Raw genomic sequence first — 115,343 nt, 5'->3', positions numbered from 1 at the left:
CGATGACCCAGGAGCGCGTCTCCCTGAGCAAGGTCGCCGACTATGTGGCCGAACGCATCGGCGAAAAGCACGTGCGCTACCCGCAGCTGCCGGTCGAAATGGGCGGCGAAGCATGGCCGGATTCGGTGAAGATCGCTTCCGCCGGCGGCGTCTACTAAAAAGACGCCTGTTTAAGGGCGTCGGCATCCGCGTTGAATGACGAGCGGAGCGGGAAACATCCCGCTCCGCTTTCCTGTGTCCGTATCAGCATGAAATGAGGCAATCCAATGGAACACGACATCGACACCATCACCGTCGACGCACATGGCGAAACGGATGTGCTCGACCCGCGTACCGATGCCGAAAGCCCGGCATCCGCCGTGTCGATCGCGCCGGTCGACCTAGGGCCCATCCATGTCGAAACGCCCGTGGTGCTCTCCCCGATGGCAGGCGTCACCAATTGGCCGTTCCGCGTCATCTGCGAGGAATACGGTCCGGACGGACTGTACGTGGCGGAAATGATCACCGCGCGCGCATTGGTCGCCCGCAATCCGAAAGCGCTGCGCCTATGCCATTTCGCGCCGAGCGAGAAGATCCGCTCGCTGCAGCTGTACGGCGTCAATCCCGCAATCGTCGAACAGGCCGCGAAGATCGTCGTCGACGAAAACATGGCCGACCATGTCGACCTGAATTTCGGCTGCCCGGTGCCGAAGGTCACGCGCCGCGGCGGCGGATCGGCCCTGCCCTGGAAAACCGATCTGTTCCGCGAAATACTGCAGCGCGTCGTCCGCGTCTGCGATGCCGCGAATATTCCGGTCACCGCGAAGATCCGTGTCGGCATCGACCATGATCATGAGACTTTCCTTGAAGCGGGCCGTATCGCGCAGGAGGAAGGCTGCAAGGCCGTGACGCTGCACGCGCGGACCACCGCCGAATATTACGGCGGCCACTCCGACTGGAGCCGCATCGGCGAACTTGTGGAGGCATTGGACGTTCCGGTATTCGGCAACGGCGATATCTGGGGCGCCAATGACGCGCTTGCGATGGTCCAGCAGACCGGCTGCGCCGGCGTGACCATCGGACGAGGCTGCCAGGGGCGCCCGTGGCTGTTCGCGGACATCAAGAACGCGTTCGCGGGCAACCCGGAACGCATCAATCCGACGTTGGGCGAAGTATGCACGGTGATTCGCCGTCATGCCGAATTGCTGACCGAATTCTACGATGGCGACGAGCGCATGGCCGTGCATGACCTGCGCAAGCATATCGCGTGGTATCTGAAAGGTTTCCCGGTGGGCGGAAGCACTCGTCGCGCGTTCATGGAATGCGAAAGCCTTGCCGACGTGGACCGAGAGATCGGGAAGCTTGACCCGTCCGTGACGTTCCCCGAACGAATCGTGGACAAGCCGCGCGGCCGTGTCCGTTTCGCGAAAAAGGTCCATCTGCCATACGGATGGCTGGAATCGCGCGAAACGACGCATGAGGAGCGCGAGGCGCTGTTCGGCGACGATCCGATGGATGCGAGCTACTGATTGCCGATCGCGGCCGATCGAATCCGCCGATGCGGGACGCAGAAGGCCGTGAAAATCAAAAATCATAAAAATCAGCGAAAAAGAGGCCGGCATATGCCATTGATTACGAAATTCGTCAAATATATGAAGCCTTTTGCTGATACGATTGCCGTGTGAAACGCGGTACACGCCCGAAAGATACGCATAATATCAATCCCCCTGCGCTAGAGTACTGTGTAACCGTGAACGGACAGGAGACTATGGTGAGCGAGATCGCCCAGACTGACAATTTCAACGACAAGACCAGTATCAAGGTCGTCGGTGTCGGTGGAGCCGGCGGCAATGCGGTCAACCGCATGATTGCCGAAGGTCTGCAGAATGTGGAATTTGTTGCGATTAACACGGATGCGAAGGATCTTTTGCGATCCGACGCGGACGTGAAGATCTCGTTGAATGATGCGTCCAGCCGAGGATTGGGCGCAGGCGCCGACCCGGAGAAGGGCGCGAAGGCCGCGCAGGATCATCAGTCGGATATCGAAGAGGCGATGAAGGGCGCCGACATGGTGTTCGTGACCTGCGGCGAAGGCGGCGGCACCGGTACCGGCGCCAGCCCGATCGTCGCGCGTGCCGCCCACCAGCAGGGCGCGTTGACCATTGCGGTGGTGACCCGTCCGTTCAGCTTCGAAGGCCCGCAGCGTGCCGCATCCGCTTCCCTCGGCATCGACAATCTGCGCAAGGAAGTCGACGCCCTGATCGTCATCCCGAACGACCGTCTGCTGGAACTGTCCGACCGCACCATCGGTATCGTGGATGCCTTCAAAACCGCTGACACCGCACTGCTCGCCGGCGTGCAGGGCATTACCGACCTGATCACCTCCAATTCCTACATCCACGTCGACTTCAACGATGTCAACGCCATTCTGCGCGGCGCCGGCACCGCTCTGTTCGGCATCGGTTCCGCGCGGGGCGAAGACCGCGCCACCCAGGCCGCGGAAATCGCCATCAGCTCCCCGTTGCTGGAGGAAAGCATCGAAGGCGCACACGGCGCGCTCGTCAACATCGCCGGCCCGACCGATCTCGGCCTGCAGGAGGCCGCGGCCGCGACCGAACTGGTCCGCAAGGCCATTCATCCGGAAGCCCAGATCATCTGGGGTCTTTCCCTCGACGATTCCTACGGCGACGAGGTGCGCGTCACCGTCATCGCTGCAGGCTTCGACCCTAAGGCGAAGAAGACGGAATACACGACGCCGCTGACGGCCGAACCGTCCGGAACCGTTCCGGTCTCGGCTTTGGCTGCCGGCGCCGTTTCCCGTAATGAAACGCAGCAGGCGCCCGCCGCGGCGCCGATAGCTTCCCCCGCCGTACCGAATATGCAGCCGGTGCAGCAGCAGCCGGTGCAGCAGAGCACTCCCATGTACGTGCCGCAGACCGCTGCGCCGACGATGTCCCCGTCGTATGACCAGACCACCGAGCACGAGGTCATTTCCTCCAATGACCCAGGCGATCTCGACATTCCGGATTTTCTGCGCTGATAGGGCGCAATGAGGCGAAAGGACCTATCTCATGCCAGGATTCATGAAGAATGCGATGTCCTATTTGGGCATGGCCGACGTTGCGGAAGACGACGAACTTCTGGATGATGCCGAATCCGAAGGCCAGTCCTTCGATTCGGACCATTCGGTAACCCCCATGCCTACGGCCTCTTCGACGGCCAGCGGAACGTCCTCCTCCACCGGTTCCAGGGAGCAGATCAATCCGTTCCAGAACAATCGCCTCAATCGCATAACGACCGTGCATCCGAAGTCGTATGAGGACGCACAGCTGGTTGGGCGTGCCATCCGCGAAGGCGTGCCGGTCGTGCTGAACCTGACCGGCGTCTCCGAAGCGATCGCCTATCGTATCGTCGATTTCTCCTCCGGCGTGGTGTTCGGCGTGCGTGGCTCCATCGAACGCGTCACCCCGCGTGTGTTCCTGCTGAGCCCGGCCCAGGTGAACATCAAGGTGGAGGAGCCGCAGTCATCCGGCAATGCTCACGATCTGTTCGCCGACTGATTCCATGAAAAGCTCTGCATTGATGCTGGAAATTCGCTGAATTCCGTACAGCGGACAGCGAAAGGCATGGTCCCGGCCATTGGTAGGCTGGGACCATGCTTTTGTATTTGATTGGAAGAATAATCGATTGGCTGATCGGCGCGTATATCAGCATTCTGATCGTGCGTATGATTCTCGACTGGGTCGCCGTATTGGCGCCGCGATGGTATCCGCGCGGCGTCGTCGCCTCATTGATCGGCGCGGTATATGACGTCACCGATCCGCCGCTGCGTTGGCTGCGCCGATACATCCCGGCTGTTCCGTTGGGACCGGTCTATTTCGATATCAGTTTCATCGTGTTGTATTTCATCCTGACCGTGTTGCGGATATTGATATGAAACATGAGCCGAAGCACGGCATTTTCCCTTGAAAAGCGCGGGAACGTGCTAGCATCGGACATTGATACCAACACAGCGAGGCATAGCCCCAAAGCGAGGTGTAAGATTTATGGCTTTATTGACGCCGAAGGATATCAGGGAACATACCTTCCGAACGGTTCATTTCAAGGAAGGCTATGATGTCGATGAAGTCGACGACTTCCTCGATCAGGTGACCGAAACCGTTGAAGCATTGGGCAAGCAGGCTGTTGCGGGAAGCCAGTCGACCCAGTCGCTCGGCCCGGATGTCGCCGGTCTGAATACCAAGATCTCCGAATTGACCGCGCAGGTGCAGTCTTTGGAGAACGAGAACGCGACATTGAAGTCCGCGGTCGAGTCCGCCGCAGGCCAGGGCGATACCGCTGCGCAGGCGGCGCAGGCCGCAGCCGCGAAGCTGTCTGAAGCCGAAGAGAACAATCGCGCCCTGTCTTCTCAGAACGAGCAGCTGAAGGGACAGGTCGACCGTCTCTCCGGTCAGGTCGATCAGCTGACCGCCCAGCTTGCCGAAGCCGCCAACGCCGACGACCTTGGCGAGCAGCTTGTGGCCGTGCAGCGCGAGCGTGACGAATTCCGCGCCCACACCGAAGAGCTGTCCCGCCAGCTTGCCGCCGCGCAGGAGCAGATCGTCATCGTTCAGCAGCAGTCCGCGCAGATCAAGGACCTCAACCGTCAGCTTGAGGAATCCAAGCAGCGTGAAGAGCACCTGCGCGAGCAGGTCGCCAAGGTCGAACCGAGCACGGAGACCGGCAGCCTGCAGAAGATCGCCGGCGCCGCCGCAAGCGCCACGACCGAGCCGGAACGTGCGACCGCAATGCTGACGCTGGCCATGCAGCTGCACGACCAGTATGTCGACAAGGGCAAGGCCAAGGCCCGTGAAATCACCGAGCAGAGCCAGCGTAAGTACGAAGAGCTCATTTCCAAGGCGAACGACTATTCAAACCGCACGCGTTCCGAAGCGGATGAATACAGCAAGCGCACCCGCGACGATTCCGACTCCTATTCCGAGCGCACACATTCCGATGCCGACTCCTATGCGGCCAAGACCCGCCATGATGCCGACACGTATATGCAGGCTCGTCACAGCGAAGGCGACCAGTACTTCGCCGACAAGACCCAGGAAGGCAATTCCTACCTGGAGCAGAAGAAGAACGAAGGCAACGCCTACTTCGAGCAGAAGAAGAACGAAGGCAACGCCTACCTCGCCCAGCGTACCGAGGAAGGCGACGCCTATCTGACCCAGAAGACCCAGGAAGGCGACGCCTATCTTGCCCAGCGCACCAACGAAGGCAATGCCTATCTGGAGCAGAAGACCGCTTCCGGCGACCAGTACTACACCGCAAAGGAAAAGGAGGGCAACGAATACGCCGCTCAGAAGACCCAGGAAGCGAACCAGTACGTGGCCGACAAGCACAATGCGGCCGATGCCTATGAGGCTGAAGTGCAGCGTCGCGCATCCGAATACGATGCGAACACCCGTAAGGCCGCCGACGATTACGCTCAGCAGGTTCGTGAGAACCTTGAGACGCAGTCCAAGGTCATCGAGGGCAACATCCAGAGCCTCAAGCAGTTCGAAACCGAATACCGTGCCCGCCTGACCGAATTCCTCGGCCAGCTGGTCTCCCAGGTCTCGGATACGAACAACTACAACCGCACCGGGCAGAACGACTGATTCGTACCGTGTCTGATGCGATGAAGGCAAGTCAAGGACGGCTGCGCAAACGCGTGGCCGTCTTTGCGTGTGTTGCCGCCGTCGCGCTTGTGCTGGATCGCGTCACCAAGATGTGGGCCGAATCCGCGTTGGCCGACGGCCGGACGATTCCGGTGATACCGGAATTGCTGTCTTTTACGCTTGTCCATAATCCCGGCGCATCACTGGGCATGGGGTCGTCGATGACCTGGGTCATTTCGCTGCTGGCCATTGTCGCATGCGTGGTGCTCGCCGTCATGGCGTTGCGCACGGTTTCGATGCGCTGGACGGTGATGCTGTCATTGGCTTTCGCCGGCGCCTTGGGCAACCTCATCGACCGTGTGATGTACGCCGATGGCTTCCTGGACGGCGAGGTCATCGACTTTCTCGATTATGGATGGTCGGTGGGCAATGTCGCGGATATCTTCCTGATGGTCGCCGCGATTGGTATCGTGTTACTGATTTTCCTTTCGGAGCCGTTTAGCGCGAAGGATTTGGAAGAGAACGGAAAGACCGGGAATCAAACGGTCGATGCCGAAAAGGTGGATGCTGCATGAGTCGACTCGCCCCTGCGCCGGATGCGTTGATCGGCAGGCGCTTCGACGTCGCCGTGTCGAAGATGCTCGGCATTTCGCGCGCCAAGGCCGCCGACCTGATCGAAAGCGGCCAGGCGCGTGTTCTGGGACGCGATATTTCGAAGTCCGGCACGCTGATGGCGGGGGAGATCGTCGAATTCGACATCGTCGAGGAACGTGCCGAACCGGAGCCCATCGCCGATGATATGGCGGTGGTGTATGAGGACGACGACGTCGTCGTCGTGGACAAGCCGGTCGGCGTCGCCGCGCATGCCTCCGTCGGATGGACCGGCCCCACGGTTTTGGGCAGTCTGCTGGAACGCGGCGTGCACATCACCTCATACGGCGCTGCAGGCCGGCAGGGCATCGTCTCCCGTCTGGATGTCGGCACGTCCGGGTTGATGCTGGTATGCAAGTCCGAACTGGCCTATGTGGAAATGCGCCGCCAATTCTCCGAGCATGAAGTGGTGAAAACCTATCATGCCCTGGCGCAGGGCAATCTCATCGACGACAAGGCGACCATCGAAGCGCCGATCGGACGCGCGAAGGTCTCCGACTTCCGCTTCTGCGTAACGCCCGCCGGCAAGGACGCGGTGACCCATTGGGATGTGATGGAGCGTTTCGGCGAGGCGACGCTGGTTTCGGTCAATCTGGAGACCGGGCGCACGCATCAGATCCGTGTGCATTTCTCTTCGATCGGGCATCCTCTGGTGGGCGATCCGATGTATGGGGCGAATCCGGTGCTGTCCCAGGCGGTCGGCCTGGACCGCCAGTGGCTGCATGCCATGAAACTGGAATTCCGGCATCCGCGCACGCATGTGTGGACGACGGTGACTTCGCAATATCCGGCCGATCTGCAGCACGCGCTTGACGTGATGCGACAGCGCCGGCAAGAGCGGCAATGATGCAGATGATCGCGCTGATGCCGCCGACGGGCATCAACAGACAAACGCCGATGAGCGCCAGCACGTCAAACGGATCGTATGCTCCTCGGCCAAGGTAGAGAAACCCTCCGATAACGAGGACGCCGCAGACCGCGGTAATCAGTCCGGCGATGCGGCTGATGTCGTATAACGGCGTATTGCGTGGCATGATGCGGTGGCTCCTTCGTCCGCGCCTTCATTGTCGGCGCGGCTGTTTCTATCAGCTGCTCCCATCATCATCGAGCGACGCATCCGGGCGCAAGCCCGAAGCGGGTTGTGGACGAGTGGAAGCGGTTATCCACAGCGCCCGGGCGTGTCGCATTCCTGCCGCGCGGTCTGGCGAATCAATGCATACACCCGACAAGTTCGACGGATGCCGCGGCAAGACGATACGGTAGCATGGAACGCATGGCCAATTCCGCGAATTTCGTACAGTTGCATAATCACACCCACTATTCCCTGCTGGACGGTGCATCAAAGATTCCGGATTTGGTCAACCGCGCCAAGGAACTGAACATGCCGGCCGTCGGCATCGCCGATCACGGCAACATGCACGGCGCCTATGAAATGTGGAGCACAGCGGTCAAAGCCGGCATCAAACCGATCATCGGCATCGAAGCATACGTCACGCCGGAAACCGCCCGTCAGGACAAGTCCCGCGTGCATTGGGGCACCGAAGCCCAGAAATCCGATGACGTCTCCGGCGGCGGTCTGATCACCCACCTGACGCTGTGGGCGGAAAACGACGAAGGCCTGGTCAACCTGACCAAAGCGTCCTCCGTGGCCAATCTTGAAGGCCGCGTCATGCGTTATCCGCGTATGGACAACGAAGTGCTGGCCACCTATTCCAAAGGCGTGATCTGCGGTTCCGGCTGCCCGTCCGGCACGATCCAGACCCGTCTGCGCCTGGGCCAGTTCGATGAGGCGTTGCGTGCCGCCGGCGAGCTGCAGGACATCTACGGACGCGACAATTTCTATATCGAACTGATGGACCACAATCTGGAAATCGAACGTCGCGTCACGAAGGACCTTCTGGGAATCGCGAAACGTCTGAACGCGCCATTGCTGGCCACCAACGATTCGCATTATGTGATGCCGGAAGACGCAGGCGCGCAGGATGCGATGCTGTGCATCAACTCCGGCTCCACGTTGGACGAGCCGGGGCGCTTCAAATTCGAAGGCGAGGGCTACTACCTGCGCACTGCCGAGGAAATGCGCGAACTGTTCAAGGACCTGCCGGAAGCCTGCGACAACACACTGGAAGTGGCCGAACGTTGCAATGTGATGTTCGACGATGGCGAAGACGGCGCGTTCATGCCGAAATTCCCCTGCCCGGAAGGCTGGGACGAGACCTCGCTGTTCCTGAAGAAGGTCGAGGAAGGACTGGAGAAGCGATACGACGGCGACGTGCCGCTGCACGTGCTCCAGCAGGCCGACTACGAGTGCGGCGTGATCTGCCAGATGCAGTTCTGCGGATACTTCCTGGTCGTGGCCGACTATATCAACTGGGCGAAGGACCATGGCGTCGTGGTCGGTCCCGGCCGTGGTTCGGCCGCAGGCGCCATGGTCGCCTACGCCATGGGCATCACCGAACTCGACCCGCTCGAACACGGTCTGATCTTCGAACGCTTCCTGAACCCGGAACGCGTGTCCCTGCCGGATATCGACGTCGACTTCGACCCGGACGGCCGCGCCAAGGTGCTTGAATATGTGGCCGATAAATACGGTCACGACAAGGTGGCCCAATGCGTGATCTACGGCACCATCAAAACCAAGCAGGCCCTGAAGGATTCCGCCCGCATCATGGGCTATGAATTCTCGATGGGCGAGAAGGTCACGAAGGCGTTGCCCCCGGCGGCCACAGGCGGCAAGGACATCAGCCTGCACGACATCTTCGATCCGAAGGCGAAGCGTTATGCGGAAGCCCGCGAGTTCCGCGAACTGTATGATTCCGATCCGGATGTGCGCCGCATCACCGAGGAGGCCAAGGGCATCGAAGGCCTGATCCGACAGACCGGCGTGCACGCGTGCGCGACCATCATGGGATCCGAGCCCATCACCGACACTTCGCCGCTGTTGGAACGTACCGACGGCACCGTCACCACGACGTTCGAATACCACACCTGCGAAACGCTGGGCCTGGTCAAGATGGACTTCCTGGGCCTGTCCAACTTGACGGTCATCCGCGATACGCTGCGCAACATCGAAGCGAACGGCAAGGAGCGCATCGACCATACGAAGATCCCGCTGGACGACGCGGAAACCTACCAGCTGCTGTCACGCGGCGACACGCTTGGCGTGTTCCAGCTCGATGGCGACGGCATGCGCTCGCTGCTCAAAACGTTGAAGCCAAGCAACTTCAACGATATTTCGGCATTGATCGCCCTGTACCGGCCGGGCCCGATGGATATGGAATCGCATACGAACTATGCGAAGCGCAAGAACGGCCTGCAGAAGGTCGAACCGATCCATCCGGAACTGGCCGAGCCGTTGAAGGAAGTGCTTGACGAAACCTATGGCCTGATCGTCTATCAGGAGCAGGTGCAGTCGGCCGCGCGAATCCTTGCAGGCTATTCGCTGGGCAAGGCGGACGTGCTGCGTCGAGCGATGGGCAAGAAGAAGCCGGAAGTGCTGGCCAAGGAGAAGATCCCGTTCTTCGAAGGCATGAAGGAGCACGGCTATTCCGAAGAGGCCGCGCAGGCCGTGTGGGACGTGCTGGTCCCGTTCTCCGGATACGCGTTCAACAAGGCGCATTCCGCCGCATACGGCCTGATCTCCTATTGGACCGCCTATCTGAAGACGCATTATCCCGTCGAATTCATGGCCGCGTTGCTGCAGGGCGCATCGACCAACAAGGACAAGACCGCGTTGTACCTTGGCGAAGCGCGCCGTATGGGCATTCAGGTGCTGTCTCCGGATGTGAACGAGTCGGTATACGAATATTCCGCGGTCGGCGACGTCGTGCGATTCGGCTTGGGGGCGATCCGCAACGTCGGCGAAAACGCGGTGAAGGACATCATCGCCGAGCGTGAAGGCGGCCACGGCAAATACGTGAATTTCATGGATTTCATTCGACGTGTGCCATTGAGCGCATTGAACCGCCGTCTGGTGGAATCGCTGATCAAGGCCGGTGCCTTCGATTCGATCGATCCGAACCGAAGGGCGTTGTATCAGATCCATGAAAGCGCGATCGAGTCGGTGGTCGGCCTGAAACGCAAGCAGGCGGAAGGCCAGTTCGACCTGTTCGCCGATGCGGATGATGGCGGCGCGGAAGCGATGGGCGACGCGCAGGTCACCGTGCCGGACGTCGAGGAATGGGACAAGAAGACCAAGCTGAATTTCGAACGCGAAATGCTCGGCCTGTATGTCTCCGACCATCCGTTGAGCGGCATGCAGTCGGTATTGGCGTCGCTTCGTGAAATGTCCATCGCGCATCTGATCGATCGCGCCAAAACGATGGGGGACAACCAGCAGGTCACCTTGGCCGGCCTGATCACCAGCGTCGATCGTCGTGTGTCGAAAAAGGGCAATAATTGGGCGATCGTGACGATTGAAGACATGGACAGCTCCATCCAATGCATGTTCTTCGGCAAGGTCTATGAAGCGGCCGCTCCGGAGATGGCGGTGGATACGGTGGTGCAGATTCGCGGTCAGGTCGAGATTCGTGACGAAACCGTCAGCCTGCGCGCCACGGAAATGCAGGTGCCGTCATTGGAGGCCGAAGATGAAAGGCCTCTGATCATCGCGTTGCCGCAATCCGCGTTGGACCGTCCGCATATGATGCAGCTCGGCCAGGTGCTGACCAATCATCCCGGATACTGCGAGGTCAAACTGGCGGTCGTCGATGACAAGGGCAACGCCCGCGTGCTGACTTTTGGCGACCGCTTCCGCGTAAAGCGCGACACCTCGCTATTCGCCGAAATCAAGATCCTCTTCGGCCCCAGCGCCCTTCCCGCCGCCTGACGGGAATGGCGGCGATATGCCGGCATTTATCTTATCTGCTGACGTAGCTTGAGATTTCGGATGGAAAGGGCTTTGTTCTCTTGATGAACGAATATCCGGGCACTACCGTCACGCTCGAAGGAGATGGCCGCCGTCAAGCCTTTCCTACGCATCCTTGCCGGAACCGTCCGGTAGCTGAGGCCGGGAGGATTCGGTCCGGCGAAGCCGTGTCCACGCGGAAAAGCCAAACAGCGCCATGGTTCGAATCTGCTCGCATTGATCGTCGAAAGTCATCTTCCGGATGAAGGGATTTTTCGGCACATGCCGTCTGATGATTCCGGTCATGCCTGTGACAACGGACAACGAGACCGAACCGGGAATGCGAAGACCGACGATTACGCCCTTGCAGTCGGACGGATCGAGTTGCTGCATCTGTTCCTCGATATCGTTCTCCGACGATGTCCCTGCGCTCTGGGCGCGTAATGCCATCGTTTTCACAGGGTTTCCGCGGGAATACCCGACGAACTTCGTTCTCGTCGATGCATATGTATGAATTCTTATCGGTGCAATCGACGAGAACGTCGGTCACGCGAAACAGCTGGGACCACTGTTTCCTTCGTGTCGGTTTTGTTTTGGTGAATGAATCGTATATCGGTGGCGGATCATGCCTTTTCCTGTCCGGACATCAGTCCAAAGTGCGCAACTTTTCGGACGTCGTCAATGCCGAAGACACGATGTCCTTCGTTGTCGCACGAAAGTATATTTTGGTCTTGGTCTAAATTCTTCGCCGCATATACTGGATAATGCCATCTTCATTGAAAAGAGCAGCAATGATAAAGCTGCACTTTCCCAGGCTGAAGCGATGCGGCGTGATTCCATCCTTTGCCGATAAAGGGAATCGGATGGAGCGCCTCTGTTGTGGGGGATGTGAGGGGGCATCGATGATGAGGAAGTTGTTGCAGGCGTTGTGGCTGATCGTCGCGTTAGGCGTGGGCTTCATTGCCAACGCATCGGTCGAATCGCTGGAACAGACGTATCCGCTGCATGCGGAAGCCTTCGTATCGGTTGATTTCTCTTCGGCCGGACCGGCAAAACAGGAGATTATCGCATCGATTTCCGATGCGGCTTCGCAAGGTGATACGTCATTCATTCTGGCGAAGACCGATTCCTCCGGCGCGGATACGGAATTGTTTTATTTCGGGGACAGCCCGGAGGTCGCGGGCGGTGACGGCATCGTGGAGACCTATTCGAACGCTCTGTCGGCAGTATTGCTTCCAGCCGAGGATCTGGGCGATCGCAGCCTGTCCGGATCATACGCGTGTCTGGACTCGCGTTCCGTTCCGAAGCTGACGTCGACGGTGGAACGGTATGGCGGGAAGGTCGTGAACCAGGGCTTTCGCCGCTCGGATTTCGACGGCCTTGGCGTCCTGTCGGACAACCCCGCGGGAATGTTGGGGGTCGTCGGCCTGTGCCTGTTGATGGTGGCCGTGTCATGGTCATGGAGCGGTGGACGTGAGCGACTGCGTTTTCTGCTGACGCTCAATGGATGCTCCAAGTGGAGCATAATCGCATATGATTTGCGGGATTTCGCGATGTTGTCCGCATGGCCGGCCGTACTGGGGATTGGGATGTCCGTTGTCGTCGTATGCGTCACGCATGATCTCGGGGTCGTGGGCATGTTCGTGCTGCCATACGTGTCGGCGATGCTGTCCCTTGTCGCGCTGATTGCGGGACTGATCGTGCTGTTCACGATGCCGTTGACCCCGTCCGTTCGGCATCTGGCATCTCGGCGTCTGCTGTCCGGGAGAATTCGCGTCGGCAATGACGCGTTGAAACTGCTGTGCTTGATGTTCGCGCTGCTGTGCGGGGCCACGTCGTTGAACTCGATGGCCTTGGCGGACCGGCAGCTGACGGCTACGGAACGCTGGCGGACCTTGGACGAGGTCGTCAGCGTGCAGACGTTGGCGGATCCTGCGTCTTCGGACGAGGTGACGACGGCCGCTTTCCGTGGATTCTTCGAACGGACCGATGCGGCGGGGGACCTGTATCTGTCGTATTCCGTCGCTCCTGCGTTCATCATGACGCCGGACGGTAGTGCGCCGACGGAAACGGAAACGCTGAGGCAGTTGTCGCCGTACGATGACGTGGTCGTGACGAATCCCGCGTTCCTGCGTCTTATGAACGTGAGCATGGACGATCTGCAGCGCATCGACGCGGGCGACGTGCCGCAGACGCTGCGACGGGAATTGGAAGTGTACACGCCGATGTGGATGGATGAACGGTCGGATGTGCGACTGGACTCGGACCTGTACGTGTGGAAGGGGGACGGCGGTTTCCCATCGCTGGAATACGATGCCCGGTCCGGAACGTTCTCATCGTCGCACAATCCGCTGGTCATCCTGGTCGACGACGTCGCACAGACGCTTGACATGAACGCGTTCCTGTACCCTGCCATGTCTTCCGCGAACATGCTGTTCCCGGATGCGGAGACGGTGGACGCCGCGGCGGTGCAGTCCGGCCTGTCATCCGCGATCACCGGAGTGAACCGCGTGGCCGATGAATGCCTGCGCAACTATCAGATGCTGCGGCAAACCGCCGCTCTTATGGTCACGTATCTGTGCGTCGCCGTCGCCAGCTTGCTGGTGTGCGCCGTGCAAAGCGCGAGATTGTGGGCGTATGAGCATCGAAAGGCTCTATTCGTACGGCATACCGCCGGTGAATCATATGCACGTATCGCGGCTTTGCGGATATGTTCGCAGCTGCCTGTGCTGGCCTTGTCGACGGGCGTGGTGTTGTGGCTGGCGTCCCGGCAACAGTTGGACGCCGCAGCGACTACATGGACGCTGGCGACGGGATGCCTGGTCGGTGTCGCGGTCGAGGCCCTATCAGTCGTCATGGCGGCGCGGACGATGTTCGAAGACGTCGTGAAGAGGGCGGGACGCTGACGCGCGGCGGATGCAGTCGCCGGATACGGACGATACGGGGAAGGATTGATTATGGCGTTGGAAGCGGATGGCATCGGATACGCGATCAAGGGGCATCCCATATTCGGGCCCGTCAGCGTGAGTCTGACGGGAGGGACCATGACGGCCATCGTCGGCCCGTCGGGATGCGGCAAGACGTCGTTGCTGAACATACTGTCGTTTCTGGAGCGACCCACGACGGGCGACATTCGGCTGGACGGCAAAAGCACCTCGGGCTGGAAGGACCGCGATCGCAGGCTGTTCTGGAAGAGTCGCGCGTCCTTCATCTATCAGGATTACGGATTGATCGATGAGGAAAGCGTGCTGTATAACCTGACGTTCAAATCCAGGTCCTACCGTCCGGGACATACCAGGATCCCGCAGCGTCTGCTCGGTCTTCTGGACGAGGTCGGCATGGCGGGACGGCTGAACGATCCCGCGTCGGTGCTGTCCGGAGGGGAGAAGCAACGCATTGCGATTGTGCGCGCATTGTGGAAACGGTCGGCATACGTGTTCGTGGACGAGCCGACGGCATCTTTGGACGTGGCGAACCGGAATATGGTGACGGGATTGCTGCGTCGTACCACGGATAAGGGCGCCTGCGTGATCATCGCAACGCATGACATGGATCTTGCCGGCTCATGCGACCAGTGCGTCGATTTGGGCGCGTATGCGGAGCCCCATACCGTGGAATAGACCTACTCACGGCGTTGACGCCTTGGCCGGTGTACGGTCCCTGTCGTGTCGGCCAAGGCGGTTCCCCGTCAGATCGTGCCGATGGACGGCATCGACTTGATGGTGTGACGCTCGTCCATGGCGGCGCCGTCCTGGTCCCTTCCATGGAGGGACCCGGCCTTCAGGCTGCCGAAGAACCCCTCGGCACGCGCGTCGTCCGGGAATGTCCTTTCCTCGACATCGACCCGACGGGCCTGTGCGACCCGCGAATCGAGATCCATTCCGGACATTATCGGAATTCCGGCACTGCTTTCATTTTGTGGACTTCATGTCTCAGCATGTGAAGTCCGCAAAGCCGTGCAACATAAAGGGGATACGATGGCCGTATGAGCGATATCACCATGCGAATCATTGACCTGCGAGGCAGGAATCTCACCCGCGCCGAAATGCTGGCGGCCATGCCGCGTGCCGAAATGGGCACCGATGAGGCGACCGAACTGGTCCAGCCCATTCTCGATGACGTCAAGGCCCGCGGCGCTGCGGCCCTGCGTGATTTCGAAGAGAAGTTCGACCATGTGCGCCCCGAAAACCTGCGTGTTCCGGCGGAGGCGATGACCGCGGCCCTTGAAGAGCTTGACCCGGACGTGCGCGCGTCCATCGAGGAATCCGTGCGCCGTTCGCGCGCAGTGGCCGCATCCCAGGTGCCGGAAGACTTCCACACCGATCTGGCCGAAGGCGCCCGTGTGTCCGAACGTTGGATCCCGGTGCAGCGCGTCGGCCTGTATGTGCCGGGCGGCAAGGCCGTATATCCAAGCTCGGTGATCATGAACGCCGTGCCGGCTCAGGCCGCGGGCGTCGAATCCCTGGCCATCGCCACTCCGCCGAAGACCGCCGACGGTCTGCCGGATAAGACGATCCTCGCCACCTGCGCCATCCTCGGCGTCGACGAAGTGTATGCGGTCGGCGGCGCACAGGCGGTCGCGATGTTCGCCTACGGCGCGAAGGGCTTCGAGCCGCAGGACGGCGACGTGCTGTGCGAGCCGGTCGACAAGATCACCGGCCCGGGCAACATCTTCGTCGCCACGGCCAAGCGCATGGTCTCCGGCATCGTCGGCATCGACGCGGTCGCCGGCCCCACCGAAATCGCAATCATCGCCGATGCCGGCGCCAATCCGGAATATCTGGCCGCCGACCTGATCGGACAGGCCGAACACGACGAGCTCGCCGGCTCCGTGCTCATCACCGACAGCGAGGAGATCGCAGCCAAGACGCAGGAAAGCCTGAACCGCCGCGTGCCGCGCACCAAGCATGCCGAACGCGTCGCCACCTCGCTGACCGGACGCCAGTCGGGCATCATCCTGACCGACGGACTCGACCAGTCGATCGACGCCGCCAACGCGTATGCGGCCGAACATCTGGAAATCCAGACCGCCGACGCCGATGCGGTCGTCAGGCGCATCCGCAATGCAGGCGCCATCTTCCGCGGCCCGTATTCGCCGGTTCCGCTGGGCGATTACATGTCCGGCTCGAACCATGTGCTGCCGACGTCCGGCACAGCCCGTTTCGCCGCGGGCCTTGGCGTGCACACGTTCATGAAGCCGGTCGAAGTCATCGAATACGACGAGGCTGGTCTGAAGGCGTTGGCCGCCCGGATCAACACGTTCGCGGTGTCCGAAGACCTGCCGGCGCACGGCGAAAGCGTGCTGACCCGTTTCATCGACGATCCGTACGACAAGGCCACGGTCCGTGAGCAGGAAGAACAGGCGGGACTGCGATGAGCGAATCCAACGCCATTCCCGCAAGCCTGCCGCTGCGCAACGACCTGATCGGCGAAGAGCCGTACGGCGCGCCCCAGTTGGACGTGCCGGTGTGCCTGAACGTCAATGAGAATCCATATGCCCCCTCGCCGGCCGTCGTCGAAGCGATCGCACGCCGCGTCACCGAGGTCGCGCCGACGCTGAACCGCTATCCGGACCGCGAGCATATCGAATTGCGCAAAGCGCTGTGCACGTATCTCAAGCGTGAATCCGACGCCGATCTGGCCGTCGAACAGGTGTGGGCCGCGAACGGTTCGAACGAGATCATGCTGCAGCTGTTCCAGGCGTTCGGCGGACCGGGCCGCATCGCGCTCGGCTGCGACCCGACCTATTCGATGTATCCGGAATACGCGCGCGACACCTTCACGACATGGCATACGTCGCATCGCAACGCCGATTTCACGTTGGACGCCGATGCCGTGATCGATGCCATCAACGACGAAAAGCCGTCGATGGTGGTGCTGACCAGTCCGAACAATCCGACGGGCACGCCGCTGCCGATGGACGATCTCAAGCGCATCCTCGACGCCTGCCGCACCGTTGCGGTGCGTGGCGCGAACGACGGCGTGCATCCGGTCGTCGTCGTCGACGAAGCCTACGTGGAATTCCGCAATCCGGGAACCGCGTCCGCCGCGACGCTGATCGGCGAATACGACAATCTGGCCGTATCCCGCACGATGAGCAAGGCGTTCGCCTTCGCGGGCACGCGGCTGGGCTATGTCGCCGCATCGAAGGGCATCATCGACTGCCTGCGCATCGTGCGCATGCCATACCATCTGTCCGCCGTCACCCAGGCCGTCGCATTGGCGGCGTTGGAACATACCGACGAACAGCTGGCGCAGGTCGGCCATCTTCGTGAAATCCGCGAAGCGACCGCCGCATGGCTCAAGGAACAGACCTATAAGGGCCGGCCGCTGCAGGTGGCCGAATCCGAATCGAACTTCCTGCTGTTCGGCGGCCATTTCGACGACCGCGGCCGCATCTTCGACGAACTGCTCAAGCGAGGCGTGCTGATCCGCGTGGTCGGTCCGGAAGGCTGGATGCGCGTATGCATGGGGACCGATGAGGAAATGTCGCGTTTCCGCGAGGCGCTGACCGAAACCTTGCGTATTGTGGAACAGGACTGATTCTCCCTACACCGAAAAGGAGCCGATTATGGCGCGTACAGCGACCATCGTGCGTGAAACCAGCGAATCCAAGGTCGAACTGAGCCTGAACCTGGACGGCACCGGCAAAACCGACATCGACACATCCGTGCCGTTCTACAACCATATGATGACCGCGCTCGGCAAGCATTCGCTGATCGACCTGACCATCAAGGCCAGCGGCGACACCGATATCGACGCCCATCACACGGTCGAGGATATCGCCATCGTATTCGGTGAGGCTTTGAGGCAGGCTTTGGGCGACAAGCGCGGCATTCGCCGTTTCGCCGACGCCACAGTGCCGCTGGACGAAGCGCTCGCCAAAGCCGTCGTCGATATTTCCGGACGCCCCTACTGCGTGTGCACGGGTGAGCCGGAAGGCTTCGAATACTGCATGATCGGCGGCCATTTCACGGGCTCCCTGGTGCGTCACGTTATGGAGTCGATCGCCAACCATGCCGGCATCTGCCTGCATATGCAGGTGCTTTCCGGCCGTGACCCGCATCATATCGCCGAAGCCGAATTCAAGGCGCTGGCGCGCGCACTGCGTTTCGCGATCGAGCCCGATCCGCGCGTCGAAGGCATTCCCAGCACGAAGGGGGCGCTGTGATGCAGGGCGGCAATGACGGCAATTCGTCGAACGACGTGTTCGACGACGGCTTCAACGATGGCGAGCTGCATTTCACCGACGAGGAGCTCGAATCGGCGATGGCCGACTTCGAAGCGCAATTCGCCGATGAAGTGAAATCCGAGACGGCCGAAAAGGACCCGGAAATAGGTTTTGAGGACGAACTGCAGGGATTGCTGGGCGACAAGGCGAAATCCGCGGTGATCATCACCCGTCTGACTTCGCCGGAATTGCTGGCCGCCTTCTGCCAGCTGTCCGATATCTCCGCCCTGTGCATCGGGGATGACGAAGGCGCCGTGGCCGTGCTGCGCAACCTGACCGGCGACGGCCCGGAGGCGGCGGCACGAGATCTGACCGTCGTCGTTTCCGGCATGCCTGTCGTGCTGGCGGTGAATCGTGCGGACAAGCTTGAAGCGAACATGTATGTCGAAGGCAAGTCGGTGCAGTCGTTCCCGCCGCCGCTGCTGTTCGCGTCCGCCGCCCGCTTCGTCGAAGATCTGATGCTGGGCATCGGCGACGTCGACGCGGTGCGCGCATCCGGCGCGACGGTATTGGATTCCGCCGACTATGACCGCGAATCCGCGATGAAGGTGATCGCGGAGCATACGCGTTTCGGCAGGGGCGGCTCGCGCATCGAATAGCGGATGCGTCCGGTAACATACGGGTCGCCGGAACACGGCCATTGGGACACGCCTGTTGATGATTTGGCGGGCATAGTGAAGGGAAGGACAGATGACCACCGCTGTGGTGTTCGATTACGGATTCGGCAATGTCCGTTCGATGATGCGTGCACTGGCCAATATCGGTTTGGACGTGAGCTTGACCGCCGATCCGATGCAGGCGATGGAAGCCGACGGCTTGGTCGTTCCGGGCGTGGGCGCGTATGGCGCATGCATGGAAGGCCTGAAGGCCGTCGGCGGCGAACGTGTGATTCTGAACCGTCTGCGGGCGGGCCGGCCGGTGCTGGGCGTATGCGTCGGCGAACAGATCATGTTCGAGCATGGCATGGAACATGGCATTGAGACGCGGGGGCTGGGGCTGATCGGCGGAACCGTGGAACAGCTGGACGCCGATGTGGTGCCGCATATGGGCTGGAACACCGTTGACGCGGCGCCGGATTCCGTGCTGCTTCGCGGCATCGGGCATGAACGTTTCTATTTCGTGCATTCCTATGCGGCCCGCGGGGTGACGCCTGTCGACACCGCCGCGAAAGGCATCGATTTCGGCGATGCGCCGGAATGCGTGACCTGGTGCGAATACGGGCGCAGCCGTTTTGTGGCCGCATACGAGCGTGGCGCATTGTGCGCCACGCAGTTCCATCCCGAAAAGTCCGCCGAGGCGGGGGCGCTGTTGCTGCGCAATTGGGTGTCCACATTCCGCTGATCGGCATAGGGCGCAAACCGAACGATTTCTCAGCTTTCAAAGGAAAGGTATACGACATGTCCCTTACGCTGCTTCCCGCCGTCGACGTGCGTGACGGCAAGGCCGTGCGCCTGCGCCAAGGCGAATCCGGTTCGGAAACGAATTACGGCTCCCCCCTTGAGGCCGCCCGTACCTGGGTCGAGTCGGGCGCCGAATGGATTCATCTGGTCGATCTTGACGCGGCCTTCGGCACCGGCGATAATCGCGATCAGCTGCGTCGGATCGTCGAGGAATTGGGCGATGCGGTCAATATCGAAATGAGCGGCGGCATCCGCGACGACGCTTCATTGGCCGCGGCGCTTGAAGCCGGCGCCGCCCGCGTGAACATCGGCACCGCGGCTCTGGAAAATCCGGATTGGACGGCCTCCATCATCAAGCGTTACGGCGAGCGCGTCGCCGTCGGCCTCGACGTGCGCGGCCATACGCTGGCGGCCCGGGGCTGGGTGAAGGAAGGCGGCGACCTGTTCGAAACCATGGCCTTCCTCGATTCGGTCGGATGCTCCCGTTACGTCGTCACCGATGTGGCGCGCGACGGCATGATGAGCGGCCCGAATCTGACGCTGCTGAAAGAGGTCGCCGAACGTACCGACGCGAAGGTCACCGCGTCCGGCGGCATCTCGTCATTGGACGATCTGAAAGCCATCGAAACGCTGTCCGGAATCGGCGTCGATGCCGCGATTCTCGGAAAATCCTTGTATTCCAAGGCTTTCACTCTGCCTCAGGCGCTTGAGGCCGTTCGCGGTCACTCCCGGGAGTAGCAGGGCAGCTCGCCCGAGTCGATAAGCTGTCGGAACAGCGCGTAATCCGCTTCGTTCTGGTCGGCATACGACTGCGCGAATGCGGCGATCGCCTTGTCGAAGGCGTCGGTATCGCCCAGATATCCGGCGATCGCCACGGAATCGCCCGTACGTGCGTGCGCATGCGCCAGACAGCGTGCGCACATGCGTCCCAGATCGCTCAGGGTCAGGTCATCGAGATCGTCGATGTCGATCGAGCCTTTGCCGTTCCACAATTGACGCACATAGTAATCGCGCTTGTGTCCGTCGTCTCCGATGAAATCGGCCCAGCCGAGCAGCACATCGGCCGTGGACTGGATCAGTTTCTGCCCCTGGACGACGCGTTCGCCGTGCGTGCGGTACGGGGAACGGCCCACGAAACGTTCCAATACCGATTCGCAGGCCTCCTTCATCTGCAGCATCAGCGTGTCGTCGGTGTCGCGGCCGGTCAATGCGGCCACCCAGGCGCGGGTGCCCACGGAGCCGACGCCGACGACCTTGCGGGCCGCGCCATGATACCGATACTGCGACAGCACATGACGCCGGTCCTCGTACAGGCTGTGCTTGTACCGGTCGAACAGCACCTCCAGGCGGGCCTGCAGCGCGTCCAGATCCGTGTAGTCGTCCAGTTCGTTGATCGGGACCAATTCCGGAGGCTTCATATTGAACCGCAGCTTGCGGCCGTCGAAATAGGTGAGCTTGGCCGCCGCGCGCTTCGACGTCTTGCGCACCGCCTTCGCCGCGGCCTCGCGAAGAACGTCGTTGCGTTTGCCGCTCACCGTGTCCTCGTAATGGTCAAGCGACCGCCGCACATCCAAATGGTCGTACCACATGTCCAGATAGTCCATTTGCGAATACTGCTCGATGCGCTCGCGATACGTATGCACGCATCGCATCACGGCCGCCCTGCGGGCCTTCGGCTTGATGCCGTTCGCCCTGCCGCAGATCTCCACCGAAACGGCGAGACGCTTGATGTCCCACTCCCACGGGCCCGTCGTCGTCTCGTCGAAATCGTTGATGTCGAACACCAGATGGCGGGTGGGGGAGAAGAACATGCCGAAATTGCCGATATGCGCGTCGCCCACGCATTGCACCGGTATGCCGGTCACCGGGGTGCGCGCGAGGTCGTTGGCCATGATCAGCGCGGTGCCGCGGTAGAACGTGAACGCGGAGACGCTCATGCGCGCATACCTCAACGGCACCAGCTCCTGCACGCGTGTGGCGGACTGCTCCTCCAGCAGTCCGATGACGTCGCGCCGTCCTTCCCTCACCTGCCAGTCCGCATGCCGTTCGAACGGGGCGAACACGCGTCTTTTCACGCCTGCGACCGTACGCTCCCCGGGCGTTGCGGCCTGCTGCCAGGACCGGACATCGATGATGGGCCGATCGGGATCGGCCTCGATCACGTTATTCAAACTCATGCCTGCAACGATACCTGCGCGGCCGAATCATGCAAGTCGCATGGCGTCGGGCGCGGGATGCGATATGTTAACGGCTTTCGTAACACAAGCATGGGATGATAGGCCGCATGGATAAACAGCAAGAGTTCGCGTTGCGCACCGTTGAAGAGCGTGACGTACGATTCATCCGCCTATGGTTCACGGATGTGTTGGGAACGTTGAAATCCGTCGCGATCGCGCCTGCGGAGCTGGAGGCCGCGTTCGAGGAGGGGCTCGGCTTCGACGGATCGGCCATAGAAGGCATGACCCGCGTTTCGGAAGACGACATGATCGTGCGTCCCGACCCCTCGACCTTCCAGATGCTGCCGTGGCGCGGCGGTCCGCAGGGCACGGCGCGCATGTTCTGCGACGTGCTGACCCCTGACGGCGAGCCTTCGTTGGGCGATCCGCGCCATGTGCTGAAGCGTGCGCTCGCCAAGGCCAAGGAGAAGGGGTTCACGTTCTACGTGCATCCGGAAATCGAATTCTACCTGTTCGAACAGCAGGATGACTGGTCGAAGCCGCCGATCCCGATCGATGAGGGCGGCTATTTCGATCATGTGCCGCGCAGTCCAGGCATGGATTTCCGTCGCGCCACGGTCAACATGCTCGAACAGATGGGCATTTCGGTCGAATACTCGCATCATGAGATCGGACCGGGCCAGAACGAGATCGACCTGCGTTACGCGGATGCGTTGACCACCGCCGACAACATCATGACCTTCCGTACGGTGGTCAAGGAGATCTCGCTCGAACGCGGCATCCACGCGAGCTTCATGCCCAAGCCGCTGGCCGACCAGGCCGGCTCCGGCATGCACACGCATCTGAGCCTGTTCGAAGGGGATTCCAACGCCTTCTACGAGGCCGGACAGGAATTCAACATGTCGGCCACCGCACGCCAGTTCGCCGCCGGCATCCTGTACCATGCGGCGGAGATCTGCGCCGTGACCGCGCAGTACGTCAACTCGTACAAGCGTCTGTGGGGCGGCAACGAGGCCCCGAGCTACATCTGCTGGGGCCACAACAACCGTTCCGCGTTGCTGCGCATCCCGCAGTACAAGCCGGGCAAGGGCAATTCCGCGCGTATGGAATTCCGCGCCCTCGACCCGGTGGCCAACCCGTATCTGGCATACTCCGTGCTGCTGGCCGCCGGTTTGGACGGCATCGAACGTCAGCTGCCGCTGGCCGAACCGACGAGCGACGACGTGTGGGCGCTGACCGACGCGGAACGCCGCGCGATGGGCATCGAACCGTTGCCGACCTCGCTGGGCGCAGCCCTGCGCGTGATGGAGAAGTCCGATTTCGTGGCCGAAGTGCTTGGCGAGCACGCCTTCGAATATTTCCTGAGCAACAAGCGTCAGGAATGGGAGGAATACAACCGTCAGGTCACGCCGTACGAATTGCGCAAGTATCTGCCGCGGCTGTAGGAACCCGCATTCCGGCGCGACGAAAACACAGACGATGCCGGCCGCCGTTCTCCAAGAGCGGTGGCCGGCATCGTCATATCACCTGTGCCTGCGCCGCGACGGGCGCGCCGTCACGGATACGGCGCTATTCCAGATCGACGGTGCGTTCGACGAAGACGGTGCCGTCATAGTCGGCGATGCGGGCGTTGAATTCGCCGGCATCGCCGGTCACTTCATAGGCGATGGTCACGGTGAACTCGACGTCAGGCAGGATCTCGACGTATTCGGAGTTCTCTTCGAAACCGTCCATCGGATCGGAGAAGTACGCGGTATCCGCCTCCTTGCCTTTGAAATGGGCTTCAATATACCCGAGCGAATCCAACGACAGCGTCTCATCGGTACGGTTCACCCATGTGTAGGTGACGATGACGCTTCGCAGGCCGTCATAGGTCGCAGGCCCCCACGCGATGGAATCGATGCGGACGTCGGCCAGATGCTCATCGGTATATGCGTCCCGGATCGCGGTCATGCCGGGGGCGTCGGCGGCCTGCGGCACCGGCGGCAGCTGCGTGGAATCGATCCGTTCGAATGATGTGGTCGGAACATCGGCGCCTATCGTGAAAGCGGAGCGAATCGTGTACAGACCGTCGTGACTGGTGACGCGAACATCCAACGGCGATGCGTCATCCCTCAACACAAAAGCCTTGGACACCGTCGCGCTTGCGCCGGCATCGATCTCGTCGACGTCCGAAAAACCGTATTCGGGAAGCAGCCCCTCATCCGGGAACAAGTAGGTGTATTGCAGTTCGACGCCGTTCTGGAACACCGCGACCGAACCCACTTCGGACAATGACGCGTTTGCCGTGCCGGTATTGGTGACGTCAAGTTCGATGACGACGGTGCGGGGGCCTCCCTCGTATTCGCGGGTGCCTGCATAGGCATCGCTGATAGTGGCGTCCAATGACGAATCGCCGTATTGCGTGGCGATCGTGCCGGAACGCTCAAAGGTCTGCGGGGTGGGATCTTGCGAAGCGTCGGTGTGGTCGAAGGGCCGCATATCATCGTCGGGGTCGGTCAGGGCCGGCGGAACGATCCGCAACGGTTCGGACGAGTTCTCCATTGCGACGATCAGGCCGCCCGCCACCGCGATGATGAAGATGACCATGGCGACAAAGAAGGCGACAATGCGGCGCTTGCGTTTACGGCCCTGCGCCGCCGGCATGCGGGACGTTCGGAGCCGGGAATCGATCCGGGGATCGATTCCCGGCTCGGACTGGGATCGCAAACCGGTCTTTCCCGATTGCGTCGCGGGCGATGGGCGAGGCCGCTGCGGCGCGGCATCGGCATACCTGCGTCGTTTCGTCTCCTGCTTGATATGATGCTGCATCGCGTCTTTGCGCGCTTCCCGAACGGCCTGACGCCTGTGCCGCCTCGCTTCGGATCTGGCCTCATGTTCGATGACGGTGCTTGGATCCACGTAGGAGGCCGACGCATCCACATCAAACGGGGAGGCGTAGCCGTCGTCATCATGCCTGTTCCATATCATATCGGTCCCCTTCGCTGTCGCCGCTGCCAGTTTGGACTGATGGTTACATTGTACGGGAGCGGGACGGGAAGGACGATTATCGACGCGGATTGCCGAACCAGCTGCTGTAGATCAACGAGAAATTGCGGTTGCCGTATGACGAGCAGGCGTCGCCTTCGCCGGCGCCCGCCGCCAATGCCGCCTGATTCGGCTGATACGGCGTGTAGATGTACAGCAATGCGGTCGCCTGGTTCTCGATATACACGTCGCTGCCGCCGCAGCTGGCGACCGGATTGTACCGAATGTAGTTCAGCCGCCCCTGACGGTAGGCGTACCGGTCTTCATGGGCCAGATAGTATCGGAAACGTTTCGCGGCGCCGAATACCTGTCTGAAGAAGCCGGCGTATTGCGGATCGCAGTTCGCGTCATCCGGGCAGCTTAATCCCATGGCGGCCTTGTATTGGAAATCGGTCGGATCGGTGGCGGTCAGCAGGTGCTGCTCCTTCTGCATGATGGTCAGCAGCACCTGCGGGCTGATGCCGCACGCCTGCGCCGAACCATGGACGATATCGGCGGCGGACTGCGCGTCGCCTCCCGTGTAGGCTTCGCAGTATTCGTCGGCGGCCACGTCCTCGGTATCGAATCGCATTGCGGCAAGACATTGCGAGCCTGCGCAATCCGCGCCCCGCTGCGCGATGAAGGCTTCGATCTGATCGCGGCTCATGGCGTTCTCGTTGAAGAACTGCCCGTCGGAAATGATATCGCCGGGGTTGAAATCGTAGGTTTCGCCGATTTCATCCTGATTGGCCTGCGCATCGTGTATTTCGATGCGCAGCGCGATGCAGTACAGCGATCCGGCAAGCAGCGCGATCGCGCACAGCGACGCGATCAGCAGGCGCGAAGCCATGACGGCGCGTTGGCGCAGGCCGGCTGAACGCCAGCTTGCGCGCCACGCCCCGACCAGGCCGACTCGCCGACGATTATGCCGCGTCTTACGTTTCCGTGCTGATCTTCTTGACATCGACGTCCATTGTAGCGTGCGAAGCTATGCCAGGGCCTTGCGGATACGCTGCACGCTGACCGGTTTGACGGTGCCCAATTCCTGCGCCCAAAGGGAGACATAGAATTCCTCAAGCATCCAACGGGCCGTCATGGCCTGTTTCATCAGCGCCTCATGCTTCGGGCCGGCCGGCTCGGCCTTTGCCTTCGACACGGCGGCGTCGACCAGATTGCGGGCCTCGTCGGCCTCCCAGGCCCAGCGCACATCACGGTTCTTGTCGGCCTTCGCCTTGCTCAGACGCATCGCGTCCGCCTGCAGATACACCGACAGGCGGCGCAGCGCGTCCGGATCGGTTTCGCCGATGAATCCCGGATGCACCAGCGTGGCGACATGCTCGCGAATCGACTGCAGCACCGACAGCATCGGCAGGTCGGCCTTGCCGGAAACCGCTTTTTCGACCTCCGCGTGCTTGTGCAGAATGCCGATCACGTCGCGGGCCACCTGATATACGGTGTCCTCATAGATCTGCTGCACGTCAAGCACGGCGTCGGCCAGGGCCTGATCGGACTGCAATCCGTCGATACGCGGCAGCAGGCGTTTGACCGTGGCCAGCTGAATGTCCTCGACCAGGTCGGCGGTGGACTTGTATGGAGCGGATGCGAGCATCAGCGCTTCAGCGCCGAGCCAACGCGAAGACACGCGTTCGGGCGGCAGGCGGAGCGCGTCGAGCGCGCCCCTCCACAGCATGTCGGCGCGCGCCTGGGTGGTGGCGCCCGCCTTCTGCAGCAGATTCGCCTGTTCGACGATCCTGCCCTGGTCGGCGGCCCTGTCGGCCTGCTTCTTGACCATGCGGCGCGCCGATTCCTCCGCCTGGGCGGCGAAACGACGCTGCAATTCCTTGAGGTCCTTCGATGTGCCCAGCACCTTGACCGGACCGCGCGGACGACGGCCACGCGCATTGCGGGGCGTGGGCAACTGCTGTTCGACGCTGAAGGTGACCCGCAGATACGGCGCGAGACGCTCCCACAATTCGCCGGTCAGCACTTCCGGATGGATCTGCGCGCCGACGGTGTCGATGGCGGCCTGCGTGAACAGATGCGGCAGGTCGATCCAGACCGCGGCGGACCCGTCCTGCGGCTCCGGCGGCAGGTTCGGCTTCTGACGAGAACCCGAACCCGGCGGATCCGGGTAACGGTCATCGATCCACGCCCGTATGCGGCGTGCGGTGTCCGGAGCCGGAACGAACTGCACGCGCAGCGCCTTCGGCAAAGCCTTGATCATGCCGACGATCAGCTCGTCAAGAAGGCCCGGAACATTCCAGGTGAACTGTTCCGGCGTCAGACGCGACAATGCCTTCAGCGGAACATGCACGGTGACGCCGTCGTTCGGATCATGCGGATCGTACACGTAGCTCAGGCGAAGGTCGATGGGGGAGCCGTCGGTGCCAAGCGCATGCCACTGGTCCGGATAGTCGTCCAGACTCACCGACTCGCTGTCGGCCAGACGCTCCACCTTGCTCGGATCGAAATCCAGCAGATGCGGATGCCGCTCATATTCGCCCTTCCACCATTTGCCCAGATCGGCCACCGACGTGACCGTATTGGGAATGACGCCGTTGTAGAAGTCGAACAGATCCTCGTCGCTGACCGTTTCGGCGATCTGACGGGTACGGCTGGCGTCTTCGGCGGCATCCTCCAGCACGTCACGGTTGCGCGCGATGAAATCATCATGGGGGAAACGCTGCTGTATATCGCCTTCGACCAGACCCTGCCTGATCAGGAAATCACGCGCCTCCGGCGGATTGATGCGCCCCCACTGGACCGTGCGGTCCTGTACGATCGGCAGACCGTACAGCAGCACCTTCGCGCTGGCCACGGCGGAACCGCGCGAACCCGACCAATGCGGCTCGGCATACGTGGTGCGCGTCAGATTGCCGGCCAAAGGCTCGGCCCAAGCCGGATCGATCTGCGCGGAATAACGGGCCCACAGGCGGCTCGTCTCGACCAGTTCGGTGCTCATCACCCAAGGCGGCGTCGACTTCGCCACCGACGACGCCGGGAACAGGGCGAAACGCGTGCCGCGCGCACCCTGATATTCGTTCTTCGCCATCTTCGTGGCGCGCTTCATCGCACGAGCCTTCGCGGCGCCGCTGAGACCGGCGAAATCGGAGGCCTTCGGCTCGCGAATCACCTGCATGCCCATCATCGACAGCAGACCGGCCAGCATCGACGTGTGAATGCCCTGCGCATCCCACGAACAGCACAGCGAATGCGCCGCCTGCTGATTGATCGGCAGCTGGCGGATCCGCATATCCGGGCGCGACGCCGGCAACGGCAATCCGACCTTGAATTTGAATTCATCGCACATCTGCGTCAGCTGCGTCACCAGATCCTTCCACTGGCGCATACGCAGGAAATTCAGATACTCCGTCTTGCAGATGCGACGCAACGCGGAATTGCTCGGCTCGCCATCCGCCTGGAATACACGGTCCCAGATATTCAAAGCGGTAAGAAAATCGCTGGACCGATCCGCATACCGGTTGTGGACGCGGTCGGCCTCCTCGCGATTCTCATCCGGGCGTTCGCGCGGATCCTGCAGACTCAGGAACGACACGACCACCAGCACCGCCGCCAACGTATTCGGCGTCGTCGACTTGGCCGCCTCGATGATCATGCGGCCCAGACGCACGTCGATCGGAATGCGTGCCAGCTGGCGTCCGATATGCGTCAACACCACGTCGCCATGCTTGCGCGCGATCGCCTTCAACTCGGTCAGCTCGTTGAAACCGTCCGAAACGGCCTTCATGTCAGGCGGGTCGATGAAGCCGAAGTCCGTCACATCCTGCGCGGTGCGGGCCACGCCCACCGACAGCATATGCAGCACCACGGCGCCCAACGACGTACGCAGGATCTCCGGCTCCGTGAAGCGTGGGCGCGTCTCGTAATCCTCGCGCGAATACAGTCGGATCGCGATGCCGTCGGCGATGCGGCCGCAACGGCCCGAACGCTGGTCGGCGCTGGCCTGGCTGATCGGCTCGATCGGCAGACGCTGCACCTTCGCCGTCTTCGAATAGCGGGAAATGCGTGCGGTGCCGGGGTCGACCACGTAGCGGATGCCCGGAACCGTCAACGACGTCTCGGCCACGTTCGTCGCGATGACGATGCGCTGATGCTCGTGCGGCTCGAACACGCGATGCTGCTCTTTGGCGGAAAGACGCGCGAACAGCGGCATGATCTCGATCGCGTCCGGACGGCGCATGTCGGCGGCGCGGGGCCCGTAGTGGCGGCGCAGCGCCGTTTCGAATTCGTGGATGTCGCGCTCGCCGGAAGCGAACACGAGAATATCGCGGGCGCCGCGTTCATGGCTCGAATGGATCACCAGTTCGGCGCATGCCCGCGCCACGGCGGTCGGCATGTCCATGGACGTGTCCACGTCGGTGCCATAACCGTCGTCGCCGGGCTGCAGGCCGTCTTCGAAGCCGGGCACATGACGCATCAGCGTCGGCGCCGAACCCAGCGGCTCATAGACGATCTGCACGGGGAAGGTACGGCCCGACACTTCGATGACCGGCACGTCGGTATGCAGGGCACGCCTGAAATGCTCCTGGAATTTCACCGAATCGATGGTGGCCGACGTGATGACCAGCTTCAGGTCGGGGCGTTTGGGCAGCAGCGCGGTCAGATATCCGAGCAGGAAATCGATGTTCAGGCTGCGCTCGTGCGCCTCGTCGATGACGATGGTGTCGTATCTGCTCAGCATCGGATCGCGTTGGATCTGGGCGAGCAGGATGCCGTCGGTGACGACGCGCAGGCGTGTCTTCGGCGAGCTTTCATCGGTGAAACGCACCTGATAGCCGATTTCATCGCCCAGACGGACGCCCATTTCGGCGGCGATGCGCTCGGCCACCGTACGCGCCGCAAGACGGCGTGGCTGCGTGTGCACGACCTGACGGCCATGCGAACCACGGCCAAGCTCCAGCAGGATCTTCGGCAGCTGCGTGGTCTTGCCGGAACCCGTCTGTCCGGAGACGATGACCACCTGCGAATGCCGCACCGCCTGTGCGATTTCGTCACGTGCGGCGCTGACGGGCAATTGGGAAGGATATTCGAATCTCATAATCCTCGATAACGGTCTTCAATCGGCGTGTTTCATCGCATATCGGCCGCGCGGTCAGCCGCGCAGCACTTCGATGATGCGGAATCCTTTGGAACTGGCGTATTTCGACACTTCGTAATCGTCGCCCAGCTCGCGGGCCAGCCAGGGGATCAGCGAATCCGACCCGAGATTCTTCTGCACCACCAGATAGGCGGCGCCGCCCGCGTTCAGACGCGGCAGCCAGGTCATCAGCAGCTCGTGCAACCGCTCCTTGCCGATGCGGATGGGCGGATTCGACCAGATCAGATCGAACGTGAGATCGTCCGGAACCCCATCGGCGGTCGCCGTCCTGATATTGCCGACGCCGTTGATCTCGGCGTTGCGTCCGGCCAGTTCCAATGCGCGCTCGTTCACATCCAGCGCCCAGACTTCGGCTTCCGGACTCAGCATGCCCAGCGTCAGCGCGATCGGGCCCCAGCCGCAGCCCAGATCAAGGAAAGCCCCGCTCCGGGGCGGTTCAGGCGCCTGCCTGAGCAGCACCGACGTGCCCAGATCCACGCGGCTGCCGGAAAACACCCCATTGGACACCTCTACGGTGGCGTCCATGCCGCGCAGCGTGACGTTAAGCCGCCTGCGCACATCCTTGGACGACGGTTCAGCGGAGAAGTACTGCTCCTGCCCGTTACCTGTATGTGTGGCCATGCCGATTCGCCTTTCCGCCTGACGTGCGCCGATGCCCCGCGTGATGGTATGCGCCGTATCCCGATACATTTTTGACGTAGCGATTGTACCGTATGCGATGCCCGTCGATCGGACGCCAAAGCTTTATGCATAGGGCATGGCTTGTCTGCGCGGATACGGATAATGTGGAACTGCTGCATATGCGAATGATCACTGAGACGATGGGCGGATATTGACGAACTACATCGACGATGAACAGAACGCCGTGTTTGAAGACGGACGCGGCGACGTATTGTCCGAACGCTCCGAGGTCCTGCTGGACGGCGACAACCGGATGGACGCCTTCGGCGAGGACTACGACCAGACGTGGGAGGAACGCGAATCCCGCAATGCGTTGAAGCATATAGCCGGTCTGGGCGAGCTCCAGGACGTCACCGAAGTCGAATACCGTAAGGTCAGGCTCGAACGGGTCGTGTTGGTCGGCGTATGGTCGTCGCGCACGTCCAGCCTTGCGCAGGCGGAGGAGTCGCTGCGTGAATTGGCGGCTTTGGCGCAGACCGCGGGCGCCGTGGTGTGCGACGGCATATTGCAGCACCGCATACGCCCGGATGCGGCCACCTATGTCGGCTCCGGCAAGGCGAAGGAGATCGCCGACATCGTCGCCCGCGAAGAGGCCGACACCATCATCGTGGACGATGATCTGCCGCCAAGCCAGCGTCGTGCGCTCGAAGACGCCACCAAAGTCAAAGTGGTGGATCGCACCGCGGTGATCCTCGATATTTTCGCGCAGCACGCGACGTCGCGTGAAGGCAAGGCGCAGGTCGAGCTCGCCCAATTGGAATACATGCTGCCTCGACTTCGCGGTTGGGGCGCGGCCCTGTCGCGTCAGGCCGGCGGCCGCGCCGCAGGCGCCGACGGCGGCATCGGATCGCGAGGCCCGGGCGAAACGAAAATCGAAATGGACCGACGCGCCATTCGCAGCCGCATCGCCAAACTCCGTCGCCAGATCGCCGAAATGGCGCCGGCGCGTGACATCAAGCGCGGCTCCCGACGTCGTTTCGGCCTGCCCACGGTGGCCGTGGTCGGCTATACGAATGCGGGCAAATCCTCGCTGACCAACCGTCTGACCGGGTCAAGCGAATTGGTGGAGAACGCGCTGTTCGCCACATTGGACACCGCAGTGCGACGCGCTCGCGCCAAGGACGGGCGTCTCTACGCGTATGTCGACACGGTGGGATTCGTGCGCCGACTGCCGACGCAGCTGATCGAGGCCTTCAAGTCGACGCTTGAGGAAGTGGCCGAAGCCGATCTGATCGTGCATGTGGTCGACGGGTCGCATCCGGATCCGTTCTCCCAGATCGATGCGGTGAACGATGTGCTGTCGGATATCGAGGGGGCCGAGCGGATCCCGACGATTCTGGTGTTCAACAAGGCCGACCGCATGGACGACGCCGCCCGCGAGCGTATCGAAGCGCTGGCGCCTGACGGTCATATCGTCTCCGCGGCCAGCGGCGAAGGTCTGGACGAGCTGCGTGCGCGCATCGAATCGATGCTGCCCAGCCCGGACGTGCATGTCAGCGCATTGCTGCCGTATTCGGCCGGTTCGCTGCTGTCCCGCATACGCGAATACGGCAATGTCGGATCACTGGAATATCGCGATGACGGCGTGATGGTCGAAGCGGATGTCGACGATCATCTTGCCGCGCTGATCGTCGAACGGGCGGTCGGCTGACCGATGTCCATGCCCTTGCCGATACGTGACGAATATCACGGGTCGGAGGGGCGTAAGACCCGTTTTTCGACATCGGAACGTCGTGTTGTAAGCGTACAGTGAACGTGATGTTACAGTAAAGCCCTGCTCCGTGCGAGGGCGTTTGCTCCAAGAGAGGTTCAGAATAACAATGGTTGATTCCCCGATCAAGCCCACGAAGCTCGCTATCATCGGTGCCGGCGCCGTCGGCTCCACTCTTGCGTTCGCCGCCGCCCAGCGCGGCGTCGCCCGCGAAATCGTGCTGCAGGACATCGCCAAGGAACGCGTCGAAGCCGAAGTGCTCGACATGCAGCATGGCTCCAGCTTCTATCCGACCGTGTCCATCGCGGGTTCCGATGACGTCGAGATCTGCCGTGATGCCGATATGGTCGTCATCACCGCGGGCGCTCGCCAGAAGCCGGGCCAGACCCGTCTGGATCTCGCCGAGGCGACCATCAACATCATGAAGTCGATCATCCCGAACGCCGTGCGTGTGGCCCCGAACGCCATCTTCATGCTGATCACCAACCCGGTCGACATCGTCACCCATGTCGCCCTGAAGCTGTCCGGCCTGCCGGCCAGCCGTATGTTCGGCTCCGGCACCAACCTGGATTCCGCTCGTCTGCGCTTCCTGATCGCGCAGCAGACCGGCGTCAACGTCAAGAACGTGCATGCCTACATCGCCGGCGAACACGGCGATTCCGAAGTGCCGCTGTGGGCTTCCGCCACCATCGGCGGCGTCCCGATGTGCGACTGGACCCCGCTGCCGGGCCGCGCCCCGCTGGACGCCGAAGTGCGTGAGCAGATCCATCAGGAAGTCAAGAACGCGGCCTACAAGATCATCAACGGCAAGGGCGCGACCAACTACGCCATCGCCATGTCCGGCGTCGACATCGTCGAATCCATCATGAACGACACCAACCGCATCCTGCCGGTGTCCTCCATGCTTGACGACTTCCACGGCATCTCCAACGTGTGCATGTCCGTGCCGACCCTGCTGAACCGTTCCGGTGTGAACTCCCGCATCAACACCCCGGTGTCCGACCGCGAGCTCGCCGCACTGAAGCGCTCCGCCGACACCCTGCGTGAGACCGCCGCCCAGTTCGGTTTCTAGGCCCATGTTCAGGCCGCGGTTTTGCGGCCTGAACCAAAGCATTGAAAATCCCGTTCATGCCGAATGCGGTATGAACGGGATTTTGTTGTTCTCGGTGGATTTTCCTTCAGGCTTTCCTTTAGATTTTCCTCAGCACCGTAACGACTTTCCCCATGATCTCGGCATTGGTGCCGTCGATGGGGGAGTATGCCGGGTTGTGCGGGATGAGCCAGACGTGCCCGTTGTCGTTGCGGAAGGTCTTCACCGTCGCCTCGTCGTCGAGCAGCGCCGCGACGATATCGCCGTTGACCGCGGTGTGCTGTTCCCTGACGACGACGAAATCGCCGTCGCAGATCGCGGCGTCGATCATCGAATCGCCATGCACCTCCAGCATGAACAGATTGCCTGTTCCGGTAAGCCGTTCGGGCAGTCGCATCACGTCATCGACATGCTGTTCGGCGGTGATCGGCACGCCGGCGGCGATGCGGCCGACGAGCGGAATGTCATGCGACGTCAGGATCGATTCGCTGGTCTGGTCCGAGGAGGGGAACGAGGCGACGCGAACCGAGTCGGCCGGGCGGAACGTCTGCGGCTCCACCAGTTCGATGGCGCGTCCCTTGTTCGCGTTCATGCGGATAAGGCCCTTTTCCTCCAGGGCCTGCAGCTGATGCTTGACGGATGAGGGGCTTTTGAGGCCGGCGGCCTGGCCTATCTCTCGAAAGGACGGGGCGAAACCGCGGCGCTCGATATGAGCTTTGATGGCGTCCAGAACCTTGCGTTGGCGGTCGGTCAACGCATCGGGCCGGGGCTGCCGCTCGTCTGCCGGCGAGGTGAATGGTGTGGTGCTCACGGCTTGCTCCTTTCGTCTTTTGAACAAGCATATCGTGAATGGGCAATTAAATCAAACATTCGTTCGAAGAGCGCTTGCCATGGTCGAACATCTGTGCAATACTTAGAACACATGTTCGATAGAACATAAGTTCGAAAGGTGGCTGTCATGGTGGAATACAGACATATGACGAATGGGCGTACCGTAACCTGCAATGCCGCACGGATCGGGGAGGCCGGCTATCGGCTGGTGACGTTCATGCTGGCTTCGGCCACGTTGCTGTGTGTCGGGTATGGTCTGATCGATTCGGCTGACGTAAGCGTCGCCGCGGCGGCTGCGACGTCGGTAACCCGGACGGATGCGACGACCAGCTATGTGGTCCAGCCGGGCGATACATTATGGGAATATGCCGATCGCATCACCCCGGAAGGCGGCAATGTCGGAAACACCGTGGAGGCGCTGATGTCGATGAATGATCTCGACTCCTCGGTCCTACGGGTGGGGCAGCGGCTCATCGTGCCTGATGAGGGCTGATTCTCCGGTGCCGGACGCCGCCGGACCACGCCGATTTCGCCTTTTTCCTAGACTTCGGGCTATCCTTATTGACATGCATTGCCCGTTTTGCCAGAACCCAGACACCAAGGTCATCGACACGCGCATCAGTGACGATGGGCATTCGATCCGTCGTAGGCGCGAATGCCCGAAATGCGCCAGACGCTTCACCACGCTTGAATCGACGATGCTGCTGGTCTCAAAACGGTCCGGCAACGTCGAGCCATTCGACCGCAACAAGGTGATCGCCGGTGTACGCAAGGCATGTCAGGGGCGCCCCATCAAAGAAGAGGACCTGAAGATGCTGGGGCAGCGGGTGGAGGAGGACCTCCGCTCCCGAGGTCTTGCCGAAGTCAAATCGGATGAGGTCGGCCGCGCCATTCTTAAACCGTTGCGCAAACTGGACGAAGTCGCCTACATGCGCTTTGCGAGCGTGTATCAGAACTTCGAAAATCTGGACGATTTCCAGCATGCGATCGACGAACTGAAGTCGGAAAGACAGAGCTAGAACGATTCCCGCATCGTTTGCAGGCGCATCGTTTACGGACAATGCCTGCATCGGCACGGATTGCCCCCCACTCCTCGACCGGAGAAATGGGGGGCAATCCATATGCAGGTCAGCGGGAACGTCCGAAGACGCTTTGCCTGAAGGCTTTCGTTATGGCGGCTTCGTCCTGCGAAGACGTTCGTTCCGTGCGGTCGGACGCATGCAGCCCACGGGACCGCGCTTGCGTCCGGCCGCGTATACGCCTCAGCTGATGACGCGCATGCGAATGGTGCCTTCGATCTGGCGCAGGGCGGTCAGCGCCCCTTCGGTGGGCATCGCGGAAACATCGGTGACCACATAGCCGAGTTCGCCTTCGGTGCCCAGGGCCTGCGCGGAAATATTGATGTTCTCCTCGCCAAGCACGCGATTGACCTTGGCCAAGACACCGGGAAGATTGTCGTGCAGATGGGCGATGCGGATGCCGGAGTAGTCGGAAAGCGTGATCTGCGGCATATTCACCGACAGCATCGTCGAACCCTTGAACCAGTAGTCCTGAAGCCGCTGCGCGACGAAGTGGCCGATGGCCTCCTGCGCTTCCAGGGTCGAGCCGCCGATATGCGGCGTGAGAATCATGTTGTCCTCATTGGCCAGAGGCGTCAGGAACGGGTCGCCGGTCTTCTTCGGTTCGACGGGGAACACGTCGACCGCGGCGCCCGACAGGTGCCCGGAATCCAAATGACGCTTCAGCGCTTCCAGATCGGCGACGAACCCTCGCGAAAGATTGATGAAAATGGCGTTCTGCTTCATGTGGGAGAACTGTTCCTCGCCGAAGAACCCCGTATTGGATTTGCGGCCGTCCACATGCAGCGTCACGGCGTCGGACTGTTCCAGAAGCTCGTCAAGGGTGGCGCAGCGCCGCGCATTGCCCAGCGCGAGCTTCTCTTCGATGTCGTAGAACACGACGCGCATGCCCAGCGCTTCGGCAAGCACCGACAATTGGGCGCCGATATTGCCGTATCCGACGATGCCCAGCGTTTTGCCTCGCACTTCATGCGAGCCGGACGCGGACTTGTCCCACATGCCATGCTTCATGTGATGCGTGTGGGCGGGAATGCGGCGCAGCAGGCAGATGATGTCGCAGATCACCAATTCCACCACGGAACGGGTGTTGGAATACGGCGCGTTGAACACGGCGATGCCGTTTTTGCCGGCATACGAGAGATCGACCTGATTCGTGCCGATGCAGAAGCATCCGACCGCGGTCAATGATGGGCAGGCGTCGATGACCTTGGCGGTGACGGAGGTCTTTGAGCGGATGCCCAGCAGACTGACGCCGTCAAGGGCTTCGATCAGCTCGTCCTCGCTCAACGCGCCTTTGAGGCATCGCACGTCGAAGCCGTGGGCGCGCAACGAATCGGCGGCGAAGGGATGGATGTTCTCCAGTAGCAGTGCTTTAGGCATACCCTCACTTTATAGCGCAAGCAGCTTTTCGTCGTCGATTGTCCGCACTATAAGCAGCCGTTGCGTCGGACGGGTCATCGCGACGTACAGATCGGATGCGGCCACAAGCCGTGACGGAGCCTCCGATTCGATCTGACCGGGCTGCACCACGACGACCGCGTCATATTCAAGGCCCTTGACCGTCTGCGTGTCGCAGATCGTCACCTGTTCATCCCACGAACTTTGGGTGGTCAGCCGCTCGTATTCCTTTGCGTCAAGCGTCCGCCGCAAGGCCGTACGGATCCGTTCGCGCAACGCGGGCTCCCAGGAGGTCGGGGCGATGACGGCCACGCGTCCGGTTCCGTCGGACGACACGTAATCGGCGGTCAGCCCGCCGACCTGTTCGGCGACGCTTTCCGCAAGCCGTTCGTCGCTCTCCACGGTAAGGCGCGATACCGATCCGGGAATGGCGCGCACCGCGTTGACCGTGGAAATATACAGTCCCTGATCGGTGGCGAAACGCGAGGCGAGGTCGGAAACCTCCTGCGGATTGCGGTAGTTGATGGTCAGCTCATTGAGATCCCAGTTGCCCTCGCCGAAAAGCGGGTCCATCATGCGCCGCCATACGCGTGTACCGCCAAGGGCGGAAGTCTGCGCCACGTCGCCGACGATGGTGAAGGAGCGCGAGGGGCAACGGCGGATCAGCATGCGCCAATCCATGGCCGTCAGCTCCTGCGCCTCGTCGACGACGATATGGCCATAGGTCCATTCGCGGTCCGCGGCCGCACGCTGCGCCACCATTTCCGCGCCAGCCCCGTTGATGTTGTCCAGCAGCATCTGCGAAGTGACGATGCCTGAGCCGATGCCGGCCTGGGCGAGCGTATCCTGCGCATACTGCTCCTCCTGGGCGCGTCGGGCATCCGCGGCGGCCTGCCGTGCGGCCGTTTTCGGGTCCTCTCCGAGCAGTTCCATGGCTTCGTCGAGCAGCGGGACGTCGGATAGCGTAAACGGCGCGCCCTTGCCGCGGGTAAGGGCCTCGACCTCCTCGTCGCTGAGCCATGGGGCGAAGCGATGCAGCTGATACGGCTTGGCGAACAGCTGGTCGATGAGCCATGGGCCGGTCATCGGCAGCCATGCGAGATTCAACGTCCTGCGCACGGAGTCGTTGAGACGGAGCTGCTGCATGACCTGCGTGAGCTCGTCGTTGCCGGGCGTGTAGTCCAACTGCTCGACGTAACGGTTGCGCATGGACAGCAGCATTTCGTTCACGAACGTCTCACGGGCCTTGTTATGGGGCTGGCGTGTGCGTCGCGCGTCGTTGATCGCCTGCTCGACGTCCACGCGCAGCATCGGAACGGCGAAACCGTTGACGTGCACGACGGGCAGTTGGGAGGGAACGCGTTCGCGAGCCGAGACCGCGTTGGCGATCGCCTTGGCCATACGGCGCTCGCCTTTGATCTTGGCGGCAAGCGGAGTATCCACGGCTCGTGCGTCGATGCCGGGGATCAGATCGGCGATGGTGCGGCTGACCACGCCGGTTTCGCCGAGGGACGGCAGGACCTGGTCGATGTAATGCAGGAACGTCGAGCTGGGGCCGACCACGAGCACGCCGGTGCGTTCCAGCATCCGGCGGTGCGTGTACAGCAGGTATGCGGCGCGATGCAGCGCGACGGCGGTCTTGCCGGTGCCGGGGCCGCCTTGGACGACGACGGCGTGGGACATGTCGGAGCGGATGATGCGATCCTGTTCCGCCTGGATGGTGGCGACGATATCCGTCATCTTGCCGGTCCGCTTGGAGTTCAGCGAGGCGAGCAGCGCGCCTTCGCCGGTGAGCGTTCCCGCGGACGAGGCTTTGCCGACCTGGTCGGAATGTATGTCGAGCACTTCGTCTTCGATGCCGACCACTTCGCGGAAATTCAACGTGATATGACGGCGCATGACGATATCGCCGTGGCTGGAAGGCGTGGCCTCGTAGAACGGGCGTGCCGCTTCCGCGCGCCAGTCGGTCAGGATGGGCTCATGCTCCTCGCTGGACAATCCGATTCGTCCGATATATCGGCGTTCTCCGACGGTGTTGTCAAGACGTCCGAAAACCAGCCGGTCCTCCACCGCGCGCAGCTGGGTGAGTCTGTCCTCATACATGGTGGCGAAGGAATCGCGTTCGGTGCGTTGCGTCGGGGAGCCATGGGATCCCGCGGCGCGCACTTTGTCAAGCCGTTCGCGAGCCTGGGCGCGCAGAGCGTCCAGACGGTTGTATGCGCGGCTGACCGCATGTTGCTCATCCTGCAGTTGAGCGGAATAACTCGACATGGTCCACTGTCCCCTTCGCTGAAAACTCAAGCAATCAAATGTACCGCAAATCATCTACGAATGTGAGGCGTGTTCCGTCGGACGCCTCGTCGGATATTCGACCGCGAGATGTGCCCCAGGACTCGTCGGCAAGTCGCGGTGCGATAAGCCCGTTGCCTGTGTGCAGAAAAAGGTAAGCATTTGATGGAGAAGTGGGGTTTCCCGGTGATTCGTGGGGTAAAGTGGTGAGCTAGTTGTGGCGGGAGCGTATCTAAAAACAGCAAAAGGAGGTGGGATGGATGATTCACGATGAAAACGATCGGGAAACAGCGCATAATCCCACCGCCGAAGATACGACGCCGCCGGACGCCATGGCGGATCTGTTGCCGCCGCTGCTGTTGGGAACCTATACCCCGAAGATCGACGCCAAGGGACGTGTGGCTTTGCCTGCGAAATTCCGTTCTCAGCTGGGCCCGGGCCTGGTCATGGCGCGAGGGCAGGAACGATGCATCTATCTGCTTCCGCAGATGGAATTCCGGCGTATCGCCATGCAGATTCAGCGCACTTCGCTGAGCAATAAGGCCGCGCGCGAATACCTTCGCGTGTTTCTGTCGGGCGCGGTGGATCAGGACCCCGACAAGCAGGGCCGCGTGCTTGTTCCGCAGATACTTCGCGATTACGCGAATCTCGGAGACGACATCGTGGTGATCGGCGTAGGGACCCGCGCTGAAATCTGGAACAAACAGGCGTGGGAGGAATACCTTGCGCAGAAGGAGCAGGGATATTCCGATATTGCCGACGACGTACTGCCCGCATTGGAGTTTTAAATGACGGATCTGACCACCATTCATCAGCCGGTGCTGCTCGAGGACTGCGTGAACCTCATGGCGCCGGCGCTTGGGCATCCCGGAGCAATCGCCGTGGATTGCACGCTCGGGCTGGCGGGCCATTCCACGGCATTCCTGAAGGCGGCTCCGAACGCCCGGCTGATCGGCATCGACCGTGACGAGCAGGCCCTCGCCATGGCCACCGAACGCATGCGGCAGGAGGGTCTCGCCGATCGGTTCATTCCGGTGCATGCGGCCTTCGACGCCTTCTCCGATGTCCTGGACTCGCAAGGCATCTCCCGCGTGGACGCCGTGTTCATGGACTTGGGGCTTTCCAGCCTGCAGATCGATGAAACCGAACGCGGGTTTTCATACTCCCATGACGCGCCGCTCGACATGCGCATGGACGTCAGCCAGCCGCTGACCGCGCAGCAGGTGCTGGCGCAGTATCCGTTCGAAGACCTGGTCCGCATCTTCCGCAGCTTCGGCGAGGAACGCTTCTCCAAGCAGATCGCGCGCGAAATCGTGCGTCGTCGTGAAATCGAACCGCTGACCACCTCCGGACAGCTGAACCGACTGGTCGACGAGGTGGTGCCGCAGGCTCACAGGCCTGCCGGAAACCCCGCCAAACGGGTGTTCCAGGCGTTGCGCATCGAAGTGAACGGCGAATTGGACAAACTCGCCTCCACGCTGCCGCAGATCGCCGATCACCTGTCCCTCGGCGGGCGTCTGGTCGTGGAATCCTACCATTCCCTGGAAGATAAGACCGTAAAAAGCTTCATGGCGCAAGGCCTGAAAATCGACGTGCCACAAGGCATGCCGATGATCCCCGAAGACGCCAAGCCGTTCTTCAGGGAACTGACCCGCGGCGCGATCAAAGCCGACGAAGCCGAAATCGCGTCCAACCCGCGGTCCGCTTCGGTGCGACTGCGGGCCGTCGAGCTGGTCCGCCCCATTCCCGACCGCTGGCGTGCGCAATTCCACAAGGACAGCGTCGGACGGGCCTCGCGCAAGCGTTCCGACACCCGTCAGACGGCCCGCCGTCGTACAAGGAAGGGCTGATATGGCCGCGACACCAAGAAGTGTGCGATCGAACGCCGTCCCCGCCGGACGTAAGCGCACCGATACCGACACAGCCAATACACGGCCCGAACTTCGCGCCGTGACAGGCGGTCGCATCGACAAGGAATCGATGTTGCACGGTTTGGGCCGGATCGCGCAGTGGACACGCACGCGAAGCCTGCGTCTGCTGCATCTGGTCGTTGCCGTGGGTTTTCTTCTCTGCTGTCTGCTTGGGTCGCTGATGCTGCGCACGCAGATGGTGCAGAATTCCTTCGAAGCGTCCGAAACGCAGGCGCATATCACCCGTCTCGAGCAGGACGTGGAATCAAAGCAGACGGAACTGGACAAGCTGGAGGCCTCCCTGCTGAGCAAGGCCGAAGACATGGGCATGGTCCCCCAAAGCGGATCGCTGTCCATCGATCTGAACGGATACCAGCCGAGTGAAGGCGGAACGCAGTGAACCGTGTGACCCGTAGGAGCAAACAGCAGCAATACCGCCTGCGCTGCGGCATCATCGGCCTGATCCTGGCGTTCATCGCGCTCGCATGTTTCGGCAAACTGTCGTATATCCAGCTGTTCGCAGGGCAAAGCATCGCGCAGGCCGCCACCGATCTGCGCACGGTGTCCGTGCCGTTGACCGCGCAGCGCGGCAAGATCCTCGACACCAATGGAACGATCCTGGCGCAGAGCGTGGAACGCTACAACATCATCGGCAATCCCGAGGCCGCCCAGCGATTCGAACCGATCGACTGCAACGAGGATACGGAAAACTACTGCCATGAGATCGACGGGAAACCGCTTGACGTGACCGGCGCCGCCGCCGTGGCCAGACTGCTCGCCACGGTCCTGGACGGTGCCAACGCCATGGAACTCGGCGGGAAACTGTCCGGCAGCGGACAGTACGTCGTCTTGGCGAAGGACGTCACCCCTGAGGTCAAACGCAAAATCGACTCGCTTCATCTCAGTGGCGTCATCTACGGCGAACTGACCAATGAGCGCGTGTACTCCGACGGGACGGTGATGGGCGCGCTGATGGGCGGCGTCAACGATGAAGGCACCGGCGTCGCCGGCCTTGAAATGATGGAAGACGCCGTGCTGACCGGCACCGACGGCTATGAGGTATACCAGCAAGGCAACACGGGTGAGCAGATCCCCGGAACCATGACCGAATCCGAACCTGCCGTCAATGGTTCCGACGTGACGCTGACCATCGACCAGTACGTGCAGGGCTATTGCGAGAAGGTGCTGCGCGCGGCGACGGAGAAGTACGGTTCCCCGTGGGCCATCGCGGTCGTCGAGGAGGTCGGCACCGGAAACATCCTGGCGTTGGCCAGCAGCGACGAGGTCGAGGCCGGCAGCGACGAGGCGAAATTGGGGGCCTCCCGCGCCGTAAGCGAAACATTCGAACCCGGCTCCATCGGCAAGGTGTTCACGATGTCGGCGATGCTGCAGACGGGATTGCACAAGCTTTCCGACCAGTTCACCGTAAACGACACCATCACCGTGGACGGCCAGACCTTCAAGGACTCGACCACCCACGGCACACAGCATTGGACGCTCGCCGGCATCCTTGAACAGTCCTCGAACGTCGGCATGATCATGGCCGGTGAGAACCTGACCAATGACCAGCGCTACGAATTCATCAGCAAATTCGGCATCGGCCAGGGGTCCGGACTGAACCTTCCCGGCGAATACTCCGGCTCGCTGACCCCCGCCGATACATGGGACCTGCGTACGCAGAACACCGTGCTGTTCGGCCAGGGATATTCGACGAACGCGCTGGAAATCAGCAACGCCATCGCCGTCATCGCGAACAAGGGGGTCAAGGTACAGCCGAAGATCATCAGATCCGTCACCGACGCCGAAGGGCATGTCACCGAAACGGCGGCCGGGGAGACGACCCGCATCATCGATGAGGACGTCGCCGGTCAGATGATGAACGCTATGGAATCCGTCGCCGAACACTATCAGGAGTTCGCAGGCGTCAGCGGATACCGCGTCGCATCGAAGTCGGGCACCGCGGAAGTCGTCGGCTCGGACGGCAAATTGAGCTCGATCATCAGCGATTACTCCGCGATCATTCCGGCGGACGATCCGAAATACGTCGTGACCGTCGTGCTGAAGGACCCGCAAGGCGGCTATGGCGGCCTCACCGCCGGCCCGGTATTCGCGGAAATCGGTGAATTCCTTATGCAGAAGTATGAAGTGCCCGCTTCCAGTCCCCGTACGGATGCTATTCCGGTGACTTGGTGATTTGGCATATTGCTTGGCGGCCCGATATTTCGGCGGCCTCGCGGCAGACACAGACGAAAGGCAAGGTAATTACGAGATGAGCGCGGTCAGTGAGTCCGCATCCGAACGGATGACATTGGAATGGCTCGCCGAACATTACGGGTTCGAACTGGTGCCTGATTTCGCCGGTGATGTGACGGTCACGTCGATCGCCGACGACAAGGATTCGGTGCGCCCTGGCTGCCTGTACATGCCATCGAAAACCGTTGACGCGGAACGTCTGCGCCAGGCTCGCGACCAAGGCGCGTACGCCGCGATCGTGCCGCGTTCGATGCGGGACTGCGAGATCGCCGGCGATTTTCCCCTGCTGTGCGGAGACCCGAGCGCCAGACAATTGGGATCGATCGCTTCCACGATGGCCGGCGATCCTTCCGAATCCCTGGCCGTGTTCGTCGTGGCCGGGCGCGATGGCGAGGCCGTCTCCGAAGACGTGCGGACCTTGGCTGATTTCCTGCATATGCTGGGCAACCCGGTCGGCGTGATCAGCGCGTCCTATTCGCAGTCGCTTGACCGTTTCCTTGACCTGCGCTATCCGCTGGGCATGCTTGACATGCAGCGCACGCTGTCGGTATGCGTCGAGGATGGCGCCAGCGCGATCATCATCGCGATGGATGAGGATACCTTGCGCCATGATGCGTTGCAGTCGGTGAACGTGGACGTGCTCGGCATCGACGGCGCCCGCGGCGCGTCGGTCGATGGCGGCATCGTCGACCAGCTGTGCGCGGCGTATGGGTATGCGTCCGGCAAGCAGACCCATGTGACGGCGCGCACCGCGGAATCCGATTCGCTGGCCGCGCAGACGGTCGCCTCATACGGGCAGGGGAGCCTGAATGCATTGTCGCTGGCCATTGCGATGGTTTTGGCCGCCGGCGTGCGGAAGAACAATATCAAAAGCGCTTTGCGGGTCTCGAGGGATTTGCTGTGACCGGAGCGGAAGAAGTCTTTTCGGAAAGGAAAACCATGAACGGCAATCCGACCATGATGCCGATGACGTTGCACGAGATCGCCCAGGCCGTCGGCGGACGTCTGATCGCGCCGCAGTCCCGGTCGGCTCATGACCCGATCGCGACCAGTGCGGTCAGCGATTCCAGGCAGGTGCGAGAAGGCTCCGTGTTCGTCGCCATCGCCGGCGAACACGTCGACGGTCATGATTACGTCGCGCGCGCGGCCGAACAGGGGGCCGTCGTCGCACTGGTCGAACATGAGGTGCCGCAGACGTCCGCCGCGCAGATCGTCGTGCCGAACACGGTCGAAGCGCTCGGGCTTCTGGCGAAGCATAACATCGAACTGCGCCGCGCGACGGGCACGCCGTTCTCCGTCGTGGGCATCACCGGGTCGGTCGGGAAAACGACGACGAAGGACCTTCTGGCGGCCCTGCTCGACGATATGGGCCCGACCGTCGCCCCGGTCGGATCGTTCAACAATGAGATCGGCCTGCCGCTGACCGCGCTGAAGGTGGGGGAGGACACCCGTTTCCTGGTGGCGGAGATGGGCGCCAACCATGTCGGGGAAATCGCGAATCTGACCTCGCTGGTGCCGCCGGACATGGCCGTCGTGCTGAAGGTCGGCGTGGCGCATCTGGGTGAATTCGGCTCTCCCGAACGCATTACGCAGGCCAAGCGTGAAATCGTCGAAGGCCTGCTGCCGCATGGAACGGCGATTCTGAACGCCGATGACGCGCGCGTGGCGTCCATGAAGGATGCCGCGCCCGCCGACGTGGCCTGGTTCGGCATGGACGACGGAACATTGCCGAACGGCTCGATGCGTGCAGGCGGCGTGTCCACCGATGATTCGGATCGCCCGCATTTCACGATCACGGCGCCGGACGGCGAGCATCGCGACATCACGCTGGGCATTCGCGGCGCGCATAACGTGATGAACGCGTTGGCCGCCGCCACGGTGGCGCTGCGATTGGGCATGACTTTGGAACGGATCGGCGCGGTGCTGGAAGGCGTCGCCAGCATCAGCCCGCACCGCATGGCGGTGTCGCAGGTCCGACGCTGCGACGTCATGTTTACGCTGATCGACGATTCGTTCAATGCGAATCCGGATTCGACACGGGCGGGTCTGGACGGTTTGAAACGCTGGAAGGCCGGGAACGAGCCCGAGCCTTTCCGCGTCGCGGTATTGGGCGCGATGTTGGAGCTTGGCGGCGACGAGATCGAACTGCATCGCCGGATCGGCGCATACGCCGTTGAAAGCGGCGTCGACGCGTTGATCGCGGTCGGCAACGCCACGGACGGGCATTTCGATTCGTTGGCCGAGGCGTTGGCCGCGGGCGGCGTCGAAGCCGGAAGGCGTTCCGGCGACGACCATGCCGTGATTGAATGGGTGCATGATATCGACGAGGCGGACCATGCCGTATGCGCGTTGGCCGGGGAACACGATGATGCGGTGGTATTGCTCAAGGGATCGCATTTCTCCGGTTTGAGCGCCCTGGCCGAGCGGTGGTCCGGGGACGCGGCCGCGCGGGCGTGACCGCACGGCATTCGCAACGATAAGGGAGAACAAATGACAAGGATGATTGGAGAGTTCAGGTGATTTCACTCATCATAGGCCTTCTGGTGTCGCTGGTCGTCACGATCGTCGGCACGCCGTTGCTGATCCGTCTGGTGCATCGGCTCAACTACGGCCAGTACATTCGCCAGGACGGTCCGCAATCCCACCTGGTCAAACGTGGAACCCCGACGCTCGGCGGCGTCGTCATCAATCTGGCGATCGTGCTGGGTTGGGGCGCTTCGGCCTTGTACCGTTATCTGAATCATGGCGATAAGCCGTCATGGTCGGCGCTGCTGGTGCTGTTCGCGATGCTGTCGATGGGCCTGCTCGGCTTCGTCGACGATTTCGCGAAAGTGCGCAAAAAGCAGAACGAGGGCCTGTCGGTGCGCGGCAAATTCATCGGCCAATTCGTTTTCGCCACCATCTACGCGATTCTGGCGCTTATCGTGCCGACGAAATCCGGATTCCCCAGCGCCCAGGCCGGCGTGAGCTTCATCGAAACGCCGTTCATCGATTTCTCCGTCGCCGGCCGCGTCGTGGAGATCGTGCTGTTCGTGATCTGGGTGAATCTGCTGATGACCGCATGGACGAATGCCGTGAATCTTACCGATGGCCTTGACGGCCTGGCCGCGGGCTCGTCGATGATCGCCTTCGCGGGCTACGCCCTGATCGCATTCTGGGAAAGCTACCATCTGAAGGGCGCCGAGCATCCCGGGTTCATGTATGCGGTCTCCGACCCGCTCGACCTGACGATCATCGCGGCCTGCGCCGCCGTGGCCTGCTTCGGCTTCCTGTGGTACAACTCGAATCCGGCGACCATCTTCATGGGCGACACCGGTTCCCTCGCCCTGGGCGGCCTGTTCGCCGCATTGTCGATCGCGACGCATACCGAAGTGCTGGCGGTCATCCTGGGCGGCCTGTTCGTCATCGAAGTCTGCTCCGACGTCATTCAGGTCGGCTATTTCAAGATGACGCACAAGCGTGTGTTCAAGATGGCGCCGATCCACCATCATTTCGAATTGACGGGATGGACCGAGACCAAGGTCGTCGTCCGCTTCTGGATGATCGAATTGATGTTCGTGCTGGTCGGCCTGGTCGCCTTCTATGCCGACTGGGTCACGCGTTCCGGCCTGTGGATGAGCTGAACGCGTCGGCGGCCGCCTCGTATCGGCGCCGCGAATCGGTGTTCCGATCCGATATGGAATGTTGTTGGTGTGGAAAGGCAAATGAAATGGATGTGAATGGCAAGACGGTTTTGATTGCGGGCATGGGCGTCTCCGGACAAAGCATGGCGCAGGTGCTGGCCGATCGCGCGGCCCGCGTGATCACCGTGGACGAGAGGAAGCCGGAAGCCGACATCCATGACTTCGCGGATATCGATTTCGACGCCATCGACGTGGTATGCACCTCGCCGGTATTCAATCCGCGCACCGAATTCATCGTCGAAGCGCAGCGTCGCGGCATTCCCGTCATCAGCGAAGTGGAACTGGCCTGGTGGCTGCGCGCCGATAACGCCGCAACGGGCAAGCCCGCGAAGTGGATCGGCATCACCGGCACGAACGGCAAGACCTCGACGACGGAAATGACGTCGAGCATGCTCGAGGCCTGCGGCTTCGACGCGCCGGCGGTCGGCAACATCGGCAGGGCCGTGTCGCATGCGGCGGTCGAGACCGACCATGACGTGCTGTGCGTCGAGCTGAGCTCCTTCCAGATGCATTTCACCGATTCGCTGGCTCTGGATTGCGCGGTGATCACGAATATCGCCGACGATCATCTCGACTGGCATGGCGGCATCGAAAACTATGCCGCCGATAAGGCGAAGGTCTTCAACGGCGTACGGCGTGTGCTGGCGTATAACGCGGACGACGAGCGTGTCACGCGGCTGGCCGAGGCCGCCCGTACGGGCGAAGGATGCCTTCGCGTCGGCTTCACGTTGGGGGAGCCTGAAGCCGGTCTGATCGGCGTCCGTGACGGCTGGATCGTCGATATGAGCGGCGTCGCCGGAGGCGGGCCAAACGTCGCCGAACGTATCGCGCAGGTGAAGGACCTCACCTATCTGACCGAGCCTGACGGCAGCGTCTACCCGCATCTGCTCGCCGATGCGATGGCGGCGCTGGTGCTGGCTTTGGGCGTCGGCGCGGACCGTGGGACGGCGGTGCGCGCATTGCGGGAATTCCATCCGGGCGGGCATCGCATCCAGACCGTTGCGACGTTGCCGTCGGGCAATGGAGGGACGATTCGTTTCGTCGATGATTCGAAGGCGACGAACGCGCACGCGGCGAAGGCATCCCTGGACAGCTTCGCCGATAAAAGCGTTGTCTGGATCGCGGGAGGACTGGCCAAAGGAAGCCGTTTCGAGCGTCTGGTCGCGGATCAGGCGCATATCATCAAGGCCGCCGTCATCATCGGCAGGGATCAGGAGCCGATGCTGGAAGCGTTCAGGGCCTGCGCCCCGGATATCCGGCTGACGCTCATCGATCCGTCGGACAACGCCACCGTGATGGCTCGGGCGGTCGACGCCGCCGGTGCGTACGCGACGCCGGGCGATGTGGTGCTTATGGCTCCGGCCTGCGCTTCGATGGACCAATTCAAGTCGTATGCGGAACGTGGCGACGTGTTCGCTCAGGAAGCGGAACGTTGGGTGCGTGAGCATGGCGGAATCTAAAACACCCCGCACCGTGAGCTCCCGATCCCCGAAAGCGGGGAAGACGGAACGTCCGGGCAGACGCAAAGAGACCGAGATCAGCGACCGGTATACCGGTCTGAGAAGCGTGTTCAACCCGTTGTGGTGCTATCACGCATTCCAGATCAGCGTGCTCATTCTCAGCATATTCGGCGTGATCATGGTGTTCTCCAGTTCCGCCGTCACACAGGTGTCCGCCGGGGAATCGCCTTGGAGGCAGGCGCTGAAGCAGGGGGCCTTTTTCGCTTTGGGCTTCGCCTTCGGGTTTGTCGCGGCGAAGGTGCCCGTACGGCTCTATCGCGGGTTCAGCGGTCTTATGCTGTGGTCCGCGATGTTCCTCCAGTCGCTGACAATGACTCCGATAGGTGTTGATGTCAACGGCAACCGAAGCTGGATCGGCCTGGGGGACTCATTCACGCTTCAGCCTGCGGAAGTCGTGAAACTGGCGCTTTGCGTATGGCTGCCGCTGACGGTGAGCCAGGCGACCCGGAAGGCCGAAAGGCAGCAGGAGCCGTTGCAGGTGCTCAAGCCGTATGTGAAGCCGCTTGCGGGGTTCCTCGCATGCGTCGTTCTCGTTCTGCTCGGCAAGGACATGGGAACCTGCATCATCATCGGGCTCATCGGCCTGACGGCGTTCGTGCTCGGCGGCTTTCCCATGAAATGGATAGGCATGGCCTGTGCGGCCGGCGCGGCCGGCGCCGCGGCTTTGGTGATCATCAATCCGAGCCGACTGAACCGTGTGCTGGCCACGTACGGCACCTGCTCGGCGGAACAGGCGCAAGGCGTGTGCTATCAGACGATCCACGCGGAGTATGCGATGGCGTCCGGCGGTCTGTTCGGCGTGGGCATCGGCAATTCGAGCGAAAAATGGGGTTACCTGCCGGAAGCGCATAATGATTTCATCTTCGCGATCATCGGCGAGGAAACCGGTTTCATCGGCGCGTCCCTGGTGATCCTTCTGTTCGTCGTCATCGGATGGAGCATGCTGAACATCGCGTTGCAGATGAAAAACCGTTATGTGGCGATGTCGCTGGTCTGCTTCACCGTCTGGCTGGTCGGGCAGGCGCTGATCAACATCGCGGTCGTCGTCGGCCTGCTGCCTGCCATGGGCGTGCCGATGCCGTTCGTCTCCGCCGGCGGATCCTCCCTGATCATGTGCCTGGGCGCGGCCGGCGTCGTGATCAGCATGATGAGGGAGCAGGATCAGATCAAGGCCGAACAGGCGGGATTGTGATCGCATCCGATTGCGGAATCAAGGAAAATGTGGCCGTTATGTCATCCCCGAACGGATTTATGCATGTTTGGCGGCGGACGTGGACTAAGCTCGTGAACCATGAGTAATCGTAAGAGCATCGTTCTTGCCGGTGGCGGCACCGCCGGGCATGTCAATCCTTTGCTGGCGGTGGCCGACGCCATTCGGGACATCGAACCCGATGCCGGAATCACGGTCATCGGCACCGAAACGGGTCTGGAGCGCGATCTGGTTCCGCGGTCGGGATATCGGCTGGAGACCATCGAAAAAGTCCCGTTCCCGCGTCGTCCCAACGCGTATATGCTGAAATTCCCGGCCAAATGGGCGAAGGCGACGCATGCGGTCCGAGACATGCTCGCACGTAGCGAAGCCCAGGTCGTCGTCGGATTCGGCGGCTACGCTTCGGCGCCGGCATATGCCGCCGCGCATCGCATGGGCGTTCCGATCGTCATCCATGAACAGAACGCGCGGGCCGGCATGGCCAACAAATTGGGTGCGCGTTGGGCCGCCATGGTCGGTACCGCGTTCGAAGACACCGGTCTGAGCGTACGCGGGGAAGCGCGGTTCGAACGTGTGGGACTGCCGCTTCGCCCGGCCATCGCCCGGCTGTGCCGGTCCATGGAACAGGACCGGGCTCAGGTCCGGCGTGAAGCCGCCGCGCGTCTGGGCATCGACCCGGAACGCGCCACCGTGGTCGTCACAGGCGGCTCTCTCGGCGCGCTGAGCCTGAACCGTGCCGTTTCGGCATGCGCGAAGGAACTGCTCGAGCATGCGCAGATCATTCACCTGACAGGCAAAGGCAAAGGTGATGAGGTGCGGGCCACGGTCGCGTCATTGGCCGGCAAGGACGCATTGGGCGATCTGGACCTGTCCCGCAACGACTCTGCGGCCGCAGCCGGCGGCGACTACCATGTCGCCGAATATCTGGAACGCATCGATCTCGCTTTCGCATGCGCCGACCTGGTGGTATGCCGTGCAGGCGCCGGAACGGTATGCGAATTAAGCGCTCTTGGCCTGCCTGCGGTATACGTGCCGCTGCCCATCGGCAACGGCGAGCAGCGCTTCAACGCGCAGCCCGTCGTCGACGCGCAAGGCGGACTCATGGTTTCGGATGCGGATTTCACCGCCGAATGGGTCAAAACGCATCTGCCGAACCTGCTCGCGGACAAACGTCGGCTGGAAACGTACGGGCGCAACGCTTGGCGGTACGGCATCCGCGACGCGGCGCAGACCATGGCGAAATACGTGCTGGACATGGCGCGCTGACCGTATCCGCGAGCCATGGGACGCGATGGCCATTGGCATGAGGTGCGGCCATAATGAAAGGCATGACAGCGGTAAGGGGACGAATCGTGTGTGAAAACAAGCAGACAACCGACCAGATGACGTTGGATCCGACCAAAGCCGCATTCGGGCGGCATGAAAGCACGTCCGAACTGGGCGTCACCCATTTCATCGGCATCGGCGGCGCGGGCATGAGCGTGCTGGCGGAGATGCTGCATGAGCAGGGCGTCGCCGTGCGCGGGTCCGATCGCGCATCCAACGCAAAAACGGAACGCCTGAGGAACCTCGGCATCGACGTGCGTTTCGGGCAGCGCGAAGACAACGTCGAAGACGTCGACACCGTCGTCTATTCCAGCGCCATCAAGCCCGACAATCCCGAAATCCAGGCCGCATGCCGGTCAGGCCGCCGCATCGTGCATCGCAGCGACATACTGTCGTTGCTGATGAACGCCAAACGCGCGGTCACCGTGGCTGGCGCGCACGGCAAAACCACCACCAGCTCCATGCTCGCCCATATGCTCGTCCGCGCCGGCGACGGCGCGCTGGCGGACCCCAGCTACGCCATCGGCGGATCCATCCGAGGCGACGACGGCACCGTTCTTGACGGCGGGCACGCCGGCTCTGGCGACGTGCTGGTCGCGGAAGCCGACGAATCCGACGGCAGCTTCATCAAATATCATCCTGAAATCGCCATCGTCACCAACGCGGAGGCCGATCATCTCGATCACTACGGCGACGCCGCGCATTATCGCGCGGCCTTCGTCGAACATCTGGGCAACGCGCGGTGCGCCATCATCATGTGCATCGACGACGAGGGCGCGCTCGCGGTATTGCGCGCCCTCGACGAAGCCACCGCCCGCAAGGTCTTCGCGTATTCGACGCAGCCGGCGCAATCGTTGGGAGACCTCAACGGCGCGCATTTCGTGTCGATCACGTCGGAAGAGGCCGGCGGCAACGGCATGGAACGCTTCACCTTGCAGCTTCCGGCGTCCCTCGCCATCGGCGACGGCACGGCGGACGATCGGCGGCTCGCGGTATCGCTCGCGGTCCCGGGCATCCACAATGCGCGCAACGCCACCGCCGCGATCATCGCCGCCATCCTGCTGGGCATGCCCGCCGACAAGGCCGCCGGCGCGGCCTCGACCTTCCACGGCGCCGCCCGACGCTTCCACATCCGTGGATGCGAACATCAGGTGACCGTCGTCGACGATTACGCGCATCATCCGACGGAAATCTCCGCCCTGCTGGACGCGGCGCGCCGCCGCTATCCGTCACGGCGCATCCACGTGTTGTTCCAACCGCATCTGTTCTCGCGCACGAAATTCTTCGCCGACGAATTCGCGCAGGCGTTGGGCAAGGCCGACGACGTCATCGTCACCGGCATCTTCCCGGCACGCGAAAAGCAGGAGGACTATCCCGACGTGAACGCCTCGACCATCGTCTCGCATGCGAACGCGGACATGACGGCGCGGATTTTCGAAGCCGTCGACGATATGGATGAGGCCGCGCGCGTAATCACAGGGCGCGCGCAGGCCGGAGACGTCGTTTTCACCGTAGGCGCAGGCGACGTGACGCGTATGGATCCCGTGATCCTTGACATGCTGCGCGCTCGCGGCGGAGCCGGGGCCGATGCCTGATGGCCCGACGCATCACCAGCTCATCCGAAAACGGCAATTCCGGCAAGCCGACCCGCAGTGCCGTCGGGCACGGTGCCGCTGGGCGCGGCACGGCCGGGCGTAGCGCCGTCGGGCGCAGCGTCACAGGCCGCAGCGCAGCGGGAAACAGCGGCGTCGAACACAAAAACGCCGGGCAGAATCCCGCCGCGCACGGCACGGTCAGGCAAACGGCGAACGTCTCCTCCAGAACGGCTACGGCCTTCGGAAGAACAGCGTCTGCGGACGCGGCCAAAAAACGTCTGCCGCGCAGGATCTCGAACGGCAAGGTCGGCAAACCCCGCCAGACGAGAGCGGTAAGCAGCAGGGGAGCGCATCCGAACGTTTCGGCGGCGGCCGCGTCTTCCGTGTCCTCTGCAGTCCCGGCTACGCCGCAGCGCGCCGACTCGGGCAGGTTCGTCGATCCGCGCAAATTGCGCAGTGAGGACCTGGTCGCGAAGACACTGAACGAAACGGCGGGCATTCTGGGCGTCGCGACGCGTCCGAAAGTCGTCGATTTCAACGCTCGTCTCAAGGAGCGGAAGCGTGCGAACACGCGTGTCATCGTGCTGCGCGCATTGGCCGCGGTCGGCATCGCCGGCGTCATCGGATTCCTGGTATGGGTGCTGTTCTTTTCGCCCGCGCTGCGCCTGGACGCGTCGAAAATAACCGTCAATGGCGCCAATGAATGGGTGAGCGAAGAGCAGGTGCTGGACATCGCCGATGATCAGGCGGGGCGTTCTTTGCTGCTGGTCTCCACGGGGGACGTCGAAGACCAGATCAAAGACATTCCCGGCGTGACCGAAGCGTCTGCGGATAAGAGCTTCCCGCAGGGCATGACCGTGTCGGTAACGGCGCAGAAGCCGTCGGCGATGCTGAAGACGTCCGGTGATGTGCTGACCGCGGTGGACAGCCGGGGGCGAATCCTGAATTCCGTCAGCAACGCTTCGGTGGAGGGCATTCCCGTGATCGAAGTGAACGATGTGGAATCCGCAGTGCGGAACAGGTCCGTCAAATCCGCAGTGAAAGTGCTGAGCGAGCTGCCTGAATCGTTGAGGACGCGCATCAATGCGGTCACCGCGCAGACGCAGGATTCGGTGACAACGCAGCTGGATGGCGGCAATTACACGATCATCTGGGGCGATTCGTCCGATCTGGAGCTGAAAAAAGCCGTAGTCGACAAGATCCTCAACGATCCCAATGTGATCGGCGACAAGCACCAGATCGATGTGTCGGCGCCGCTGCGGCCGATCATCAAATGATACGTGTGATCGCGCGGCGGAATCGAGGGGCGCCGGCGGCCATCGCCATGCTCAATGCATCAACTCGTTGGTGTCGAACATGATGGTCACCGGGCCGTCGTTGAGCAGGTCGACGCGCATATGGGCGCCGAAGGAACCCTCACGGACGGTCAGACCGTGTGCGCGAAGCGCCTCGTTGAACGCGAGCCAGGTCTGCCGCGCATGTTCGGGCGCGCCCGCTTTGACGAAGCTTGGACGATTGCCTTTGCGCACGTCCGCATACAGCGTGAATTGCGAAACGGAAAGGATTTCGCCGGCCGTGTCCTTGATCGAACGATTCATTTTGCCCTGGTCGTCTTCGAAAACGCGCAGATTGGCGATCTTGCGGGCGAGCCAGTCGATCTGCCGCCGTCCGTCCTCGTCGGATACCCCGACCAGCAGCAGATAGCCATGGCCGATGGCCTGCGGTTCGAAGGACGGGTCGACGACGCCCGTGACCTCATCCAACACGTCGACTTGTGCGTGTGAGACACGCTGCAGCACGATTCTCATAGGAAGCGATTGTAGGGCATGCGACGTTTCGATGCGTTCGACGTGTTTTGACGGGGACGGCATTCGACGGCGGCGGGGCGGCGGCGATGAATAATGCCCGGTGGTCCGTCGCGTGGTCGCGCGGCGGACCACCGGGCATTACCCGATGATGAGGAAAGGGCTCCATGGCGGGGCGGTCAGGCCTCCAGGGAGGCCTTCAGGGCGGGGGCGACCGAAACGGCCGGGCTCAGGCGCGGAATCAGCGTGCACTGCGTGGCATGGTACAGGTCGGACTTGCCCGGCCACACCGTGCCGATCACGTTGTTGTCCTTGTCCAGCTGGTGGAACCAGGAGCCGGCCTTGTGATCGATCAGGTATTCGTCGATGTAGCTCCAGAACGTCGCATACCAGTCCTTGTACTCCTGCTTGCCGGTGACGGTGGCGAGCACGGCGGAGGTGTTGACGGCCTCGGCCAGCGTCCAATGCATGCGGTCGGTGACGACCGGCTTGCCTTCCCAATCGGTGGTATAGGCCAGGCCGATGGTGCCGTCGGCGTTCCACGCGTCGGCCAGGGCTCGGTTGAACAGTTCCTCGGCGGCGCCAACCAGCGCGTTCTTCTCGTCTTCGCCGCGGTCGCAGCTCAGCGCGAACTGCGTGATCAGACGGGCCCATTCGATGCCGTGGCCGGGGGTCGCGCCATACGGCTTGAACTGGTCGTCCGGCTTGTCGCGGTTGCATTCCAGGTCGGGCTGCCAGTCGGAGGTGAAATGCTCCGGGATGCGCCACTCGTTGTGCGAAGCCCAATCGACGACATGGTCGACGATGCGGCCCGCGCGCTTGCGGTATTCCTCGTTGCCCGTCACGTCGGCGACGGCGAGGAACGCCTCGACGGTGTGCATGTTGGCGTTGATGCCGCGGTACGGGTCGAGTTCGGTGAATTCGGTGTTCCAGGTATCCACGGCGAGACCGGCCTCGTCATCCCAGAAGTGGGCGTCGTAGGTCTTCAGGGCTTCGTCGAGCAGCTCGTCGGCGCCCGGGCGGCCGATCAGCTTGGCGGAGGCGGAGGCGAGGATCACGAAGGCGTGCGTGTAGCAGATCTTGCCGGCGGCCGGAGTGCCGTCGACGGATACCGACGGGTACCATCCGCCGTTCACGTCGTCATGCAGCGGCCCGCGCAGGCCGTCGAGCGCCTTGTCCACCAGTTCGGCGGCACCGGGCTCGCCATGCAGGTAGCCCAGCGTGTAGACGTGGGCCATGCGGCAGGTGATCCAGGTGTGGATGTCCTGGGTCAGGTCGGGCTTGCCGTTGTCGTCCAGCCAGTAGGATCCGCCGTTCGGTGCCGGGAAATCGTGGCCGAAACGCAGCAGTTCATTGGTTTCGGATTCGAGAAGCTCAAGGTTCTCCTTGGATCCGAAGACGTATGCCTCGGGGGAGTACGTCATATGTCGGTGTCCTTCCTTGGACTGTCATCTCTGACAGTAACGTGATTAATACATTAATTATGTTAACTACTGAGGGCGCGGAAGTAAAGCCCGATCATAGCGTGTCGGGCAACGGCGTCCCATGCCGTTGTATGATGGCCGATCATCCTCTGACGCTTTTGCTCGCAACACGCCGATTCCTGCGGCCAGAACCGTCAATGGCGGCAATGAAAAAGGCGCCACCGCAGCGAATGCGATGACGCCTGAATTGTGGAGCTGCGGGGAATTGAACCCCGGTCCGGTAGCCGTACCCTCAGTCTTCTACGTGCGTAGTCTGCTGGCCGTGCGGCGGTTTTTCTGCCCCCATCCATATCGCAGACAACCGATGGCGGGCATATCCGCAGTCAAAGTCCCCGAATCACCCTGTGGCTCAATGACTCGGGCAAGTCTTCTTAACGACGCTCAGCACCTCCCCAAAGACGAGGAAGGGTGAACGGAGCGGCTGCTCGCTGGATTAAATCTGGCGCGAAGCTCAGGCAGCGAGAGCGAACTCAGTGCGGTTGGATTTAGCACTTATTCTTTTGCAGGGGACATCCACGAGCGGACCCTGCGTTCTCGGCACGCTTCCCTGCGACGAACAGGTCACCGTCGAAACCGATCAGCCCCTTTTGAATTATCACGTCCGAACGCATCCGGACTGCGACCATGAAGGTCGAGACACATGCTACCCGCGTGATGGCGGTTTTGGCAAATCCGCCCGGCGGGAAACGCCGCCGGGCGGATCCGTGCCGGGCCTCAGCGCTTGACTCGGATGTCGAAATAGTCCATGACCAGCTCGCAGAACATCATGTTCGCCCAGCTGAACCATTCTCGCGTGTATTTGTCCGGGTCGTCGACGTCGAAGCTTTCATGCATGAGATGCGTGCCTGCGTCGGTGGCGACGAGCTGGTCGAGGATGCGTTCCTTCTCGCCCTTGTCGTCCGTGGTCATGCCCTCCATGGCCATGGCGATCGGCCAGATGTACCGTTCGGGCGTGTGTGAGGAGCCGATGCCCTTCGCGTATGCGCCCTCGTAGTAGTAGGGGTTTTCGCTGCTGAGCAGCGTGCGGCGGGTCGCCTGGTACAGCGGGTCGGAGGCGTCGCAGAAGCCGAGATACGGCGCGGCGATGAGATTGGGGACGTTGCTGTCGTCCATGATGACGGAATGCCCCAGGCCGTCGACTTCGTAGGCGTAGACGTCCTCGCCTGCGGCGTTCTTCACGATGGCGTGGCCGCGGATGCCGTCGAGGATGCTGGATTTCAGCCGTGAGGCGCGTCCGGCGATTTCGGCGTCGTCGAGAATCGTGGTGAAGATGCGTTCGAGGTAGTCCATGGCCACGGATGCGAACATGTTGGACGGCACGAGATACTGGTAGATGCAGGAGTCGTCGCTCGGGCGGAACCCGGACCATGTCATGCCGGTGACGGCGACGGGCGTGCCTTTGCCGTCGTTGACCAACGTGTCGCGTTCGCAGTCGGTCTGCCGGATGAAATAGTAGGGGGACCGCGAGTGGTCGAGTTCGGTTTCGAACACGTCGAGGATGCGGCGTGCGCCGTTGACGAACGCTTCGTCGAATTGTTCGGTGCACCCCGTGTTGGCGTGGAGCAGCCATGCCAGCTGAATGGGGTAGCATAGCGAGTCCACTTCGTATTTGCGCTCCCACAGCCATGGGCTGAAGGAGTCGGTCCGGTCGTCCGGGTCCCATGTGGCGCCGTTGTCGGTTTCGTTGAAGGCGTTCGCGTACGGGTCGATGTTGATGTAGCGGAATTGGCGTTTGACCAGGCCGCAGATCATGTCCTTGAGGTCGTCGTCGTGGCCCGCGATGACCAGGTACGGCCGCATCTGCGCGGTCGAATCGCACAGCCACATCGCCGGAATGTCGCCGGTGAGCAGAAACGTGGTGCCGTCATCGAGCCGTTTGACGGTGGTGGTCAGGGTGTTGGCGAATGCCGCGTTGAAGTTCTCCGCCCAGTTCGCGTGTTCGCTGCCGCACAGTTCGGTGATGTGATGCATGAATTCGGTGACTGATTGCGGTACTGCTGCTGTGCCCATATCAACTTCCTTGTTAATGATGTTAACTAATAAACTCCGTTTAGCATTGTAGCAACAGTGGTCGTCCGCAACGCGAAAGGCCTGTGATGTTTTCGCGGGTGTCCCGCGGAGCCATCACAGGCCTTGCCGTAGAGATGCGTGAATGGGCTTTATTTCGCGGCTTCGGCGACGTAGTCGGTGACGCCGTCCTCCGGGTAGGTCGGCCAGGCGCCGGCCTGGGTGCAGACGAATGCCGCGGTGTTGACCGCGGTGCGGTGCGCGTCGGCCATCGGGGCGCCGTTGAGGATGCGGCCGGTGAACGAGCCGGAGAAGGAGTCGCCGGCGCCGACGGTGTCGACGACCTCGACGTGCGGCGTCTTGATGGTGGAGTGCTCGCCGTCCTTGGACATGATCGTGGAGAACGTCGATCCGCCGGTGAGGATGATGTAGTCCAGGTCGAAATTCTCGATGAACCAGCGGCAGGCGTCGTCGTCGGAGCCTGCCGGAATGTCGAACATGCCGCGCATCAGCAGCAGCTCGTCGTCGTTGATCTTGAACACGGTGGCCAGATTCAGCAGCTCTTCGATGAGCTCCTTGGAATACTGGTCGCCGCGCAGATTGATGTCGAAGAACTTCAGCGCGCCCGGCTTGGCGTGGCGCAGCAGCTCGACGATGGTGTCGTGGGATTCCTCGGAGCGCAGACCCAGCGTGCCGAAGCAGATGGCGTCCGCCTTGCCGGCCAGGTCGGTCAGCTCGTCGGTCAGATGAATGTGGTCCCATGCGACGTTCTTGACGATGGTGTATTCCGGGATGCCGTTGTTCAATGCGACGTCGACGGTGCCGGTCGGCCATTCGTTGTACTGCAGGACCGCGTTGATGCCGGCGGTTTCGGCGGCTGCGGCCAGCTCGTGGCCGAGCTCGTCGTCGCCCACCGCGCTGATCGCATAGCCTTCGGCGCCGTTCTGGGCCGCATGGTATGCGAAGTTGACGGGGGCGCCGCCTGCGCGCTTGCCGGTGGGGAGCATGTCCCACAGCAGTTCTCCGAGGGAGAGGACGATTGGCTTGCTCATGGTGGTTTCCTTTCTTCGTGGAGTGTTTCTGGTGTGAAACGGTTAATTGAGTTCGAAGAACATCGATGGGTGTTCCAGGAAATTCGTGATGGCCACGGCCGCGGCGCCTGAAGTGGCCGCATCCGTGGGCAGGGTGGATAGGGATATCGTCGTGGTCTGCGCCAATTGGGGGATGACGTGGCGTTTGACCACGGAATTGACTTCGTCGAGCAGCATCCGCCCCGCCTGGGAGAGGATGTCGCCCATGATGATGCGCGACGGGTTGAACATGTTGATGATGGTGACGCATCCGTAGCCGATGTATTGTGCGACGCCGCGCACGAGGTCCAGCGCCTCCTCGTTTCCCGCGTCGGCGCTGTTGAACAGTGCGCTGCATGCCTGGGCGTGGGTCAGTTCGGCGTAGTCGGGGACGATGGTCGGATTGTCCTGCAGCAGGTCGTGTACGGCGACGGCGGAGCAGTAGCGTTCGAGGCAGCCGACGTTGCCGCAGTCGCAGGGGATTCCGTCGGGGTCGATGCTGACATGGCCCAGTTCGCATGCTGTGCCGCGCGCTCCGTGGAAGAGCTCGCCGTGGCTGATGATCCCCAGTCCGATGCCTTCGCCGAGCAGGTAGTAGGCGAGGTCGTCGCCGTCCACGTCGTGGTTGAACAGATGCTGGGCCAGCGCGCCTGCGCGCGCGTCCTGCTCGACGAATACGGGGATGTCGAAGCGGTTGATGAATTCGTCAATGAAGTTGACTTTTTTCCAGCCCTGCATCGACGAGACGACTGCGGTGTGGCCGGCGTCGCGCAGATAGGGGCCCGGCACGGCCATGCCGACGGCGACGATTCGTGGGTCGTCGCGGGTGAGCGCCCCGATTTCGTTGCGGATCCGCCGCACGGTTTCCTGGATGCGGTCTTCGTGCACGGTGGGCAGGTCGATCAGTGAGATCTGCGTGCCGCCCAGGTCGAAGACGCCGATCTGCACGAGGCTGCGCGCGAATTTGACGCCGATGACGTGATATTTGCCGTTGTCGAGGGCCAGTCCGATGGAGCGCCGGTTTTTGATGCCTTCAAGGTCGCCGGTTTCCTCGATGATGCCGGCTTCGAGCAGTTTCGCTGTGATCTTGGTGATGGCGGCGGGCGTCAGTTCGAGGGCTTTGGCGATTTGGGCCCGCGAGCTGACTCCGTTGCGGTATAGGTGGCGCAGGATGCGCGATCGGTTGGTTTCTGACATGCTGGCTTGTTGGGCGTTGCCGTTGGCCATGATCGACACCTCCTGCGCTGCCTGCTGCGTGCGCCGTTGAAACGCGTTATATGAAAACAGTTTATATATTAACGATGTTAACAACCTGATGGTAGTCCGACACGCCGGTATGGCGACCGTTTTCCGAATCCGGGAAGTCCCGAAATGCCTCATGCCGTTCGCGACGTTCCGGACGCGCGGCCGGCGTCGACGCCCAAGGCGTCTGCGATACCAATAATACTTATATAAGGCAAAAATTCATCGAAGGAGATGCAATGATTGTTGAAATCGCGGTGCAGGACCTTGAAGGCGCACGCATTGCATATGAAGAAGGGGCCGACCGCGTCGAATTGTGTGCCGCGCTGGGGGCGACGGGTGGCCTTACGCCAAGTCTCGCGATGATCGAGGCGTGCGCGGAGGTCGGCCTGCCGCAGGGCGTGCAGGTGCTGGTGCGCCCCCGCGCGGGGTCTTTTGTCTTCGCCGACGACGAAAAGCGGGTGCAGCTGCGCGACGTGAGGCATGCGATCGGCGCGGGCGCGTCGGGCGTCGTGGTCGGAGGCCTGGACGCGGCCGGTCGCATCGACGTCCCCTTCGCGGCGGCGTTGGCTCAAGCGGCGCATGATGAGGCGGGGCGGCATGGGCGGAGTGTGCAGGTCGCATATCATCGCGCATTCGACATGGTGCCCGACCGCATCGAGGCTTTGGACGGGCTGATCGGGATCGGCTATACGCGGGTGCTGACGTCCGGCGGCGCTTGCGACGCGCCGAGCGGGGCGGAGTCCCTTGCCGAACTTGCCCGCCATGCGGCCGGCCGTATCGAAATACAGGCGGGCGGCGGCGTTCGGCCGGACAACGTGGAGCGGGTGCTGTCCTGCGGCGTGGATGCGGTCCATCTGTCGGCGAAGCGCGTCGTGGCGGCCGACGGCGGCCCCGGCGGCGGTGGCGATGCCGGAATCGAACGGACCGATCGCGATGCGGTGCGCCGCGTCGTCGCGATCGTGCGTCGTTGGCGGGGAACGCCGACGACGCGTGAATGACGACGTCGTGGCGTATCGTTGAATATGAAAAGGTGGTTAACGATTTGACGTCGTAGTCAGATCGAAATAATAAAGAAAGGTTGATATCATGCCTGAAATCGTTATCGTGAAGGATGAGGCGCAAGCCGGTGAGATCTACGCCCGATGCGTGGCCGACCTGATCAAGGCGAAACCGAACGCGGTGCTGGGCCTGGCCACGGGATCCAGTCCGCTGGCGGCCTATAAGGCGCTCGCCAAAGTCGTCAAGGAAGAGTCGATCGACGTTTCCGACGTGCAGGGCTTCGCGCTGGACGAATACATCGGATTGCCGCTGTCCCATCCCGAGTCCTATCACAGCACGATCCACCGCACGGTCGTCGAGCCGCTGGGACTGGATCCTCAGCGGGTCCACGTTCCGGGAGACGTGCTCAACGGCGCTCCTCTGGAGGACGGCGACCTCATCCGCAATGCCGGCGCGGACTATGACGCGGCCATCGAAGCCGCCGGCGGCATTGATGTGCAGATCCTCGGCATCGGCACGGACGGGCATGTCGGCTTCAACGAGCCGGGCTCGTCGCTGTCTTCCGGCACCCGAATCAAGACGCTGGCGGAACAGACCCGCATCGACAACGCCCGCTTCTTCGACGACGACATCAATCAGGTGCCGACCCACTGCATCACTCAGGGCATCGGCACGATTCTGCGCGCCCGCCATCTGGTGCTGCTGGCCTTCGGCGCAGGCAAGGCCGAAGCCATCGCGGAAACCGTCGAAGGCGGGGTCTCCGCGTTCTGCCCGGCCTCGGCGCTGCAGCTGCATCCGCATGCCACCGTCATCGTGGACGAGGCCGCGGCCTCCCGCCTGCGTCACAAGGACTACTACAAGTACGCGTTCGAGCACAAGCCGGCCTGGCAGGGCATCTGATCGCTCTCGGACTTTCATCGGATATAAGGAGCATGCATGGAATCTCGTGAGCAAACAGTCGCACATGTGACTTCGGCGCTGAAGGGCGCTCCGGGGAGGATCGCCATTCGAGGCGCCCGCAAGGTCGACGCTCGCGGCGTGCAGGATCATTTCTGGATCGTCTCCGACGGCGGCGTGATCGTCGCCACCGGCACGAACGAAGAGGAATTCGATTCGGCCTGCCGTTCGATCGGCGTCGACCCCGCCGATTCATCCTCGGTCATCGACGCTTCCGGCTGGCTGATGACGCCGGGCTACATCGACATTCACGCCCACGGCTCGTGGGAGAAATCGTTCGACGACGGCCCCGACGGCATCGATATAGCCCGTGCCGGCCATGCCGTGCACGGCACCACGCGTCAGGTGCTGTCGCTGATCACCAATCCGATCGATGTGATGTGCGACAATCTGCGCAACGTGCGCGCGAAAATGGATGAACGCCCAGATGTGCTCGGCGCCCATCTGGAAGGCCCGTTCCTTTCCCTGAAGCGCAAGGGCGCGCATGATCCGGAATGCCTGAAGGATCCCGTTCCGGAGTTGGTCGAAGAACTGCTCGAGGCCGCCGACGGCTGCCTCCGTCAGATCACGATCGCGCCGGAGCTGCCGCACGGCATCGGCGCCATCAAGCAGTTCGCCGCGGCCGGCGTGGTGCCTGCAGTGGGGCATTGCGACGCCGATTATGATATGGCGAAGCGCGGATTCGATGCCGGCGCGGGTCTGGTCACGCATATGTTCAACGCGATGAACGGCCTGCATCATCGCGAGCCGGGTCCGATTCCGGCGGCGGTCGAAGATCCTCGGGTCACCATCGAGCTGATCAATGACGGCTTCCACGTCGCCAATCCAATGGTCAGGCTCGGCTTCGCGTTCGCCCCGCATCGTACGGCATTCGTCACCGACGCCATGGCGGCCACCGATTGCCCGGACGGCCCCTACAAGTTGGGCGCGTTGGACGTCAACGTCGTCGACGGCCACGCCAGACTGGTCTCGAACGGCGCCATTGCCGGTTCGACGTTGCTGCTTGAGGTCGCGGTGCGGCGCGCTGTGCTGGAACTGGGCATCGGAGAGGCGGAAGCGGTGGAGGCGGCGACCTTGACGGGCGCGAAGGTGTTCGGCTTCGACAAGCCGAATCCGGTTACCGGAGCCCCCATCGGACTGCTCGCCCCGGGCTTCGCCGCCGACGTATTGTTGACCGATCCGGCGACATGGAAGGTGGACTCCGTGTGGTGCGCCGGCAGGAGACTGCGCTGAGACGCAGCGTTTGACGGGACGATGGCGTTCGGCGGAAACAATATGACACCGTCCCGCCGTTCGTTCTGATATCGGGTGGTCGTCATCCGCGGCATGTGCTGCGGATGACGGCCACCTGTTTCATTATGTGGGCTTTTCGTCCGTTCTGTCTCACGATATGAAAGTTACGGGCAGGTTACGCACCCAGGCGCAATACGTTGTTACACAGTCAAGGTTGCAGCAGCCAAAAGCGTTTGCCCTTTCTGAACATCATGTCACGCATGATTCTGTACGGACCTGCAAGAGTTCCTTGGCGACATAACCCGTTTTCCCCGCCGTTCAATCATCGAATTCTTCGCTTGCGGGACGGGTATCGATGCTAGAGAGAGAGGATTCCATCGTGAATCGCAAGAAGATTATCGCTGCGATCGCATCCGTCGCGGCCGTGGCTTCGCTGGCCGCCTGCGGTGGCGTGAAGGATGACGCTGCAAACACCGCTGCCGATTCGAACACCATCACCATCGGCACCACCGATAAGATCACCAGCCTCGACCCTGCGGGCTCCTACGATAACGGTTCCTACGCCGTGCAGATTCAGGTGTTCCCGTTCCTGTACGCCCAGGATTACAACACCTCCGAACTGTCCGCGGACATCGCCGCGGATGACGGCACCTGGAGCGAAGACGGCACGGAATTCACCGTCAAGCTCAAGGAAGGCCTGAAGTTCGCCAACGGCAACGATCTGACCGCATCCGACGTCAAGTTCTCCTTCGACCGCATCAAGACCATCAACAACGAGAACGGCCCGGTCTCCCTGCTGGCCAACATCGAATCCGTTGAAGCTCCGGACGACACCACCGTGGTGTTCAAGGCCGCCGTCCCGTTCGACGTGACGCTGAAGCAGGTGCTCTCCAGCCCGGCCGGCCCGATCGTGGACGAAGACGTGTTCAGCGGCACCGAACTGACCGACGCCGACACCATCGTCAAAGGCAACGCGTTCGCCGGCCCGTACAAGCTGACCTCCTTCACCCTCAACGAATCCGCGGCCTACGCCAAGAACGATTCCTATGAAGGCCTGACCCCGGCCGAGAACGACACCGTGCAGGTGCAGTACTACGCCGACGCCTCCAATCTGAAGATGGCGGTCCAGCAGGGGCAGATCGATGTGGCGTACCGCTCCCTGAGCCCGACCGATATCGAGGATCTGTCCAAGGACGACAACGTCAACATCGTCTCCGGCCCGGGCGGCGAGGAGCGCTTCATCGCCTTCAACATGAAGCTCCAGCCGTATGGCGAATCCCAGCCGGACGCCGATGCGAACAAGGCCAAGGCCGTGCGCCAGGCCGTCGCGAACCTGATCGATCGCGAGGAGCTCGCCACCAAGGTGTACAAGGACACCTACACTCCGATGTACTCCTTCATTCCGGACGGTCTGGACGGCCATGAGGATACGCTGAAGGACGCTTACGGCGAAGACGGCAAGCCGAGCCTCGACAAGGCCAAGAAGGTTCTTGAGGACGCCGGCGTCGAAACCCCGGTGAAGCTCAGCCTGCAGTACAACGGCGACCACTACGGTTCCAGCTCCGCCGACGAATACGCTGCCATCAAGAACCAGCTTGAGGAAGGCGGCCTGTTCGAAATCGACCTGCAGCAGACCGAATGGACGCAGTTCAATGAGCAGCGCGTCGTCACCGATGACTCCGACGGCGCCTACCCGGCCTACCAGCTCGGCTGGTTCCCGGACTACTCCGACCCGGACAACTACCTGTCCCCGTTCTTCCGCGACGGCAATTTCGTCATGAACGGCTACTCCAACTCGGAGATCAACGACCTGATCGTCGCCCAGGCCGGCGAGCAGGATCACGACAAGCGCATCGAAATGCTGAAGCAGATCCAGCAGCTTGAAACCGAGGACCTGTCCACCATCCCGCTGCTGCAGGGCGCACAGACGGCGGTCACCGGTAAGAACATCGACGGCGTGGTGCTTGACGCCTCCTTCCGCTTCCGTTACTCGTCCGTGACGAAGTCCTGAACGGCTTGAACGAGTAAGGCGTCGATGATGACGAATGCCGGGCTTTCCGCACGCTGATCGGAATTCCCGGCATTCGTCGTCGATGCATATGGGCTTTCGGCCTTCTCCTCTTCCCCTTCATTCTTCCCCTCCACACGTGCCAAGCCAAGGAGCTTTGAGTGTCCCACAACAACGTCAAGGCCGAGTCGGTCGATCGGGCCCCCGCCAAGAAGGCGGCGGATCGGCCGCAGGCCAAGAAAAACAGAATCTCCAGTGGATTCTTCAAATTCGTATTGACCCGATTCCTGCTCATCATCCCGACGGTGTTCATCCTCGTCACCATCGTATTCTTCGTCATGCGCGCCACCGGCGACCCGATTTCCGCCGCCATGGGCGGACGCCTGACGCCCGACGAACTGCAGCGGCGCATTCACGAAGCCGGCTACGACCGTCCGCTGATCGTGCAGTACATCGAATACCTGTCCAACCTGCTGCACGGCGATCTGGGCACCACATTGACCGACAACCAGCCGGTCATCTCCATCCTGACCCATTACGGCGCGGCCACGTTCGAGCTGGCGTTCCTCTCGCTGATCGTCGCATTGATCGTAGGCATCGGCCTGGGCCGTGTCGCAGCCCGCCGGCGCGACCGTGGCGCCGACGCGGGCATCCGTACCTTCGCCATCCTGTGCTACGCCACCCCTGTGTTCTTCCTTGGCCTGGTTCTGAAGCTGATCTTCTCCGTATGGCTGGGCGTGCTGCCAAGCTCCGGCCGCGCCTCGCTTTCCAGCCAGATGCAATTCGAACGTCTGGTCAGCCCGACCGGCTTCTACATCATCGACGCGCTGCAGTTGGGGGATACGACCGTGCTGGTCGATGTCCTGCAGCATGCCGTGCTTCCGGCCCTCGCGCTGGGCCTGCTGACCGCAGGCGTGTTCATCCGTCTGGTCCGCACCAATGTCATCTCCACCTACAATTCCGGCTACGTCGAAGCCGCACGTTCCCGTGGCGTTTCGGAGAAGCGCCTGTTGTCCAAGCATGCGTGGAAGCCTGCGCTGATACCGATCATCACCGTCATGGGCATGCAGATCGCACTGATGCTCGCCGGCGCCGTGCTGACCGAAACCACCTTCGAATGGAAGGGCCTCGGCTTCATGCTGTCCAACTATCTGAAGGCGCGTGATTTCGCCGCCGTGCAGGGCATTGTGATTCTGATCGCCATTATCGTGGCCGTCGTCAACTTCATCGTTGATGTGATCAGCGCCCTGATCGATCCGAGAGTGAGGTACTGACGATGAGCGAAACCACAGTCACCGTCCCGGGCGACAAGCGCCTGAAGAATTTGAAAGTCACCAAGCCTACGCCATGGTTTTCCAAGCTTCCCGTCGTCCGCGATCTGAAAATCGCAGTCGGCTGGCAGAAGGCCATGCTGATCGTCGGCTTGTCCATCACCGCCATCTTCCTGCTGATCGCCATCTTCGCACCGCTGATCGCTCCATACGGATACGCGCAGCTGAAGGACGATAACGGTGTGGCGTTCCCGGCGCAGGCCGCTCCGAGCGCCGAACATATCTGGGGCACCACCGTCGGCGGCTACGACGTGTTCAGCCGCACCATATGGGGCGCTCGTACCGCGGTCATCGCCATCATCATCGCGGTGCTGCTGTCGATTTTCGCCGGCGTGCTGCTGGGCCTCGTCTCCGGCTACTTCGGCGGATGGATCGATCGTATTCTTGTCGTTATCGCCGATGCTGTCTACTCCTTCCCGTCGCTGCTGCTCGCCATTCTGATGGCAATCATGATTTCCGGCGGCCAGTCCAGCCTTTGGGGCGGCATCCTCGCTTCCGGCATCTCCATCACCGTTGTGTACATTCCGCAGTATTTCCGTACCATTCGCGCCGAAGTCATCCGCATCAAGAATTCCGCGTATGTGGAATCGGCGAAGGTCGTCGGCGCTTCCACATGGCGCATCATGACCCGCCACCTGTTGAAGAATTCCACGCGAACCCTGCCGGTTATTCTGACGCTGAACTCCTCCGAAGCGATTCTGACGCTCGCAGGCCTGGGTTTCCTGGGCTTCGGCATCGAACCGACCGCGGCCGCCGAATGGGGCTATGATCTGAACCGTTCCGTCACCGACGTCACCGCCGGCATCTGGTGGACCGCAATCTTCCCGGGTCTTGCAATCGTGCTGATCGTGTTGGGCATCACCCTGGTCGGCGAATCTCTTAACGATCTGGCCGATCCGCGTCTGCGTGCCCGCAAGTCCGCTGGCGAAGTGGTCGGATCCATCGAAGACACCTCCGTCGATCCGAGCGAAAAGCCAAGCAGCGACAATCAGGTGATGGCTGAATTGGCCTCACGCAATCCGAAGGCTTCCGCCGATGATTTCGCCAGTGTCGTCACCGACGCGCCGGGCGATTTGGCGGATGCCGCATACGAGGCAGGAAAGGAACAGTAAGCCATGAGCGACGAAAACACTACTGTGGCAGACGGCAATCTCGCCGAAATCAAAGGCCTGAGCGTTTCGTTCATGACGGACGCCGGTTCCATTCGCGCCATCGACAACATCGACTTCGTCATTCCGCGTAAAACCGTGGTCGGCGTGGTCGGCGAATCCGGCTCCGGCAAGTCCGTGACCGCTCGCTCCATCATCAAGCTGCTGCCGGAAACGGCAACCACATCCGGTGCGATCTATCTGTCGAACCGTGAAGGCACCGACCAGATGGATGTGCTGGCATTGAGTGGCGAAGATCTTCGTCGCATGCGCGGTGAAGAAGCGGCCATGGTGTTCCAGGAGCCGAATTCCGTGCTGAATCCGGTCTATACGATCGGCTGGCAGATCGAGGAGGGCCTGCGCGCCCACGGCTGCACCGACAAGAAGGAACTGCGCGCCAAGTCCATCGAAATTCTGAAGAAGGTCGGCATTCCGGACGCGGAAACCCGTGTCGACTACTATCCGCATCAGTTCTCGGGCGGTCAGAAGCAGCGCATCGTCATCGCCATGGCGTTGGTGCTGAATCCCGGCCTGATTCTGGCCGACGAACCGACCACCGCGCTTGACGTGACCGTTCAGGCTGAAATCCTCGACCTGTTGCGTTTGGCCCGTGACGAATTCGGCGCCTCCGTACTGATCATCACGCACAACATGGGTGTCGTCGCCGATCTGGCCGATCAGGTTGTGGTCATGTACCGCGGCCATGTGGTCGAACAGGGCACCGTGGAACAGGTCTTCTACAATCCACAGGACGATTACACAAAGCGTCTGCTTGCCTCCGTGCCGCGCATCGGTCAGAAGCTGACCGTGCACGACAAGGAAGGTAATGTCGTCGAGCGCAAGAAGGATTGGCATGAACAGCCGGTGGTGGTCGAAGCCAAGGGGCTGACCATCACGTATCCAGGTCATCTCATGCAGCCTGACTTCAAGGCCGTTGACGGCATCGATTTCACGATTCGCCGTTCCGAAGTATTGGGTCTTGTAGGTGAATCCGGTTCCGGCAAGTCCACCACGGGGCGTGCCATCGCTGGCCTGCAGAAGGTTTCCGGCGGCTCCCTGAACGTGCTCGGCGTGGAAATGAACGGTGTGAAGGAACGCCGGTTCAAGCCGAAGCGCGCCGATATCGGTTTCGTGTTCCAGGATCCGGGTAGCTCCTTCAATCCGCTGATGACCATCGCCGAAAACGTGGCCGAGCCGTTGCTAGTGCATAAGAAGTATTCCTCGGTCGCCGACGCCCGCAATTATGTGGGCGATCTGTTGGAAATGGTGCAGTTGCCGCGCGCATATATGAACCGTTTCCCGCATGAGCTTTCCGGCGGCCAACGTCAGCGCGCCTCGCTTGCTCGCGCCTTGGCGTTGAAGCCGAGCCTGCTGATCGCCGATGAGCCGACTTCGGCTCTTGACGTTTCCGTGCAGGCCAAGGTTTTGGAACTGTTCAAGACCCTGCAGGTCGAAATCGGTTTCGCCTGCCTGTTCATCACCCACGATCTCGCCGTCGTCGACATGCTCGCCGACCGCATCATGGTGATGCACAAGGGCAAAATCGTTGAACATGGCGATGCTGATCAGATCATGCAGCATCCGAGCGATCCGTACACGCAGAAGCTGTTGGCTTCGTTGCCGGTGCCCGATCCGCGTGAACAGCGTCTGCATCGCGAGCATCTGCACGAGCTGCTGGCCCGCGAGGCGTGAGTTCGCACAGTCGATCATGTGATGGGGAAGAACATGACCGGCGAAAGATTTGCCAAGCTTACCCTTCCCTCTCCTAATCAATCAGCGTATATCGTGTACGCGGCGTCCAAAAGATTGCCGTTGCGCATGGTGTGCGCTGATTTTGTATTTCTGCAGAATACGGTTTTATCAAGGAATTCTTATAATGGGGTTCTTATAACGACAATGCAATGCCGCATGATTACAAGGTAACGAGGAGGTTTCTTTGCTGCACCAAAATGAAGAGGCGGTCACACATACCGGTGCCCGTTCACAGGAATCCGTTCCGATACTGATTCCCCAGCCGAAATCAGCTGACTTCTCCGGTGAAACCTTCCTGCTACCGTATGCTGGAAGAATCGTTGAATATGAGGAATGCGGCGACGCTGCCAACGTGTACGCCCGCCAATTGGCCGACGATATCAAAAACGCGACCGGCATCGCCTGGGACATTGCGAAAGGCCGGTCATGGCATGCGTTCATCGCATTGCGCATCAACGCTGCCATTGCGGCGCAAGGCTATCATCTGCGCATCGCCTCCGACGGCATCATCGTGGAAGGCGGTGACGCGGAAGGCTTGCGCAACGGCGTGCAGACGCTGCGCCAAATCATCCGTCAATCCGCGCCTGCAATGCCGGTCGGTGACATCGAAGACCTGCCCGACTACACGACGCGCGGCTACTATCTCGACGTCACCCGCGGCCGCGTGCCCACCATGCAATGGCTGAAAACCTGGGCCGACAAGCTGTGCCTGTACAAATACAATCAGCTGCAACTGTATATCGAACACACGTTTATGTTCGATGGCATGAGTGAAACATGGCGTGGAACAAGTCCGCTCACACCCGCGCAGATCATGGAATTCGACGAATACTGCGCGGCGCGCGGCATTGAATTGGTGCCGTCCGTGTCTACATTTGGGCATCACTATATGGCGTTGCGCACGAAGGAGCTGCGCGGCTTGAGTGAATTCCCGCAGGACGCCGACCGCGCGTACAGTTTCATCGAGCGTATGGAACATCACACGTTGAATGTCACAAACGATGAGGCGTTCGCATTTTCTACGCGGCTGATTGAACAGTATTTGGAACTGTTCCACACGAAGAAATTCAATATTTGTGCGGATGAAACTTTCGATTTGGGCAAGGGCGAGTCGAAGGCGCTCGCCGACGAAATCGGTGTGGGTGCGATGTATGCGCAGTATGTGACGCGCCTGTGCGAATATTTGTCCGAACGTGGCCACGAGCCGATGATGTGGGGCGATATCGCCGTGCAGATGCCGCAGATTCTGGACCAGTTGCCGAAGAATGTGATGCTGCTCAACTGGCAGTATGACGCTGACGTGACCGATGAAAAAGTGCGGCTTGTCGCCGAATCGGGTGCAAGGCAGATCGTGTGTCCGGCGGTGCAATGCTGGAATTCGCTGCTGCCGCGTCTGGGCGACGCCTGGCATAACATCTCCCGAATGGCACGATATGGCGCGCAATATGGTGCGGTCGGCATCCTGATTACCGATTGGGGAGACTATGGGCATGTGAACGATCCGCATATGGCGGTGCCCGGCATGATATATGGTGCGCAATGCGCTTGGAATGCTGCGAATTCCGATGATGATGCGGATGCGGTGAACGCTGCCGTTTCGACATTGGAATACGGCGATGTCTCCGGCATGATGTTGTCGGCGTTGGTCAAGGCCACGCGCGAAGTGTCTTTTGGGTGGGATGACGCCGTCCGATACGTGGAATTGGATGCCGGAAACGGCGTGCTGAACATGGATGTACTGTATTCGATTTGGAATTTGAAGGATGAGCAGCGCGCATGGCTGCGCGACAGCGATATGCTGGCGCAGGCACGGGATCGTTATCTGATCGCGTTCGCGAATCGGATCGGCCGTGCCGAAAGCGCGAACGCCGCATTGGATGGCATTGAACGGCGGACATGTGCAGCGTTGGCCGACGCTCGCGGTGAACATGCCATGATGATGCGCGCGTTACGTATAGCATTCGCAGGCCAGCGATTACTGAATCTGACAGGCCTGCATTTGCTGCAGCAGGTCGACGTGGCAACAGGCCTGGATGATGATGCGGATGGCGGAATAACCGATACCGAGCTGGCTCGCGCATTGGAAATGTGGGGCGAACAATATGCGATCGCATGGCGTTCCGTCAGTGAAGAATCGGAATTGAGACGCGTCCTCAGCACGGTGTGGCGCTGTGCCGACGCATTGCGGTAACGCCTTCACGGCCCCACGTCGCATAAGCCGTGGAACACGACGGTTGACGCGAACGCTTGCGAAGCGTCGCCTATAGTCGCAACTAGTCACGGATAGTTGAGTGGGCTGAGACGCGAATATCGTCGTCCCAGCCCACGTTTCTGATACCAATATTAAATGGTCATCAATCAATATTGTTTGCCGCCACAGCGAAACAGCGCATGCGCATCGCCATTGGCCTTATTCGCCATGTATTGACGGAACAAAGCGAGACGTTCGACGCTGCTGGGCACCATCGGCTCCGGCAGATCATCCAGATCGAACCATCCGACTTCAAGGCTTTCCTCGTCGCCGATGAACGGCGTATGGTTGCCTCCCGGCTTCAACGCGCACAGGAACGAATGATCCATATACTGCGTGACATCGCCGTTGTTGTAGATCACTTGCTCGGCGTCGGAAGTGACCGACACCAAATCGGTGACGATGACGTCCAAGCCGGTTTCTTCCTTCGACTCACGTATCACCGTGTCGGCAGGCTGCTCGCCCGGTTCGTTGATGCCGCAAATCAGCGCCCACTTGCCGTTATCCGAACGGCGTTCCAACAACACCTTGCCTTCATCATTGAGAAGGATGCCGGTGACGCCGATCAGCCACAAAGGATCATGGCCGATCTTCTTGCGCAGCTCCAACACGAAATCCGGTGTAGGCATGGCAATATCTCCTTGCTACTACAGGCAGGGCCGGCCGCACGAAGTCGCACAGCCGGCCCTGTAATATCACCGTCAGTTCTTCTGGGCGGCCATATCGGCCATCCAGTCCTCAACATCCTCGATGGTCTTCGGGATATCGATGGAAATCCACTCCGGGCCATGCTCGGTCATCAGCACATCGTCCTCGATACGAACGCCGATACCGCGGAATTCCGGCGGAACCAGCAGATCGTTCTCCTTGAAGTACAGGCCGGGCTCGATGGTGAAAATCATGCCCGGGCGAATCTTCGCACCCTGATACTCGTCGTAGCGGGCCTGCGCGCAATCATGCACGTCAAGACCAAGATGATGCGCGCAACCGCATGCATGCCAACGACGATGCTGCTGGCCTTCGGGGGAGAGCGACTCTTCGACGCTCACCGGCAGAATGCCCCAATCATGCAGCTTCTCGGCCAGCACACGCATCACCGCATGATGAATGTCGGAATAGGTGGCGCCGACCTGCGCGGCCTCAAAACCGGCGGCCTGGGCATCCAGCACCGTCTGGTAGATGTCGCGCTGCAAATCGGTGAACTTGCCGTTCGTTGGGAACGTACGCGTGATATCAGCCGTATACAGGCTGTCGGTCTCCACACCGGCGTCGATCAACAGCAGGTCGCCGTTGCGCACCACACCCGTGTTGCGCATCCAATGCAGGATCGGCGCATGCGGGCCGGACGCGATGATCGTGTCATAGCCGACCTCATTGCCTTCCTCGCGGGACACCGCGTTGAACGCGCCCTCCAGCATGCGTTCGGAACGCGGCAGGTCGACGACGCTCGGCAGCTTGCGCAGAATATTGTCGAAGCCCTTCTTCGTGGCGGCCACGGCCTTGCGCATTTCGCCGATCTCATACTCGTCCTTGCACATGCGGGCTTCGGCGGCGAATTCGTGCAGCTTGTCGTCATCGGCGGCGTTCTTGTCCGGATCGGCATAGCCGTTCGCCTCACGGGCCTGCTCGACCAGTGCGGTGATTTCGGCGTCGGCCTCGCGAATCACACGCACGCGCACGGCGCCGGCTTCAGTGCCGACATCTTTGCCCAACGCGTCCGGCAGCTGCGCGATGTCATGCGTTTCGATGCCGGTCATCGCGGCCAATTCCTTCAGGCCGGCGCGGGCGCCCACCCAATACTCGCCGTAATGAGCGTTCGTGTAATATTCCTCGGTGGAATTGTCGGCGCGCGGTGCAACATACAGCACGGCGTCATGCGTCTTGCCGGCCTTTGCCTCATCCGAATCCGGGTCGACCGGGTTCAGCACGAGCACTGCTCCCGCCTCATAATCCTGGCCCAAGCCCGTGTAATAGGCGAACGTCGTATCCGGACGGAAGGCGTAATCGCAATCATTGCTGCGCACCTTCGGCTGACCGGCCGGAATGACGATGCGCTCGCCGGGGAAGCGGCGGCCCAGAGCCTCGAGACGTGCCGGTGTGTACTTGCTCGACTCGAGCGGCTCGATTTCCGGCTCCTGATTGTCCCAACCGGTGGTCATGAATTCCTTGAACGTCTCCCCGGTCGGACGCAGCGTGCGGTTGTTCACACGGTCGTCGATCGCCTGATCCGCGCCCGGGGCCTGCGCGGCCTCAAGCGCCTCGTATTCCTTGTCCTTTTCAGTGATGCTCATCGCCACTCCTCGTCGATGGTTACTACCGCTCTCATCCTAGTCGCAACGGGTATTTTGTCCATTCGAAGAGCGGACAATACCTCACCGGCATCTTCCGTTTTCAGCAAAGCCCGTTCCCGTCCCGCCACGCCTGCGCGAGACGCATCGTCAACGCGACGCTGCCCACGTTATATCCGGCGCACGCATACAGGCCGATATCGCGCGGCTGCGTCGCATCGAACAACACCATCAGCGGCAGAGCGGAAGGATCGACATACATGCGACGAGCCAGCCGCTCATGAATCACGTCGAAATCCGCGGAAACGCATCGCATCTTCGGCATCGCCCTCATCACCGTGCGCAGCATGCCGTCAATGGAAGCGCCGGAATCCAATACGGCGACGATATTCAATGACGATTCCCGCAAGGCGGGGGCCGCCGCCAGCATCTCATTCAAAACATGCGCGGTGGGCTCCGCGCCCAAATCCAACAATGCCAGCAATGTCGGGGCGTCGCTTCGCGAATCGGCTTTGCGAAGAAGATCATGCAATCGCGCATCGTCGACTTCAATACGGACGAACAGATCATTCGTATCGGCCTGACGATACGTCAATGATATTGGCTGGTCGCAAGCGGCGGCATCGCTGGGATCATCGATATGCATATCCCAGGCGCGCGCCAGCTGGCCGCCATTCGGCAGACGCGTCGACGTGACGACACGATATGCGCCGGCGGGCATCAGCCAATCGGCGGCGTCGGCGGTGCCCGTCAAATCGGGCGACAACGGCAGGCAGGAACGCCACGCCAATGCCCCGGCGTCGTCGTGTACCAAACGCGAAACCGCCCAATGCACGGCATAATCATCATGCGGCGCGTTCCCAAGCGGCAGCATTCGGCAGGCAACGCCGGCGGCATCGGCAAAACCGGCGCCATCCCAATATTGGGCGCGCAACGTCAACGCATTCAGACGGGCGGGTATGCCGAACGTGCGCGCGCATTGCACGAACGCGACCGCGCGGGACAGGGGAGTGGCCACGCCGAATTCCAGCATGGTGCGCACATCGAATATGAGCTTCGGCGACGCCTGATCGTCGACCGGATGCGTGGCCTGGGACAGCCAATCCCACCACAGACGGGGATCGCGCCGCGCCTCATCGATATCAGGCGCGTCATAGTCGGCATAATGTTCGCGCAGCCATGTGCGGCATGCTGTCAAAGGTTCGCAATACACGCGAGGGCCGGCATACAGCTGCGGAGCCGGCGACGGCGCATCGGCCTTGTCGTCGCCAACCGCGACGCCATGGCAGTCGGCGCGGGCGTCAAGGCCGTACATGCTGCGCGCTTCACGCATCGACTGCAGAAAATCCTCCAGAACATCCGCATCGCAATCCGCATAATCCTTGCCGGGCAGCATACGAAGCAGCTCAACACGGTCAGGCCGCTCGTCGCGCTGCACAAAACGGATGATCTGCCCGAAATTGCCGGCGCTCGCCTCAAGAATATGCAGCAGCCCATCCGAACGGAAAGCTTCCGGCAGCCGCCGCCAGGCTTCATGCGCCTGCCGGCGGTACGCATGCAGACGGGCCTGGCGGCGGCGCTCGCAATCTTGAGCGCGACCTGATGCGACGGCTCGCTGCCGCGATGAGGGAACGGTATGCGGCTGCGGCGCGTCGACGGGAGCCATGACGTCGAAATCCGCGCAGGGCGGCGTCGTGGCATCGGCGGCATTTTGCGTGATTTCGTTGGCGGCGGCCTTGCTGTCAGCGTTCCCGTCGCAGGCGTGCAGCGTGATCGTAAGATGCTGCGGCGTATCGCTCTGCGGGCACGCCATCATTTCGCCGTACCATTGGCCGTCCTCGCCGGAAGCGGAAAGCATGACCGTGCCGCAGCCCAACGTAAGCGATGCGCGGCCTTCCCCGTCACACCGCACGGTGGCCAAAGACTGCAATCCCGCCATATTCAGCGCATAGCAGGACACGCTCGCATGCGGCAGGGGAGTCCCGTCCGGCCCCGACACCAGCACATGCAGCACGCCCACCGGCGCATAGCGGGCGGTCACATTATGCAGCAGCACGCAGCCTTCACGGCCGGCGTCCGTCGTGGCGTCAACCGTGCCGCACGAATAGTCGGAAAACAGGCGCGTATGCACCAGCAAGGCGCGGGCGGAGGCATTGGAAAACCAGCCGTCGTCAAGCACTTCCTCCGGTTCGCATGCGCCCAGGTAATGCCAGCGCTCGCCATCCCACACTTCGACCCAGGCATGATTGTCATCGCAATGCGCCCACCACGGCGCATACACCTGCCGGGCGGCGACGCCGATGGAACGCAGCGCGGTGACGGCGAACGACGACTCCTCGCCGCAACGGCCCACACCACGCCGCCATGCGCCAAGCGGGGAGATCGTGCGCTCGTCGGAAGCCTGATATGTGACCTGGGACGCGCACCAATAGTTCGTATCGAGGATGAGCCGTTCCAGATTTGCGGGGGAGTCTGTGGCGGCGTGGCAGTGTGGCGGCTCTTGCATGTGCGGCATTTGGCTGTGCGGTGCATGGTCGTGCAGTACTTGGCTGGGCAATACTTGGTCGCACAACTGTTCGAAAAAGACCGGGCGGCAGTCCTCCAGACGCTCGTCGTTGATGCGCGGCGCCAGCACGAAATGCACGAAGACGTCTTCGGGCATGGACCGCGTCCACGGCATGGAGGCGCGCAGCATCAGAGCATGATCGGCATAGGAGAGCAACGTGTCGAACGGCGTCGACAGCACGTCCTGCAACGGCATCGTGCCCAGCAGATACCGCATAAGCGTCAGACGGTCGCCGGTCAACGTTTCGGCGCGGTTCTTGACTTGCGTCGGCAGTATGCCAAGCCGGCGCTCATAATGACGGTCGGCATACTCCCGCAGCCGGTCGGAACATAAGCTGGTCACGTGTTGCCCCCTGCATACTCGTTTTCGAACAATGATAGAAGCAAGGTCGGTAAGGTGCCGCCGCGCGGCGGTTCGGTACGGGGTGGAAATGCGAGATTCATCAGCTTCAATCGTTCGCGGATGTCTGCGATTGGCCTAATTTCCATATTGTTTAGATTCAGTGGGCACTTTATGCATTCAGTGGGCACCTGAATCGCGGCACGTTTCAGGCCACAGAACTGCAATTCCTTGTATTTCCTTATATCCCTGTCTGAAGGCTTTCAAAACCAGGTGCCCACTGAATGCAAAAAGTGCCCACTGAATAGCGGGTTCGGTGATTTTGAAGGTCTGAAGAGCTGAAAATGCCGCAAACATGTCAGATGCTTACGCTGATGAAAGGTGATGAGGTGGTCGAGACGATCGAAACATTGCCCAATAAGCGTCTGTTCTTCAACCGTCGGCATCATACTGTCACTGGTATTGTGCACGCTTCGCCGGCAGATCATGTTCGTCGCGTTCGTGCACGGCGCCCCCCTGCACATACGGTATGGCGTCGCCTCGATCGTCACCTTCGGCCTGTGCCTGACGTCGGCCATCGCCTCATCGGCGGCGCTTCATGACACATTCTGCGCGTTGGTCGTTTCCTTGGCGTTCGCGGCCGCCACCATGACGACCACGGTCGTCTATGATTCGCAGCTCCGCGCGGACAGCATCAAACATCCCTGACCTATTCCGAGTCATTCGTCCGCAATCTTCATCACAATCCCAAGAAAGGAAACGCCATCATGTCCGCAACGGCACTACAGACATCCGGCGCAACGCTATCCGTCCGTAATCTGTCCAAGCGTATGGGCGAACGTGTCCTATGGTCCGGATTGGACCTGGATTTCCATCCCGGCAGCATGACGGCCATCACCGGGGCGAGCGGCTGCGGGAAAACCACATTGCTCAACGTCCTCGGCCTTCTGGAACCACCGACCGAAGGCGTCGTCGCTTACGGCTCATGGAATCTTACGGATGGCGCCGCGCGGGCCCGACGTCGCATGCATCGCGACGTCATGGGCTTCATGTTTCAGAACTATGCCCTCGTGGAGCAATGGACCGTCGCCAAAAACCTGCGGCTGGCCTTGCGTTGCGGCGGAGTGCCGGCCGCCATCGGACGGCAGCGCATACGTCGCGCCCTGCGTGACGTCCATCTGGAGAACTACGGGAACCGTCTTGTCTATACGCTGAGCGGCGGGGAGCAGCAACGTGTCGCGATCGCACGCATCGCCATCCGCTCTCCGCGCATCGTTCTCGCCGATGAGCCGACCGCCGCGCTCGATGCGGAAAATCGTGCCACGGTCATGCGTCATCTGCGCGATTTCGCGGACGGCGGCGCAATCGTGGCATACACGACGCATAACGAAGGGGATGCGGCGGAAGCCGACCGGATCATCGACCTGTCGGCATAGGCGCGGGTCGACGGCGGGAGCCTGAGCCCGCGACCGGCCGTCCGGTCTTTCGGAAACCGTCGGATGCCGCGTCCCGCATGCCCTGCCCGGATGCCGTGCGCCTGACGATCGTCTCGCCGCAGCAGGCGGATCGTGTATTGCCGGCGGCCTTCCCCGCAACGGCGTCCTTCACGGCGCAGGTGCGGGCGATCGGGCATCCCACGCATTTGATGCCGTTCCTTTTGGAACGGTAGACGTATCCGCCGGCCGCGAGCACGATGACGGCGATGATGAGGGTCAGAACGATGTCGATCATGCCGCCTTGGCCCCTTCCAACGCGTATTCACGGGCGATGTTCCTGTCGGCGTTCACGCACAGTCCGGCGATTACGGCGACGAACGCCAGCACGGCGACCAGTCCCGGCACGAATCCGGGGCCGGTCGCGCCCGTGGTGATGAGCGTGCCGATCTGGTAGACGAGGAATCCGACGGTGTAGCCGGTGCCGAGCTGCAGTCCGATGCCGCCGAAGAGCCACTTTTTGCTGCGCAGTTCGGAGTTCATGGCGCCGATGGCGGCGAAGCATGGCGGCGTGTACAGGTTGAACATCAGATAGGCCAGCGCCGCGACCTTGGTGATGGCGAGGACGCCGGAGACCTGGGCGCCGGCGCCCTCCACCATGGCCAGCTCCTCGGTGTCGATGAGGTTCTCCAATCCCACGAAGCAGACCGCCAGCGTGCCGACGACGTTCTCCTTCGCGATGAAGCCCGTCACGGCCGCCGCGGCGAGCTGCCAGCTGTACACGCCGACGATGGGCACGAGCAGATGGGCGAAGGGGGAGGCGATGGAAGCCAGAATGGAATCGCCTGCCGATTCGGCCACTTGGAAATTCCATGTGAACGTCTGCATGATCTGCACGGCGGTGTTGCACAGCAGGATGATGGTGGCGGCTTTCACGATGTACGCCCAGCCGCGCGCGCACATGGCCTTGAACGCGAACTTCGGTGACGGGATCTTGTATTCGGGCAGTTCGATGATGAACATCGGCTTGCGGTTGCGGTATCCGGTGATCCTGCCCACCAGCAGCGCGCCGAAGAAGATCAGCACGATGCCGGTGACGTACATGATGAAGCTGACCCAGCCTGCATCGTCGAAGAACGCGCCGGCGAACAATGCGATCACGGGGATCTTCGCGCCGCAGGGCATGAAGGGCGTCAGCATCGCGGTGGCGCGGCGTTCCCTTTCGTTGCGTATCGTTCGGCTCGCCATGATGCCCGGGATGGCGCAGCCTGTGCCGATGACGAAGGGGATGACGGATTTGCCGGAAAGTCCCACCGTCTTGAAGATGGGGTCGAGCACGACGGAGACGCGTGACATGTAGCCGCAGTCCTCCAAAAGCGCGATGAGGAAATACATGACCATGACCAGCGGGAGGAATCCGATGACGGCGCCCACGCCTCCGATGATGCCGTCGGCGAGCAGGGCCGTCAACAGCGCATTGGCGTCCGTCAGCAGGCCGGCCACGTATTCCTGGAAGGCCGTGATCCACGCCGTCAAAGCGTCGGCGATGAACGGGCCCACCCAGACCTGTGAGATCTGGAATACGAGGAACATGACCAGGGCGAACACGGGTATGCCGATGAACCTGTTGGTCAGGATCGAGTCGATGTCGTCGTTGATGTTGCGCTGGTGGGCCGGGGTTTCACTCCGTTCGACGTCGCCGGCCAGCGTGTTGACGAAGTCGAAGCGCTGCCGGTCGCTCCGTTCCACGGCTTGCTTGTCGGTAAGGTCGATGTCGCCCTCGACGAACGGTGCCGCCGGTCGTGGCCTGCCGGCGACGGAGACCGCCGCGTCGATCGAGGCCTGCAGTCCTTGCCCGGTCGTCGACACGGTTTCGACGACGGGACATCCGAGCCGTTGCGCCAGCGTCCTCACGTCGATCGCGGTGTGCTGTCTGGCGCTGACGTCGCTTTTGTTGAGCGCGACGACCATCGGGATGCCCAATTCCAGGAGCTGCGTGGTGAAGAACAGGCTTCGGTTGAGATTGGTGGCGTCGACGATGTTGATGATGACGTCCGGCCGTTCATGTCTGACGTATGCGCTGGTGATGCTTTCCTCGGAGGTGAACGGCGACATGGAATAGGCGCCGGGAAGGTCGACCAAGATCAGTTCCTGCGCGTCGCCCTGATACGATCGGCGTACGGCGTGCTCCTTTTTGGCGACGGTGACGCCCGACCAGTTGCCGACTTTTTCGTTGCGCCCGGTCAACGCGTTGTACATGGTGGTTTTGCCGGAATTCGGATTGCCGGCCAGTGCGATGCGCATAGTGCTCTCCTGGAGGTATGACGGATCCCCGCTGCCGTTGCGGCGGCGGTCGGATGATGACGGAATGGTGTCGGAATATGAGGGTGGATTCGCGTCGGTCCGCGGTCGCGGTCAGACCTGGATCAGCGCAGCCAGCTGGCCGTCGATGCCGTATCGTCCGTTTTTGACGGCGATCACGCATCCGCCGCGGCGACGCGACACCACGGTGACGGGTTGCCCCACGTAGCATCCGAGCGAGAGCAGAAAGGAGAGCAGCTCGTCGTCATCGCTGTCGATGGCGCGAACGACGTACTCTTTCCCCTCCTCGGCGTCAGCCAACGTCATATCCACATCCTTCATCTGCTGTCGGAAACGAATCATGCATGCGCGGAAGGTGTGCGGCGCCATCCACGCATGGCGCCGCACACCTGTTCGTATTCATTGCACATTGCCGGTGGGGAAAAGTCAATACCCCAGCCGAAAAATTTCTGCATGGTGGGACGCGGCCCGGGGCGCATAGCCGCGCCGGACCGCGTTCGGCGCACGGGGGAAACCCAAGTTCGCACACGCCACTAGAATGGTGAAGGTTTAAGCGTAGCCGTAGCGCAGAACAGTAAGGCGTGGCGCAGATACAGAGGAGCCGTATGTCATTCGAACATCCCAATCGCGAAGGCCGGAGCATCATCGAAGTCGAACGTGACATCATGAGCCGTCCGCCGGAACACAACACCACCAATCTGGATCTTGACCGCATGAATCTGATGCTGGACATTCTGGGACACCCGGAGGAGTCCTTCCGCGTCATCCACGTGACCGGCACCAACGGCAAAGGCTCCACGGCACGCATGGCCGAAGCCATCTGCCGCGCCTACGGCATGCGCACCGGCCTGTACACGTCGCCGCATCTGGAACGCATCAACGAACGCATCGCCATCGACGGGCAGGCGCTGTCCGACGACGACTTCGTCGACGCGTGGGATCAGGTCAAGGACCTGGTCGGCATGGTCGACGCGAAAATGGAGGAGCTCGGCAAGCCGAAGATGAGCTTCTTCGAAGTGCTCACCGCCATGGCCATCTGGAAATTCGCCGACGCGCCCGTCGACGTGGCCGTCGTCGAAGTCGGCATGGGCGGCGCCTGGGACGCCACGAACGTGCTCGACGCGGACGCCGCCGTCATCGGGCCGATCGACATGGACCACATGCAATGGCTGGGCGACACCGTCGAACAGATCGCGCAGGAGAAGGCCGGCATCATCAAGCCGGACTGCACCGCCGTCATCGGCCCGCAGCCGCACGAAAACGAAGTGATGCCCATCATCGGACAGGCCGCACGGGAAAACCATGCCACGCTTGTACGCGACGGCTACGAATCCGAAGTCGTCTCCCGCATGCCGGCCGTCGGCGGCCAGGTCGTCACGCTGCGCACGCCGAACGGCACCTATACGGAGGTCCCGGTCGCGAAATTCGGCCGGCATCAGGCGCATAACGCGCTCGCCGCGCTCGTCGCGTGCGAGGCCGTCATCCCGGTCAACGGGCCGCTTGACGGCGACGTCGTGGCAGAAGCGCTGTCCGGCGTGAAGGTGCCGGGACGCATCGAACAGATCCGCACGTCGCCGACCATCATCCTCGACGGCGGCCATAACGTGAACGCCGCCGAAGCCCTGCGCGCCGCGATCGAGGAGAACTACGATTTCCAGCAGCTCGTCGGCGTCGTCGCCATGATGGGCGACAAGCAGGTCGAGGAATACCTGGGCGTGCTCGAACCGCTGCTCAGCCATGTGATCGTCACCGAGAATTCGTGGCGCGAACGCGTCATGCCCGCCGAAGAGCTGAAGAAGATCGCCGACGGCGTGTTCGGCCCGGAACGCGTGACCTGCATTCCCGAACTGCCCGACGCCATCCAGGAGGCCGTCAACATGGTCGACGCCGAAGACGAATCGGGTGTCGGCTACGGCCACGGCGTGCTCATCTGCGGCAGCTTCGTCACCGCGGGCGACGCCCGCACGATGCTGAAGGAACGCATCAACCCTGATCTGGCCAAGCCGAAGTCGGAGCGCGTGTAGACCATATGTATCTGAAAGAACTCACCCTACGCGGTTTCAAATCGTTCGCCTCCGCCACGACCCTGCGATTCGAGCCGGGCATCACCGCGGTCGTCGGCCCGAACGGTTCCGGAAAATCGAATATCGTCGACGCACTGGCCTGGGTCATGGGCGAGCAGGGTGCGAAGAACCTGCGCGGCACCTCCATGGAGGACGTCATCTTCTCCGGAGCCCCGGGCCGCGCCCCATTGGGCCGTGCGCAGGTGTCGCTGACCATCGACAACAGCGACCGCACGCTCGATATCGACTATACGGAAGTGACGATCTCGCGCACCATCTTCCGTAACGGCGGGTCCGAATACGCGATCAACGGCACGCCCTGCCGGCTGCTTGACATTCAGGAACTGCTGAGCGATACGGGCCTCGGCCAGCAGATGCACGTCATCGTGGGCCAAGGCCGTCTGGACGCCATCCTGCAGGCCGATCCGAGCGGGCATCGCGCGTTCATCGAAGAGGCGGCCGGCATTCTGAAGCATCGCCGCCGCAAGGAGCGCGCGTTGCGCAAGCTGACGAGCACGGAAGCGAATCTGAGCCGCGCCGACGACATGCTGCGCGAACTGCAGCGCCAGATGGGCCCGCTCGGCCGGCAGGCGCGCGTATGGAAGCGCGCCGAAACGATCCGCCTGACCATGCGCGATGCGCAGGCCCGCATCTGGGCCGACGACGCACAGGCGGCGATGCGCAATCGCGAACGAGTGGACGGCGACATCGCCGCCGTACGCGCGAAATTGCAGCATCAGCAGCGTGAACTGGCCGATCTGCGTCTGAGCATCGAACGTTTGGAGGCTTCGAGCGCGAAGGCCAGCCCGGAAATCGCGCAGGCGAACCGCATGCTGCAGGAGCTGACGCGCATCCAGGAACGACTGCGCTCGCTGGCCGAGCTGGCGAAGGAACGTTCCGGCATGTTCGTCTCGCAGATCGTCACCGATTTCGGCGAAGACCCGGCCATGCTCGAAAAGCAGGCGGAAGAGGCCGCGCAAGCCGCGCAGAACGATCGTGCGCAGGTCGAAACCGCGAATGCGGAGGCGCGGAAGGTCGCCGAGCGGCGCGTGCAGATCGAACAGCGTCTGGCGCAGGTGCGCCGCAGCATCGGCGAATTGCGGCAATTGGCGAAGCAACGCGACGATCAGGCCGCGAATCTGCGCGAACTGATGACGCGTGAGGAATCCGCGCATCAGCTTGCGCGGACGCGTGCGAACGATCTGCAGGCGCGCCGTGATGAATTGCGGCATCAGTTGCGGCAGCTGAAGGCTCGCGGCGAGGAATTGGCGGCACAGCGTCGCACGCTCGCCGACGATGACGGCGCAGCGCTTGAGAATGCCCGAAAAACGTTGGAAGAACGCCAGTCGGCGGCGCATGAGCTTACGGCGCGGCGCAGGCAGTCGGAAAGCCGCATCATCGCGTTGCGGTCCAAGGCCGATGCGATCGCCGACACCTTGGCCGGCCGCGACGGTGCCGGCGTGTTGGATGAATCCTCCGGAATCGACGTGCTGGGGCGCCTCGCCGAATGCATTCACATCGAAGAAGGCTGGGAAGAGGCCATCGCCCGCGCTTTGGACGGTTATGCCGGCGCTCTGGTCGTGCCGGGAAAGGACGATCTGATTCGCGCCATGCAGCAGATCGGGCAGTCCGGTTCCGGCAGAATCGCAGTGCTGACGCCAATGCAAGGCGTCGCCGCGGACGATGACGGCGCCGATGGCGGCATCGTCGGAACCGTCGCCGCCCGCACCGGCGCGGCATCCGATATCAATGCCGCATCCGCGTTGATTCGGCCAAAGGACGGCGCCGATCCATCGTTGGCCGCATCGGTCGTGAACGCGGTGCGCGCGCTGCTCGCCGACGTCGCCGCCGTCGCAACGCCCCAAGAGGCGGCGCGGGCCGTGGGCGACGGCTGGCATCGCGCCATCACGCGCAACGGCGAAGTCTTCACCGCAGGAGTCGCCGCATATGGCGGCGCCGCCGCGCAAAGCGACCTGTCGCTTGCCGCCCGCCGCGACCGCGCCCTGCAGGAGGCGCAATCATTGGAAGCATCGTCGCGGGATCTGCAGACGCAGTCGGACGCCGCCGAACGGGCCGTCGACGATGCGCGTCTGCAGGTTGAATCGGAGCGGACGAAACGTTCGGAAAACCGTTTGCGCATCCGTCAGATGGAGGATGCCGCGAAGGACTTGGCGGAAGGCATCGAAGACTGCGATCGCAAGATCACGGTGATCGAGACGGGCATCGCGCGTTCCCATGAGGAGGCGCAGTCGCATGCGCAGCGTTTGGAGGAATTGCGGATCGCCTGCGACGCGTTGCGGCAGCCGCGGCATGATGCGGGCGACGCCGACGCCTTGACGGCGCGGCAGCAGGAGCTGGAGCGGTCGCTGAATCAGGCGCGCGAAGAGGAGGTCGCCGCGCGGATCGCATTGAACGATGCGACGCATAAGGCCGAGGCGTCGCGCCGTGCGGCGGACGGGCTTGCCGATAGGGCCGCCCGCGCAGCGCGCCGGCGCGAGCAGACGGAACGATTGAACGAGGAACGTCGCGTCAATGCCGCCCGCGCGCGGCTTGTAGCGCAGGATGCCGCTGAAACGGCGGATGTCCTGAGCCGGCGCATCGACCGGGTGATTGAACGCCGCGACAGGCTGCAGCGGGAATCGGCGGGCCATGACGCCGAATTGAAGACGCTGCGCGAACGCCGCGACGTCGTGGAACCGCAGGTGGAACGTCTGCGCGTCGACGAGCATGAACTGGCCGTGGAACGTGAACGCATCCATGCCGACTATGATCGTCTGGCCGAACAGGTCGCGGGGGAGATGGGCTACGATTTCGACCAGTTGGTGGCCGAATACGGCCCGGATCAGCCGGTGGCGCCGATTCCGACGGCCGATGACGCGCAGCCGGCCGTGTACGTGCGTCAGGAACAGGTCAACCGTCTCAATCAGGCGAAACGCGATCTCGACAAGCTGGGCAAGGTCAACCCTCTGGCCGTCGAGGAGTTCGAGGCATTGGAGGCCCGCGACCGGTATCTGAAGGCGCAGCGCGACGACGTGGCGAAAAGCCGCGACGATCTGATGAGCCTGATCCGGCAGCTGGACGAGCGGATGACGCAGACCTTCCAGTCCGCGTTCGATGATGTCGCCGAAGCCTTCGAGCAGGTGTTCGCCACGCTGTTCCCCGGCGGCAAGGGCCGTTTGCGTTTGGAGAATCCCGCGGATCCGCTGACCTCCGGCGTGCTGGTGGAAGCCAATCCGGCCGGCACGAAGGTCCGCCGCCTGAGCCTGCTGTCGGGCGGCGAACGTTCGCTGACCGCATTGGCGCTGCTGTTCGCCATCTTCACCGCACGTCCCAGCCCGTTCTACGTGCTGGACGAAGTGGAGGCCGCGTTGGATGACGTGAATCTGACGCGCCTGCTGACCGCGCTCGACGACCTGCGCGATCGCGCGCAGCTGATCGTCATCACGCATCAGCAGCGCACGATGAGCATCGCCGACGCGCTGTACGGCGTGACGATGCGCGCGGACGGCGTCACCGCCGTGGTCAGTCAGCGCCTGCGCAGCGAATGACGGACCGACCGCAGCGTTCGCAGCGCCGAATAGAAGGTTTTCTTCACGGGGATGTCACGCGCCGGCGCAACCTGCGTGACATCTTCGGAAAACTTCGTTTTGAACGTGTTCAGCGAAGACAGTGACGGCGCGAAATCATTGCCGATGCCCATCAGGTCGATCTGCGTGCAGCCGCGCTCGCCCAGCGTGCAGCAGATGGTGTACAGCAGCTTGTCGGGCACCTGCTGGCGCATGACTTCGGTGCGCATGGACGCGTAATAGTACACGGCATGGTCGCCGCTGATCGTGACGATCGACCAAGCGACGACACGTCCGTCGATGCGCGCCGCGAAAACACGGCAATGATCCGGTCCAAGGGCCTCGATCATGTCGGTATAGTCGCTCATCGGAGCGGGGGCGAAGCCGTCGCGCTGCGCGGTTTCGACCATGACCTCATAGAACGGCGAGAAATCGCGTGTGGCGGTCCGTGTCTCATCCGCGCATTCGGCGGGGCTTTCACGCAGGGCCTTGCGCACATCACGGCGGCCGCGCTTCTTCATGCGGGCGAGGATCTGCTCGTCGCCGCCGGTCAGGTCGACGACGACGGTTTCGTTGTAAGGAATCGTCGACAGCACCGGGAACGTGCCATCCTCATACCATGTATCCAGACGCAGGAACGCAACGTTCCTGTCATGCTCGCGAACATATCGCACGATCGCGTCGACGACCTCGCGTTCCTCCGCTTCGTTCGGCTTGCCGTCCACCCAGACCGGGCCGTGCATGGAACGCAGATAATGGTAGCCGTGCGTGGCATAGTCGATCAGCGACAGCATCGCGACGACCTGGCCGTCGCGCTTGGCCAGCAGGCAGCGCCATGGGGTGCGGCCTTCGACGTCACCCTGGAATTTCGACCAGACTTCGGTCTGTTCGATGGGCAGCGTCACATCATGGTCCGCGGCGGTCTGTTCAAAAAGCGTGAAATCGGTGTGTTCAATGGCGATCATGCTGTTCTCCTTGGTCCGATGCCAGGAATTCGTATGTTTCCGAGTGTACTTGCTTGCTGGGCCGGGGCTGCTCCGCGGCCGCCATGCGTGCGCCGGCTGGTCCGATTCCGTGGATCATACGCCGAAAACGCGCATGACCACGCGGTCGTCGCCTTCATACGGCACATGCTTGTTCAACGCTTTGATCCAACGTTCGTCGCCCTTGCCGATGATCAGCACGACATCGAACCGGCCCTCGTCCGCACGGGCCTCTCTCAGTGCGGTTTCGACGGCCTGCGTACGGTCGAGGATGATGGTCGCGGCCAGATCCGGGTTGGTGACGTGGCCGAGCATGTCGTTGCAGATGTCCTCGACCGGTTCGGTATCGGTGTCCTCATAGGTCAGGATAAGCCGTTCGATGCGGTATTGGGCCGCTTCGACGATCTCCTTGCGGCGGTCGAGCGCCTTGTTCCCCGCCGATCCCGTCACCAACGTGATGCGCGGCTCACGGTCGGCATACCGCTGGTCGACGTAATCAAGCAGCGCCGTCGTCGAAAGATAGTTATGCGCATAATCGACGATCGCGAGCGTATCGGACTGCGGGTCGGCGAACTGTTCCATACGACCCGCGATACGCACCGATTCCATCGCCTGCAGCATCTGCGCGTCGACGGCATCGATTCCGGCGGCGGAGAGGATGGCGACCGCGGCGGCGGCGTTCGCATAATTGAAATCGCCGTCGACCGACAGGCTGATCCGTCCCAGATCACGGCCGTCGCGTTCCAAAGCGAACGCGGTGTGGGCGTCATCGACAGGACGCGCCGCGATATGATGCGCGGTCGCGGCATCGGATGCAGCGCCATTGGCGGCGTCGTCGACCGCAAACGTCGTCACCGGGATATCGCAGCGGCGCGCATCCTGCAAAATCAGATCGGCATGCCCGAAACCGGCGCCCAGCACCAGCGATTTCGCGTTGCGTACGATCTGGCGTTTGCAATTGAAATAATCCTCAAAAGTGGGATGCTCGATCGGGCTGATATGATCGGGCGACACATTCAAAAAGGCGGCGACGTCAAAGGTGAGGCCGTGTACGCGATTGACCTTGTAGGCCTGCGACGAGACCTCCATCACCAGATACCGCATGCCGTTATCGACGGCGTCGCGCATCATGCGGAACGCATCCATCGATTCCGGCGTCGTCAGATCGGATTCGCTGTAGGTGCGTCCGTCCAGGCAATTGTCGACCGACGAAAACAGCGCGGCCCTGCCGTGCGAATACGCATTCAGCAGCGCATGCGTGAAATACGCGGTCGTCGTCTTGCCTTTGGTGCCGGTGATGCCGATGACGGTCAGCTCATCCTGCGGGCGGCCGTAGAATTCCGCGGACAGCAGGCTCATCGCCTGCTGCGCGTTGTCGACGATCAGGCCGGGAGCGGCGGTATACCGCGAAAAATCCGTTTCGGCAACATACGCCGCCAAACCATGCGCGTCGATGTCGGCGAGATATTCGCCTTTGAAACGCCCCTTGCAGCACAGCAGCGTGCCGGGCGTCACATGCCTGGTGTCGTAGGTGATCGCGGCGAACGGCGAATCCGATCGTGCGATATCGGACGCGTTCATGGTCCAGACGTCGCCGTGGATGATCTCGCGCAGCAGATGATGCGCGTCCAGCAAAGCCGCGGCGGATTGCAAAGTCAAAGGCATGCCATGTCTCCCTAGTTTCGTACCGAATAGCAATTCTACAGTCCCGTATGTGCGTGTCCTATGATGTGCGCCGCCAAGTACCCCGCAAAAATACGAAGCCCCGATACAATAGGGATTCGTGACGAATGAGCAGACCGAGACCATGGCGCATAAACGAGCGCGGTTTGAACGGTTGGCCATGCCTGCCGTCGACGCATTGTATCGGCAGGCCATGAAGCTGACCAATAATCCCGACGATGCGCAGGATCTGGTGCAGGACACCTTCGAAAAAGGATTCAAATCCTTCGATTCGTTCGCGCAGGGAACGAATTTCGAAGCCTGGATGACCACGATTGAACGCAACACGTATTTCAACCAGTACGCCAAGGCGAAGCGCCGCCCGCAGCGCGCCAACGATTCCACCGGCGAATACGATGACTGGGATATCTATTCCGCCTCCGGGCACACCGGTGAGGGGCTGAAGTCCGCCGAAGACATATATCTGGACGGATTCGCGCCGGAGGAGATCATGGCGGCGCTGGCGAAACTGACTCCGGAACGCCGGCAGGTGTTCATCGACGCGGCGATCGACGGCAAGTCGTATCAGCAGGTCGCCGACGAGCAGGGCGTGAAGATCGGTACGGTGATGAGCCGTCTGAACCGTGCGCGCACGCAGCTGAAACGTGAATTGGCGGCGTATGCGAGGGAGCGCGGGTACGGAAACGCGTCCCGGAGAGGCGCGGCGGCGGGTTCACTGTCCGCGAATTCCCCGCGCGCGGCAAACGGCGATAATGGAATTGATGAGGCGCAGTCGGCAGACGATGGGAAGGAGCGGTCATGAAGGGCCCGATCGAACGATGTGAGCATGTCCGCATTATTCAGCGCGATTGCGATGGCGTCACGCGCGCCGAAGTGCACGTTTCCTCGACGACATACGTCGATTCCGCCGATTCGCCGGCTGATTCCCGCGCAGTCATCGTCGCCGACCCGTGTGCCGACGTCGCCGCCGCTTCGCGCGCGGGCTTGCATGATGATTGCGCCGAGGCCGCCGCAGGCCACGGCGACTGCTTCGACCCCGAGACCTGCTGCGACGAGCGTGAACGTGCGTTGATCATGATGATGCGGGCCTTTTTGCGGCCCGAACAGGCGCCGGACTGCTTGTTGGAGCGTCTGAAGGCGACGCTGGACCATTGCTGCTGCGAAGATCTTTAAGCAGTGATGCCGGTCGGATGCCGGTTGCGGTGCCGGCCGTGACGTCGGCCGGCCTGCCGGACGGCGGGAACAAGGCCGATGCGAAGATATGACGGTGAAGATGCGGAAAGCCCCTCGAAATGATGTTCGAGGGGCTTTCCGATATGCTTTTCCGTTGTTTGGTGGATCACCACCGAAACAAGGATCTCAGCAATTCGGGCGCTTGCCGTGGTTGGCGGCCTTCTTGCGACGATCCTTGCGCTTGCGTCCGCGCATGCCCATGATGGACTCCTTTACTGACGATTAATAAGCCTTCGGGATTATCGCACATCGACAGGACGTTTTACAAGTCGGGCCTGCCGATATGCGTCGCCGATGCGTCTGCGACGTGTCGACGACGCATCGACGACGTTGAAATCCTAGTCGACGACCGCACCGAGGAACAGCGACGTGGAGGTCGTGTCGCCCGGTGCGATGACGATCAGCTCATTGCCGGTGTTGAACGCGTTCGCATAGGCGGTCTGCGGTTCGACGGCCACGCCCGCCGGATGCTGCCATGCCGGGAATCCGGTGCCGGTGCACACCTGGAAGGAGGTGATGGTCTCATCGCCGCCGATGCGGACCTTCAGGCCGTCCGGGCGAGTGAAGACGGCGGTCACCGTGCCGTCTTCGTCATGATGCAGGTCGGTCCAGGCGTCATCGAACGGCTGCTCGGTGAGCCTGACGTCGTTGCGCAGGTCGTACTTGGTGCCGTCGACCGGCTCGGTGCCGGTCGGGATCAGATTCTCGTCAACGGTGACATGTGTGTCGGCCGGCAGGCTCAGGCTGCACTGCGCATTGTGACCGTCGATTTCGTCGCCGTAGCCGTTCAGGCCGTTGGCCAGCCACGGATGGATGGCCAACGCCCACGGGGCGCGCTTGTCGCCGTTGTTGTAGGCGCTGATGGTCAGGTGCAGGCCGTCTTCGGCCAGCGTGTAGGCGGCGGTGACGATCAGGTCGAACGGATAGCCCGCCATGTTCGGCACGCGCCAGCTCAAGGTGACGGAATCCTCGGTCAGGCTTTCCAGCTTCCAATACGAACGGTAGCCGTAGCCGTGAATGGCGGTGTTGCGGTCATGCTCATCGATCGGCAGCGTGTAGGTGGTGCCGTCGAAGGTGTAGACGCCGGCTTCGACGCGGTTCGGGAACGGCACCAGAATCTGGCCGTGGCAGCAGGAGACGAGGTCGTCGGCGCCCAGCGCGACGATGAGGTCTTCGCCCTTGTAGGTGAGCTTGCGCAGCGTCGCGCCCAGCTCGGTGACGACGGCCTTGTAGTCGCCGAAGGAAATCGCGTACTGCTGGCCGGTGCGGGGAGGCAGAATCGACATGATGATCACTCCTATGTTGTGTTGTGTCGTCCGATCGCCGTTGACGTCATGGTATCGCCGACAACGACTGTTATCGCTCACAATAATGGTACGCAATATTCCGGATGAAGCGTGTCATATCGGTCGTGCCATGCCGTCCGCTGCGTGTTGCCGTATTGCCGCGTCATCATCGTATCGCGCCATCGCTTATCGCATCGCCGCATGATCGCATCGCCGTACCGTTGCACTGCTATATCGTCGCATCGTCTGCGGGCGTATCGCGGCGAACGATCCCCCGTCTCACGCTACTATGGTCGGAGACGATGACGAAAGGACGACCGATGGGCAGCATCATTCTGGCCGATCCACGCGGCTTCTGCGCCGGCGTGGACCGCGCGATCCTGACCGTGCAGACGATCCTCAAAACAGCCGGCGCCTCACGGCCGGACGGTCTGCCGCCGGTATACGTGCGCCGGCAGATCGTGCACAATCGCCATGTCGTGCAGGATCTTGCCGGGCAGGGCGCCGTATTCGTCGAGGAGCTGGACGAGATCCCCGATGAGGCCGTCGCCGCGGGCATCCCGATCGTGTTCTCCGCGCACGGCGTCTCTCCTGAAATCCGCGCGCAGGCCGATGCCAGGGGCATGCATATCGTCGATGCGACCTGCCCGCTGGTCAGCAAAGTGCATCGCGAAGTGCTTCGATTCGTGCGCGAAGGCTACGAGATCATCTATATCGGCCATAAAGGCCATGACGAGGCCGTCGGCGTGGTGGGGGAGTCGCCGGAGCATGTGCATCTGATCGAACATGCCGGCGATGTGAGCGCGCTTGATTTTGACGAATCGACGAAACTGGTGCTGCTCACGCAGACGACGTTGAGCGTCGACGAGACCGCGGACACGATCGCCGCATTGCGGGCGCGTTTCCCGTGGCTGCGGATGCCGCCGAACTCCGACATCTGCTATGCGACGTCGAATCGGCAGGCGGCGGTCAAATTGGTGGCCGAACGCTCCGATTGCGTCGTGATCGTGGGGTCTGCGAATTCGTCGAATTCCGTGCGATTGATGGAGGTCGCGCAGGAAGGATTGAACGCCCGATTCGCCGACGCGTCCGCGCCTGCCGAGGTGGCTGGCGCCGCCGAAGTCGCTGATGATGTCTCTGACGATGTCGCGGACGTCGCCGCGGATGCCGCTGGAGTGGCCGCTGCCGGCGACGAGACCGCGGCTGCCGGCAGCCCTGCCGATATGCCGGCTGAAGCCTCCGCTGCAGCACGGCCCGGGGCCTGCGGGCGCGCATATCGCGTCGACGACGCGTCCGAATTGGATCCTGCCTGGTTCGAAGGAGCCGAGACCGTCGGCGTCTCGTCGGGGGCGTCGGTGCCGGACGAACTGGTGGCTGGCGTCATCAATACGTTGAAGCGGTGGGGATACGAGCGCACATCCATTGTCGAAACGATCAAAGAGAACATGCATTTCGTATTGCCGGCGGAATTGCGCCGCTGATCCTTCATTGTATGCGAGAAGAGGCCTGGAACGGCTGATACGCGGCCGTCCCAAGCCTCTTCGACGTTTTCGGCAGGATGATCGATCGTTGCCGTGGTCCCACGGATCAGTGGCCCACGGGTCACCAGGTGCCGATGGGTGCGGCGATGCCGTCCAGCACCTTCAGCAGATCGTCGGGGCTGATGCCGATGGAGAAGCCTCGCTTGCCGCCCGACACCAGGATCGTGTCGAACCGCAGCGCGCTTTCGTCGAGCACCGTCCTATGTTTGGTGCGCTGGCCGAGAGGGGAGATGCCGCCAACCACATAGCCGGATTCGCGCATCGCCACTTTCGGATCGGCCATGGCGGCCTTCTTCGCGCCGACCGCCGCGGCCAGCGCCTTCAGATCCATGTGCCCGCTGACCGGAACGACTCCGACCACACGCTCCCCACCGGTGTCGGCCATCAGCGTCTTGAATACCTGATGCTCGTCGAATCCCAGTTTCGTGGCGGCTTCGACGCCATAGCCGTCATCCATATGGTCATTGGAATGCTCGTATTCGTATACGGTGAACTCGATGCCGGCCCTCTCCAGCTCGACCGTCGCCGGAGTCGAGCCTGCGCCCTTCTTTTTCTTAGCCATAAGCCCCCATCATAGGCCGCAGATGTTTCCTGCGCCCGTTGCGCCGCCTGCACATGCGGCTTGCGGTCCCTGTTTCGGTCCGTTCCCCGGATCCGCCGAAGGGAGGATCGGCATGAAAAAGGGCTCCACGGTCACCCGTGAAGCCCCTGACGCTAGATTGCCGTGGGAATCAGCAGATTCACTCGGAGATCTCGGCGAAGTACATCAGCGTACGCACCATGTTGGAGGTGAAGCCGTACTCGTTGTCGTAGAAGGCAACGGTGCGGACCATGGTGGTGCCGTCCACTTCGTTGACGTCGGTCTGGGTCGGATCGAAGACGCCACCGTGGGTGTCGCCGACGATGTCGCCGGAGACGATGCCATCCTCGTTGTAGCCGTAGTATTCGCAATCAGCGAAAGCGGCCTTGAAGGCGGCGTTGATCTCGTCGGCGGTGGCCGGCTTCTCCAGAACGGTGGTCAGCTCGGTGATGGAGCCGTCCGGAACCTGGATGCGCTGGGCATGGCCCTGCAGCTTGCCGTTGACTTCCGGCACGACCTTGCCGATGGCCTTGGCGGCACCGGTGGAGTGCGGAATGGTGTTGACTGCGGCGGCGCGCAGGTCGCGGCCGTTCTTCTTGCCGCGCGGGCCGTCGAGGATCATCTGGGTGCCGGTGTAGGCGTGCACGGTGGTCATGAAGCCGACCTTGATGCCCCAGTTGTCGTTCAGCAGCTTGACCATGGCGGCCATGGAGTTGGTGGTGCAGGAGCCGGCGGAGACGATGTTGTCTTCAGCCTTCAGGATTTCGTGGTTCACGCCGTACACGACGGTCGGGGTGGTGGCGTCCTTGGCCGGAGCGGAGATCAGGACCTTCTTGGCGCCGGCGTTCAGGTGAGCCTGGGACTTCTCGGCGGAGGTGTAGAAGCCGGTGCATTCGAGCACGAACTCGACGCCGTCGTTCTTGACCCACGGGATGTTGTTCGCATCCGGCTCGGCGTACACCGGGTATTCCTTGCCGTCCACCACGATGGCGGAGTCGGTGGCGGAAACCTCGACCGGGGTGCCGTCGACATGCTTGAAGGTGCCATGGGTGCTGTCGTACTTCAGCAGGTAGGCGAGGGCCGAAGGCGAAGTCAGATCGTTGATGGCGGTGACTTCGATGTCGCCGGCCTGGCCGCCCTTCTGCTGCAGTTCGAAGATGCGACGGAAAGCGAGACGACCGATACGACCGAAGCCGTTGATACCAATCTTAACTGTCATGTAGTTCTCCCTTAGGGATCCGACCTCGCGCGTCGGATGACGCATTGAGGCCATTTGTTACCAACAATCCATACTTTAGTGCGCTACCTGTACTTCGGGCAACGTTTCGCGGGGTGTTTCCCGTGTTGCGGCCCGTATTTGCGTGAGCGCTCACATTGTTTTCCGGCTGTTTTCGATGATTTTCTGATGACGATTTTCGGATGAGGCATTCAGGATGGCTTGCCGGGAATCATCCGTCATTCCGGCATCGCGGCCTGTCCCTGCCGTTCCTTCCTCCATGATCGCGACAAAGCCGCCGACGTCCGCGTCGGCAGAACGCCCAGATCCCCGGTAAACGCATGCCGATGCGTGATCGCGGGCAGCGGCGCCTCACTGGGGAACGTGACGATCAGCGTCCCCTCGCGCACGCCGATCAGAGCCGGCGTATCGTGAAGGAATTCATTGCTGACGCCATTGACCTGCACATTGCTCATCGTCGCATCATCAAGCTCGTATTTCAAACCGGCCTCGCAAACGCCGAAGGCGTCGCGATCATGGGCGAATACCGACACCATGCGTCCCGGCGCCACCGTATTGGCGGCAAACCGCATCTCGCCGTCACACAGCGCGGTCACGATCTCATGATCGCCATGCAGGAACCCTGTCCCGCCATGCTGCGCCAGCAACGCCATCAGCTGAATATTCGAAATCGTATGGTCGATGCGCCCGCCCAGCGCGCCGTGGATATGGAAGACGCGCGCGCCCTGCGCCCAACCGATCTTCAACGCCGACAACAGGTCGGGATCGTCCTTTTCCGGCGGCAACACGATCGTGCGCGTGCCGTACGCGGACTGCCGGCTGCCGATCGAATCGAAATCGCCGACGACGACGTCGACGTCAATGCCGTATTCGCGGGCATGGTCGAATCCGCCGTCCGCCGCGATCACATAGGCGTCCTCGGGAATGCACGGCGTTTCGTCATAGTATTCGCCGGCTGCGAAAATCACGCAATTCGTGCAGGAATCTGTCATACCAGCCAAGTATAGGTTCGCGGATCCATCCGGGTGGTCATATCGCCGATTCCAGCCGGGAAACCGGTATAGTGCACATCGGAAGGATGCGATAGGCGATGCCTTATGCGACGTCATGGCAGGGAAGGCGGAAGATATGGAAACGGGCGACAATCGGAAAACACAGGGCGAAGACGCTGCGGCGCCTGCGAATGCGGCGTCCTGCGAAGCTACGGCCGCGGACGCCGTGGCGGCGCGGCCGATCCTGCGTTCGAAAGCGTTCCTGTACATCACGGAATTCTTCTCCGGCATGGCCGTCATGGCCGCGGAACTCGGCGCCTCCCGACTGCTGGCCCCCTATTTTTCGAGCTCGCAGATCGTCTGGACCATCATCATCGGCACCATCATGATCGCGCTCGCATTGGGCGCGGTCTTCGGCGGTCGCTGGGCCGACAAAAACCCGAATCCCGACAAGCTGTACGGCCGCATCCTTATCGCGGGCGTGTGGATCGCGCTGATCCCGCTTGTCGGCAAATACATCATCATCCTTGTCTCAGGCCTGCTGATCGTGACCGTTTCGACGAACTTCCTGATCATCGCGGCCTTCATCAGCTGCATGGTCATCTTCGTGCCGCCGCTGTTCCTGCTGGGCACGGTCACGCCGGGACTGAACAAATTCGCGACCGACTCGCTGGAAGACAACGCCTCCGTCGTGGGCCGCCTGTCCGCATGCAATACGGTCGGCTCGATTCTCGGCACCTTTCTGCCGACCTTCGTCACGATTCCGGCCGTCGGCACTTTCGTGACCTTCCTCATCTTCTCCGGCCTGCTGCTGGCATTGCCGATCGTGTATTTCCTTTCCGCGAGGATCCGCCGGGTCTCCTGCGCGGCCGCGGCCGTCATCTTCGTGATTTCAGGCTGCCTGTCGCCCATGACGGGCTTCGCGTTCTGGGAGAACGGCTCCACGATTGCGTATGAGGGGGAGTCGATCTACAACTATCTGCAGGTCAGGAATCTGCCCGACCGGACGATTCTGTCGACCAACGTGCTGTTCGGCGTGCAATCGGTGACGATGAAGGATCCCGGATTGACGGGCATGTATTACGACACCGCGCTGGCGGCGCCCGCATTGGCCGACCATGCCGACACCGCCCTGATCCTGGGCATGGGCACGGGCACGTATGCGCGCCAATTGCGCCAGTATTATCCGGACATGGAAGTGACCGGCGTGGAAATCGACGAGAAGATCACGCAGCTGGCGGGCGAATATTTCGACGAGCCCGACGACATCCAGGTGAGCACATATGACGGCCGCGCCTGGCTGGCGGCAAGCGACGACACCTATGACGTGATCATGGTCGACGCGTATCAGGACATCACGATTCCTTTCCAGATGAGTTCGACGGAATTCTTCACGATGGTGCGCGAGCATCTGAATCCGGGCGGCGTCATGGTGGTCAATATGAACATGATCTCCGACGGCGAGGGGTCCATCAACGAGGCGCTGACCGACACCATCGTGTCGGTGTTCGGGCGGGATGCGGTGGCGACGGCGGATGTGCCGAATACGACGAACCGCGAATTGTTCGCGAAGAAGCCGGGCGATGACGTGGCTGGCGGCGCTGCCGGTTCTGTTGGTTCTGCCGGTTCTGCCGGCGCGCTCGCTTCGACGGAGGCCTCGGCATTGTACGGCGTCACATTGGAACGCACCGGCAGCTACGAGCTGGGGGATGCGTTGCGCGACGTGGCCGCCCGTTTTACGTCGGTCGATGATATCGACGGGCATTCGACGGTGCTGACCGACGACAAGGCGCCGGTTGAGGTGCTGGGCATGCGCGCCATCGATCAGCTGATCGCCGAACAGGCGGGGCCGTATCGTGAGATCCTGAAAACGGAGGGCATTGCCGGATTGCTGAAGGCGGTGCAGTAAAGACGATGCGAGCGATGCCGCCGTCGGATGCTGTGGATGCGGTGGATGCAGCGGGTGCGGTGGATGCTGCGGGTGGCATGAATGGCGTGAACGCTGCGGGGCTCGGATGGCGGCGTGCAAGGCGACACGCCAAGGTCCGGGCGTGTGGTAATATCTACAAGGCTTGAGAAATCAAGAAAGCGGGGCAACCCCACCTGGAAGCCTTTCAGGGCTTCGGGTTCAAGGCAACAGCCTTTTCGATTCATATTCATGCCTTACGGCCGGAATCGAACAAGAACGTCGTACATGACGTTGCATTGCGTGATGCGGGGATCATGAAGGTCCGCATAATGTTGTGTTGCCGTGAATTCGAAGCATTCGTAAGACGTCCGTCCGGGTCCCGCCGAGAGAACTTATGAGGATTGGAGTCATCATCAGCGACGAACCACGCATTAACGACGAGATTCGCGTCTCCCAGGTACGCCTGATCGGTCCGAACGGCGAGCAGGTGGGAGTCATCGCGACTTCCGTCGCACTGAACCTGGCCAAGGAAGCGAACCTCGATCTCGTCGAGGTGGCGCCCAACGCGAAGCCTCCGGTCGCCAAGCTCATCGATTACGGCAAGTTCAAGTACAACGAGAAGATCAAGGCCCGTGAAGCCCGCCGCAACCAGAGCACGGCCGAAATCAAGGAAATCCGTTTCCGTCTGAAGATCGACGACCACGACTTCGAAGTGAAGAAGGGCCACGTCGTGCGCTTCCTGAGCGGTGGCGACAAGGTCAAGGTCACCATCATGCTGCGCGGCCGCGAACAGTCCCGTCCGATCGGCGGCGTCGAACTGCTGCGCCGTCTCGCCGACGAAGTGCAGGAATACGGCACCGTCGAATTCGCGCCGAAGCAGGAAGGCCGCAACATCATCATGACGCTTGCGCCGAAGGGCAAGAAGGTGCACACCCAGTCCGAGCAGCGCCGTCGCGGCGATCAGTCCCGTGCGGAACGCCAGGCTCGCCAGGCCGCTCGTCTGGCCGCCAAGCAGGAGGCTCAGGCACAGGCCGCGGCCGAAGCGAAGGCCGCAGTGGCCGGCGTCGAAGCCGAATAAGTATGACTTCCGAACAGAAGTAACAAACAAGGAGGGCAGCAATGCCGAAGATGAAAACCAATTCCGCCGCTTCCAAGCGCATCCGCGTCACTGGCTCCGGCAAGCTTGTGCACGCTGGCTCCGGCATGCGTCACAACCTCGAGCACAAGTCCGCTCGCAAGCGTCGCGCTCTGAAGGCCGATGAGGTGCTCGCACCGAACCAGGTCAAGCGCATGAAGGGCCTGCTCGGCCGCTGAACCGTTTGCGGTGAGTCGACAATCAGACGTTAATAGAAAGCTGAGGAAATAGATTATGGCACGTGTCAAGCGCGCAGTGAATGCCCACAAGAAGCGTCGCGTTGTTCTGGAACGCGCTTCCGGTTACCGCGGTCAGCGTTCTCGCCTGTACCGCAAGGCCAAGGAACAGCTGCTTCACTCCTTTACCTATAACTTCCGCGACCGTAAGGCTCGCAAGGGCGACTTCCGCAAGCTGTGGATCCAGCGCATCAACGCTGCCGTCCGCGCCGAAGGCATCACCTACAACCGCTTCATGCAGGGCCTGCGTCTCGCCGGCATCGAACTGGATCGCCGCGCTCTCGCCGAGCTGGCCGTTTCCGATCCGGAAACCTTCAAGGCCATCGTCGCCGAAGCCAAGGCCGCTCTGCCGGCTGACGTGAACGCTCCGGTCGAAGCCTGAGTCCTACAGCCTTAAGGACCGCACAAGGCATAAGGCTGTAAAGCTCGCGAGACTGCAAAGTCACTAACTGCACAATCCCGGGATCCCTGCAAAAGGACCCGGGATTTTCATATCCCCGCCCATCCTCACCTGCCACCTTTCCTCTTGTCCTTTCCGCTTGTCCTTTCCGCCGTTTTTCTTCTGTCTTCCCCTCTCTGACGCTTTTGGCCGCGCTCATCGGCGTGTTGCGGTCAAAAGCGTCAATCATGTGGTTTTTTCTGTGTGTGCTCTGGTCCTGTCAAATGCTTCGTGTCCTTCTTCTGACGCTTTTGGTCGCAGTTTGCGGCGTGTTGCGGTCAATAGTGTCAATCTGAGGTTGCATTCTGTGTTGGGTTTCCTTTCCTCTGACGCTTTTGGCTGCTGTTTGCGGCGTGTTGCGGTCAAAAGTGTCAATCTGATGGCCGCATTCCGTGTTGGCTTTCTGTCGTCTGACGCTTTTGGTCGCTGTCATCGGCGTGTTGCGGTCAAAAGTGTCAGCAGGGGCCGGACTGGTCAGGCGGTGCTGGCTTGGTTGGCTTGGTCGGCTTGGTCGGCTTGGTCGGCTTGGTCGGCTTGGTCGGACTGCGTTGGTCTTGCGTCAGCTCTGCGCCAGCCTTGCGTAAGCCATGTGTCCGCCTGCGCCAGCCTTATGTCAGCCATGTGTCCGCCTGTGCCAGCCGTATGCCGGCTCTACGTCAGCCTGTTCGCCTTGCGGCAGCTTGCAGCCCGGTATTTTCGTGTGGCCAGCCTGCATGCGTATACTCGTCCCATGCCTCATGACGGATTGAATGACTCGCTCGGCCGCCTGCTGACGCAGTTCCTCGCGCATATCGACGTGGAACGCGGCCTGTCCAAGGCGACGGTATCCGCCTATGAATCCGACCTGAAACGTTATCTTGAATGGCTGCGGGCAAGCGGCATCGACGATCTTCGCGACGTGGCGACGTCCGATGTGGAATCATATGTGGCCGCATTGGACGATGCGGGGGAGAGCGCGCGCAGCAAGGCGCGGCGACTGGCGAGCCTGCACGCATTCCACAGGTTCGCGCTATCCGAGCAGGTCGTCGACGATGACGTGTCCGCACATGTGAAGGCGCCGAAAGGCGGCGATACGCTGCCTGATGTGCTGACGATCGATGAAGTGGGGCGATTGTTGGATGCGGCGACGCCTTTGCCGTGCGCCATCGACGGCGACGGCGAGGCCGCCGGTGGTGATGCCGCTGACGGTGTCGCCGCAGCGATTTCGGATGCCGAATATGCGGTGATGCTGCGCGACAAGGCGCTGCTGGAATTCATGTATGCGACAGGCTCGCGCGTATCGGAGGCGGTCGGCGTCGATTTGAACGACATCGATTTCGACGAGCGGATTGTGCGGCTTACCGGCAAAGGCTCGAAGCAGCGTCTGGTGCCGGTGGGCGGCTATGCGATCGCGGCATTGCGCAGCTATCTTGAACAGGGGCGCGGCATACTCGAAAACAAAACGAAAACGACGCATGAGCGGCGCGCTGTCTTCCTCAATAAACGCGGCAGACGCCTGTCGAGGCAGTCCGTGTGGGAGATCATTCGCGCGGCCGGAGAGCGTGCGCATATCGATAAGCCGCTGCATCCCCACACGCTGCGCCATTCATTCGCCACGCACCTGATCCAGGGCGGCGCCGACGTGCGTACGGTGCAGGAACTGCTCGGCCACGCCTCTGTGACGACGACGCAGATCTATACGCATGTCAGCCCCGAAGGTCTTATCGAAACCTATCTGACGGCCCATCCACGCGCCCGCTGAGCGAAACGGATGGAGCGCGGGCGAGACGCGGCCGTGAACGATGTCGGATACGCCCGGAGAATATGCGGAACACGGCGGTCGCTTTACGCGCGAAGTACAGTATGATTGAATGTCGCATGGCGGGGCGTTTGACGCGGTGGAGGAAAGCGAGTCCGTTTATCGGGGAATAAACGGTGGAATACCTTTCCGACACGGCTTTCTTCAGCCCGTTGCGAGACATGGATATTGGTAAGGTTGACGGTATGCCTACGGATTTGCTTGGACGTGATTATGAAACGTTTCCCGCTCCGGAGCCGTTGCATCAGCACGGGCCGGCGCGGGTCATCGCCATGTGCAACCAGAAGGGCGGCGTCGGCAAGACCACCAGCTCCATCAACATCGCCGGCGCGCTGAGCCAGTATGGCCGTCGCGTGCTGATCGTCGACTTCGACCCGCAGGGCGCCGCCACTGTAGGACTTGGCATCAATGCGAATACCGTGGAGGACACCGTATACACCGCGCTGTTCAACCCGCGCATGGACGTGCATGAGGTGATTCATCACACCGATTTCGAGAACCTCGACATCATGCCGGCCAATATCGATCTTTCCGCCGCCGAAGTGCAGCTGGTCACCGAAGTCGGCCGCGAGCAGGTGCTTGCCAGCGTGCTGCGTCAGGTGCGTGACGAATACGATGTCATCATCGTCGACTGCCAGCCGTCGCTGGGCCTGCTGACGGTGAACGCGCTGACCGCCGCCGACGGCGTCATCATTCCGGTCGCCGCCGAATTCTTCGCGCTGCGTGGCGTGGCCTTGCTGATGCAGTCGATCGAGAAGGTGCAGATGCGCATCAATCCGGGGCTGAAGGTCTATGGCGTGCTGGTGACGATGTTTACGCGCACATTGCATTGCGAAGAGGTGTTGCAGCGCATCTATGAGGCGTTCCAGGGCAAGGTGTTCCATTCGGTGATCTCGCGTTCGATCAAGTTGCCGGATTCCACGGTCGCCGCCGCTCCGATCACGATCTATGCGCCGAATCACAAGACCGCGAAGGAATATCGCGAGGTGGCGCGCGAGCTGATCGCAGAAGGTGTGATCGCCTGAATGACGCAACGTTTCCCGTCCGTCGATGTTCACGTTGACGGCAACGCCAACAATGCCGAACAATACGACAGCGCCGGCTTCAACGTCGATCTGGACGTCTATTCGGGGCCGTTCGATGTGCTGCTGTCGCTGATCGCGGAGCGTCGCCTTGACGTCTCCCAGGTCGCGCTGTCCGCGATCACCGAGGATTTTCTGGATTATGTGCGCGGTCTTGACGCTTCGCGCAATATGGATGAGGCCAGCGCCTTCATCGATGTCGCATCGGTGCTGGTGGAGGCGAAAAGCGTGATGCTGCTGCCCTCCGCGGACGACGGCCAGGACACGAATGCCGCCGACGCGCTGCGTGAACGCGACCTGCTGTTCGCAAGGCTGCTGCAATACCGCGCCTTCAAGCAGGCGGCTTCGGATTTCAACGCCCGCATCCAGGCCAACGGCGGCTGGTTCGTGCATCCCGCCTCCAATGAATGGCGGCAGGACCGGCCGCTGCCTGAACTGGTGTGGAAGGCTTCGCCTCTTGATCTGGCGCTGCTGGCCGCAAAGGCGTTGTCTTCGTCGCCGTCACGGACGCGCATGCCGCTGGGGCAGCTTCACGTGCCGCTTGCCGATCTGCGCGAGCAGGCGCGTGTCGTACGTGAACGTTTGCGTGAACTTGACGGCGGCGATTCGATGACGTTCGATCAGCTGGTCGAAGACGCCGCCGATCAGGCCGAAGTCGTCGCGCGCTTTCTGGCGGTGTTGGCGTTCTTCAAGCAGGGCGTGCTGCGTTTTCGGCAGGACGGCCCGTTCGCCGGCCTGCATTTGCGTTGGGAAGAGACGGATTGGGCGCAGTCTGACGATCTGGATGTGGGGGAGATGCGGTTTTGATGGCGGATACGAGGATGCAGGATATGGATGAGACCGTGGGGCCCGCCGATATGCGGGCTGAGGGGCCGAATGATTCGAATGCGTTGACTGATTTGGCGGATTTGAATGATTCGGATGATGCGGATTTTGCGACTGAGCCGGATGGTTTCGACGACCTCGCCGCGCGCGTTGAAGCGGTGCTGATGGTGGCGGACAGGCCGGTCGACGCGCAGGAATTCGCGCAGGTGTTGGATGCGGATGCGCGGCTTGTGCAAAGCGTCCTGCTCCGCCTGCAGGACGAGTATGACGGCGATGCCGCTCGCGGCGTGCGCGCGCGTGGTTTCGCGCTGCGTCAGATGCCGAAGGGGTGGCGTCTGACAAGCCGCGCCGAATATGAGGATGTCGCGTCGCTGTTCGCGGCGGAGGGCGGTCAGACGACGTTGAGTCAGGCGGCGTTGGAATCGTTGGCGATCATCGCCTACAGGCAGCCGGTGACGCGTGCGCAGGTCGCGTCGATTCGCGGCGTCAATTCGGATGGCGTGATCCGCACGCTGATGATTCGCGGGCTGATTCGCGAGGACGGCCATGACGCCGATTCGCATGCGACGCTGCTGGCGACATCCGACCTGTTTTTGGAGAAGATGGGATTGCGTTCGCTGGACGACCTGCCGGATCTGGCGCCGTTCATGCCTGCCTTGGACGGCGTCGAGGCCGATCCGGCGGCCTGATCCGGCGTGTGCGTCCGCATGACGCGCACGACTTTTAGTCATGTTGACTATAAGTGGTACACTCGTGCCTGACGACACGAGTGATGCCTGATGACGGAAGGGGAGCCATGGTATTCGGCAACGTTTCGGAACGACGCGCGCAATCGCCGGAAGTCGGCGTCTCCGTGGTCATTTTGGCGTTGGAACCGGGAGCCTCGGACGGCGGCAAGCCGTCCGGGCGCGGGCGTCTTTGGATGCCGCTGGTCAAACGGGTCAGGCAGCCCTTCCTGGGCGCCTGGGCGCTGCCGGGCGGCAGACTGCGGGCGGATCGCTCATTGGAGGAATCCGCTTTTCAGGCATTGGAATCGACAACCGAACTGCATCCGAAATATCTCGAACAGCTGTACACCTTCGGGGATCCCGGCCGTTCGCACGGCGGACTGCCCATGGTGTCCGTCGTATATTGGGCGCTGGTCGGCCGGGCCGAAGCCGAAGACTTCACGCAAAGCGACAATGTCGCATGGTTCCCGGAAGACGAATTGCCCGAACTGGCCTTCGACCACAGGCAGATCGTCGACTACGCGCTGCAGCGGCTGCGTACGCGCATCGAATATCCCGATATCGCGACCAGGCTCGTCGGTGAAACCTTCACGCTGCGCCAACTCCACGGCGTGTACGAAGCGATCACCGGACAGACCATCGACCTGGCCAACTTCCGCCGCAAAATGCTCGCATCAGGCGAACTGGAGGAAACCGGCGAAAAACTGCGCGAAGGCAAATCGCGCCCGGCCTGCGTCTACAGGTATGCGCCGGCAAAGCAAAGCGCCACCGCCTGGAAGCCTTTCCGGGAGGAAACGCCGGCCAATCCGGCGGATCCAAGCGGGCATGCGAATCCGTCGACCGACGGCGGCGCCGGCCAGTCGCATATCGACGATGCGATGAGCCCGCTGATGCCGTAAACGCGTCCATCCGCGCCGCGCGCAACGCCAATCCCATAATCGACTCAAACTCGTGCGTCATCGTCATAGCCGCGCAACACCACGGCCACAGTCAAGAGAAGGAATGATGATGGCACAGTCATCGACACAAGCGGCGCAAGCCGCACAGGCCGCCCCGCAGCGGCTGACCCGCAACGAACGCCTCGACAGGCTGCCGTTCAACAAAGCGCATCGCAAGCTGCTCGCCGCATCCGGCATCGGCTGGGCCTTCGACGCCATGGACGTCGGCCTCGTATCCTTCGTCGTCGCGGCAATCGCCGTCGACCCGCATTTCAACCTCACCGACACCGAAAAATCCTGGGTGCTGTCCATCGGCTTCGTCGGCATGGCCATCGGCGCGGCGCTCGGCGGCTGCATCGCCGACCGCGTCGGGCGTAAGACGGTCTTCACGGCTACGCTCATCATCTTCGGCGTCGCCAACGGCGCAATGGCCCTGTCCTGGTCGCTCGGCATGCTGCTCGGCGCACGACTGATCATCGGACTGGGCCTCGGCGCGGAACTGCCCGTCGCATCGACGCTCGTCTCCGAATTCTCACCGACCAAACAACGCGGCCGCATGACCGTGCTCCTCGAATCCTTCTGGGCGGTCGGCTGGATCATCGCCGCCATGATCGGCTACTTCGTCATCCCGAACACCGGCGACTGGGGCTGGCGCTGGGCGCTCGCCATCGGCGCGCTGCCGTTGCTGTACGCCATCGTCACACGCATCCATATTCCCGAATCCGTGCGCTTCCTCGAAGCGAAGGGACGCGACGAGGAGGCCGAACGGGCCGTGCGATACTTCGAAGCCGCCGGCGGCGTGGCCCCCGTCGAATCGCCGAAGGGTGCGGCGCTGCCGAAGATCGGCGTCCGCGAACTGTTCGGCAACAAATATCTGGCCCGCACCATCGCGATCTGGGCGACCTGGTTCTTCGTCAATTTCTCCTATTACGGCGCGTTCACGTGGATGCCGAGCCTGTTGGCTGACCAGTTCGGGTCCCTCACCAAGTCCTTCGGCTATACGCTCGCCATTTCCATCGCCCAGCTGCCCGGCTACTTCCTGGCCGCATGGCTGGTGGAGATCTGGGGACGCCGGAAGACCCTGAGCATCTTCCTCGCAGTCTCCGCGGTGGCCGCCTTCGCGTTCTCGCAGGCCGGCTCCGTGGCGATGGTGCTCGTGTTCGGCATGCTGTTGAGCGCGTCGAATCTGGGCGCGTGGGGCGTGCTGTACGCTGTGACGCCGGAGATCTACCCGACCCGCCTGCGTGGCGCGGCCGCCGGCGCCGCCGCCGCAGTGGGCCGTATCGCCGCCATCATCGCGCCGCTGATGATGCCATGGTTCCTGGGAATTTCCGGCGGCGACAAGACCATCGCGTTCGTCGTGTTCGCCGTGGCCTTCATCCTCGCCTGCGTGGCGGCATTGTGCCTGCCTGAGCGCAAGGGCCTCGAACTGGAGGACTGATGTCGACGTTGACGGGCGTCGCCGTTCATAGGCGGCGCCCGTCAACGCATGTCGCTATGCTTATGTCGGTTTGTGTGTAGGTACAGGTTCAGCACATCATTCCCGTATGGACATTGACACAAATTACGCAACAATCGATTAAGAGAGGTTTCGATGGCGGTTCGCGGTGATATCCGAAATGTAGCTATTGTGGCGCACGTCGATCACGGCAAGACCACGCTGGTGAACGCGATGCTCCAGCAGTCCCACGTGTTCAACGAACGCGAGGAGGTCCCGGATCGTGTGATGGATTCCAACGATCTGGAACGCGAGAAGGGCATCACCATTCTCGCCAAGAACACGGCCGTGCAGTACAGCGGCCCGCTGGCCGAAAAGTACGGCCATCCGGAAGGCATCACCCTCAACATCATCGACACCCCGGGCCACGCCGATTTCGGCGGTGAAGTCGAACGCGGCATCTCCATGGTCGACGGCGTCGTGCTGCTCGTCGACGCCTCCGAAGGCCCGCTGCCGCAGACCCGTTTCGTGTTGCGCAAGGCCCTCGAAGCCAAGCTGCCGGTCATCCTGTGCGTCAACAAGGTGGACCGTCCGGACGCCCGTATCGAAGAGGTCGTCGGCGAAGCCTCCGACCTGCTGCTGGGCCTGGCGCAGGACGTCATCGAAGAAGGCATTGACCTGGATCTGGACTCCCTGCTTGACCTGCCGGTGATCTACTGCGCCGCCAAGGCCGGTTACGCTTCCGTCAACCAGCCGGCCAACGGTGGACTGCCGGACAATGACAATCTGGAACCGCTGTTCGACTCCATCATCTCCAACATTCCCGCCCCGGAATACGACGAGGATTCGCCGCTGCAGGCCCACGTCGCCAACATCGACTCCTCCGACTTCCTTGGCCGTCTGGGCCTGGTCCGCATTTACAATGGCACGCTGGAAAAGGGCAAGACCTACGGCCTGTCCCGCGTGGACGGCTCCATTGAAAACTTCCGCGTCTCCGAGCTGCTGCGCACGCAGGGTCTGGAACGCACCCCGGTCGAATCCGCAGGCCCGGGCGACATCGTCGCCGTCGCCGGCGTGAACGACATCATGATCGGCGAAACCATCGTCGACCCGGCCGACCCGCGTCCGCTGCCGCTGATTCACGTGGATGATCCGGCCATCTCCATGACCTTCGGCATCAACGATTCTCCGCTGGCCGGCACCGAAGGCAAGGACCACAAGCTCACCGCCCGCATGATCAAGGATCGTCTCGACCGCGAGCTCATCGGTAACGTGTCCATCAAGGTGCTGCCGACCGAGCGTCCAGACGCTTGGGAAGTGCAGGGCCGTGGCGAACTGGCCCTGGCCGTGCTCGCCGAGCAGATGCGCCGTGAAGGTTATGAACTGACCGTCGGCCGCCCGCAGGTCGTTACCAAGACCATCGACGGCGAACTGTGCGAGCCGATGGAAAGCACCACCATCGACGTGCCGGACGAGTACATGGGCACCGTCACCCAGTTGATGGCCGACCGCAAGGGCCGTATGGAAGGCATGTCCAACCACGGTTCCGGTTGGGTCCGTCTGCAGTTCACCGTGCCGAGCCGCGGCCTGATCGGCTTCCGTACCGCACTGCTGTCCGCAACCCGCGGCACCGGCATCGCATCCTCCATCTCCGCCGGCTACGCTCCGTGGGCCGGCCAGATCACGATCCGTCAGAACGGCTCCATGGTCTGCGATCGTAAGGGCGTCGCAACCCCGTACGCCATGCAGCGTCTGCAGGCCCGCGGCAACTTCTTCGTCGAACCGCAGTCCCCGGTGTATGAAGGCCAGGTCGTCGGCGTGAACAACAAGCCGGAAGAGCTGGATGTGAACATCACGCTGGCCAAGCACATGACCAATATGCGCTCCTCCACCGCCGACGTGCTGGAAACCCTGACCCCGCCGATCAAGATGAGCCTTGAAGAGTCGCTCGACTTCGCCAACGAAGACGAGTGCGTGGAAGTCACGCCGGAATCCATCCGCGTGCGCAAGATCATCCTCAACCGCGAAGAATGGTACAAGTGGCGCGCCAAGCAGCGTCGCCAGAACGCCCAGAACGCCAAGTAATACCAACCGGCCTCGCCAGTATCCCGCTGACGGGGCCGTTTTGCATCTCCCTGATTGCTCACATTCGTCACATCAGTACTGTTATGACGGTTTTGGGGGTGGTTTGGGGGCCGGTTGTGTCATATCAGTACTGATATGACGGTTTGGAAGAGTTTGTAAGACCGACGAATGATTGTGGCATACTGGGGGCTATGACTTTGCCGCCTTCCGATAATCAACAGAACAATAGCCAACAGCAGTCCGACCTTGCATTGTTGCCGTGGTCGCATCGGCAGAGCGTCGGCGTCAAAATGCTGATTACGGTGTTAAGCGGCATTGCCGTCGGCATTATCGGCACGGCGGCGCACCGTATGGGCGCCGCACAGAATATTCCGTATGGTCTTGTGTTGGCTTTCCTGATTGTCGGCCTTTCCGCATGGTGCGCGCGTTCGCGCAGCGGTGTGATCGGCATCGGCTTGCATTTGATCGCTTCATCAGGCGCGGTGTGGATGATGGCGATGCGTGGCCCGGGCGGCGATGTGATGCTGCCGATCGGATTCACCATTCCGTTGCCGTTTTTCAGCGAGTATGCCGCATATATATGGTTGTTTGGCGTCACTATTGTGCAAGTGATCATGACGATGTTGCCGTCCCGCTGGTTTGCGATGCAGCCGCGCGAAAACGTTGCAATACAGAAAACGGATACGCCGGATGATGCAGATGATGCGGATGATGATATGTCGCACAGTAATGCTGGTATGACGCGAGATGACGCCGCCCAAAGCGATGCTGCGCTGCTTGATAACACCGCAGCAGATGTGGAGGCCGCACGATGAGCGCACGCAAATTGTATTATTTGGGGCCTCGAGGCACGTTTACGCATCAGGCCGCCGTGAACGCGGCGGAAATGCTTGCGCAGTTGGTCGCTTCAAACGTTGATGCCGACGATGCCGCAAACAGTGCCATCGAACCGATTGCTGCTTCTGACGTTCCTTCCATCATGCAAGCCGTCCAGCAGGGTGACGGCTGGGGAGTGGTCGCTTGGGAGAACAACGTCGAAGGCTATGTCGTGCCGAATCTGGACATGCTGATCGACGCGCCCGACGCCGTCGGTTTCGCGCGCGTCGCCGTGAACGTGGATTTCGACGCGTTCATCCTTCCCGGTCAGAAGCTGGAGGAGTGCACGCAAATCACCGCGCATTCGCATGGTCTGGCGCAATGCCGCCGTTTCGCCGCCGAGCATAATCTACAGCCGGAGCCGGCTTCGTCGAATGCGGCCGCATGCCGCGATATACAACCCGGTCAGGTGGCGCTCGGCCCCGCAATCTGCGGTGATTTGTATGGTTTGCATCGTGTGGGATCAGCCGTACAGGATTATTCCGGCGGCCACACGGAATTTCTGGTACTGGCGCGACGCGACGAAGCCGCTGCAATACTGCATCGCATGCGCGATGCGACACAGTCCGCATCGCAAGCGCAATCCGCTGCACAGCCCTGCGCCGGTGATGCTTCCACCGTCAACGAATATGAGTCGGTGATCACATTCATTCCGTTGGTCACAGGTCCAGGCGTCTTGGCGAATCTGTTGGACGTATTGCGCGACCGAGGTCTCAATATGACCAGTTTCATTTCTCGCCCGATCAAAGGCCATGACGGCACGTACAGTTTCATCGCCACCGTCGATGCCGCGCCATGGGAATCCCGCTTCCGTGATGCGATCATCGAAATCGTCGAACACGGCGATTGGGTGAAGACATTGGCCGTGTATCCGCGTCGCGAACGACCGAATCCGCCGGTTGACGCGTGGATGCTGCCCGAGGGAGGCGTGCGATTGAATAGTGCGCCGCAGGATGAAGCATTCTGGGGGAATGCGGCGGAAGTGAGAAGGGAATTGCTGTGGTAGAAGTCGTAAACGGCGATAATACAACCACCGTCGGTATTGTCGGTCTTGGCCTGATTGGCGGTTCACTGGCACGTCGTCTCACCGGTCGTGCCTGCCGGGTGCTGGCGTGGAATCATAATCCGCGCCCCTACGAATCCGCCGAGCAGGCTGGCATCACTTGTATGCCGACGTTGGAAGCATTGGCCCAGGCAAATCCCGATATCATCGTCCTGTGCAATCCGCTTAAGGCGATGCCCGATATACTGCAGCGTCTGTCGACGGTGATCAATCGCAATACAACAACGCTTACCGATGTCGGCAGCGTCAAAGGCATGGTGCGCGAGCAGGTCAAGGCGGCGGGATTGGCGGATTGCTATGTCGGTGCGCATCCGATGGCGGGCAACGAGCTTTCCGGCTGGGCGGCAGCCGACCCCGCACTGTACGACGATGCGCTTTGGGCGTTGACGGTTGACGGGCACACCGCGTATCAACGTTTCCTTGCCGTGGCGCGCATGATCGTAGGCAATGTCGGCAATCGAATCATCGTGCTCGACGACGCCACACACGACGAGGCCGCAGCATTGATTTCGCATATGCCGCACGCCGTTTCGACGGCGATGATCAACGAGCTCGTCGACGCGCCGCAGCGCAATGTCTCCGCCGCGCTCGCCGCAGGGTCCTGGCGTGATATGACGCGCGTCGCATTGACCGACCCCGATCGTACGCGCGCGATGATCGAAGAGGATTCAGTGAATGTGGAAGCGCTATTGCGCAATATGGCCTCGCGTCTGACCGCTGCAGCCGACATGCTGCATAATATGCGTGATACCGGCGGCGTGTCGCCCGAATGGCTGGAATTCTTTTCCCACGGCGACCCCTTCCGCGCGTACAAGCAAGCCACGCACGCGCCTGCCTCTCAGCAATCGCAGGAATCGCCCAGTCGAACGGAAAGCAATCACGTCTTGCATGTCCCTGTCGACGGCTGGCAGCAGACGTTATTGCAATCCGCCTTGCGCGGCGAACACGTTATGGCGATCCGCAGCGACCACGAATTCGAAGTGCGTGTCACATCCGCGCTGTAACAGTACATATGTGCACATATGTGACCGCAATTACAAGCACACGCCACAAGAAATCAGACGCAGACAATCAATCGCCGGCATTCAGTCACAAATACACAAAGCAGCAAACACATATATAAAGCAAAACGCAATACTGCGCGCGAAACGTCGAGGGCAACCGCATATGACGGTTGCCCTCGATTCGTATTACGCCGACCGTCATGCCGGCTGCGGGAAACGGCGTTCCGGTACCGGTTTCAATGTGACGACGGAATCCGCATTGATTTTGACGCGCTGTTCCGGGCGCCTGCCGTCCGGCGTCGCATCGCGCATCATATCAAGGGTTTCGCCGTCCCACGACAGCACATGCCCCACATAATCGCGGAATTTCATGCGATTATCGACCGGATCGATGCCATCGCATGTTCTGACGACGATGCGTGCGCCTGTCGGAATTTCATTGGGCAGCCTTGTCATATTGCCTCCTTCATCGTTTGGTTGTATGCCAGGGGCGGCCATGGCATAAAGCCGTTCGACTCAATCGTTCGCCGGCGCCGCTGCCGACTCGACGGATGACGCGCCGTCTCAATTGCGATTTAATGTATATGGTACGCCTGAGGTCGCGGAATTCATGGGTTTTCACTTCCGCGCGTATACGATGTCGCAGCACGCATCGTGTGCGCGGCATAAGTCGTCGCCGCGCCAGCATGGCCGTCACAAGAGGGGAGCGCGTTCATGCAATCGCATGTGAATGATTACCTGCTGTATCTCAAAGCGAACCGCGGATTAAGCGACAACACGCGCAAAGCCTACGAATCGGATATCGTCGAATGTTTGCAGGCGCTGGCGCGGATGGGTGTCGAATCGCTTGACGAAGTGACGATCGAAGATCTGCGTGCCTGGATGGCGGCGGCTTCGCGCTCGCATGCGCGCAGCAGTATGGCGCGTAAAACGGTGGCCGTCCGCGGATTTTTCGCATGGTGTCATGAACATGATGTGATCGCTTCGGATCCTGCCTGCACATTGATGACGCCGAAAATTCCCGATACGCTGCCGGCTGTATTAAATGAGGAGCAGGCCTCGCATTTGATGGACCGCGCCGAAGAGGACGCACATAACGCTGGCGGCCTCACCGCTGCTGCGCGCTCGCAGAAAGCCGCGCAGCATAATGGCGCATATATAAAGGAGTCGGCAGTGCGATTGCGCGATGCCGCGATGTTGGAATTGCTGTATGCGACGGGGATTCGTGTGGGGGAGTTGGTTGGTCTTGATGTCGGCGACGTCAATTTTGATAATCACACGGTGAAGGTGACGGGTAAAGGCAATAAGCAGCGTGTTGTGCCGTTCGGAGCGCCCGCAGCTTCGGCATTACAGCAGTGGATTGATTTAGGACGTTCGCATGTGGCGACCAAGTCGGCTGGCGATGCGCTTTTCGTTGGCGCCAGGGGAGCGCGGATTGACCAGCGTGTCGTGCGCGATATTGTGCATGAGCATGCGCGCGCTTCCGGCGTTCCTGATATCGGCCCGCATGCCTTGCGGCATAGTGCGGCCACGCATATGTTGGATGGCGGCGCCGATTTGCGCGAAGTGCAGGAAATGTTGGGACATTCGTCGCTCAAAACGACGCAGCGCTATACGCACGTGTCGGTCGAACAGTTGAAGGCACGGTATGGTTTGGCGTTTCCGCGCGCCTGAACGCTTCAAAATTTTAATATTCGAACATTTAATGTTCATTATGTGATAATTTTGCGATGTGTCTTGACTCGTAGCGGTATACGGTTCGAATTTGGTGCCCCTTGCGGCTAACATATGAAAGTCTTTATAACGAGTCGGCTTGCAACGACCATATATCGGTAAGAGCAACCGCAACCATCACTGGTACAAGGAGGAAGGATGGCCAAGGCTCTATGCTGAAATTCATTGCCAAGCGCCTCGCGAACTATGTGGTCATGCTGTTTGTAGCGATTTCATTCACCTACTTCATGGCATCGTCGTTCATGAGTCCTCGCTCGAACTATGAGTCTCGTACTCCGCGCCCGCCGCAGGCATCCATTGAGCGTACGCTCGATCTGGCGAACATCAACGATCACACGTCGATTTTCGTCCGCTATTGGAATTGGCTGACCAGCATCGTCACCAAGTGGGACTGGGGTCTGTCCCCGTCGCTGGAATCCGTCAACGGCGCATTGGGACCGCGTATCCTCGCCTCCATCCAACTGGTGACCATTTCCACCATCCTGTCCATCGTGCTTGGTGTGGCCTTGGGCATCTATACCGCACAGCGTCAGTACAAGTGGCAGGATCGCTTCTTCAGCGCCACTTCCACACTGTTCCTGGTCATCCCGTCCGCGGTTCTGGCTCTGATCATCGTGCTCACCGCCATCTCCATCAACGATGCGCTCGGTTTCCGCCTGTTCTATGTCACCGGTCTGTCGAGTTACAAGGGCAGTAACATACTGATGGTCCTTGGCGATACATTGCAACATCTGATTCTGCCGACGCTGTCGCTGACATTGCTGGGCATGGTGAGCTACCATTTGACGCAGCGCACCTATCTGCTCGACGAAATGCACGCCGATTATGTGCGTACGGCACGTATGAAGGGCCTGACCCGCAAGCAGGCCGTGCGCCGTCACGCGTTGCGTGCTTCCCTGATTCCGACCGGCGTGAACGTGGCCTTCTCCATTTCCTCGGTGTTCACCGGCGCGGTCATCACCGAATCGATTTTCGCCATCAACGGTATGGGTAAGTACTTCATCACCGCCATCAACAACAACGACATCAACGCCTCGGTCGCCATCGCCGCATTCGGCGGCGCCTGCACGCTGATCGGCGCACTGCTGGCCGACATCTTCTCCGCGTGGCTCGATCCGCGCATCAAGATGAGCTGAGTGAGAGGGGAGTATCACATTGAGTGACGCAAATACCAATGCAGAGGCGCTTCAGATCGCTGATGAAATCCGTCAGGACGCGAACGGCGGTGAATCCGGCGAAGTCAAGCACCTGAGCTACGGCACGCTGATCGCACGACGCTTCTTCCGTCAGAAGTCCGCCGTGGCCGGCGTGGTCCTGTTCGCCATCCTGCTGCTGTTCGCATTGTTCGGCGGCAATTTCACCAAGTGGGCCTATGACGATCCGGACTTCCTGTCTATTTCCGATCCGCCGAGCGCATCCCATTATTTCGGCACCGATCCGGGCGGTCTTGATCTGTTCGCCATGGTCTCCCACGGCTTGGGCAAGTCCATGCTGATCGGTCTGCTTACCTCGTTGATCATCATGACGATCGCCGCCATCTACGGCACCGCCATCGCCTTCTTCGGCGGTTGGGTCGAACGCGTCGGCATGTGGATCCTCGATACGCTGCTGGTCATCCCGAGCTTCCTGCTGGTGGCCATGATCGTGCGCGCCGCCAAGTCCACCTCCGGCTGGATCTGGCTGGTCATCGGCCTTGCCGCCTTCGGCTGGGTCGGCTATGCGCGAATCATCCGTACCATGACCCTGTCGTTGCGCGAACGCGATTACATCAAGGCTGCGCGCTTCATGGGCGTCGGCTCCTTCAAGGTCATCATCCGTCACCTTGTTCCGAACCTCGCTTCGATGATCATCGTCAACACCGTGCTCGGCATCGTGAACGCCATCGCTTCCGAAACCGCACTGTCGTACCTCGGCGTCGGCATCAAGCCGCCGGACGTTTCGCTCGGCTCCATCCTGCAGACTGGCGCCACCACCACGCAAACGGCTTCGTGGATCGTTATCTTCCCGTCCATCGTCCTGAT

Annotated in this window: 94 protein-coding genes, 1 other RNA gene and 1 pseudogene (2 of these 96 running past the window's edge); 66 read left to right on the top strand and 30 right to left on the bottom strand. The window is 61.7% G+C overall.

Annotated features, from left to right (window positions below; genetic code table 11):
• The 9 genes from AC1AX7_RS01420 to dnaE form a co-directional block, all read left to right on the top strand.
• On the top strand, nucleotides 1-158 hold the 3' portion of the coding sequence (locus tag AC1AX7_RS01420) for a glycine--tRNA ligase (protein WP_476508310.1). The gene continues 1,318 nt to the left of window position 1, outside the view; the window shows 158 of its 1,476 coding nt (coding positions 1,319-1,476); the start codon falls outside the window, past its left edge; the stop codon is at nucleotides 156-158.
• Nucleotides 159-266: 108 nt separating this feature from the next.
• Nucleotides 267-1,508: a tRNA dihydrouridine synthase DusB gene (dusB, locus tag AC1AX7_RS01415; protein WP_476508309.1), complete on the top strand. Its 1,242-nt coding sequence runs from the start codon at nucleotides 267-269 to the stop codon at nucleotides 1,506-1,508.
• A gap of 242 nt (nucleotides 1,509-1,750) precedes the next feature.
• On the top strand, nucleotides 1,751-3,019 hold the full coding sequence (ftsZ, locus tag AC1AX7_RS01410; RefSeq protein WP_476508403.1) for a cell division protein FtsZ: 1,269 nt from the start codon (nucleotides 1,751-1,753) through the stop codon (nucleotides 3,017-3,019).
• 31 nt (nucleotides 3,020-3,050) lie between these two features.
• Nucleotides 3,051-3,539, top strand: a complete 489-nt coding sequence (locus AC1AX7_RS01405) for a cell division protein SepF (RefSeq protein WP_476508308.1) — start codon at nucleotides 3,051-3,053, stop codon at nucleotides 3,537-3,539.
• A gap of 95 nt (nucleotides 3,540-3,634) precedes the next feature.
• Complete coding sequence (locus AC1AX7_RS01400) at nucleotides 3,635-3,916, top strand: YggT family protein (RefSeq protein ID WP_476508307.1); 282 nt, start codon at nucleotides 3,635-3,637, stop codon at nucleotides 3,914-3,916.
• 109 nt (nucleotides 3,917-4,025) lie between these two features.
• Nucleotides 4,026-5,624 carry a DivIVA domain-containing protein gene (locus AC1AX7_RS01395; protein WP_476508306.1) on the top strand — a complete coding sequence of 533 codons (1,599 nt, stop codon included), beginning with the start codon at nucleotides 4,026-4,028 and terminating at the stop codon, nucleotides 5,622-5,624.
• Nucleotides 5,625-5,644: 20 nt separating this feature from the next.
• Nucleotides 5,645-6,199 (top strand): signal peptidase II, encoded by a 555-nt coding sequence (gene lspA, locus AC1AX7_RS01390; RefSeq protein WP_476508402.1) that lies wholly within the window; start codon nucleotides 5,645-5,647, stop codon nucleotides 6,197-6,199.
• The gene (locus AC1AX7_RS01385; protein ID WP_476508305.1) at nucleotides 6,196-7,122 is read left to right on the top strand and encodes an RluA family pseudouridine synthase; all 927 of its coding nucleotides are present in this window, start codon (nucleotides 6,196-6,198) and stop codon (nucleotides 7,120-7,122) included. Before lspA ends, AC1AX7_RS01385 begins: the two co-directional genes overlap by 4 nt.
• Nucleotides 7,123-7,548: 426 nt before the next feature.
• Nucleotides 7,549-11,103: a DNA polymerase III subunit alpha gene (dnaE, locus tag AC1AX7_RS01380; protein WP_476508304.1), complete on the top strand. Its 3,555-nt coding sequence runs from the start codon at nucleotides 7,549-7,551 to the stop codon at nucleotides 11,101-11,103.
• Between the two features lie 144 nt (nucleotides 11,104-11,247).
• On the opposite strand, the gene AC1AX7_RS01375 is transcribed toward dnaE, so the two are convergent.
• Nucleotides 11,248-11,580, bottom strand: coding sequence for a hypothetical protein (locus AC1AX7_RS01375; protein WP_476508303.1), 333 nt, complete (start codon nucleotides 11,578-11,580; stop codon nucleotides 11,248-11,250).
• Nucleotides 11,581-12,023: 443 nt separating this feature from the next.
• Between AC1AX7_RS01375 and AC1AX7_RS01370 the strand changes: the two genes are divergently transcribed.
• Both AC1AX7_RS01370 and AC1AX7_RS01365 read left to right on the top strand, forming a co-directional pair.
• Nucleotides 12,024-14,027 (top strand): hypothetical protein, encoded by a 2,004-nt coding sequence (locus AC1AX7_RS01370; RefSeq protein WP_476508302.1) that lies wholly within the window; start codon nucleotides 12,024-12,026, stop codon nucleotides 14,025-14,027.
• 51 nt (nucleotides 14,028-14,078) lie between these two features.
• The gene (locus AC1AX7_RS01365) at nucleotides 14,079-14,741 is read left to right on the top strand and encodes an ABC transporter ATP-binding protein (protein WP_476508301.1); all 663 of its coding nucleotides are present in this window, start codon (nucleotides 14,079-14,081) and stop codon (nucleotides 14,739-14,741) included.
• Nucleotides 14,742-14,809: 68 nt separating this feature from the next.
• Here AC1AX7_RS01365 and AC1AX7_RS01360 read toward each other — a convergent pair whose 3' ends face one another.
• Nucleotides 14,810-15,001 carry a hypothetical protein gene (locus AC1AX7_RS01360; protein ID WP_476508300.1) on the bottom strand — a complete coding sequence of 64 codons (192 nt, stop codon included), beginning with the start codon at nucleotides 14,999-15,001 and terminating at the stop codon, nucleotides 14,810-14,812.
• 105 nt (nucleotides 15,002-15,106) lie between these two features.
• On the opposite strand from AC1AX7_RS01360, the gene hisD reads away from it, so the two are divergent.
• From hisD to priA, 6 genes are all read left to right on the top strand, one after another.
• Nucleotides 15,107-16,498 (top strand): histidinol dehydrogenase, encoded by a 1,392-nt coding sequence (gene hisD, locus AC1AX7_RS01355; RefSeq protein ID WP_476508299.1) that lies wholly within the window; start codon nucleotides 15,107-15,109, stop codon nucleotides 16,496-16,498.
• Nucleotides 16,495-17,664, top strand: a complete 1,170-nt coding sequence (locus AC1AX7_RS01350; protein WP_476508298.1) for a histidinol-phosphate transaminase — start codon at nucleotides 16,495-16,497, stop codon at nucleotides 17,662-17,664. The genes hisD and AC1AX7_RS01350 overlap by 4 nt, the downstream gene beginning before the upstream one ends.
• A gap of 28 nt (nucleotides 17,665-17,692) precedes the next feature.
• Entirely contained in the window at nucleotides 17,693-18,292 is a 600-nt protein-coding gene (hisB, locus tag AC1AX7_RS01345; protein WP_476508297.1) for an imidazoleglycerol-phosphate dehydratase HisB, read from the top strand.
• Nucleotides 18,292-18,951: a hypothetical protein gene (locus tag AC1AX7_RS01340; RefSeq protein WP_476508296.1), complete on the top strand. Its 660-nt coding sequence runs from the start codon at nucleotides 18,292-18,294 to the stop codon at nucleotides 18,949-18,951. The genes hisB and AC1AX7_RS01340 overlap by 1 nt, the downstream gene beginning before the upstream one ends.
• Before the next feature lie 91 nt (nucleotides 18,952-19,042).
• Complete coding sequence (hisH, locus tag AC1AX7_RS01335) at nucleotides 19,043-19,693, top strand: imidazole glycerol phosphate synthase subunit HisH (RefSeq protein WP_476508295.1); 651 nt, start codon at nucleotides 19,043-19,045, stop codon at nucleotides 19,691-19,693.
• A gap of 56 nt (nucleotides 19,694-19,749) precedes the next feature.
• Entirely contained in the window at nucleotides 19,750-20,490 is a 741-nt protein-coding gene (gene priA, locus AC1AX7_RS01330; RefSeq protein ID WP_476508294.1) for a bifunctional 1-(5-phosphoribosyl)-5-((5-phosphoribosylamino)methylideneamino)imidazole-4-carboxamide isomerase/phosphoribosylanthranilate isomerase PriA, read from the top strand.
• Here priA and AC1AX7_RS01325 read toward each other — a convergent pair.
• Complete coding sequence (locus AC1AX7_RS01325) at nucleotides 20,475-21,929, bottom strand: DUF2252 domain-containing protein (protein ID WP_476508293.1); 1,455 nt, start codon at nucleotides 21,927-21,929, stop codon at nucleotides 20,475-20,477. The genes priA and AC1AX7_RS01325 overlap by 16 nt on opposite strands.
• A gap of 107 nt (nucleotides 21,930-22,036) precedes the next feature.
• On the opposite strand from AC1AX7_RS01325, the gene AC1AX7_RS01320 reads away from it, so the two are divergent.
• A complete protein-coding gene (locus AC1AX7_RS01320; RefSeq protein ID WP_476508292.1) occupies nucleotides 22,037-23,374 on the top strand; it encodes a glutamine synthetase family protein in 1,338 nt (445 codons plus the stop codon).
• A gap of 124 nt (nucleotides 23,375-23,498) precedes the next feature.
• Here the strand turns inward: AC1AX7_RS01320 and AC1AX7_RS01315 are convergent, their stop codons facing one another.
• The 4 genes from AC1AX7_RS01315 to AC1AX7_RS01300 form a co-directional block, all read right to left on the bottom strand.
• Nucleotides 23,499-24,899 carry a DUF5067 domain-containing protein gene (locus AC1AX7_RS01315; protein ID WP_476508291.1) on the bottom strand — a complete coding sequence of 467 codons (1,401 nt, stop codon included), beginning with the start codon at nucleotides 24,897-24,899 and terminating at the stop codon, nucleotides 23,499-23,501.
• 76 nt (nucleotides 24,900-24,975) lie between these two features.
• Complete coding sequence (locus tag AC1AX7_RS01310) at nucleotides 24,976-25,785, bottom strand: hemagglutinin (protein WP_476508290.1); 810 nt, start codon at nucleotides 25,783-25,785, stop codon at nucleotides 24,976-24,978.
• Nucleotides 25,786-25,923: 138 nt separating this feature from the next.
• Nucleotides 25,924-29,994 (bottom strand): ATP-dependent RNA helicase HrpA, encoded by a 4,071-nt coding sequence (gene hrpA / locus AC1AX7_RS01305; protein ID WP_476508289.1) that lies wholly within the window; start codon nucleotides 29,992-29,994, stop codon nucleotides 25,924-25,926.
• Between the two features lie 54 nt (nucleotides 29,995-30,048).
• A complete protein-coding gene (locus AC1AX7_RS01300) occupies nucleotides 30,049-30,675 on the bottom strand; it encodes a class I SAM-dependent methyltransferase (RefSeq protein ID WP_476508288.1) in 627 nt (208 codons plus the stop codon).
• Nucleotides 30,676-30,988: 313 nt separating this feature from the next.
• Between AC1AX7_RS01300 and hflX the strand changes: the two genes are divergently transcribed.
• Both hflX and AC1AX7_RS01290 read left to right on the top strand, forming a co-directional pair.
• Nucleotides 30,989-32,386, top strand: a complete 1,398-nt coding sequence (hflX, locus tag AC1AX7_RS01295) for a GTPase HflX (protein WP_476508401.1) — start codon at nucleotides 30,989-30,991, stop codon at nucleotides 32,384-32,386.
• 169 nt (nucleotides 32,387-32,555) lie between these two features.
• The gene (locus AC1AX7_RS01290) at nucleotides 32,556-33,518 is read left to right on the top strand and encodes an L-lactate dehydrogenase (RefSeq protein ID WP_476508287.1); all 963 of its coding nucleotides are present in this window, start codon (nucleotides 32,556-32,558) and stop codon (nucleotides 33,516-33,518) included.
• Between the two features lie 118 nt (nucleotides 33,519-33,636).
• Here the strand turns inward: AC1AX7_RS01290 and lexA are convergent, their stop codons facing one another.
• Complete coding sequence (lexA, locus tag AC1AX7_RS01285; protein ID WP_476508286.1) at nucleotides 33,637-34,347, bottom strand: transcriptional repressor LexA; 711 nt, start codon at nucleotides 34,345-34,347, stop codon at nucleotides 33,637-33,639.
• Nucleotides 34,348-34,494: 147 nt separating this feature from the next.
• On the opposite strand from lexA, the gene AC1AX7_RS01280 reads away from it, so the two are divergent.
• Entirely contained in the window at nucleotides 34,495-34,860 is a 366-nt protein-coding gene (locus AC1AX7_RS01280) for a LysM peptidoglycan-binding domain-containing protein (RefSeq protein WP_476508285.1), read from the top strand.
• Nucleotides 34,861-34,933: 73 nt separating this feature from the next.
• Complete coding sequence (gene nrdR / locus AC1AX7_RS01275; protein WP_476508400.1) at nucleotides 34,934-35,386, top strand: transcriptional regulator NrdR; 453 nt, start codon at nucleotides 34,934-34,936, stop codon at nucleotides 35,384-35,386.
• Between the two features lie 243 nt (nucleotides 35,387-35,629).
• Here nrdR and serA read toward each other — a convergent pair whose 3' ends face one another.
• Together serA and AC1AX7_RS01265 are read right to left on the bottom strand one after the other, a co-directional pair.
• Nucleotides 35,630-36,826 carry a phosphoglycerate dehydrogenase gene (serA, locus tag AC1AX7_RS01270; protein ID WP_476508284.1) on the bottom strand — a complete coding sequence of 399 codons (1,197 nt, stop codon included), beginning with the start codon at nucleotides 36,824-36,826 and terminating at the stop codon, nucleotides 35,630-35,632.
• A gap of 9 nt (nucleotides 36,827-36,835) precedes the next feature.
• Entirely contained in the window at nucleotides 36,836-39,115 is a 2,280-nt protein-coding gene (locus AC1AX7_RS01265; protein WP_476508283.1) for a HelD family protein, read from the bottom strand.
• 350 nt (nucleotides 39,116-39,465) lie between these two features.
• Between AC1AX7_RS01265 and mraZ the strand changes: the two genes are divergently transcribed.
• The 12 genes from mraZ to AC1AX7_RS01205 all read left to right on the top strand — a co-directional run bounded on the left by mraZ (nucleotide 39,466) and on the right by AC1AX7_RS01205 (nucleotide 53,907).
• Entirely contained in the window at nucleotides 39,466-39,921 is a 456-nt protein-coding gene (gene mraZ, locus AC1AX7_RS01260) for a division/cell wall cluster transcriptional repressor MraZ (protein ID WP_476508399.1), read from the top strand.
• Entirely contained in the window at nucleotides 39,922-40,983 is a 1,062-nt protein-coding gene (rsmH, locus tag AC1AX7_RS01255; RefSeq protein WP_476508282.1) for a 16S rRNA (cytosine(1402)-N(4))-methyltransferase RsmH, read from the top strand.
• 1 nt (nucleotide 40,984) lies between these two features.
• Entirely contained in the window at nucleotides 40,985-41,443 is a 459-nt protein-coding gene (gene ftsL, locus AC1AX7_RS01250) for a cell division protein FtsL (RefSeq protein ID WP_476508281.1), read from the top strand.
• On the top strand, nucleotides 41,440-43,236 hold the full coding sequence (locus tag AC1AX7_RS01245) for a peptidoglycan D,D-transpeptidase FtsI family protein (protein ID WP_476508280.1): 1,797 nt from the start codon (nucleotides 41,440-41,442) through the stop codon (nucleotides 43,234-43,236). Before ftsL ends, AC1AX7_RS01245 begins: the two co-directional genes overlap by 4 nt.
• A gap of 76 nt (nucleotides 43,237-43,312) precedes the next feature.
• Nucleotides 43,313-44,200, top strand: a complete 888-nt coding sequence (locus AC1AX7_RS01240) for a UDP-N-acetylmuramyl peptide synthase (protein WP_476508279.1) — start codon at nucleotides 43,313-43,315, stop codon at nucleotides 44,198-44,200.
• A 53-nt stretch (nucleotides 44,201-44,253) separates the two neighbouring features.
• A complete protein-coding gene (locus AC1AX7_RS01235; RefSeq protein WP_476508398.1) occupies nucleotides 44,254-45,753 on the top strand; it encodes a UDP-N-acetylmuramoyl-tripeptide--D-alanyl-D-alanine ligase in 1,500 nt (499 codons plus the stop codon).
• Between the two features lie 59 nt (nucleotides 45,754-45,812).
• Nucleotides 45,813-46,919 carry a phospho-N-acetylmuramoyl-pentapeptide-transferase gene (gene mraY, locus AC1AX7_RS01230; protein WP_476508278.1) on the top strand — a complete coding sequence of 369 codons (1,107 nt, stop codon included), beginning with the start codon at nucleotides 45,813-45,815 and terminating at the stop codon, nucleotides 46,917-46,919.
• Between the two features lie 86 nt (nucleotides 46,920-47,005).
• Nucleotides 47,006-48,439, top strand: a complete 1,434-nt coding sequence (gene murD, locus AC1AX7_RS01225; RefSeq protein WP_476508277.1) for a UDP-N-acetylmuramoyl-L-alanine--D-glutamate ligase — start codon at nucleotides 47,006-47,008, stop codon at nucleotides 48,437-48,439.
• Nucleotides 48,426-49,691 (top strand): peptidoglycan glycosyltransferase FtsW, encoded by a 1,266-nt coding sequence (locus tag AC1AX7_RS01220; protein WP_476508276.1) that lies wholly within the window; start codon nucleotides 48,426-48,428, stop codon nucleotides 49,689-49,691. The genes murD and AC1AX7_RS01220 overlap by 14 nt, the downstream gene beginning before the upstream one ends.
• A 99-nt stretch (nucleotides 49,692-49,790) precedes the next feature.
• On the top strand, nucleotides 49,791-50,975 hold the full coding sequence (gene murG / locus AC1AX7_RS01215; protein WP_476508275.1) for an undecaprenyldiphospho-muramoylpentapeptide beta-N-acetylglucosaminyltransferase: 1,185 nt from the start codon (nucleotides 49,791-49,793) through the stop codon (nucleotides 50,973-50,975).
• A 53-nt stretch (nucleotides 50,976-51,028) separates the two neighbouring features.
• On the top strand, nucleotides 51,029-52,630 hold the full coding sequence (gene murC / locus AC1AX7_RS01210; RefSeq protein WP_476508274.1) for a UDP-N-acetylmuramate--L-alanine ligase: 1,602 nt from the start codon (nucleotides 51,029-51,031) through the stop codon (nucleotides 52,628-52,630).
• Nucleotides 52,631-52,908: 278 nt separating this feature from the next.
• Nucleotides 52,909-53,907 (top strand): cell division protein FtsQ/DivIB, encoded by a 999-nt coding sequence (locus AC1AX7_RS01205; protein ID WP_476508397.1) that lies wholly within the window; start codon nucleotides 52,909-52,911, stop codon nucleotides 53,905-53,907.
• A gap of 51 nt (nucleotides 53,908-53,958) precedes the next feature.
• Here AC1AX7_RS01205 and dtd read toward each other — a convergent pair whose 3' ends face one another.
• The 6 genes from dtd to AC1AX7_RS01175 all read right to left on the bottom strand — a co-directional run bounded on the left by dtd (nucleotide 53,959) and on the right by AC1AX7_RS01175 (nucleotide 60,223).
• The gene (gene dtd, locus AC1AX7_RS01200; protein ID WP_476508273.1) at nucleotides 53,959-54,438 is read right to left on the bottom strand and encodes a D-aminoacyl-tRNA deacylase; all 480 of its coding nucleotides are present in this window, start codon (nucleotides 54,436-54,438) and stop codon (nucleotides 53,959-53,961) included.
• A gap of 176 nt (nucleotides 54,439-54,614) precedes the next feature.
• Complete coding sequence (locus tag AC1AX7_RS01195) at nucleotides 54,615-55,859, bottom strand: AGE family epimerase/isomerase (protein ID WP_476508272.1); 1,245 nt, start codon at nucleotides 55,857-55,859, stop codon at nucleotides 54,615-54,617.
• Nucleotides 55,860-56,106: 247 nt separating this feature from the next.
• Nucleotides 56,107-56,504: a transfer-messenger RNA gene (gene ssrA / locus AC1AX7_RS01190) on the bottom strand.
• Between the two features lie 129 nt (nucleotides 56,505-56,633).
• The gene (locus AC1AX7_RS01185; RefSeq protein ID WP_476508271.1) at nucleotides 56,634-57,929 is read right to left on the bottom strand and encodes a glycoside hydrolase family 125 protein; all 1,296 of its coding nucleotides are present in this window, start codon (nucleotides 57,927-57,929) and stop codon (nucleotides 56,634-56,636) included.
• Nucleotides 57,930-58,078: 149 nt separating this feature from the next.
• On the bottom strand, nucleotides 58,079-58,978 hold the full coding sequence (locus AC1AX7_RS01180; protein WP_476508270.1) for a carbohydrate kinase family protein: 900 nt from the start codon (nucleotides 58,976-58,978) through the stop codon (nucleotides 58,079-58,081).
• A 42-nt stretch (nucleotides 58,979-59,020) separates the two neighbouring features.
• Complete coding sequence (locus tag AC1AX7_RS01175; protein WP_476508269.1) at nucleotides 59,021-60,223, bottom strand: ROK family transcriptional regulator; 1,203 nt, start codon at nucleotides 60,221-60,223, stop codon at nucleotides 59,021-59,023.
• A 254-nt stretch (nucleotides 60,224-60,477) separates the two neighbouring features.
• Here AC1AX7_RS01175 and AC1AX7_RS01170 point away from each other — a divergent pair, with 254 nt between their 5' ends.
• From AC1AX7_RS01170 to AC1AX7_RS01135, 8 genes are all read left to right on the top strand, one after another.
• Nucleotides 60,478-61,239 carry a copper homeostasis protein CutC gene (locus AC1AX7_RS01170; RefSeq protein WP_476508268.1) on the top strand — a complete coding sequence of 254 codons (762 nt, stop codon included), beginning with the start codon at nucleotides 60,478-60,480 and terminating at the stop codon, nucleotides 61,237-61,239.
• Nucleotides 61,240-61,327: 88 nt separating this feature from the next.
• Entirely contained in the window at nucleotides 61,328-62,140 is an 813-nt protein-coding gene (gene nagB / locus AC1AX7_RS01165) for a glucosamine-6-phosphate deaminase (protein ID WP_476508267.1), read from the top strand.
• A 36-nt stretch (nucleotides 62,141-62,176) separates the two neighbouring features.
• Nucleotides 62,177-63,430, top strand: coding sequence for an N-acetylglucosamine-6-phosphate deacetylase (locus tag AC1AX7_RS01160; RefSeq protein ID WP_476508266.1), 1,254 nt, complete (start codon nucleotides 62,177-62,179; stop codon nucleotides 63,428-63,430).
• Between the two features lie 379 nt (nucleotides 63,431-63,809).
• A complete protein-coding gene (locus tag AC1AX7_RS01155; protein WP_476508265.1) occupies nucleotides 63,810-65,441 on the top strand; it encodes an ABC transporter substrate-binding protein in 1,632 nt (543 codons plus the stop codon).
• Nucleotides 65,442-65,686: 245 nt separating this feature from the next.
• Entirely contained in the window at nucleotides 65,687-66,712 is a 1,026-nt protein-coding gene (locus AC1AX7_RS01150; RefSeq protein ID WP_476508396.1) for an ABC transporter permease, read from the top strand.
• Between the two features lie 2 nt (nucleotides 66,713-66,714).
• Nucleotides 66,715-67,881: an ABC transporter permease gene (locus AC1AX7_RS01145; RefSeq protein WP_476508264.1), complete on the top strand. Its 1,167-nt coding sequence runs from the start codon at nucleotides 66,715-66,717 to the stop codon at nucleotides 67,879-67,881.
• Between the two features lie 3 nt (nucleotides 67,882-67,884).
• A complete protein-coding gene (locus AC1AX7_RS01140) occupies nucleotides 67,885-69,609 on the top strand; it encodes a dipeptide ABC transporter ATP-binding protein (RefSeq protein ID WP_476508263.1) in 1,725 nt (574 codons plus the stop codon).
• A 307-nt stretch (nucleotides 69,610-69,916) separates the two neighbouring features.
• On the top strand, nucleotides 69,917-71,860 hold the full coding sequence (locus AC1AX7_RS01135) for a family 20 glycosylhydrolase (RefSeq protein WP_476508395.1): 1,944 nt from the start codon (nucleotides 69,917-69,919) through the stop codon (nucleotides 71,858-71,860).
• A 167-nt stretch (nucleotides 71,861-72,027) separates the two neighbouring features.
• Here AC1AX7_RS01135 and AC1AX7_RS01130 read toward each other — a convergent pair whose 3' ends face one another.
• From AC1AX7_RS01130 to AC1AX7_RS01120, 3 genes are all read right to left on the bottom strand, one after another.
• Nucleotides 72,028-72,549: an NUDIX hydrolase gene (locus AC1AX7_RS01130; protein ID WP_476508262.1), complete on the bottom strand. Its 522-nt coding sequence runs from the start codon at nucleotides 72,547-72,549 to the stop codon at nucleotides 72,028-72,030.
• Nucleotides 72,550-72,621: 72 nt separating this feature from the next.
• Nucleotides 72,622-74,211, bottom strand: a complete 1,590-nt coding sequence (locus AC1AX7_RS01125; RefSeq protein ID WP_476508261.1) for an aminopeptidase P family protein — start codon at nucleotides 74,209-74,211, stop codon at nucleotides 72,622-72,624.
• A gap of 100 nt (nucleotides 74,212-74,311) precedes the next feature.
• Nucleotides 74,312-77,116, bottom strand: coding sequence for a transglutaminase domain-containing protein (locus AC1AX7_RS01120; protein WP_476508260.1), 2,805 nt, complete (start codon nucleotides 77,114-77,116; stop codon nucleotides 74,312-74,314).
• Between the two features lie 483 nt (nucleotides 77,117-77,599).
• Between AC1AX7_RS01120 and AC1AX7_RS01115 the strand changes: the two genes are divergently transcribed.
• Nucleotides 77,600-77,821: a hypothetical protein gene (locus AC1AX7_RS01115; RefSeq protein ID WP_476508259.1), complete on the top strand. Its 222-nt coding sequence runs from the start codon at nucleotides 77,600-77,602 to the stop codon at nucleotides 77,819-77,821.
• 59 nt (nucleotides 77,822-77,880) lie between these two features.
• Nucleotides 77,881-78,549 (top strand): ABC transporter ATP-binding protein, encoded by a 669-nt coding sequence (locus AC1AX7_RS01110; protein ID WP_476508258.1) that lies wholly within the window; start codon nucleotides 77,881-77,883, stop codon nucleotides 78,547-78,549.
• On the opposite strand, the gene AC1AX7_RS01105 is transcribed toward AC1AX7_RS01110, so the two are convergent.
• From AC1AX7_RS01105 to AC1AX7_RS01095, 3 genes are all read right to left on the bottom strand, one after another.
• Complete coding sequence (locus AC1AX7_RS01105) at nucleotides 78,530-78,844, bottom strand: hypothetical protein (protein ID WP_476508257.1); 315 nt, start codon at nucleotides 78,842-78,844, stop codon at nucleotides 78,530-78,532. The genes AC1AX7_RS01110 and AC1AX7_RS01105 overlap by 20 nt on opposite strands.
• On the bottom strand, nucleotides 78,841-80,850 hold the full coding sequence (gene feoB, locus AC1AX7_RS01100) for a ferrous iron transporter B (protein ID WP_476508256.1): 2,010 nt from the start codon (nucleotides 80,848-80,850) through the stop codon (nucleotides 78,841-78,843). The genes AC1AX7_RS01105 and feoB overlap by 4 nt, the downstream gene beginning before the upstream one ends.
• A 111-nt stretch (nucleotides 80,851-80,961) precedes the next feature.
• Complete coding sequence (locus AC1AX7_RS01095; protein ID WP_476508255.1) at nucleotides 80,962-81,174, bottom strand: FeoA family protein; 213 nt, start codon at nucleotides 81,172-81,174, stop codon at nucleotides 80,962-80,964.
• A gap of 299 nt (nucleotides 81,175-81,473) precedes the next feature.
• On the opposite strand from AC1AX7_RS01095, the pseudogene AC1AX7_RS01090 reads away from it, so the two are divergent.
• Together AC1AX7_RS01090 and smc are read left to right on the top strand one after the other, a co-directional pair.
• Nucleotides 81,474-82,889 (top strand): annotated as a pseudogene (locus AC1AX7_RS01090) (bifunctional folylpolyglutamate synthase/dihydrofolate synthase); the annotation flags it as partial.
• An 8-nt stretch (nucleotides 82,890-82,897) separates the two neighbouring features.
• Nucleotides 82,898-86,479 (top strand): chromosome segregation protein SMC, encoded by a 3,582-nt coding sequence (gene smc, locus AC1AX7_RS01085; protein WP_476508254.1) that lies wholly within the window; start codon nucleotides 82,898-82,900, stop codon nucleotides 86,477-86,479.
• On the opposite strand, the gene AC1AX7_RS01080 is transcribed toward smc, so the two are convergent.
• Nucleotides 86,458-87,462, bottom strand: a complete 1,005-nt coding sequence (locus AC1AX7_RS01080; protein ID WP_476508253.1) for a lipid II:glycine glycyltransferase FemX — start codon at nucleotides 87,460-87,462, stop codon at nucleotides 86,458-86,460. The genes smc and AC1AX7_RS01080 overlap by 22 nt on opposite strands.
• 114 nt (nucleotides 87,463-87,576) lie before the next feature.
• Complete coding sequence (locus AC1AX7_RS01075; protein WP_476508252.1) at nucleotides 87,577-89,145, bottom strand: UDP-N-acetylmuramoyl-L-alanyl-D-glutamate--2,6-diaminopimelate ligase; 1,569 nt, start codon at nucleotides 89,143-89,145, stop codon at nucleotides 87,577-87,579.
• 142 nt (nucleotides 89,146-89,287) lie between these two features.
• On the opposite strand from AC1AX7_RS01075, the gene AC1AX7_RS01070 reads away from it, so the two are divergent.
• Nucleotides 89,288-89,965: a sigma-70 family RNA polymerase sigma factor gene (locus tag AC1AX7_RS01070; RefSeq protein WP_476508251.1), complete on the top strand. Its 678-nt coding sequence runs from the start codon at nucleotides 89,288-89,290 to the stop codon at nucleotides 89,963-89,965.
• Nucleotides 89,962-90,336: a hypothetical protein gene (locus AC1AX7_RS01065; RefSeq protein WP_476508250.1), complete on the top strand. Its 375-nt coding sequence runs from the start codon at nucleotides 89,962-89,964 to the stop codon at nucleotides 90,334-90,336. The genes AC1AX7_RS01070 and AC1AX7_RS01065 overlap by 4 nt, the downstream gene beginning before the upstream one ends.
• A 186-nt stretch (nucleotides 90,337-90,522) precedes the next feature.
• On the opposite strand, the gene AC1AX7_RS01060 is transcribed toward AC1AX7_RS01065, so the two are convergent.
• Nucleotides 90,523-90,597 (bottom strand): 50S ribosomal protein bL37, encoded by a 75-nt coding sequence (locus AC1AX7_RS01060; RefSeq protein WP_476508394.1) that lies wholly within the window; start codon nucleotides 90,595-90,597, stop codon nucleotides 90,523-90,525.
• Between the two features lie 137 nt (nucleotides 90,598-90,734).
• Nucleotides 90,735-91,682, bottom strand: a complete 948-nt coding sequence (locus AC1AX7_RS01055; protein ID WP_476508249.1) for an aldose 1-epimerase family protein — start codon at nucleotides 91,680-91,682, stop codon at nucleotides 90,735-90,737.
• Between the two features lie 320 nt (nucleotides 91,683-92,002).
• On the opposite strand from AC1AX7_RS01055, the gene ispH reads away from it, so the two are divergent.
• On the top strand, nucleotides 92,003-93,163 hold the full coding sequence (gene ispH, locus AC1AX7_RS01050; RefSeq protein WP_476508248.1) for a 4-hydroxy-3-methylbut-2-enyl diphosphate reductase: 1,161 nt from the start codon (nucleotides 92,003-92,005) through the stop codon (nucleotides 93,161-93,163).
• 121 nt (nucleotides 93,164-93,284) lie between these two features.
• Here ispH and ybaK read toward each other — a convergent pair whose 3' ends face one another.
• From ybaK to AC1AX7_RS01035, 3 genes are all read right to left on the bottom strand, one after another.
• Nucleotides 93,285-93,785, bottom strand: a complete 501-nt coding sequence (gene ybaK, locus AC1AX7_RS01045) for a Cys-tRNA(Pro) deacylase (RefSeq protein ID WP_476508247.1) — start codon at nucleotides 93,783-93,785, stop codon at nucleotides 93,285-93,287.
• A gap of 178 nt (nucleotides 93,786-93,963) precedes the next feature.
• Nucleotides 93,964-95,022: a type I glyceraldehyde-3-phosphate dehydrogenase gene (gene gap, locus AC1AX7_RS01040; protein ID WP_476508246.1), complete on the bottom strand. Its 1,059-nt coding sequence runs from the start codon at nucleotides 95,020-95,022 to the stop codon at nucleotides 93,964-93,966.
• A gap of 236 nt (nucleotides 95,023-95,258) precedes the next feature.
• Nucleotides 95,259-96,032, bottom strand: a complete 774-nt coding sequence (locus AC1AX7_RS01035) for a thiamine diphosphokinase (RefSeq protein WP_476508245.1) — start codon at nucleotides 96,030-96,032, stop codon at nucleotides 95,259-95,261.
• A 136-nt stretch (nucleotides 96,033-96,168) separates the two neighbouring features.
• On the opposite strand from AC1AX7_RS01035, the gene AC1AX7_RS01030 reads away from it, so the two are divergent.
• The 14 genes from AC1AX7_RS01030 to AC1AX7_RS00965 all read left to right on the top strand — a co-directional run bounded on the left by AC1AX7_RS01030 (nucleotide 96,169) and on the right by AC1AX7_RS00965 (nucleotide 111,588).
• Nucleotides 96,169-97,941: a spermidine synthase gene (locus tag AC1AX7_RS01030; protein ID WP_476508244.1), complete on the top strand. Its 1,773-nt coding sequence runs from the start codon at nucleotides 96,169-96,171 to the stop codon at nucleotides 97,939-97,941.
• Nucleotides 97,942-98,335: 394 nt separating this feature from the next.
• A complete protein-coding gene (gene infC, locus AC1AX7_RS01025; protein ID WP_476508243.1) occupies nucleotides 98,336-99,019 on the top strand; it encodes a translation initiation factor IF-3 in 684 nt (227 codons plus the stop codon).
• 41 nt (nucleotides 99,020-99,060) lie between these two features.
• Nucleotides 99,061-99,255 carry a 50S ribosomal protein L35 gene (gene rpmI, locus AC1AX7_RS01020; RefSeq protein ID WP_476508242.1) on the top strand — a complete coding sequence of 65 codons (195 nt, stop codon included), beginning with the start codon at nucleotides 99,061-99,063 and terminating at the stop codon, nucleotides 99,253-99,255.
• Between the two features lie 55 nt (nucleotides 99,256-99,310).
• Complete coding sequence (gene rplT, locus AC1AX7_RS01015) at nucleotides 99,311-99,694, top strand: 50S ribosomal protein L20 (protein ID WP_476508241.1); 384 nt, start codon at nucleotides 99,311-99,313, stop codon at nucleotides 99,692-99,694.
• Between the two features lie 787 nt (nucleotides 99,695-100,481).
• A complete protein-coding gene (xerD, locus tag AC1AX7_RS01010) occupies nucleotides 100,482-101,492 on the top strand; it encodes a site-specific tyrosine recombinase XerD (RefSeq protein ID WP_476508393.1) in 1,011 nt (336 codons plus the stop codon).
• A 218-nt stretch (nucleotides 101,493-101,710) separates the two neighbouring features.
• Nucleotides 101,711-102,574: a ParA family protein gene (locus AC1AX7_RS01005; protein WP_476508240.1), complete on the top strand. Its 864-nt coding sequence runs from the start codon at nucleotides 101,711-101,713 to the stop codon at nucleotides 102,572-102,574.
• Entirely contained in the window at nucleotides 102,575-103,438 is an 864-nt protein-coding gene (locus tag AC1AX7_RS01000) for a segregation and condensation protein A (RefSeq protein ID WP_476508239.1), read from the top strand.
• A 14-nt stretch (nucleotides 103,439-103,452) separates the two neighbouring features.
• Nucleotides 103,453-104,145 (top strand): SMC-Scp complex subunit ScpB, encoded by a 693-nt coding sequence (gene scpB / locus AC1AX7_RS00995; protein WP_476508392.1) that lies wholly within the window; start codon nucleotides 103,453-103,455, stop codon nucleotides 104,143-104,145.
• A gap of 107 nt (nucleotides 104,146-104,252) precedes the next feature.
• The gene (locus AC1AX7_RS00990; protein ID WP_476508238.1) at nucleotides 104,253-105,083 is read left to right on the top strand and encodes an NUDIX hydrolase; all 831 of its coding nucleotides are present in this window, start codon (nucleotides 104,253-104,255) and stop codon (nucleotides 105,081-105,083) included.
• A gap of 109 nt (nucleotides 105,084-105,192) precedes the next feature.
• Nucleotides 105,193-106,563 (top strand): MFS transporter, encoded by a 1,371-nt coding sequence (locus AC1AX7_RS00985; protein WP_476508237.1) that lies wholly within the window; start codon nucleotides 105,193-105,195, stop codon nucleotides 106,561-106,563.
• Between the two features lie 153 nt (nucleotides 106,564-106,716).
• Nucleotides 106,717-108,645, top strand: coding sequence for a translational GTPase TypA (gene typA / locus AC1AX7_RS00980; RefSeq protein WP_476508236.1), 1,929 nt, complete (start codon nucleotides 106,717-106,719; stop codon nucleotides 108,643-108,645).
• Nucleotides 108,646-108,836: 191 nt separating this feature from the next.
• On the top strand, nucleotides 108,837-109,460 hold the full coding sequence (locus AC1AX7_RS00975; protein WP_476508235.1) for an alcohol dehydrogenase: 624 nt from the start codon (nucleotides 108,837-108,839) through the stop codon (nucleotides 109,458-109,460).
• Nucleotides 109,457-110,527: a prephenate dehydratase gene (locus AC1AX7_RS00970; RefSeq protein WP_476508234.1), complete on the top strand. Its 1,071-nt coding sequence runs from the start codon at nucleotides 109,457-109,459 to the stop codon at nucleotides 110,525-110,527. The genes AC1AX7_RS00975 and AC1AX7_RS00970 overlap by 4 nt, the downstream gene beginning before the upstream one ends.
• Complete coding sequence (locus tag AC1AX7_RS00965) at nucleotides 110,521-111,588, top strand: prephenate dehydrogenase (protein ID WP_476508233.1); 1,068 nt, start codon at nucleotides 110,521-110,523, stop codon at nucleotides 111,586-111,588. Before AC1AX7_RS00970 ends, AC1AX7_RS00965 begins: the two co-directional genes overlap by 7 nt.
• A gap of 198 nt (nucleotides 111,589-111,786) precedes the next feature.
• On the opposite strand, the gene AC1AX7_RS00960 is transcribed toward AC1AX7_RS00965, so the two are convergent.
• The gene (locus AC1AX7_RS00960) at nucleotides 111,787-112,044 is read right to left on the bottom strand and encodes a DUF6725 family protein (protein ID WP_476508232.1); all 258 of its coding nucleotides are present in this window, start codon (nucleotides 112,042-112,044) and stop codon (nucleotides 111,787-111,789) included.
• Nucleotides 112,045-112,302: 258 nt separating this feature from the next.
• Here AC1AX7_RS00960 and AC1AX7_RS00955 point away from each other — a divergent pair, with 258 nt between their 5' ends.
• The 3 genes from AC1AX7_RS00955 to AC1AX7_RS00945 form a co-directional block, all read left to right on the top strand.
• Nucleotides 112,303-113,262 carry a tyrosine recombinase XerC gene (locus AC1AX7_RS00955; RefSeq protein WP_476508231.1) on the top strand — a complete coding sequence of 320 codons (960 nt, stop codon included), beginning with the start codon at nucleotides 112,303-112,305 and terminating at the stop codon, nucleotides 113,260-113,262.
• A gap of 212 nt (nucleotides 113,263-113,474) precedes the next feature.
• Nucleotides 113,475-114,458: an ABC transporter permease gene (locus AC1AX7_RS00950; RefSeq protein WP_476508230.1), complete on the top strand. Its 984-nt coding sequence runs from the start codon at nucleotides 113,475-113,477 to the stop codon at nucleotides 114,456-114,458.
• A gap of 19 nt (nucleotides 114,459-114,477) precedes the next feature.
• Nucleotides 114,478-115,343: the 5' portion of an ABC transporter permease gene (locus AC1AX7_RS00945; protein WP_476508229.1), read on the top strand. It continues 91 nt past the right edge of the window; the window shows 866 of its 957 coding nt (coding positions 1-866); it begins with the start codon at nucleotides 114,478-114,480; the stop codon falls past the right edge of the window.

Source organism: Bifidobacterium sp. LH_449, from assembly GCF_056356755.1.
This window is presented reverse-complemented; position numbering and strand designations above follow the sequence as displayed.

Excerpts from the sequence above, each read along its gene's own strand:
- murG (WP_476508275.1), top strand. The coding sequence starts at position 49,791 with ATGAGTAATCGTAAGAGCATCGTTCTTGCCGGTGGCGGCACCGCCGGG.
- AC1AX7_RS00970 (WP_476508234.1), top strand. The coding sequence starts at position 109,457 with ATGAGCGCACGCAAATTGTATTATTTGGGGCCTCGAGGCACGTTTACG.
- AC1AX7_RS00990 (WP_476508238.1), top strand. The coding sequence starts at position 104,253 with ATGGTATTCGGCAACGTTTCGGAACGACGCGCGCAATCGCCGGAAGTC.
- dtd (WP_476508273.1), bottom strand. The coding sequence starts at position 54,438 with ATGAGAATCGTGCTGCAGCGTGTCTCACACGCACAAGTCGACGTGTTG.
- AC1AX7_RS01360 (WP_476508300.1), bottom strand. The coding sequence starts at position 15,001 with ATGGATCTCGATTCGCGGGTCGCACAGGCCCGTCGGGTCGATGTCGAG.
- AC1AX7_RS01320 (WP_476508292.1), top strand. The coding sequence starts at position 22,037 with ATGGATAAACAGCAAGAGTTCGCGTTGCGCACCGTTGAAGAGCGTGAC.
- AC1AX7_RS00955 (WP_476508231.1), top strand. The coding sequence starts at position 112,303 with ATGCAATCGCATGTGAATGATTACCTGCTGTATCTCAAAGCGAACCGC.
- gap (WP_476508246.1), bottom strand. The coding sequence starts at position 95,022 with ATGACAGTTAAGATTGGTATCAACGGCTTCGGTCGTATCGGTCGTCTC.
- xerD (WP_476508393.1), top strand. The coding sequence starts at position 100,482 with ATGCCTCATGACGGATTGAATGACTCGCTCGGCCGCCTGCTGACGCAG.
- AC1AX7_RS01160 (WP_476508266.1), top strand. The coding sequence starts at position 62,177 with ATGGAATCTCGTGAGCAAACAGTCGCACATGTGACTTCGGCGCTGAAG.
- mraZ (WP_476508399.1), top strand. The coding sequence starts at position 39,466 with ATGGCGGATCTGTTGCCGCCGCTGCTGTTGGGAACCTATACCCCGAAG.
- AC1AX7_RS01125 (WP_476508261.1), bottom strand. The coding sequence starts at position 74,211 with ATGAGCATCACTGAAAAGGACAAGGAATACGAGGCGCTTGAGGCCGCG.
- AC1AX7_RS01315 (WP_476508291.1), bottom strand. The coding sequence starts at position 24,899 with ATGATATGGAACAGGCATGATGACGACGGCTACGCCTCCCCGTTTGAT.
- AC1AX7_RS01080 (WP_476508253.1), bottom strand. The coding sequence starts at position 87,462 with ATGATCGCCATTGAACACACCGATTTCACGCTTTTTGAACAGACCGCC.
- AC1AX7_RS01280 (WP_476508285.1), top strand. The coding sequence starts at position 34,495 with ATGGTGGAATACAGACATATGACGAATGGGCGTACCGTAACCTGCAAT.
- hrpA (WP_476508289.1), bottom strand. The coding sequence starts at position 29,994 with ATGAGATTCGAATATCCTTCCCAATTGCCCGTCAGCGCCGCACGTGAC.
- AC1AX7_RS01340 (WP_476508296.1), top strand. The coding sequence starts at position 18,292 with ATGCAGGGCGGCAATGACGGCAATTCGTCGAACGACGTGTTCGACGAC.
- AC1AX7_RS01130 (WP_476508262.1), bottom strand. The coding sequence starts at position 72,549 with ATGCCTACACCGGATTTCGTGTTGGAGCTGCGCAAGAAGATCGGCCAT.
- AC1AX7_RS01325 (WP_476508293.1), bottom strand. The coding sequence starts at position 21,929 with ATGAGTTTGAATAACGTGATCGAGGCCGATCCCGATCGGCCCATCATC.
- AC1AX7_RS01310 (WP_476508290.1), bottom strand. The coding sequence starts at position 25,785 with ATGGCTTCGCGCCTGCTGATCGCGTCGCTGTGCGCGATCGCGCTGCTT.
- AC1AX7_RS01000 (WP_476508239.1), top strand. The coding sequence starts at position 102,575 with ATGACGCAACGTTTCCCGTCCGTCGATGTTCACGTTGACGGCAACGCC.
- rsmH (WP_476508282.1), top strand. The coding sequence starts at position 39,922 with ATGACGGATCTGACCACCATTCATCAGCCGGTGCTGCTCGAGGACTGC.
- lspA (WP_476508402.1), top strand. The coding sequence starts at position 5,645 with ATGAAGGCAAGTCAAGGACGGCTGCGCAAACGCGTGGCCGTCTTTGCG.
- AC1AX7_RS01175 (WP_476508269.1), bottom strand. The coding sequence starts at position 60,223 with ATGGCCAACGGCAACGCCCAACAAGCCAGCATGTCAGAAACCAACCGA.
- murD (WP_476508277.1), top strand. The coding sequence starts at position 47,006 with ATGGATGTGAATGGCAAGACGGTTTTGATTGCGGGCATGGGCGTCTCC.
- AC1AX7_RS01115 (WP_476508259.1), top strand. The coding sequence starts at position 77,600 with ATGTTCGTCGCGTTCGTGCACGGCGCCCCCCTGCACATACGGTATGGC.
- rpmI (WP_476508242.1), top strand. The coding sequence starts at position 99,061 with ATGCCGAAGATGAAAACCAATTCCGCCGCTTCCAAGCGCATCCGCGTC.
- AC1AX7_RS01065 (WP_476508250.1), top strand. The coding sequence starts at position 89,962 with ATGAAGGGCCCGATCGAACGATGTGAGCATGTCCGCATTATTCAGCGC.
- AC1AX7_RS01180 (WP_476508270.1), bottom strand. The coding sequence starts at position 58,978 with ATGAGCAAGCCAATCGTCCTCTCCCTCGGAGAACTGCTGTGGGACATG.
- AC1AX7_RS01405 (WP_476508308.1), top strand. The coding sequence starts at position 3,051 with ATGCCAGGATTCATGAAGAATGCGATGTCCTATTTGGGCATGGCCGAC.
- AC1AX7_RS01395 (WP_476508306.1), top strand. The coding sequence starts at position 4,026 with ATGGCTTTATTGACGCCGAAGGATATCAGGGAACATACCTTCCGAACG.
- AC1AX7_RS00950 (WP_476508230.1), top strand. The coding sequence starts at position 113,475 with ATGCTGAAATTCATTGCCAAGCGCCTCGCGAACTATGTGGTCATGCTG.
- AC1AX7_RS01145 (WP_476508264.1), top strand. The coding sequence starts at position 66,715 with ATGAGCGAAACCACAGTCACCGTCCCGGGCGACAAGCGCCTGAAGAAT.
- AC1AX7_RS00975 (WP_476508235.1), top strand. The coding sequence starts at position 108,837 with ATGACTTTGCCGCCTTCCGATAATCAACAGAACAATAGCCAACAGCAG.
- infC (WP_476508243.1), top strand. The coding sequence starts at position 98,336 with ATGAGGATTGGAGTCATCATCAGCGACGAACCACGCATTAACGACGAG.
- scpB (WP_476508392.1), top strand. The coding sequence starts at position 103,453 with ATGCAGGATATGGATGAGACCGTGGGGCCCGCCGATATGCGGGCTGAG.
- ybaK (WP_476508247.1), bottom strand. The coding sequence starts at position 93,785 with ATGGCTAAGAAAAAGAAGGGCGCAGGCTCGACTCCGGCGACGGTCGAG.
- dnaE (WP_476508304.1), top strand. The coding sequence starts at position 7,549 with ATGGCCAATTCCGCGAATTTCGTACAGTTGCATAATCACACCCACTAT.
- AC1AX7_RS01005 (WP_476508240.1), top strand. The coding sequence starts at position 101,711 with ATGGATATTGGTAAGGTTGACGGTATGCCTACGGATTTGCTTGGACGT.
- AC1AX7_RS01105 (WP_476508257.1), bottom strand. The coding sequence starts at position 78,844 with ATGATCGACATCGTTCTGACCCTCATCATCGCCGTCATCGTGCTCGCG.
- hisH (WP_476508295.1), top strand. The coding sequence starts at position 19,043 with ATGACCACCGCTGTGGTGTTCGATTACGGATTCGGCAATGTCCGTTCG.
- hisD (WP_476508299.1), top strand. The coding sequence starts at position 15,107 with ATGAGCGATATCACCATGCGAATCATTGACCTGCGAGGCAGGAATCTC.
- rplT (WP_476508241.1), top strand. The coding sequence starts at position 99,311 with ATGGCACGTGTCAAGCGCGCAGTGAATGCCCACAAGAAGCGTCGCGTT.
- ispH (WP_476508248.1), top strand. The coding sequence starts at position 92,003 with ATGGGCAGCATCATTCTGGCCGATCCACGCGGCTTCTGCGCCGGCGTG.
- priA (WP_476508294.1), top strand. The coding sequence starts at position 19,750 with ATGTCCCTTACGCTGCTTCCCGCCGTCGACGTGCGTGACGGCAAGGCC.
- AC1AX7_RS01220 (WP_476508276.1), top strand. The coding sequence starts at position 48,426 with ATGGCGGAATCTAAAACACCCCGCACCGTGAGCTCCCGATCCCCGAAA.
- AC1AX7_RS01385 (WP_476508305.1), top strand. The coding sequence starts at position 6,196 with ATGAGTCGACTCGCCCCTGCGCCGGATGCGTTGATCGGCAGGCGCTTC.
- feoB (WP_476508256.1), bottom strand. The coding sequence starts at position 80,850 with ATGCGCATCGCACTGGCCGGCAATCCGAATTCCGGCAAAACCACCATG.
- AC1AX7_RS01240 (WP_476508279.1), top strand. The coding sequence starts at position 43,313 with ATGAGCGCGGTCAGTGAGTCCGCATCCGAACGGATGACATTGGAATGG.
- AC1AX7_RS01185 (WP_476508271.1), bottom strand. The coding sequence starts at position 57,929 with ATGGGCACAGCAGCAGTACCGCAATCAGTCACCGAATTCATGCATCAC.
- nrdR (WP_476508400.1), top strand. The coding sequence starts at position 34,934 with ATGCATTGCCCGTTTTGCCAGAACCCAGACACCAAGGTCATCGACACG.
- AC1AX7_RS01140 (WP_476508263.1), top strand. The coding sequence starts at position 67,885 with ATGAGCGACGAAAACACTACTGTGGCAGACGGCAATCTCGCCGAAATC.
- dusB (WP_476508309.1), top strand. The coding sequence starts at position 267 with ATGGAACACGACATCGACACCATCACCGTCGACGCACATGGCGAAACG.
- AC1AX7_RS01035 (WP_476508245.1), bottom strand. The coding sequence starts at position 96,032 with ATGACAGATTCCTGCACGAATTGCGTGATTTTCGCAGCCGGCGAATAC.
- typA (WP_476508236.1), top strand. The coding sequence starts at position 106,717 with ATGGCGGTTCGCGGTGATATCCGAAATGTAGCTATTGTGGCGCACGTC.
- AC1AX7_RS01075 (WP_476508252.1), bottom strand. The coding sequence starts at position 89,145 with ATGCCTTTGACTTTGCAATCCGCCGCGGCTTTGCTGGACGCGCATCAT.
- AC1AX7_RS01400 (WP_476508307.1), top strand. The coding sequence starts at position 3,635 with ATGCTTTTGTATTTGATTGGAAGAATAATCGATTGGCTGATCGGCGCG.
- AC1AX7_RS01300 (WP_476508288.1), bottom strand. The coding sequence starts at position 30,675 with ATGGCCACACATACAGGTAACGGGCAGGAGCAGTACTTCTCCGCTGAA.
- AC1AX7_RS01265 (WP_476508283.1), bottom strand. The coding sequence starts at position 39,115 with ATGTCGAGTTATTCCGCTCAACTGCAGGATGAGCAACATGCGGTCAGC.
- AC1AX7_RS00985 (WP_476508237.1), top strand. The coding sequence starts at position 105,193 with ATGGCACAGTCATCGACACAAGCGGCGCAAGCCGCACAGGCCGCCCCG.
- AC1AX7_RS01365 (WP_476508301.1), top strand. The coding sequence starts at position 14,079 with ATGGCGTTGGAAGCGGATGGCATCGGATACGCGATCAAGGGGCATCCC.
- smc (WP_476508254.1), top strand. The coding sequence starts at position 82,898 with ATGTATCTGAAAGAACTCACCCTACGCGGTTTCAAATCGTTCGCCTCC.
- AC1AX7_RS01290 (WP_476508287.1), top strand. The coding sequence starts at position 32,556 with ATGGTTGATTCCCCGATCAAGCCCACGAAGCTCGCTATCATCGGTGCC.
- AC1AX7_RS01170 (WP_476508268.1), top strand. The coding sequence starts at position 60,478 with ATGATTGTTGAAATCGCGGTGCAGGACCTTGAAGGCGCACGCATTGCA.
- AC1AX7_RS01095 (WP_476508255.1), bottom strand. The coding sequence starts at position 81,174 with ATGACGTTGGCTGACGCCGAGGAGGGGAAAGAGTACGTCGTTCGCGCC.
- AC1AX7_RS01350 (WP_476508298.1), top strand. The coding sequence starts at position 16,495 with ATGAGCGAATCCAACGCCATTCCCGCAAGCCTGCCGCTGCGCAACGAC.
- AC1AX7_RS01110 (WP_476508258.1), top strand. The coding sequence starts at position 77,881 with ATGTCCGCAACGGCACTACAGACATCCGGCGCAACGCTATCCGTCCGT.
- AC1AX7_RS01195 (WP_476508272.1), bottom strand. The coding sequence starts at position 55,859 with ATGACGTACTCCCCCGAGGCATACGTCTTCGGATCCAAGGAGAACCTT.
- murC (WP_476508274.1), top strand. The coding sequence starts at position 51,029 with ATGAAAGGCATGACAGCGGTAAGGGGACGAATCGTGTGTGAAAACAAG.
- AC1AX7_RS01235 (WP_476508398.1), top strand. The coding sequence starts at position 44,254 with ATGATGCCGATGACGTTGCACGAGATCGCCCAGGCCGTCGGCGGACGT.
- AC1AX7_RS01055 (WP_476508249.1), bottom strand. The coding sequence starts at position 91,682 with ATGTCGATTCTGCCTCCCCGCACCGGCCAGCAGTACGCGATTTCCTTC.
- nagB (WP_476508267.1), top strand. The coding sequence starts at position 61,328 with ATGCCTGAAATCGTTATCGTGAAGGATGAGGCGCAAGCCGGTGAGATC.
- serA (WP_476508284.1), bottom strand. The coding sequence starts at position 36,826 with ATGCCTAAAGCACTGCTACTGGAGAACATCCATCCCTTCGCCGCCGAT.
- hflX (WP_476508401.1), top strand. The coding sequence starts at position 30,989 with ATGGACGCCTTCGGCGAGGACTACGACCAGACGTGGGAGGAACGCGAA.
- AC1AX7_RS01030 (WP_476508244.1), top strand. The coding sequence starts at position 96,169 with ATGGAAACGGGCGACAATCGGAAAACACAGGGCGAAGACGCTGCGGCG.
- AC1AX7_RS01370 (WP_476508302.1), top strand. The coding sequence starts at position 12,024 with ATGATGAGGAAGTTGTTGCAGGCGTTGTGGCTGATCGTCGCGTTAGGC.
- ftsL (WP_476508281.1), top strand. The coding sequence starts at position 40,985 with ATGGCCGCGACACCAAGAAGTGTGCGATCGAACGCCGTCCCCGCCGGA.
- AC1AX7_RS01070 (WP_476508251.1), top strand. The coding sequence starts at position 89,288 with ATGGCGCATAAACGAGCGCGGTTTGAACGGTTGGCCATGCCTGCCGTC.
- hisB (WP_476508297.1), top strand. The coding sequence starts at position 17,693 with ATGGCGCGTACAGCGACCATCGTGCGTGAAACCAGCGAATCCAAGGTC.
- AC1AX7_RS00960 (WP_476508232.1), bottom strand. The coding sequence starts at position 112,044 with ATGACAAGGCTGCCCAATGAAATTCCGACAGGCGCACGCATCGTCGTC.